Annotated in this window: 106 protein-coding genes, 11 tRNA genes, 1 pseudogene, 1 riboswitch and 2 other annotated features; of the genes and pseudogenes, 86 read left to right on the plus strand and 32 right to left on the minus strand. The window is 47.6% G+C overall.

Annotation, left to right across the window (positions count from 1 at the left end; all coding sequences use genetic code 11):
• Positions 1-144: 144 nt before the first annotated feature.
• From DRW41_RS13725 to DRW41_RS13785, 13 genes are all read left to right on the plus strand, one after another.
• Positions 145-218: transfer RNA gene (locus DRW41_RS13725), tRNA-Ile, on the plus strand.
• Between the two features lie 20 nt (positions 219-238).
• Positions 239-331 (plus strand) — tRNA-Ser (locus tag DRW41_RS13730).
• A gap of 132 nt (positions 332-463) precedes the next feature.
• Positions 464-537: transfer RNA gene (locus DRW41_RS13735), tRNA-Met, on the plus strand.
• A gap of 3 nt (positions 538-540) precedes the next feature.
• Positions 541-617: transfer RNA gene (locus DRW41_RS13740), tRNA-Asp, on the plus strand.
• Between the two features lie 8 nt (positions 618-625).
• A tRNA-Phe gene (locus DRW41_RS13745) sits at positions 626-701 on the plus strand.
• Between the two features lie 19 nt (positions 702-720).
• Positions 721-796: transfer RNA gene (locus DRW41_RS13750), tRNA-His, on the plus strand.
• 10 nt (positions 797-806) lie between these two features.
• Positions 807-880, plus strand: a tRNA-Gly gene (locus DRW41_RS13755).
• 5 nt (positions 881-885) lie between these two features.
• Positions 886-962: transfer RNA gene (locus DRW41_RS13760), tRNA-Ile, on the plus strand.
• A 34-nt stretch (positions 963-996) separates the two neighbouring features.
• A tRNA-Asn gene (locus DRW41_RS13765) sits at positions 997-1071 on the plus strand.
• 3 nt (positions 1072-1074) lie between these two features.
• Positions 1075-1166, plus strand: a tRNA-Ser gene (locus DRW41_RS13770).
• Between the two features lie 5 nt (positions 1167-1171).
• Positions 1172-1243: transfer RNA gene (locus DRW41_RS13775), tRNA-Glu, on the plus strand.
• A 1713-nt stretch (positions 1244-2956) separates the two neighbouring features.
• Positions 2957-4102: a glucose-1-phosphate adenylyltransferase gene (locus DRW41_RS13780; protein ID WP_115452593.1), complete on the plus strand. Its 1146-nt coding sequence runs from the start codon at positions 2957-2959 to the stop codon at positions 4100-4102.
• A 21-nt stretch (positions 4103-4123) separates the two neighbouring features.
• Positions 4124-5176, plus strand: coding sequence for a GlgC family sugar phosphate nucleotidyltransferase (locus tag DRW41_RS13785; protein ID WP_115452594.1), 1053 nt, complete (start codon positions 4124-4126; stop codon positions 5174-5176).
• Between the two features lie 47 nt (positions 5177-5223).
• Here the strand turns inward: DRW41_RS13785 and DRW41_RS13790 are convergent, their stop codons facing one another.
• Together DRW41_RS13790 and DRW41_RS13795 are read right to left on the minus strand one after the other, a co-directional pair.
• Entirely contained in the window at positions 5224-5982 is a 759-nt protein-coding gene (locus tag DRW41_RS13790) for a TraR/DksA C4-type zinc finger protein (RefSeq protein WP_115452595.1), read from the minus strand.
• A 302-nt stretch (positions 5983-6284) separates the two neighbouring features.
• The gene (locus tag DRW41_RS13795; RefSeq protein WP_115452596.1) at positions 6285-7220 is read right to left on the minus strand and encodes a 1,4-dihydroxy-2-naphthoate polyprenyltransferase; all 936 of its coding nucleotides are present in this window, start codon (positions 7218-7220) and stop codon (positions 6285-6287) included.
• Positions 7221-7628: 408 nt separating this feature from the next.
• Here DRW41_RS13795 and DRW41_RS13800 point away from each other — a divergent pair, with 408 nt between their 5' ends.
• From DRW41_RS13800 to abc-f, 8 genes are all read left to right on the plus strand, one after another.
• A complete protein-coding gene (locus DRW41_RS13800; RefSeq protein WP_245959442.1) occupies positions 7629-9035 on the plus strand; it encodes an isochorismate synthase in 1407 nt (468 codons plus the stop codon).
• Positions 9032-10783: a 2-succinyl-5-enolpyruvyl-6-hydroxy-3-cyclohexene-1-carboxylic-acid synthase gene (menD, locus tag DRW41_RS13805; RefSeq protein WP_115452598.1), complete on the plus strand. Its 1752-nt coding sequence runs from the start codon at positions 9032-9034 to the stop codon at positions 10781-10783. Before DRW41_RS13800 ends, menD begins: the two co-directional genes overlap by 4 nt.
• A complete protein-coding gene (gene menH, locus DRW41_RS13810) occupies positions 10780-11589 on the plus strand; it encodes a 2-succinyl-6-hydroxy-2,4-cyclohexadiene-1-carboxylate synthase (protein ID WP_181884555.1) in 810 nt (269 codons plus the stop codon). The genes menD and menH overlap by 4 nt, the downstream gene beginning before the upstream one ends.
• A 13-nt stretch (positions 11590-11602) precedes the next feature.
• Entirely contained in the window at positions 11603-12421 is an 819-nt protein-coding gene (gene menB / locus DRW41_RS13815) for a 1,4-dihydroxy-2-naphthoyl-CoA synthase (RefSeq protein WP_115452599.1), read from the plus strand.
• Positions 12422-12519: 98 nt separating this feature from the next.
• Positions 12520-14010 carry an o-succinylbenzoate--CoA ligase gene (locus DRW41_RS13820; protein ID WP_181884556.1) on the plus strand — a complete coding sequence of 497 codons (1491 nt, stop codon included), beginning with the start codon at positions 12520-12522 and terminating at the stop codon, positions 14008-14010.
• Positions 14007-15113, plus strand: a complete 1107-nt coding sequence (menC, locus tag DRW41_RS13825) for an o-succinylbenzoate synthase (RefSeq protein WP_115452600.1) — start codon at positions 14007-14009, stop codon at positions 15111-15113. Before DRW41_RS13820 ends, menC begins: the two co-directional genes overlap by 4 nt.
• 102 nt (positions 15114-15215) lie before the next feature.
• The gene (locus DRW41_RS23655) at positions 15216-15329 is read left to right on the plus strand and encodes an RAxF-45 family protein (RefSeq protein WP_281272315.1); all 114 of its coding nucleotides are present in this window, start codon (positions 15216-15218) and stop codon (positions 15327-15329) included.
• Between the two features lie 266 nt (positions 15330-15595).
• Positions 15596-17491 (plus strand): ribosomal protection-like ABC-F family protein, encoded by a 1896-nt coding sequence (gene abc-f, locus DRW41_RS13830; RefSeq protein ID WP_115452787.1) that lies wholly within the window; start codon positions 15596-15598, stop codon positions 17489-17491.
• A 95-nt stretch (positions 17492-17586) separates the two neighbouring features.
• Here the strand turns inward: abc-f and DRW41_RS13835 are convergent, their stop codons facing one another.
• The 4 genes from DRW41_RS13835 to DRW41_RS13850 form a co-directional block, all read right to left on the minus strand.
• Positions 17587-17745, minus strand: coding sequence for a DUF1540 domain-containing protein (locus tag DRW41_RS13835; RefSeq protein ID WP_115452601.1), 159 nt, complete (start codon positions 17743-17745; stop codon positions 17587-17589).
• Positions 17746-17832: 87 nt separating this feature from the next.
• Positions 17833-18879, minus strand: a complete 1047-nt coding sequence (locus DRW41_RS13840) for a cytochrome d ubiquinol oxidase subunit II (RefSeq protein WP_115452602.1) — start codon at positions 18877-18879, stop codon at positions 17833-17835.
• Between the two features lie 11 nt (positions 18880-18890).
• Positions 18891-20252: a cytochrome ubiquinol oxidase subunit I gene (locus DRW41_RS13845; protein WP_115452603.1), complete on the minus strand. Its 1362-nt coding sequence runs from the start codon at positions 20250-20252 to the stop codon at positions 18891-18893.
• 144 nt (positions 20253-20396) lie between these two features.
• Complete coding sequence (locus tag DRW41_RS13850; RefSeq protein ID WP_115452604.1) at positions 20397-21359, minus strand: metal ABC transporter solute-binding protein, Zn/Mn family; 963 nt, start codon at positions 21357-21359, stop codon at positions 20397-20399.
• A gap of 222 nt (positions 21360-21581) precedes the next feature.
• Between DRW41_RS13850 and DRW41_RS13855 the strand changes: the two genes are divergently transcribed.
• Complete coding sequence (locus DRW41_RS13855; protein ID WP_115452605.1) at positions 21582-22139, plus strand: beta-class carbonic anhydrase; 558 nt, start codon at positions 21582-21584, stop codon at positions 22137-22139.
• A gap of 18 nt (positions 22140-22157) precedes the next feature.
• Here the strand turns inward: DRW41_RS13855 and yidD are convergent, their stop codons facing one another.
• Positions 22158-22406 (minus strand): membrane protein insertion efficiency factor YidD, encoded by a 249-nt coding sequence (yidD, locus tag DRW41_RS13860; protein ID WP_115452606.1) that lies wholly within the window; start codon positions 22404-22406, stop codon positions 22158-22160.
• A gap of 312 nt (positions 22407-22718) precedes the next feature.
• Here yidD and DRW41_RS13865 point away from each other — a divergent pair, with 312 nt between their 5' ends.
• Complete coding sequence (locus DRW41_RS13865; RefSeq protein WP_115452607.1) at positions 22719-23192, plus strand: S-ribosylhomocysteine lyase; 474 nt, start codon at positions 22719-22721, stop codon at positions 23190-23192.
• 88 nt (positions 23193-23280) lie between these two features.
• On the opposite strand, the gene ytzI is transcribed toward DRW41_RS13865, so the two are convergent.
• Positions 23281-23478 (minus strand): YtzI protein, encoded by a 198-nt coding sequence (gene ytzI, locus DRW41_RS13870; protein ID WP_245959443.1) that lies wholly within the window; start codon positions 23476-23478, stop codon positions 23281-23283.
• Between the two features lie 176 nt (positions 23479-23654).
• Complete coding sequence (locus tag DRW41_RS13875; protein ID WP_115452608.1) at positions 23655-23909, minus strand: DUF6154 family protein; 255 nt, start codon at positions 23907-23909, stop codon at positions 23655-23657.
• Between the two features lie 153 nt (positions 23910-24062).
• On the opposite strand from DRW41_RS13875, the gene DRW41_RS13880 reads away from it, so the two are divergent.
• Positions 24063-24392 carry a hydrolase gene (locus DRW41_RS13880; protein ID WP_115452609.1) on the plus strand — a complete coding sequence of 110 codons (330 nt, stop codon included), beginning with the start codon at positions 24063-24065 and terminating at the stop codon, positions 24390-24392.
• Between the two features lie 3 nt (positions 24393-24395).
• On the opposite strand, the gene DRW41_RS13885 is transcribed toward DRW41_RS13880, so the two are convergent.
• The gene (locus DRW41_RS13885; RefSeq protein ID WP_115452610.1) at positions 24396-25220 is read right to left on the minus strand and encodes a DUF6612 family protein; all 825 of its coding nucleotides are present in this window, start codon (positions 25218-25220) and stop codon (positions 24396-24398) included.
• A gap of 169 nt (positions 25221-25389) precedes the next feature.
• Between DRW41_RS13885 and ytkD the strand changes: the two genes are divergently transcribed.
• Positions 25390-25869, plus strand: a complete 480-nt coding sequence (gene ytkD / locus DRW41_RS13890) for an RNA deprotection pyrophosphohydrolase (RefSeq protein ID WP_115452611.1) — start codon at positions 25390-25392, stop codon at positions 25867-25869.
• Between the two features lie 50 nt (positions 25870-25919).
• On the opposite strand, the gene DRW41_RS13895 is transcribed toward ytkD, so the two are convergent.
• Genes DRW41_RS13895 through DRW41_RS13905 form a run of 3 tightly spaced genes read right to left on the minus strand, consistent with a single transcriptional unit; the run spans position 25920 to position 28501 of the window.
• The gene (locus DRW41_RS13895) at positions 25920-26723 is read right to left on the minus strand and encodes an ABC transporter permease (RefSeq protein WP_245959444.1); all 804 of its coding nucleotides are present in this window, start codon (positions 26721-26723) and stop codon (positions 25920-25922) included.
• The gene (locus tag DRW41_RS13900) at positions 26713-27480 is read right to left on the minus strand and encodes an ABC transporter ATP-binding protein (RefSeq protein ID WP_115452613.1); all 768 of its coding nucleotides are present in this window, start codon (positions 27478-27480) and stop codon (positions 26713-26715) included. The genes DRW41_RS13895 and DRW41_RS13900 overlap by 11 nt, the downstream gene beginning before the upstream one ends.
• Positions 27481-27502: 22 nt before the next feature.
• Positions 27503-28501: an ABC transporter substrate-binding protein gene (locus tag DRW41_RS13905; RefSeq protein WP_115452614.1), complete on the minus strand. Its 999-nt coding sequence runs from the start codon at positions 28499-28501 to the stop codon at positions 27503-27505.
• Between the two features lie 115 nt (positions 28502-28616).
• Between DRW41_RS13905 and DRW41_RS13910 the strand changes: the two genes are divergently transcribed.
• Positions 28617-29408 (plus strand): alpha/beta hydrolase family protein, encoded by a 792-nt coding sequence (locus DRW41_RS13910; protein ID WP_115452615.1) that lies wholly within the window; start codon positions 28617-28619, stop codon positions 29406-29408.
• Between the two features lie 37 nt (positions 29409-29445).
• Positions 29446-29688 (plus strand): DUF2584 domain-containing protein, encoded by a 243-nt coding sequence (locus tag DRW41_RS13915; protein ID WP_115452616.1) that lies wholly within the window; start codon positions 29446-29448, stop codon positions 29686-29688.
• Positions 29689-30235: 547 nt separating this feature from the next.
• Here DRW41_RS13915 and pckA read toward each other — a convergent pair.
• Positions 30236-31825, minus strand: a complete 1590-nt coding sequence (gene pckA, locus DRW41_RS13920) for a phosphoenolpyruvate carboxykinase (ATP) (protein ID WP_115452617.1) — start codon at positions 31823-31825, stop codon at positions 30236-30238.
• Positions 31826-31951: 126 nt separating this feature from the next.
• Here pckA and DRW41_RS13925 point away from each other — a divergent pair, with 126 nt between their 5' ends.
• From DRW41_RS13925 to asnB, 3 genes are all read left to right on the plus strand, one after another.
• Positions 31952-32326 (plus strand): thiol-disulfide oxidoreductase DCC family protein, encoded by a 375-nt coding sequence (locus DRW41_RS13925; protein WP_115452618.1) that lies wholly within the window; start codon positions 31952-31954, stop codon positions 32324-32326.
• A 112-nt stretch (positions 32327-32438) separates the two neighbouring features.
• Positions 32439-32559: riboswitch (SAM riboswitch) on the plus strand.
• 223 nt (positions 32560-32782) lie between these two features.
• The gene (gene metK, locus DRW41_RS13930) at positions 32783-33982 is read left to right on the plus strand and encodes a methionine adenosyltransferase (RefSeq protein WP_115452619.1); all 1200 of its coding nucleotides are present in this window, start codon (positions 32783-32785) and stop codon (positions 33980-33982) included.
• Between the two features lie 315 nt (positions 33983-34297).
• Positions 34298-36187 carry an asparagine synthase (glutamine-hydrolyzing) gene (gene asnB / locus DRW41_RS13935; protein ID WP_115452620.1) on the plus strand — a complete coding sequence of 630 codons (1890 nt, stop codon included), beginning with the start codon at positions 34298-34300 and terminating at the stop codon, positions 36185-36187.
• Positions 36188-36276: 89 nt separating this feature from the next.
• Here the strand turns inward: asnB and DRW41_RS13940 are convergent, their stop codons facing one another.
• Complete coding sequence (locus DRW41_RS13940; protein WP_115452621.1) at positions 36277-36801, minus strand: gamma carbonic anhydrase; 525 nt, start codon at positions 36799-36801, stop codon at positions 36277-36279.
• 232 nt (positions 36802-37033) lie between these two features.
• On the opposite strand from DRW41_RS13940, the gene DRW41_RS13945 reads away from it, so the two are divergent.
• Positions 37034-37840 (plus strand): alpha/beta hydrolase, encoded by an 807-nt coding sequence (locus tag DRW41_RS13945; protein WP_115452622.1) that lies wholly within the window; start codon positions 37034-37036, stop codon positions 37838-37840.
• Between the two features lie 109 nt (positions 37841-37949).
• Entirely contained in the window at positions 37950-39020 is a 1071-nt protein-coding gene (gene tbcS, locus DRW41_RS13950; protein WP_115452623.1) for a tetraprenyl-beta-curcumene synthase, read from the plus strand.
• Between the two features lie 45 nt (positions 39021-39065).
• Here the strand turns inward: tbcS and mnmM are convergent, their stop codons facing one another.
• Positions 39066-39638: a tRNA 5-(aminomethyl)-2-thiouridylate-methyltransferase MnmM gene (gene mnmM / locus DRW41_RS13955; RefSeq protein ID WP_115452624.1), complete on the minus strand. Its 573-nt coding sequence runs from the start codon at positions 39636-39638 to the stop codon at positions 39066-39068.
• Complete coding sequence (mnmL, locus tag DRW41_RS13960; protein WP_115452625.1) at positions 39628-40626, minus strand: tRNA modification radical SAM protein MnmL/YtqA; 999 nt, start codon at positions 40624-40626, stop codon at positions 39628-39630. Before mnmL ends, mnmM begins: the two co-directional genes overlap by 11 nt.
• Before the next feature lie 283 nt (positions 40627-40909).
• On the opposite strand from mnmL, the gene DRW41_RS13965 reads away from it, so the two are divergent.
• From DRW41_RS13965 to DRW41_RS14015, 11 genes are all read left to right on the plus strand, one after another.
• Positions 40910-41173, plus strand: coding sequence for a YtzC family protein (locus tag DRW41_RS13965; protein ID WP_115452626.1), 264 nt, complete (start codon positions 40910-40912; stop codon positions 41171-41173).
• A 12-nt stretch (positions 41174-41185) separates the two neighbouring features.
• Positions 41186-41362, plus strand: a complete 177-nt coding sequence (locus DRW41_RS13970; protein ID WP_115452627.1) for a glycogen biosynthesis protein GlgD — start codon at positions 41186-41188, stop codon at positions 41360-41362.
• 366 nt (positions 41363-41728) lie between these two features.
• A complete protein-coding gene (locus DRW41_RS13975; RefSeq protein WP_115452628.1) occupies positions 41729-42685 on the plus strand; it encodes a hypothetical protein in 957 nt (318 codons plus the stop codon).
• 18 nt (positions 42686-42703) lie between these two features.
• A complete protein-coding gene (locus DRW41_RS13980) occupies positions 42704-44683 on the plus strand; it encodes a heme lyase CcmF/NrfE family subunit (RefSeq protein WP_181884557.1) in 1980 nt (659 codons plus the stop codon).
• Positions 44680-45156: a cytochrome c-type biogenesis protein CcmH gene (locus tag DRW41_RS13985; RefSeq protein WP_181884558.1), complete on the plus strand. Its 477-nt coding sequence runs from the start codon at positions 44680-44682 to the stop codon at positions 45154-45156. Before DRW41_RS13980 ends, DRW41_RS13985 begins: the two co-directional genes overlap by 4 nt.
• A 17-nt stretch (positions 45157-45173) precedes the next feature.
• Entirely contained in the window at positions 45174-45506 is a 333-nt protein-coding gene (locus DRW41_RS13990) for a hypothetical protein (protein WP_115452630.1), read from the plus strand.
• A gap of 89 nt (positions 45507-45595) precedes the next feature.
• Positions 45596-46108: a NapC/NirT family cytochrome c gene (locus DRW41_RS13995; protein WP_115452631.1), complete on the plus strand. Its 513-nt coding sequence runs from the start codon at positions 45596-45598 to the stop codon at positions 46106-46108.
• A gap of 2 nt (positions 46109-46110) precedes the next feature.
• Positions 46111-47553 (plus strand): ammonia-forming cytochrome c nitrite reductase subunit c552, encoded by a 1443-nt coding sequence (locus DRW41_RS14000; protein ID WP_115452632.1) that lies wholly within the window; start codon positions 46111-46113, stop codon positions 47551-47553.
• A 293-nt stretch (positions 47554-47846) separates the two neighbouring features.
• Positions 47847-49028, plus strand: a complete 1182-nt coding sequence (locus DRW41_RS14005; protein WP_115452633.1) for an MDR family MFS transporter — start codon at positions 47847-47849, stop codon at positions 49026-49028.
• A gap of 191 nt (positions 49029-49219) precedes the next feature.
• Positions 49220-49437 (plus strand) — a binding site (T-box leader).
• A 53-nt stretch (positions 49438-49490) separates the two neighbouring features.
• On the plus strand, positions 49491-51902 hold the full coding sequence (gene leuS, locus DRW41_RS14010; protein ID WP_115452634.1) for a leucine--tRNA ligase: 2412 nt from the start codon (positions 49491-49493) through the stop codon (positions 51900-51902).
• Positions 51903-52025: 123 nt separating this feature from the next.
• Complete coding sequence (locus tag DRW41_RS14015; protein ID WP_115452635.1) at positions 52026-52340, plus strand: rhodanese-like domain-containing protein; 315 nt, start codon at positions 52026-52028, stop codon at positions 52338-52340.
• A gap of 441 nt (positions 52341-52781) precedes the next feature.
• On the opposite strand, the gene DRW41_RS14020 is transcribed toward DRW41_RS14015, so the two are convergent.
• Entirely contained in the window at positions 52782-53033 is a 252-nt protein-coding gene (locus DRW41_RS14020) for an alpha/beta-type small acid-soluble spore protein (protein WP_115452636.1), read from the minus strand.
• 116 nt (positions 53034-53149) lie between these two features.
• Here DRW41_RS14020 and DRW41_RS14025 point away from each other — a divergent pair, with 116 nt between their 5' ends.
• Positions 53150-53332, plus strand: coding sequence for a sporulation protein Cse60 (locus DRW41_RS14025; protein WP_115452637.1), 183 nt, complete (start codon positions 53150-53152; stop codon positions 53330-53332).
• 168 nt (positions 53333-53500) lie between these two features.
• Here DRW41_RS14025 and DRW41_RS14030 read toward each other — a convergent pair whose 3' ends face one another.
• Positions 53501-54772 carry a BaiN/RdsA family NAD(P)/FAD-dependent oxidoreductase gene (locus tag DRW41_RS14030; protein ID WP_115452638.1) on the minus strand — a complete coding sequence of 424 codons (1272 nt, stop codon included), beginning with the start codon at positions 54770-54772 and terminating at the stop codon, positions 53501-53503.
• Positions 54773-55020: 248 nt separating this feature from the next.
• Here DRW41_RS14030 and DRW41_RS14035 point away from each other — a divergent pair, with 248 nt between their 5' ends.
• Both DRW41_RS14035 and DRW41_RS14040 read left to right on the plus strand, forming a co-directional pair.
• Positions 55021-56625: a putative polysaccharide biosynthesis protein gene (locus tag DRW41_RS14035; RefSeq protein WP_115452639.1), complete on the plus strand. Its 1605-nt coding sequence runs from the start codon at positions 55021-55023 to the stop codon at positions 56623-56625.
• Positions 56626-56698: 73 nt separating this feature from the next.
• A complete protein-coding gene (locus DRW41_RS14040; RefSeq protein WP_115452640.1) occupies positions 56699-57415 on the plus strand; it encodes a pseudouridine synthase in 717 nt (238 codons plus the stop codon).
• A 600-nt stretch (positions 57416-58015) separates the two neighbouring features.
• Here DRW41_RS14040 and DRW41_RS14045 read toward each other — a convergent pair.
• Complete coding sequence (locus tag DRW41_RS14045) at positions 58016-58231, minus strand: hypothetical protein (protein WP_115452641.1); 216 nt, start codon at positions 58229-58231, stop codon at positions 58016-58018.
• 134 nt (positions 58232-58365) lie between these two features.
• On the opposite strand from DRW41_RS14045, the gene DRW41_RS14050 reads away from it, so the two are divergent.
• The gene (locus tag DRW41_RS14050; RefSeq protein WP_142752235.1) at positions 58366-59205 is read left to right on the plus strand and encodes a gluzincin family metallopeptidase; all 840 of its coding nucleotides are present in this window, start codon (positions 58366-58368) and stop codon (positions 59203-59205) included.
• 139 nt (positions 59206-59344) lie between these two features.
• On the opposite strand, the gene DRW41_RS14055 is transcribed toward DRW41_RS14050, so the two are convergent.
• The gene (locus DRW41_RS14055; protein ID WP_115452643.1) at positions 59345-59566 is read right to left on the minus strand and encodes a DeoR family transcriptional regulator; all 222 of its coding nucleotides are present in this window, start codon (positions 59564-59566) and stop codon (positions 59345-59347) included.
• Between the two features lie 429 nt (positions 59567-59995).
• Here DRW41_RS14055 and pepV point away from each other — a divergent pair, with 429 nt between their 5' ends.
• The 6 genes from pepV to DRW41_RS14085 all read left to right on the plus strand — a co-directional run bounded on the left by pepV (position 59996) and on the right by DRW41_RS14085 (position 68078).
• Complete coding sequence (gene pepV, locus DRW41_RS14060; RefSeq protein ID WP_115452644.1) at positions 59996-61420, plus strand: dipeptidase PepV; 1425 nt, start codon at positions 59996-59998, stop codon at positions 61418-61420.
• 910 nt (positions 61421-62330) lie between these two features.
• Positions 62331-63197 carry a D-amino-acid transaminase gene (dat, locus tag DRW41_RS14065; RefSeq protein ID WP_115452645.1) on the plus strand — a complete coding sequence of 289 codons (867 nt, stop codon included), beginning with the start codon at positions 62331-62333 and terminating at the stop codon, positions 63195-63197.
• 139 nt (positions 63198-63336) lie between these two features.
• A complete protein-coding gene (gene thpR / locus DRW41_RS14070; RefSeq protein WP_115452646.1) occupies positions 63337-63897 on the plus strand; it encodes an RNA 2',3'-cyclic phosphodiesterase in 561 nt (186 codons plus the stop codon).
• A 39-nt stretch (positions 63898-63936) separates the two neighbouring features.
• Positions 63937-64887 (plus strand): diacylglycerol/lipid kinase family protein, encoded by a 951-nt coding sequence (locus tag DRW41_RS14075; protein ID WP_115452647.1) that lies wholly within the window; start codon positions 63937-63939, stop codon positions 64885-64887.
• 19 nt (positions 64888-64906) lie between these two features.
• The gene (gene pulA / locus DRW41_RS14080; protein WP_115452648.1) at positions 64907-67066 is read left to right on the plus strand and encodes a type I pullulanase; all 2160 of its coding nucleotides are present in this window, start codon (positions 64907-64909) and stop codon (positions 67064-67066) included.
• 238 nt (positions 67067-67304) lie between these two features.
• Positions 67305-68078, plus strand: coding sequence for a phosphotransferase family protein (locus DRW41_RS14085; protein ID WP_115452649.1), 774 nt, complete (start codon positions 67305-67307; stop codon positions 68076-68078).
• Here DRW41_RS14085 and DRW41_RS14090 read toward each other — a convergent pair.
• Positions 68073-68360, minus strand: a complete 288-nt coding sequence (locus DRW41_RS14090) for a YtzH-like family protein (RefSeq protein ID WP_115452650.1) — start codon at positions 68358-68360, stop codon at positions 68073-68075. The genes DRW41_RS14085 and DRW41_RS14090 overlap by 6 nt on opposite strands.
• 268 nt (positions 68361-68628) lie before the next feature.
• Here DRW41_RS14090 and trmB point away from each other — a divergent pair, with 268 nt between their 5' ends.
• Together trmB and DRW41_RS14100 are read left to right on the plus strand one after the other, a co-directional pair.
• Positions 68629-69270 carry a tRNA (guanosine(46)-N7)-methyltransferase TrmB gene (gene trmB / locus DRW41_RS14095; protein ID WP_115452651.1) on the plus strand — a complete coding sequence of 214 codons (642 nt, stop codon included), beginning with the start codon at positions 68629-68631 and terminating at the stop codon, positions 69268-69270.
• Between the two features lie 110 nt (positions 69271-69380).
• Positions 69381-70226 (plus strand): YtnP family quorum-quenching lactonase, encoded by an 846-nt coding sequence (locus DRW41_RS14100; protein WP_115452652.1) that lies wholly within the window; start codon positions 69381-69383, stop codon positions 70224-70226.
• A gap of 90 nt (positions 70227-70316) precedes the next feature.
• Here the strand turns inward: DRW41_RS14100 and DRW41_RS14105 are convergent, their stop codons facing one another.
• On the minus strand, positions 70317-70637 hold the full coding sequence (locus DRW41_RS14105) for a hypothetical protein (RefSeq protein WP_115452653.1): 321 nt from the start codon (positions 70635-70637) through the stop codon (positions 70317-70319).
• 180 nt (positions 70638-70817) lie between these two features.
• Here DRW41_RS14105 and DRW41_RS14110 point away from each other — a divergent pair, with 180 nt between their 5' ends.
• The 7 genes from DRW41_RS14110 (at position 70818) to murC (ending at position 79129) form a co-directional block, all read left to right on the plus strand.
• A complete protein-coding gene (locus DRW41_RS14110) occupies positions 70818-71891 on the plus strand; it encodes a M42 family metallopeptidase (protein WP_115452654.1) in 1074 nt (357 codons plus the stop codon).
• Positions 71892-72085: 194 nt separating this feature from the next.
• Entirely contained in the window at positions 72086-72610 is a 525-nt protein-coding gene (locus DRW41_RS14115) for a DUF84 family protein (protein ID WP_115452655.1), read from the plus strand.
• 169 nt (positions 72611-72779) lie between these two features.
• On the plus strand, positions 72780-73295 hold the full coding sequence (locus DRW41_RS14120) for a hypothetical protein (RefSeq protein WP_115452656.1): 516 nt from the start codon (positions 72780-72782) through the stop codon (positions 73293-73295).
• Positions 73296-73497: 202 nt separating this feature from the next.
• On the plus strand, positions 73498-73812 hold the full coding sequence (locus DRW41_RS14125; RefSeq protein WP_115452657.1) for a thioredoxin family protein: 315 nt from the start codon (positions 73498-73500) through the stop codon (positions 73810-73812).
• A 141-nt stretch (positions 73813-73953) separates the two neighbouring features.
• Positions 73954-74769 (plus strand): DUF1444 domain-containing protein, encoded by an 816-nt coding sequence (locus tag DRW41_RS14130; RefSeq protein ID WP_245959445.1) that lies wholly within the window; start codon positions 73954-73956, stop codon positions 74767-74769.
• A 240-nt stretch (positions 74770-75009) separates the two neighbouring features.
• Positions 75010-77643 (plus strand): DNA translocase FtsK, encoded by a 2634-nt coding sequence (locus tag DRW41_RS14135; protein WP_245959450.1) that lies wholly within the window; start codon positions 75010-75012, stop codon positions 77641-77643.
• Positions 77644-77827: 184 nt separating this feature from the next.
• Positions 77828-79129, plus strand: a complete 1302-nt coding sequence (gene murC / locus DRW41_RS14140) for a UDP-N-acetylmuramate--L-alanine ligase (RefSeq protein WP_115452659.1) — start codon at positions 77828-77830, stop codon at positions 79127-79129.
• 90 nt (positions 79130-79219) lie between these two features.
• Here the strand turns inward: murC and DRW41_RS14145 are convergent, their stop codons facing one another.
• Positions 79220-80335, minus strand: coding sequence for an aminopeptidase (locus tag DRW41_RS14145; protein ID WP_115452660.1), 1116 nt, complete (start codon positions 80333-80335; stop codon positions 79220-79222).
• Positions 80336-80544: 209 nt separating this feature from the next.
• Here DRW41_RS14145 and DRW41_RS14150 point away from each other — a divergent pair, with 209 nt between their 5' ends.
• The 5 genes from DRW41_RS14150 (at position 80545) to ccpA (ending at position 84530) form a co-directional block, all read left to right on the plus strand.
• Complete coding sequence (locus tag DRW41_RS14150; protein WP_115452661.1) at positions 80545-81021, plus strand: DUF948 domain-containing protein; 477 nt, start codon at positions 80545-80547, stop codon at positions 81019-81021.
• Between the two features lie 16 nt (positions 81022-81037).
• Positions 81038-81526, plus strand: a complete 489-nt coding sequence (locus DRW41_RS14155) for a YtxH domain-containing protein (protein ID WP_115452662.1) — start codon at positions 81038-81040, stop codon at positions 81524-81526.
• Positions 81527-81563: 37 nt separating this feature from the next.
• Positions 81564-81956: a bacillithiol system redox-active protein YtxJ gene (ytxJ, locus tag DRW41_RS14160; RefSeq protein ID WP_342771996.1), complete on the plus strand. Its 393-nt coding sequence runs from the start codon at positions 81564-81566 to the stop codon at positions 81954-81956.
• A 280-nt stretch (positions 81957-82236) separates the two neighbouring features.
• Complete coding sequence (locus DRW41_RS14165) at positions 82237-83307, plus strand: bifunctional 3-deoxy-7-phosphoheptulonate synthase/chorismate mutase (protein ID WP_439330874.1); 1071 nt, start codon at positions 82237-82239, stop codon at positions 83305-83307.
• Between the two features lie 224 nt (positions 83308-83531).
• Entirely contained in the window at positions 83532-84530 is a 999-nt protein-coding gene (ccpA, locus tag DRW41_RS14170) for a catabolite control protein A (protein ID WP_115452665.1), read from the plus strand.
• Between the two features lie 174 nt (positions 84531-84704).
• On the opposite strand, the gene DRW41_RS14175 is transcribed toward ccpA, so the two are convergent.
• From DRW41_RS14175 to DRW41_RS14185, 3 genes are read right to left on the minus strand one after another with little or no spacing between them, the layout of a single operon-like run.
• Positions 84705-85874, minus strand: a complete 1170-nt coding sequence (locus DRW41_RS14175; protein ID WP_115452666.1) for an acetoin utilization protein AcuC — start codon at positions 85872-85874, stop codon at positions 84705-84707.
• Complete coding sequence (locus tag DRW41_RS14180) at positions 85871-86518, minus strand: acetoin utilization AcuB family protein (protein ID WP_115452667.1); 648 nt, start codon at positions 86516-86518, stop codon at positions 85871-85873. Before DRW41_RS14180 ends, DRW41_RS14175 begins: the two co-directional genes overlap by 4 nt.
• Before the next feature lie 11 nt (positions 86519-86529).
• Entirely contained in the window at positions 86530-87162 is a 633-nt protein-coding gene (locus tag DRW41_RS14185; protein ID WP_115452668.1) for a GNAT family N-acetyltransferase, read from the minus strand.
• A gap of 214 nt (positions 87163-87376) precedes the next feature.
• On the opposite strand from DRW41_RS14185, the gene acsA reads away from it, so the two are divergent.
• Positions 87377-89092: an acetate--CoA ligase gene (gene acsA / locus DRW41_RS14190; protein WP_115452669.1), complete on the plus strand. Its 1716-nt coding sequence runs from the start codon at positions 87377-87379 to the stop codon at positions 89090-89092.
• A gap of 463 nt (positions 89093-89555) precedes the next feature.
• Here acsA and DRW41_RS14195 read toward each other — a convergent pair whose 3' ends face one another.
• Positions 89556-92285, minus strand: coding sequence for a transglycosylase domain-containing protein (locus DRW41_RS14195; protein ID WP_115452670.1), 2730 nt, complete (start codon positions 92283-92285; stop codon positions 89556-89558).
• 143 nt (positions 92286-92428) lie between these two features.
• Positions 92429-92645, plus strand: a binding site (T-box leader).
• 48 nt (positions 92646-92693) lie between these two features.
• Here DRW41_RS14195 and tyrS point away from each other — a divergent pair.
• On the plus strand, positions 92694-93944 hold the full coding sequence (gene tyrS / locus DRW41_RS14200; RefSeq protein WP_115452791.1) for a tyrosine--tRNA ligase: 1251 nt from the start codon (positions 92694-92696) through the stop codon (positions 93942-93944).
• Between the two features lie 144 nt (positions 93945-94088).
• Complete coding sequence (locus tag DRW41_RS14205; RefSeq protein ID WP_053367406.1) at positions 94089-94286, plus strand: DUF6954 family protein; 198 nt, start codon at positions 94089-94091, stop codon at positions 94284-94286.
• Positions 94287-94313: 27 nt separating this feature from the next.
• Here the strand turns inward: DRW41_RS14205 and rpsD are convergent, their stop codons facing one another.
• Positions 94314-94916 (minus strand): 30S ribosomal protein S4, encoded by a 603-nt coding sequence (gene rpsD / locus DRW41_RS14210; protein ID WP_115452671.1) that lies wholly within the window; start codon positions 94914-94916, stop codon positions 94314-94316.
• 419 nt (positions 94917-95335) lie between these two features.
• Here rpsD and megL point away from each other — a divergent pair, with 419 nt between their 5' ends.
• Entirely contained in the window at positions 95336-96520 is a 1185-nt protein-coding gene (megL, locus tag DRW41_RS14215) for a methionine gamma-lyase (protein WP_115452672.1), read from the plus strand.
• A gap of 135 nt (positions 96521-96655) precedes the next feature.
• Here the strand turns inward: megL and DRW41_RS14220 are convergent, their stop codons facing one another.
• Positions 96656-97138 (minus strand): free L-methionine (R)-S-oxide reductase MsrC, encoded by a 483-nt coding sequence (locus tag DRW41_RS14220; protein ID WP_115452673.1) that lies wholly within the window; start codon positions 97136-97138, stop codon positions 96656-96658.
• A 167-nt stretch (positions 97139-97305) separates the two neighbouring features.
• Here DRW41_RS14220 and refZ point away from each other — a divergent pair, with 167 nt between their 5' ends.
• The 8 genes and pseudogenes from refZ to rarD all read left to right on the plus strand — a co-directional run bounded on the left by refZ (position 97306) and on the right by rarD (position 107348).
• On the plus strand, positions 97306-97932 hold the full coding sequence (gene refZ / locus DRW41_RS14225; protein ID WP_115452674.1) for a forespore capture DNA-binding protein RefZ: 627 nt from the start codon (positions 97306-97308) through the stop codon (positions 97930-97932).
• 340 nt (positions 97933-98272) lie between these two features.
• A complete protein-coding gene (ezrA, locus tag DRW41_RS14230; protein ID WP_115452675.1) occupies positions 98273-99961 on the plus strand; it encodes a septation ring formation regulator EzrA in 1689 nt (562 codons plus the stop codon).
• 184 nt (positions 99962-100145) lie between these two features.
• Positions 100146-101288, plus strand: a complete 1143-nt coding sequence (locus tag DRW41_RS14235; protein WP_115452676.1) for a cysteine desulfurase family protein — start codon at positions 100146-100148, stop codon at positions 101286-101288.
• Positions 101289-102497: a tRNA uracil 4-sulfurtransferase ThiI gene (gene thiI, locus DRW41_RS14240; protein ID WP_115452677.1), complete on the plus strand. Its 1209-nt coding sequence runs from the start codon at positions 101289-101291 to the stop codon at positions 102495-102497.
• 239 nt (positions 102498-102736) lie between these two features.
• On the plus strand, positions 102737-102940 hold the full coding sequence (locus DRW41_RS14245) for an alpha/beta-type small acid-soluble spore protein (RefSeq protein WP_115452678.1): 204 nt from the start codon (positions 102737-102739) through the stop codon (positions 102938-102940).
• Between the two features lie 134 nt (positions 102941-103074).
• Entirely contained in the window at positions 103075-104658 is a 1584-nt protein-coding gene (gene mbcS / locus DRW41_RS14250; RefSeq protein ID WP_115452679.1) for an acyl-CoA synthetase MbcS, read from the plus strand.
• Positions 104659-104723: 65 nt separating this feature from the next.
• Positions 104724-106316: an amidohydrolase gene (locus DRW41_RS14255; RefSeq protein WP_115452680.1), complete on the plus strand. Its 1593-nt coding sequence runs from the start codon at positions 104724-104726 to the stop codon at positions 106314-106316.
• 112 nt (positions 106317-106428) lie between these two features.
• Positions 106429-107348: pseudogene (gene rarD, locus DRW41_RS14260) on the plus strand (EamA family transporter RarD).
• Between the two features lie 48 nt (positions 107349-107396).
• Here the strand turns inward: rarD and DRW41_RS14265 are convergent.
• Positions 107397-108197 carry an NAD kinase gene (locus DRW41_RS14265; RefSeq protein ID WP_115452681.1) on the minus strand — a complete coding sequence of 267 codons (801 nt, stop codon included), beginning with the start codon at positions 108195-108197 and terminating at the stop codon, positions 107397-107399.
• A gap of 148 nt (positions 108198-108345) precedes the next feature.
• On the opposite strand from DRW41_RS14265, the gene sppA reads away from it, so the two are divergent.
• The 4 genes from sppA to ytfJ all read left to right on the plus strand — a co-directional run bounded on the left by sppA (position 108346) and on the right by ytfJ (position 111237).
• The gene (gene sppA, locus DRW41_RS14270) at positions 108346-109356 is read left to right on the plus strand and encodes a signal peptide peptidase SppA (RefSeq protein WP_115452682.1); all 1011 of its coding nucleotides are present in this window, start codon (positions 108346-108348) and stop codon (positions 109354-109356) included.
• A gap of 12 nt (positions 109357-109368) precedes the next feature.
• Positions 109369-109887, plus strand: a complete 519-nt coding sequence (locus tag DRW41_RS14275; RefSeq protein WP_115452683.1) for an RDD family protein — start codon at positions 109369-109371, stop codon at positions 109885-109887.
• A 121-nt stretch (positions 109888-110008) separates the two neighbouring features.
• Positions 110009-110683, plus strand: coding sequence for a DUF2953 domain-containing protein (locus DRW41_RS14280; RefSeq protein ID WP_181884559.1), 675 nt, complete (start codon positions 110009-110011; stop codon positions 110681-110683).
• A 35-nt stretch (positions 110684-110718) separates the two neighbouring features.
• A complete protein-coding gene (gene ytfJ / locus DRW41_RS14285; RefSeq protein ID WP_115452685.1) occupies positions 110719-111237 on the plus strand; it encodes a GerW family sporulation protein in 519 nt (172 codons plus the stop codon).
• A gap of 36 nt (positions 111238-111273) precedes the next feature.
• On the opposite strand, the gene DRW41_RS14290 is transcribed toward ytfJ, so the two are convergent.
• A complete protein-coding gene (locus tag DRW41_RS14290; protein ID WP_115452792.1) occupies positions 111274-112044 on the minus strand; it encodes a VOC family protein in 771 nt (256 codons plus the stop codon).
• A gap of 180 nt (positions 112045-112224) precedes the next feature.
• On the opposite strand from DRW41_RS14290, the gene tpx reads away from it, so the two are divergent.
• The 3 genes from tpx (at position 112225) to DRW41_RS14305 (ending at position 115308) form a co-directional block, all read left to right on the plus strand.
• Entirely contained in the window at positions 112225-112725 is a 501-nt protein-coding gene (tpx, locus tag DRW41_RS14295; protein WP_115452686.1) for a thiol peroxidase, read from the plus strand.
• 135 nt (positions 112726-112860) lie between these two features.
• Positions 112861-113844 carry a class I SAM-dependent methyltransferase gene (locus tag DRW41_RS14300; RefSeq protein WP_115452687.1) on the plus strand — a complete coding sequence of 328 codons (984 nt, stop codon included), beginning with the start codon at positions 112861-112863 and terminating at the stop codon, positions 113842-113844.
• Positions 113845-114114: 270 nt separating this feature from the next.
• Positions 114115-115308 carry an acetate kinase gene (locus DRW41_RS14305; protein WP_115452688.1) on the plus strand — a complete coding sequence of 398 codons (1194 nt, stop codon included), beginning with the start codon at positions 114115-114117 and terminating at the stop codon, positions 115306-115308.
• Positions 115309-115343: the final 35 nt, after the last annotated feature.

A 115343-nucleotide genomic window follows, 5' to 3' on the forward strand; every position in this document is an offset into this window, starting at 1 on the left:
CGGTTCATACCCGTAAGGTCGGGGGTTCGATCCCCTCCGCCGCTACCAAAACTTTTAAGTTGGACATAACTTAATTGCCTGAATAAACGTTTCAAGTAGGGACCTAAAATTCAGGGATGGATACTTATAGTGATTATGTAATATGGACCTTTAGCTCAGCTGGTTAGAGCAGACGGCTCATAACCGTCCGGTCGTAGGTTCGAGTCCTACAAGGTCCATCAATATTTTCTATATAAATGGAGGAATACCCAAGTCTGGCTGAAGGGATCGGTCTTGAAAACCGACAGGCGGGTTAAACCGCGCGGGGGTTCGAATCCCTCTTCCTCCGCCATTTATATTTTTATCGTCGCGGGGTGGAGCAACGAGCGTTGCATCACAGATAATGCTGCGAGTTGTACCCATCTATGATGGGGACAGTCAATGCTCTCAATGGGCATGGCGAAATTTAATATCTTTTTATCGTCGCGGGGTGGAGCAGTTCGGTAGCTCGTCGGGCTCATAACCCGACGGTCGCAGGTTCAAATCCTGCCCCCGCAATATGGTCTGGTAGTTCAGTTGGTTAGAATGCCTGCCTGTCACGCAGGAGGTCGCGGGTTCGAGTCCCGTCCAGACCGCCATTTTTTTTGGCTCAGTAGCTCAGTCGGTAGAGCAAAGGACTGAAAATCCTTGTGTCGGCGGTTCGATTCCGTCCTGAGCCACCATTATCATATTTTGGTAATGGCGGTTGTGGCGAAGTGGTTAACGCACCAGATTGTGGCTCTGGCACTCGGGGGTTCGATTCCCCTCAATCGCCCCATTTATTATACGCGGGTGTAGTTTAATGGTAAAACTCCAGCCTTCCAAGCTGATGTCGTGGGTTCGATTCCCATCACCCGCTCCATATATGGGCCTATAGCTCAGCTGGTTAGAGCGCACGCCTGATAAGCGTGAGGTCGATGGTTCGAGTCCATTTAGGCCCACCATATTTGATTTTTTATTGTAGAATATTTATATTATTCCGCAGTAGCTCAGTGGTAGAGCAATCGGCTGTTAACCGATCGGTCGTAGGTTCGAGTCCTACCTGCGGAGCCATATGGGGAAGTACTCAAGAGGCTGAAGAGGCGCCCCTGCTAAGGGTGTAGGTCGGGTCAACCGGCGCGAGGGTTCAAATCCCTCCTTCTCCGCCATAGTTGGCCCCTTGGTCAAGCGGTTAAGACACCGCCCTTTCACGGCGGTAACACGGGTTCGAATCCCGTAGGGGTCATATTTACAAGAAAGAGCAGCGGGCATTGTGCCCGCTGCTCTTTTTCGTTGGTATCTATTATTAAATTGTACATTGCTAATATCTTATCTTTTTTTTTGTTATAATTGCGTTTAAAAGAAAAAGCTGTGGATGTAAAAAATTGTTTAGTGTCTTCAAACTCCACCTGGATGAGTGACAATGTCCGGCCACAATTCATAGGAATCGTCCTTCACCCCATTTGTGTGACATTGAACGGACAAAATCCAGAAAGAATGTCACTCACCCCCCATTTGCGTGACATTGTACGGGCGAAATCCAGAAAGAATGTCACTCAACCCTCCTTTGCCTGACATTGTACGGACAAAATCCAGAAAGAATGTCACTCAACCCCCATTTGCGTGACATTGTCCGGCCTAAATCCAGAAAGAATGTCACTCAAACCTCCTTTGCCTGACATTGTACGGACAAAATCCAGAAAGAATGTCACTCAACCCCCATTTGCGTGACATTGTACGGGCGAAATTCGGAAAGTATGTCACTCAAACTCCTTTGCGTGACATTGTACGGGCGAAATCCAGAAAGAATGTCACTCAACCCTCCTTTGCGTGACATTGTACGGGCGAAATTCGGAAAGAATGTCACTCAAACCCCCTTTGCGTGACATTGTACGTCCTAAATCCAGAAAGAATGTCACTCACCCCCCATTTGCGTGACATTGTACGGGCGAAATTCAGGAAGAATGTCACTCAACCCTCCTTTGCGTGACATTGTACGGGAGAAATTCGGAAAGAATGTCACTCAACCCTCCTTTGCGTGACATTGTACGGGCGAAGTTCGGGAAGAATGTCACTCAACCCTCCTTTGCGTGACATTGTCCGGCCTAAATCCAAAAAGAATGGCACTCAAACCCCACTTGCGTGACATTGTAAGGCCTAAATCCGTAAAGAATGTCACGCAGCCCCACTAGACCCACAAACTCCAACTAAAACAAAGTTATCTCTCATTATCCTCCTCCTTGATTGCATCAATCCACACTTCAATTTCATTTATATCAATCCTTTTATTTCCTATCTTAATGCCAACACTTTCTTTCCTATTTAAACATTTTTCATTCAAAGATCAATTAAGATCCTCTCTCTCCAACTTCCAGAAATATTCAGAAACTTTTTTTGAGAATGGGTTTTTTTATACAGAAAAAGGGTATTAGATAGAATACTTCAAAAATACAACGAAAGTTGCTTCGGTATCCTTCCTTCTCCTTCTACTGACAATTTACATAAACTTTTGTCTTTGGGCTATTCACTTCCCTGCCATTATTTTTTCGGGTTTAAAGGCGGGTTTTTATCTTTTTATGAAGGAAAATTTGTCAGGTGAAATGGCATTGAGCGGAATTCACGGGATTTTTGGAAAATTTCCCGATTTCTTGTCAAAAAAACAAGGAATTTTTATCAAGGATTTGGAGTGGATAAAGCGAATTATTCTTCAAAAATAGAATATCCATTTCAAAGGGATTTCGGTGTGAACAGCATGCGTGGGCATGCCACTCCTTTTGGAAGTAATGGGTAAAGGCAGCAAAAGCTACTGTAAGACCTATACGGGCTTTAATGGGAGAGCAAAGGGGTTCCAATCTTTCCAGAAAATATGCCGGGTATGTGAGACAAGGCCTCGACGGGATGGTTTTCATTCTTCGCAAGGGCTTTTGTTTTTGCCCGGAAGAAGAGAGGAGCAGCCATAATGGCAAAGAAAAGATGCGTGGCAATGCTGCTGGCGGGGGGGCAGGGGAGCAGGCTGAAAATGCTGACAAGGAATCTCGCGAAGCCTGCGGTTCCGTTTGGCGGGAAGTACAGGATCATTGACTTCACTTTAAGCAATTGCGCCAATTCGGGTATTGATACAGTAGGGGTGCTGACACAATACCAGCCGATGGTGCTGAATTCCTATATTGGGATTGGAAGCGCATGGGATTTGGACAGGAAGGATGGAGGGGTTACGGTCCTGCCGCCGTTCAGCGAGTCTTCCGAAGTGAAATGGTACACGGGAACGGCGTGCGCGGTTTACCAGAACCTCAATTACTTAAAGCAGTATGACCCGGAGTACGTGCTCATCTTATCCGGCGATCATATTTATAAGATGAATTATGAGAATATGCTTCAGTACCATATTCAAAATAGCGCGGATGCCACGATATCGGTGATAGAAGTTCCCTGGATGGAAGCAAGCCGGTTCGGCATTATGAATACGGATCGGGATATGAGAATTATGGAATTCGAGGAGAAGCCGGACGTTCCAAAAAGCAACCTCGCCTCAATGGGGATTTATATATTTAACTGGAATGTGCTGAAAGAAACCCTGGAATCGGATTACACGAATGAAGCGTCGAGCCATGATTTCGGAAAAGATGTCATCCCCCGCCTCGTTGAGGAAGGCAAGCGGCTTATCGCTTATCCGTTCTCGGGGTACTGGAAGGACGTAGGGACGCTCGAAAGTTTCTGGGAAGCCAATATGGACCTGCTGGATGATACGTGCGGGCTCGATTTGTTCGATAACGAGTGGAGGATTTACTCTGTCAATCCGAACCATCCTCCCCAGTTCATATCAGGTGATGCGATGGTTGTGCACTCACTTGTAAATGAAGGCTGCACCATTGAGGGGGATATCGAACACTCGGTTGTGTTCCAGGGGGTAACAATCGAAAGAGGCGCGGTTGTTAAGGATTCTGTCATCATGCCGGATGCGGTTATTGGCAAAAACACGTTCATCGAGAGGGCGATTGTCCCCTGTCACATTGAAATTCCTGAGGGCATGGTCATTCGCCCGGAGAGCGGGGAAATTGTACTCGTTAATGAAGAAATGATCCAACAGAGATATTCAGCAACTTAATTTATAGAAGGAGGGGCAGAAATGAAGAAACAATTATTGGGAGTAATCGATGCCGCCACATACCACGAAGATCTGGAACAACTACTGCTGCACAGGCCGGTTGCCGCCCTGCCTTTCGCGGGAAGATACCGCCTAATCGACTTCATCCTTTCCAGCATGGTGAATTCAGGAATCAGCAATGTTGCTATTTTTCCTAAGTCGGGATATAGATCATTAATGGACCATATTGGTTCGGGAAAGAATTGGGATTTGAACAGGAAGAGGGATGGTTTGTTCCTTTTTCCTGCTTCTCCATCGGATGCGGATAAAGAATCAGGCATAGGTTGTTTTTCTCACTATGCCGAAAATCTTGATTTCTTTTACAGGAGCTCTCAGGAGTATACCTTGATTTCGAATTCCTTTACCGTTATCAACACGGATTTCAACCGCCTGCTGGAGCAGCATATTGGGTGTGGATGTGATTTGACAGAAGTATACAAAAACGGTAGGCCTTTAGATGTTTATCTCCTTAAAACGTCATTGCTCATCGATTTGATTGAGAACAGGGCCGAAACCGGGTATACGTGCATCAAGGACGTTTTTGAAGATTTGTCCAGCCCTTATACCGTATGCAGGTATGAATATGAAGGCTACGCGAAAAGGGTTGAAACGATCCAGGGTTATTATAAAACAAGCATGGAATTGCTCGATTCCCGTGTATGGAATACGTTGTTCAAAAAGTCCCAGCCTGTGTTTACAAAAGTGAAGGATGAGCCGCCATCTCGGTATTATCCTGAGTCATCGGTGAAAAGGAGCCTTATCGCCAATGGCTGCCAACTGAAAGGGAAAATTGAAAACAGCATTATTTCAAGGGGAATCACAATCGGAAAGGGATCAATTATCCGAAACAGCGTAATTATGCAAAAGTGCCAGATTGGCGAAAACTGCGTCCTCGATTCAGTTATCCTTGATAAAGATGTAAAGGTCGAATCGGGAACCATCCTGATTGGGAGTCCGGGCAATCCAATTGTCTACAGCAAGGGCTCTGTCGTCGGACCTGCTGAAGCACCAGCCAAAACATTAATGATATTGTAAAAAAGCCAGCTCCATTTTTTTCGGAGCTGGCTTTTGGTTTGTATATTTTATTTCTTTTTATCGTCTACATAGCTGTCCTTGCGGTGATAATGGACGTCCCCCATTTGCGAGTCAAGCCCTTTCCGGTCCAGCATATTTTCCAATTCCTTCAGCTTGTCATTGCTCGGATTGTATTTCCGATTTCCGCCGTCCATATCATTGGAAACGAATTCCTCAATGTCCTCGGGCGGAGCTTCTTCGTTAATGCCGTTTCTGTATAGCTCTTCATAGCTGTTGTAGTCACCGACAAGATCCTGAGGTCCCTCGGACGTTCCGTAGTGCGCCACTTCCTCGAATGAGTCGTTTGTATCAATGACCCCACCTTTGCTTCTCCCTCTGAAGGAGTTCGGCACCGATGGGTCAAGTATATCCTCTTCAACAGGCCTGTCTTTCGCGGTTGTCCGGTCAGGTGTATGCTCGACGCAGTAGAGGGTGGAAGGTACGGCTTCCAAACGCTCGTAAGGAATTTCTTCCCCGCATTCCCGGCAAACGCCGTATGAGCCATCTTCGAATGCCGCAAGGGCTTCTTTAACCTTTTCGAGCTGTGAATCGGCGTGGCCGTCCAAGGCGAAGTTCTTTTCCCTTTCAAAAAGCTCCGTTCCGAGGTCGGCGGGGTGGTTGTCATAGGACGACAGTTCCCCGACCGTTTCGGTTTCGTCCTTGTCCCGGTCCCCATAGCCGTCCTTCATTTCCAGCTGCTTTTCCAGAGCCTTTTCTTCTTCCTTCAATAAATATTTCAATGAATTTAATTGATTAGTGGTTAACATAGACTGTTCACATCCGTTTCCATGCAAATTATCATATCTGTATTAAATTTGTTCCCCTTACGCCCTACGGCGAAACATATGCAAAGGAAGGCGGTGTCACGCTGCTTTCCGCGGTTGTGGGCCAATTTTTCAAAAAGAATAAAGCGGCTCTGTATGAATACCAACAGTTGTTTCGGGGGATTCAGGTGTATGATAGACTGGAAACCAGAGAAGCAAGTAGATTTTGGCAACCTTCGTGGGATGCAATGCGGCCGAAGGTTCGTTTTGGAGCTCGATAAAAAAAGCTCCCGCAAAAGCGGAAGCTAGATGAAATGGCCGATGAAGAGGCCGATGGATAGAAGGAATCCGAAAATGGTGTTGGTCTGGGCTGTCGATTTCATGGCGGGCATCATCTGGATTGGTACTTTGCCTGCCTTGAAGCCTTTGATTGCCTTTATTGCTTTTGGCGCGCTCAGGATGACGATTGCGGCCCATGGCGAGGCGATTCCAAGTCCTATCATGATTACGACGAGAGCGTAAGCCGCGATGAACATCGCTGCCAGGAAATTGATTGCGTTTTCCCTTCCCAATAGGATGGCGAGGGTTTTCCTCCCAAACTCTTTGTCGCCGTCATGGTCCCGGATGTTGTTGGCCAGCAGGATGGCGCCGACCAGGATGGAGACCGGAACCGATACGAAGACGCTTGTCGCCGTTACGAATCCTGCCTGGATGTAGAATGAGATCAAGATGATCAGGCAGCCCATGAAGAACCCTGCGAACAGTTCGCCGAACGGGGTGTATGCAATTGGGTATGGTCCTCCTGTATACAGATAGCCCATGAGCATTGAAACGCTGCCGATAACGGCAATCCACCAGCTCGTTTCCATGCAAATATAGATGCCGAGCAGGATGGAGAGGCCATAAAGGACCAATGCGAGCTGCATGACGGTTTTTGGTTTGATCCCGTCGCGGACAATGGCGCCGCCTATCCCGACGGAATGCTCTGTGTCGAGGCCGCGCTTGAAATCATAGTATTCGTTGAACATATTGGTAGCCGCCTGGATGAGCAGGCAGGCGAGCAGCATGGCAGTAAAGAGCCCGTAATCAATGGTTCCTTCTTGAAGCGCTAGCGCGGTTCCGAGGAAAACCGGTACGAATGCCGCTGTTAGCGTATGCGGCCTTGTCAGCTGCCACCATGCGCGGAATCCGCGGTTCGATTCGGGAATATGGGGTGTGCTGGTCTTAACTTGTGGCTGCATGATGAACACTCCCTTATATATTTTGATTCATTAAAGCTAGTATTCTTGGAAACATGGCAAAAAGCCATACCAAACTTAAGTTTATGGAATTGCCCGGAGCCTGTCAATCACTTTTTCCCGACGGTTGGAAACGAATTCCATAAAAAAGGTAAACCAGTTTCTTCACCATAAGTGCTAGTTCTTATTTTGGTGAAGAACCGAAAACGTCTTTTCCTGGGAGGTCGATGGAATTTTCCAGTGGTTTGCAGGCGGCGGTTGTCGAGCTTTGCGGTGGAATGCGTTATAATAAGGTATGAACACGGTTGGAAGTGACAAGTGTTATTGACACTCCAGCGGACAGAGTAGTATCCTAAATGGGGTTTAGGTTGAATGGACAACAGCTTTGGATGCTGTGTTGGAGGGAAATTTGTGGTTACCATTCATGAAACGGAACTGAAAGAAGCAATCCATCTTGGCATTGAAAAAGCGAGGGAACAGGGCAGGCCTATTCTTGTCAGCGAGGTGCGAAAGGCTGGCGCCATTGAAGCCCTTTGTTTTTTTGATAGCGGAAGAACGGATTTTTTTGGTGAGCGGTTTTACTGGAGGGACCCGGAAGGCGGATTTTATATCGCCGGGCTGGGTATCGCGGCGCAATTAAGCTCGGACCTGGCTGAAGGCCGGTTTTCATATATAGGGCGCAGCTGGAATGAACTTATCCAGGGCGGGATTATCGTTAATCCATATAAAGAGGCGGGGCTTGGGCCACTCATGTTCGGCGGCTTTTCCTTCGATCCGCACAAGCAGAAAACGGCGCTTTGGTCGAAATATCCCGATTCCCTTTTCCACATTCCAAGGTTTATGCTGACGGTGGCTGGCGGGGAAGCGTTTTTGACAACGAATGTCGTCTGTACGAAACATGACGGAATTTCGCTTTTCAAAAAGGTCGCGGGTGAAAGGGAATCCCTCTTAAAGAATATTGGGACCCGGATGGATGTGGAAGTGCCTAGCCTAAAAGAGATAAAAGAGATTGCGGCGGGTGAATGGAAGGGAACTGTTATGGAAGCTGTAACACAGCTTCAGGAAGGTCCGCTGAAAAAGGTTGTCCTTGCGAGGGAACTGCGCTTGTTGTTCGAAAGCGAGGTTGAAAGCGGCGCGGTACTTGGCAGGCTGGAGCTGGAGCAAAAGGCGAGCTTTATTTTTTCATTTGAATCAGGCGGCGACAGCTTCATCGGGGCTTCACCTGAACGCCTTATTAAAAAACGGGGCCGGTCGGTAAGGTCGGCTTGCCTTGCCGGTTCCATACAGCGGGGCAAAACCGGAAATGAAGATACGATGCTTGGGAACCAGTTGCTTTCAGATGAAAAAAATCTTAAGGAACATCAATACGTGGTCGACATGATTCGGGATGCGATGGAAAAGACGTGCGACAGTGTCGTTATTCCGGACCAACCCCAATTGATGAAAGTCCGTGACATCCAGCATTTATATACCCCGGTTGAAGGGATTGCGAAGGAGTCCTCAAGCCTTCTTGACATCGTTGAAAGGCTTCATCCGACCCCGGCCCTAGGTGGGCTTCCAAAAGAAGCCGCGATTGCGAAAATCCGCGAACTGGAAACGCTGGACCGTGGATTGTACGCGGCGCCGATTGGGTGGATGGATTATGCGGGCAACGGGGAATTCGCGGTCGCGATCCGCTCGGGCCTCATCCAGGGCAAGGAAGCTTCGCTATTTGCCGGCTGCGGGGTTGTCGCGAATTCGGACGCGGAGAGTGAATATCTTGAAACCGGGCTGAAATTCAGGCCGATGCTTTCAGCTCTTGGAGGAATAAAGGAATGAGCCATCAGAGTGCATTGACAGCTTATATCGCCGCTTTTGTGGCGGAGCTTGTCCATACTGGAATTAAAGATGTTGTAGTTAGCCCGGGGTCCCGCTCCACGCCAATGGCAATGGTCATGGCCGAGCACCCGGGATTGAATTTGCATATTCACGTCGATGAGCGGTCCGCCGCTTTTTTTGCGCTGGGGATTGCGAAGGCGAGCGGAAGGCCCGCGGCACTTTTGTGCACATCCGGGACAGCCGCGGCCAATTATTTTCCGGCGGTTGTCGAGGCCCGTTATTCACGCGTGCCTCTTCTTGTGCTGACGGCGGACAGGCCTCATGAACTTAGGGATGTCGGAGCGCCGCAGGCAATCGATCAAATGGATTTGTACGGGAAGCATGTAAAGTGGTTTAGTGATATGGCGTTGCCTGACGAGTCTGCTGACATGCTTAGGTATGCGAGGATGGTGTGCGGTCGCGCGGCCGCTCTGGCAATCCAGGCACCGGCAGGCCCGGTCCACTTGAACTTCCCATTCCGCGAACCTTTAATCCCCCACCTTGAAAATGAGCAGCTTTTTGAACTCGCTGAAAGGGCAGAAGGATTTGTTTCGGTAACACAGGGAAAACGCTCTTTGGACCAGGAAGCGTTGAAGAGGATCGTCTCGGAACTGGGGGCGTATGAAAATGGCATCATTGTTTGCGGTGAGCTAGACAATGAAGCTTTTTCCTGCAAAGTTGAACAGCTTGCAGAGGCGCTTGGCTATCCGGTACTTGCCGATCCTCTTTCACAGTTAAGGAGCGAAGGCAATTCCGGAGATTGGGTTGTTGATGCGTACGACGCATTCCTTCGTTTTGAGCATGCGAAACAGTGGCTCAAACCTGATGTCGTGATTCGTTTTGGGGCGATGCCCGTTTCAAAGGCACTGACGATTTTTCTAAAAGAAAACCGGGACGCTCGCCAATTTGTTGTAGATGGGGGAGGAGGTTGGCTTGATCCGCACGCCCTTTCCACAGAAATGGTTTATTGCGATGAAGCCCTGTTTTGCGAGGGGCTCCTTTCACTCATTGACAAGAAGCAGCCCACTAATTATGCAGGCCAGTGGCTAAAGCTTAATTCTCTAGCAAAAGCAGCAATGGATGCCGAAATGGATAGGGACAAGATGAATGAAAGCCTTGTTTATCGGGAGCTTCCCGAATTGCTTCCTGAAGGAGCGTCGCTTTTTGTCGGTAACAGCATGCCGATTCGCGATTTGGACAGCTTTTTCTGGCTGAATGATAAAAAAATCAACGTGATGGCAAACAGGGGAGCGAATGGGATTGATGGCGTTGTCTCCACCGCGCTCGGAGCGTCCCTGTATGGAGGGCCGATGTATCTGGTTGTTGGCGATCTGACCTTTTACCATGACATGAATGGCCTTTTGCCTGCCAAATTGTATAACATGGATTTGACGGTGATTGTCATCAACAACAATGGGGGCGGAATCTTCTCATTCCTTCCCCAGGCAGGGCAAGCACGGAATTTTGAGCGCCTTTTCGGTACCCCGCTTGATTTGGATTATACTCATGTTGTTGAGATGTATGGCGGTACATTCACGCGCGTAGAAGATTGGATTTCCTACAGGGATGCGATTTTGTCGGCGAAAAGCAAGCGAGGCCTGAAGGTGATCGAGGTTGTGACCGATAGGGAAGAAAACGCCGCGGACCATAGAAGATTATGGGCAGCGGTTTCCCGGGAAATAAGCGGGCTTGGGGACGCAGTGGAATGAAGATAAAGATTGAAGGGGCCGACTTCCATGTTGAAATGTGCGGGAATGGCACGCCGCTCTTGCTCCTGCACGGCTTTACCGGAAGCAGCGGGACATGGATGCCTTTTTGTGAATCACTGGGCCGCCATTCCTACATGATTTGCCCGGACCTGCCTGGACACGGAAAAACAGTTGTGGAGGGCGGAATCGGTTATTTCAGCATCGATTCGGCGGCCCGCGCCTTGAAGGAAATCCTTGACGGGCTTGGATTTGAAAAAGTGGATGTGCTTGGCTACTCCATGGGGGGGCGCCTTGCCCTTGCTTTTGCGCTAACGTATCCAGACCTGGTAGGCAAGCTGGTTCTTGAGAGCGCCTCACCGGGGCTTGAAAGTGAAGAGGAACGGCAAGGCAGGCGCATGAAAGACCATGAACTTGCCAATTTTATAAAAGAGCGCGGGATTGGGCCTTTTGTCGATTATTGGGAAAACATCCCGCTTTTCAAATCCCTCCAGTTGATGCCGGATACCGTTAAGCAAGCTGTCCGGAAGCAGCGTTTGGAAAACTCCCCCGATGGGCTCGCCAATTCCCTCATCGGAATGGGTACGGGGGCCCAGCCGTCCTACTGGGAAAGGCTGCCGGAACTTGAAGCAGAGGTGCTTCTTCTTGCTGGCGGACTCGACCAAAAGTTTTGCGGGATTGCGGAGAGGATGTCCGAACGCATGAAATCGGGAAAGGCTTTAATCGTGGAAGCTGCAGGACATGCAATTCATGTGGAGAATCCGGAAAAGTTTGGTACAATAGTTAGTGGGTTTTTGACACATACATAAGGGAGGTTTTATTTTGACTGTAGAATGGGTTGCGGAACGTAAATACGATGAAATTCTATATGAAACTTATAATGGCATTGCCAAAATCACCATTAACCGTCCGGAAGTGCACAATGCATTTACGCCGAAAACGGTTATGGAAATGATCGATGCTTTTGCTTATGCAAGGGATGATTCAAATGTCGGGGTGATCATCCTGACAGGTGCCGGAGATAAGGCATTCTGTTCGGGCGGTGACCAAAAGGTACGCGGCCATGGCGGCTATGTTGGCGATGACCAAATTCCGCGCCTGAACGTCCTTGACCTTCAGCGGTTGATCCGCGTTATTCCAAAACCAGTTATCGCAATGGTTAAAGGCTATTCAATCGGCGGCGGCAATGTGCTCCAAGTCGTTTGCGACCTGACAATTGCGGCGGACAACGCTATTTTTGGACAGACAGGCCCGAAGGTAGGCAGCTTTGACGCTGGCTATGGTTCCGGTTATCTTGCGAGGATTGTCGGACATAAGAAAGCACGCGAAATTTGGTACCTGTGCCGCCAGTACAATGCACAGGAAGCACTTGATATGGGACTTGTAAACACTGTTGTTCCTCTCGAGCAGGTGGAAGAAGAAACGATCAAATGGTGCGAAGAAATCCTTGAGAAGAGCCCTACGGCAATCCGCTTCCTGAAAGCAGCCATGAACGCGGACACGGACGGGCTTGCAGGCCTACAGCAATTCGCTGGGGATGCAACGCTTCTTTATTACACAACCGACGAAGCGAAAGAAGGCCGCGATTCCTTTAAAGAGAAGCGCAAGCCGGACTTCGGCCAGTTCCCGAGGTTCCCATAAACCGGAAACATGCGGGGCCTAACATTTTAAAGTAAATGAACACAATCTGCAGCTTGATGGGAATCCCATCAGGCTGTTTTACTATAGAAGGTGAAATCATGGCGCAAACAATGCCGAATTTTTTGCAAAAGCGGGCTTTCCTGACACCCGATAGGCCAGCTATTAGCTATCTCGATGAGCAGCTTACCTTTAAACAGCTTTACGAAAGAAGCTATAAGACTGCTGAAGGACTGGCGGCAATCGGGGTGAAGAAGGGCAGTTTTACAGGGGTACTGGTCAAGAACAGCCTGAATTCTGCTATTTTCCTCTATGCCCTGCAGCTCCTGGGAGCCACAGCTGTCATGCTGAACAACCGTTTATCCGAGGCAGAGCTTTCCTATCAGCTGAATGATGCAAATGCGGATTTTCTCATTTATGAAGCTTCGTTTGAGGATCTTGCTGCTGATGCTGCTTCACCTATTCCAAACATAAAAACATTTCCGTTGGAAGAACTGGATTCCGTCGAGGGAGCTGAATGTGCAATTGAAGAAGAAGTATCCCTCGACGCAATCTGTACTGTCATGTATACCTCGGGGACGACTGGAAATCCGAAAGGCGTTTTGCAAACATATGGAAACCACTTTTGGAGCGCGGCTGGATCAGCCTTGAACCTTGGACTGTCGCTGGACGACACTTGGCTATGCTCAGTTCCGGTTTTTCATATTAGCGGCTATTCAATTTTAATGAGAAGCGCCATTTATGGGATGCACATCGTCTTGCACAGCCATTTCGATGCGAAAAAATCCATTGAAGATATTGTGGAGAAAAAAGTCACAATCATGTCGGTAGTCGGGACAACATTGGCGAGAATTGTGGATGAGCTCGGGGAAGGAAGGCTCCCTGAAACCTTCCGCTGCATGCTATTGGGAGGGGGGCCAGCCCCACTGCCGCTATTGGAAGCATGCCAAAGCCGGAATATTCCTGTTTACCAAACATACGGAATGACCGAAACCGCTTCGCAATCCGTTACCCTTTCGCCGGAATACAGCCTGGCTAAATTGGGGTCCGCGGGTAAACCGCTATTCCCGGTTTCCTTGAAGATTCAACTGCCCAATGGAAAAGAGGCAGCCAACGGAGAAGAGGGAGAAATTCTGCTGAAGGGAGCGAATGTAACGCAAGGCTATCTGAACAAGCCAAAGGAAACCGCTGAAAAAATTATCGATGGCTGGCTGCATACAGGGGACATCGGACGCCTCGACGAAGAAGGATTCCTTTATGTGCTTGACCGGCGCACCGATCTTATCATCTCCGGAGGGGAAAATATCTACCCGGCTGAAATCGAAAGCGTCCTCCTATCCCATCCCGAAGTCAAGGACGCCGGGGTAGCGGGAGTGCCTGACAGCAAATGGGGCCAGGCACCGGCCGCTTTTATCGTTCCAAGAGAGGAACACGCGCCATCCATAGAGGCTCTCCGCCAGTTTTGCCTTGAACGGCTAGCAAAGTATAAAGTGCCAAGGGATTTTTACTTAGCTACTGAACTCCCGCGGAATGCATCAAACAAACTTTTGCGCAGGAAACTTCCTGATTTGATTGGAGAGCGGGGACAATGAACCTAACCGCAATAAATGCGAATATTATTTCTATGCCTTTAAAGCAGCCATTCCACACGCACCTTGGGACAGTGTACGAAAGAGAGAGCATCATTGTGGAAGCGGTTGATAAGGATGGAATAAACGGCTTCGGGGAAGGAGTCGCCTTCTCGTCCCCTTGGTATACGGAGGAAACTGTCGGCACAAGCTGGCATGTTATGGAGGAATTTCTGATTCCCCTTTTAAAAAAGAATCCGATTTCCCATCCTAAGGATGCATCAATTTTGTTTGGAAGCATCCGCCGGAACCATATGGCCAAATCGGCAATTGAATTGGCGCTCTGGGACTTGTACGCGAAACAAAAACAGGTTTCGCTTTCAAGGCTTATCGGCGGTGAGGCGGACAAGATTCCATCGGGAGTCGTCGTTGCGTCAAAAGATGAAGCAGAGGCACTCGAGCAAACAGCGATGTATGTGGAGGAAGGCTATCAGCGGATCAAGGTAAAAATAAGCCCCGCCAATGATTATCGGCTCCTTTCAAGGATACGCAACGCTTTTCCAGACTTGCCGATTATGGCAGATGCCAATTCTGCCTATACACTGAATGATGTAGACAGGCTGAAATCGCTCGATGAGCTCGGCCTGCTAATGATCGAGCAGCCGCTTGCCCATAATGATTTCCTCGAGCATGCAAAGCTTCAGTCAAAACTTACAACTGCGATTTGCCTGGATGAAAGCATCAACTCGTATGAAGATGCCGTGTTGGCTGCGGAGCTCGGGAGCTGCCGCATTATTTCCATTAAAGCAGGAAAGGTTGGCGGGCTTACGAAAGCAATCCGGATCCATGATTTTTGCAGGGATAGAGGAATCCCGGTGTGGTGCGGGGGCATGATTGAATTTGGGGTGTCGCGGGCGCATAATATCGCACTTGCCTCGCTGCCAGGGTTTACAATTCCAGGCGATATTTCATCGTCCTCCCGTTTTTGGGAGGAGGACATCATTACGCCAGAAGTTTCGGTGGAGAACGGCTGGGTCACCGTTCCTAAAAGTCCCGGAATCGGATTTGAAGTAAATTGGCGCCGCCTTGAGCAAACGACACTCAGCAGCATGGCCTTCCATTTTTGATTTTCACAATAACGATTCTGAAAATTGCAAACGTAAAAGTTGCGGATTTTTTTGCTGCATCATATAATAAAGGAACTTATTGCTAAAGGAGGTGGGATTGAGATGGAACGTTCTGTAGGATTGCAAGGCGGATTTTTAGGATTTATTTATATTTGCCGTGCAATTTTTCATGAAATTGCTTTTGACGGGACAGGTGTGCCCTCATTTAGCAATTGAATATGAAACAGAACGGTAAGAGGTCTCAATTCCAGTTCGATATAATCGGCGGCAAATGAGAGCGGAATGCTCTTTTTTTGGTGTCAAAAAATCCACGATTTAATTGCCAGGCAAAACCCCCATAATAAAATTGGTTAAAACCAAACTGTGGGAAGGAAACTGGTATTATTAATGGGTTTATCTATCGATAGCCATGGAGGATGATCCCCTTCATGGCTTTTTTTATTGCCTCTTGCCACAACCTTATGTTTGAAAGGAAGAGGAATATGATTATATGCAGCGTACAACAGATTTCAAAAATGTTTGGCGGAAATAGTATTTTTGAAAATTTATCTTTTGAAATAAAGGAAAAAGACAGGATTGGCCTAGTCGGGAGGAATGGGTGCGGGAAGACAACAATTTTCAAGCTTCTGGCAAACGAAGAGACAATCGATAAGGGACAGATCCATTTTAAAAAAGGGGCAAGGATTGGTTATTTGGCGCAGATTCCACGCTACCCTTTAGGAACAACCGGGCTGGATGTCCTTCAAACCGCTTTTTCGGATCTAATAAAAATAGCATCCCGGCTCAGGGAGCTTGAATCGAAAATGGCCGATGCTGCGGATGAAGGGATGCTTGCCAGCGATTTGGCTGAGTATGGCCGCCTGCAGGATGAATTTACCCTCTCCGGCGGCTATGAAATGGACGCCGATATTTCCAGAGTGGCAAAGGGGCTTGGGATTGAAGGGCTTCTTAAGGAGCCGTTTATGCAATTGAGCGGCGGCGAACAGACGAAGATTTGCCTTGGCCTCGTCCTCCTACAAAAGCCAGACCTGCTGCTTTTGGATGAACCAACGAACCATCTTGATATCCTTGCTGTGGAGTGGCTTGAGGGCTATTTAGCGGAATATGGAGGCACCATTGTCTGCATCTCGCATGACCGGTATTTCCTTGATAACGTAGTTTCCAAAGTTTTTGATCTTGAGGACGGGGAACTTACGATTTATCACAAGAATTACACAGGTTTTGTAAAAGAAAAAGAGGAAAGGCTATTGCAGGAATTCCAGGCGTATCAAGAACAGCAAAAGAAAATAAAGAAAATGAAAGAAGCGATTAAACGGCTAAGGGAATGGGCAAACCAGGCAAACCCTCCGAACGAAGGATTGCATAAACGGGCCAGGAATATGGAACGGGCACTCGAAAGAATGGAAAAAGTAAAGCGCCCTATACTTGAGCGAAAGCAAATGGACTTAGAGTTTGAAAAAACGGACAGAAGCGGGAAAGACGTGTTTTGCATGGAGGCTGTCTCAAAATCATTTGGAGGCAAAACGTTATTCGAAGAGGCCAGCTTGCTTGTCCAATACCTTGACCGGACAGCCATTGTCGGTCCGAATGGCGCCGGAAAATCGACCATTATCAGGATGCTGCTGAACGAGGTCGAGGCGGAGAAGGGTAAGGTGAAGGTTGGGAGCAATGTGAAAATTGGCTATCTGTCACAGCATTTTTCGCCCGCGGAGCCGAATCGGAGGCTGATTGATGCTTTCAGGGATGAGGTCCATGTTGCTGAAGGGGAAGCGAGGCACATACTTGCGAAATTTTTATTTTATGGACCGGCTGTGTTTCGTTCAGTGGGCCAGCTGAGCGGCGGCGAAAAAATGCGGCTCCGCCTCGCTCAATTGATGCATCAGGACATTAATTTCCTCGTGCTGGATGAGCCGACAAACCACCTCGACATCGACTCGAGGGAAGTATTGGAGGATGCCCTCGAAGACTTCAAAGGCACCATTCTTGCCGTGTCGCATGACCGGTACTTTCTAAATAAGCTTTTCAATAAGACATACTGGCTTTATAACAGAAAACTTTATTCTTTTGAAGGCGGCTATACATGGGCGAAAATGAAACTGGAAGAACTTAAAGGAAGGGAGGAGCCCCCGAAGGAAATGGTGCCTCCCAGACCGGTAAAGCCGACAGAGAGCAGGCCGGTGGCGCAAAATAGCGAGAAACAAATAGAAGAAATAGAAGCGAGATTGGTGAAGGCGGAACGGGAGCTGTCAACCCTTGAATCTGAGTTGGAAACAGAAACGGAGCTTGAGAGGCTGCAGGAGCTGTTCATCTCAAAGGAAAGGCTGGAAAAAGACCGCGATTCCCTGTATGAACTGCTTGCCAAATTGATTGATGGGTAAAAACAGCGGAAAGCCGGGAACTCCACACAAGTAAAAGATTGTAAATACAAAAAAGGCCGGTCCCAAAAGGAACCGGCTTTTTTGTTTCGATAAATCTAATGGCCATGAGGCTCAAATGTTTTGCAATCGGTTTCCCGGCTCGTATCCGCTGTTTCTCCGGTATGGCTAACGACATAAATTTGCTCGGCGCCGCATTTATTTCCGTTTTCCCAAAACGAACAATTGTTTACTTCGCAAAGGACATCTTTTGCCACTCGTATCACTCCTTGGAATTGGGATACGATTATAGCTTCTGAAGCTTGGAAGGAATTCATCCCTTCCAAAAAATGCGGGGTTTGACATCAGTCCGAAGCATTGTTTTTACGAAGATATTTTTTATCATGCATAAACAGGCTCCAAAAATAGGCAAACCCCGGAAACAGGATGGCAAAGCCAACGATGTATGTGGCAAAAACCGCCCTGAACGAATTAGGGTCAGTAAATGCCGAATGGATGGTTACATCGGGATAGACAAGATAAGGAAGATGCCCCCGTCCATAAACATAGCTCGCAACAAGGTATTGGGCGGTTATAGCGATGACGGCAAGACGTGGCATGCCAATAACGGAACGGCCATCCTTTTTTGATGGCAGGAAAAGCGCCAGGCCTCCGACTAGGAACAGAGCCAGGGAAAGATAGAGCAGGGAAACATTGTCCATCATCCCGCTGTAAAGCCAGCCGACCTCCTTTTTAAGTGTGACCATGATCGCGAGGGCCATCACCATCGAAACAGGTCCAAGAATAAGGGCGTCCCGCCTGTATATCCGATAGGCATGGTGCTCGTGCGAGACCTTCGAATAATCAGCAAGCAGCAGTGAAGAAAGAAATAAAGTTGAACTGATCGCGAACCCAAAGAAGGCATATTCATTTGGGCTCGTGAATAACCTTGCGAGATTAAGCGTTTGCCGCCCATCAATGGTGTCAATGTAATGTCCGTGGGTAATCGGCAAAACGCTCATTAACAGCCCTGGTATCAAAAAGCCGCAAATACCCGAAACGAAAGTCAAAGGCTTTCTGTATTCATCGGCAATATTTGAAAAAACAAGGAATGCGCTTCTTAGTGTCAGGAGGATCAGAATGATACTCCCTGGTATCAGCAAAACGGTCCCAAGCGTATAAGCCCCCTTCGGAAAAAGGCTGTACACGGCAACAACCAGGGCGACAATAAATGTATTTGTAACCTCCCAGGTCGGTGAAAGATACCGGTTGGCAATCGTTGTCCCCGATGTATTTTTCCTGTTGATATAAATCATCGACCAAAACCCCGCGCCAAAGTCCATGGTGGCCATTACGGCATAAATGAAAACAAAACCCCAAAGAATCGTGATTGCGATATAGGCATCAACCATTTCGGCACCTCCTAAGTATTCGAACTAAAGAGCTGTCCGTTGCCGCCTGTAGCGCGGTCGAGATCCTTATGGACAGGATTCTTTTTAAAAAAGTGAAGAAGGACAAAAATCGCCGCCGCCGCGAGGATGATGTACACGATGATAAAAGAAATAAAAATCGGCCCGAGGTTTGTCTGCGTTGTGACAGATTCAGCGGTTGATAGCATCCGGTAAATATTCCAGGGCTGCCGGCCTGTGCAGGCGAAAATCCAGCCGAATTCAATCCCCAGGATGGCAAGCGGGCCGGAAGCCACATAAAGCCACAACAGCCATTTCGGGTATTTGTCCTTTTTTAAAAATCTTTTCCAGAATATGCCCACCGCGGCAACGAGAATGAGAAAAGTGCCGATGAAAACCATTCCGTTAAAAAGGGTATGGATGAAAAGTGGCGGCCACTCGCTTTCAGGCCACTCATTCAATCCCTTGACAACTGTGTCGAAGCGGTTCCCGGCAAGAAAACTTAGCGCCCATGGAATTTCGATCCCATACTTTACAGATTGGCTTTCCCGATCGGTCACCCCACCAATCGCGAGCGGGGCGTATGACTGTGTCTCGAAAAGCCCTTCCGCCCCGGCAAGTTTCTCTGGCTGGTATTTGTGGAGCATTTGGGCGGATTCATGCCCGTTTACGGCTGTTAGCAGCGAAAAGATGCCGCCAATGACAAGCGATAAGGTTAGGGCCTTTTGATGGAAACGGTAAATCCTTGACCCGTGTTCGGCGCGGAGCATTTTATAAGCCGCGACCATCGCGACAACGAATGCGCCGACGACATAGGCGGATACGGCCACATGTGTCGCCGTGACGAAGAAACTTGGATTGAAAAACGCTTCCCAAGGGTTTACATTCACTATCTCACCATTGACAATTTCAAAGCCCGCAGGCGTTCCCTGAAAAGCATGGACGTTCGTAATCAGCACCGCTGAAGCCAATCCCCCGAGCGCCACAAGCACCAGGCTGGCAATTCTCATCCAAGGTTTGATCCTTTCCGCGGCGTAAACATAAATGGACATGAAAAGGGCTTCTACAAAGAAGGCATAAATCTCGATCTGAAATGGAAGGGCCATGACACGGCCAATCACTTCCATAAAGCCCGGCCATAGAAGTGAAAGCTGCATGCCGGCGATTGTCCCGGTCGGGATGCCCACTCCCAAAAGGACGGCAAAGGCTTTTGTCCAACGCTTTGCCATGACCACCCATTCAATATCCTTCGTTTTCTGATACAGAAGCTCCGCGGCGAGAATCATCAGCGGCAGGCCGACCCCAATTGTCGCATGGATAATATGAAAGCCCATTGTCGTTCCGAAAAGGGACCGGGCTATTACTAAATCGCTCATTCCACTCTTCCTTTCAAAAATGCATAGCAACAGTGTTGACCAGGCGGCCGTTTTTTAGACTGCATTTCGGCAAGAAAGGGGAGTTTTAATAATAAAACATCCGCTTCCCGTAGGGGGCAGCGGATGCTGTCGTGAATATAAGGATTAGTTCATCGCCTTGTTCAGCGTTTCAAGATTTTTTTCCATTAAGGTAAAATACGTTTCTTTATCTTTGATGTTTTTCTCGGTAAGTGTGGCCAGATTGTGCACAGGGGCAATTTCGGCTCCCGTTTCGGCCATGACAGTTTTAGCAAGCTTTGAGGAAATATTCTGTTCCACAAGGATGTACTTAATGCCAGCCTGTTTAATGGTCGAAATAATCCTTTCCATATCTTTTTGGGTTGGCTCGCTTGCAGTTGACATACCCGCTATAGAAATTTGTTTGATTCCGTACCTTGATTCCCAATACCCGAAAGCGGCGTGTGAGACAATGATTTCTTTATGTTTCGCATTAGCCGAGGCGTCCTTAAACTTTTGGTCCAGTTCATCCAGGCTGGAAACGAGTTCATGATAATTTTTTTCGAATTCTGCTTTGTTTTCCGGCTGCTCTTTGGCTAGTTCTTTTTCAATCTCCGCGGCAAGCGACTTTGCGTATACAGGATCAAGCCAAACATGCGGGTCGATGCCGGCATGGCCATGGCCATGATCTCCTCCTTCTTCATCATGGCCATGCTCCCCGCTTTCTTCTTCCGCCCCGTGGCTGTCCTCAATCCCGATATTCTTAGCGGCCGCAACCATCCTGACATCTTCATTTTTCAGGCTTGCTTTTGCTTTTTCCACAAAGCCTTCAAGGCCAAGGCCAATGTAAAAAAACAAGTCGGATTCCGCTATCGAGATCATATCCTTTTGGGAAGGTTCAAAGGAATGTTCATCCGCACCCGGAGGATAAATGGAATGAACCTCCACATGTTTTCCGCCAATTCTTTCGGTAAAATATTGAAGAGGATAAACAGTTGTGTACACAACCAGCTTATCTTTCTTTGCAGGCTCCCGCCCGGCATTGCCGCCGCATGCGGAAAGAACGGTACCTGAGATAAGGATAAAAAGTGCCAGTATTTTTTTCTTCATAGTTGTTCCTCCCCCTTAAACCGTATTGATTCCGATTTAAATTTCAAAAAAATAAATAATACGTAATGATTCCGATTTGGTTTGACTGATTTATAATACACAATATCGATTTGGAAAGCAAGATTAAAAAATTGTTTTTCCGCGATTAATTCCGGTATTCTATAAAAGGAACGTTTCTCGGCGAAAACGCCGGGATAAATCTAAAGTAAAAGGTGAGAGAAAATGGAAATGCTAAATGAAATTCTTGAATACAATAAAACATTCGTTGAACAAAAGGAATATGAAAAATACCAGACGACTAAATTCCCTAATAAAAAGATGGTCATTTTAACATGCATGGACACAAGGCTATTGGAGTTATTGCCAAAGGCGATGAATTTAAGCAATGGGGATGTGAAATTGATTAAGAATGCCGGAGCTTTGATCGCCCACCCTTTTGGAAGTATCATGCGCAGCATCCTTGTAGCGGTCTATCAGCTTCAAGCCGAGGAAGTAATGGTGATTGGCCATCATGATTGCGGGATGAGCGGGATGAAGGCCGACCCTGTGATTGAAAGCATGAAAGAGAGGGGCGTTACAGAGGAAACGCTCGAAACCCTGAATTATTCGGGCATCAACATCAATCAGTGGCTTCATGGTTTTGAAAATGTATCCGATAGTGTAAAACACAGTGTTGAAATGATAAAAAAGCATCCGCTCATGCCGGCTGATGTGCCTGTTCACGGACTTGTCATCAACCCGGAAACCGGAAAACTTGACCTTGTCGTAAAGGGGTATTAATCAGGCGGCACTGAACAGTTATTTTTTAATCGCTTCTTTCCTTTTAGGCCATTCGTCGGGCACCGGGTCTATGCCTCCTGGATGGAGGGGATGGCACTTGGCGATCCTTTTTGCAGCCAGCCAACCCCCTCGGAGCGCGCCGAAACGGCGGACTGCTTCAAGCCCGTATGACGAACAGGTGGGATAGAACCTGCATGTTGGCGGTTTTAAAGGGGAAATCACAATTTGGTAAAAGCGGATGATTCCGATGAAAAGTTTTTGCAGCATTGTTTTTTCTTCCTTATAGGGTTTTTTAAGACATTATAATAGGAAAATTTGTCTAGTTCCAGCGCCCAGCGCCTAGTGTACTTCGGTCCCCTCGCTACGATAAGTCAACATCGATTCGCTATTGCTCATCGTGTTTCCTTTATCTCCATCGGGGCCCTCCAGTCCATACGGCACTAAACGGGCGCTTACACTTTTCTCATCACTCTACCATAAAAAAGAATACTCGTCTAAAACGTGAATTTCCTAAATGTAGATGAAAATAGTCGGAATTCATGGTATGATTAGAGAAGAATGTTTAAAGGAGTGAAATGCATGCCTTCAGTTGAGAGCTTTGAACTTGACCATAATGCCGTGAAAGCCCCTTATGTCCGCCACTGCGGCGTCCATAAAGTCGGCAGCGATGGAGTTGTAAATAAATACGATATCCGCTTTTGCCAACCGAATAAGCAGGCGATGAAGCCTGACTCCATCCACACCCTAGAGCACCTTCTTGCGTTCAACATCCGTAAACATGCGGATAAATATGACCATTTTGATATTATCGACATTTCCCCGATGGGCTGCCAGACAGGCTACTATCTCGTTGTCAGCGGCGAACCGACTGTCGAGGAAATCATAGACCTCCTTGATGCTACCATGAAGGATGCTGTAGAAATTACTGAAATACCAGCCGCTAATGAAAAGCAATGCGGACAGGCAAAACTTCATGACCTAGAAGGCGCAAAGAAGCTGATGCGCTTCTGGCTCGGCCACAGCAAGGAAGAACTGAAGCAGGTATTCGCCTGATTTTATAAACTATTAGGCAGTCTGTCTGCCATGCATAAAAGATTAATAGAAAACAAGAGGCTTCCCGGGAATATATCCGGGAAGCCTTTTAATTGTTGGCGATGTTTCTGGCATTTTGATTTGCATCTTCTTTTTGATTCGGAACAGGATCCACCGTATCGACCGAATGTTTAAATGCATAGGCTTTATTTGTTACAATGACTGTTAGCCATATTACCGCAATACAAATGATGATGCTAAAAATCATAACAATGACCATTTCCGCCCCCCCATTCCATTCAGCCATGCCCGCCGGCTGTTTCTTTGCATCCATTGTAGCATAAGGGTAGTAGAAAGGCCAAAGGGCTGCAAAAAGTATGGTATTAACGGCCATGGTTTAATTCACTGGATTATTCCCCACGAAAAAAAGAGCCTGTTTCGTTTTCACGACAAGGCTCTCCTTTTCCCAACCCCTATGTATTTTTAATGTATATTTCTAGGATAGAAGGTAACGGGGCGCTGCCCGTAATCATCCCTGGCGAATTTCCCTTTAAGGCTTTCAATCAGATAGATCCCCATAAGGTCGTAAAGCTCCTGCTTGTCCATATCCTGAATAAGCGCGAGCAAATCTTCATGAGTCATTTCTTCAAGAAAGGCAAATGCAAGCATATCAATATCTTCCTCATCCCCGGTAAGCTTGTTGCGGTATAATTCATATAGCTCGTCAACCAATTTCACAACACTTCACCTCCAGACAAGAAGAAAATTTTTGCCTATTATTTTAATACCCTTTGTTAAAAAAAGTATTCCTCCATGAACGGCGCCTATGAATAATTGATTCCGGTTTGAGGGAAACAAATCATAATACGGATGAATGGGGGCTCCGCCAAATTGGAAAACGACAGGAAAACATATTATATCGCCGTAGAGAGCGGCGAAATTTCCAGGAGCGAAACAAGTTCGACCTGGAGTTTTAAAATAATGGCCACGGATGAAGAAATTACTGAGCTGCGTTCTTTATTCAATCAAAATTATGCGAATGAATGGAAGAACTTTATCAGGGCCCACATTCCGTTCGTTGAGTATCACCACGACAACGAAAATAACGCAATAGATGAAAAGCTGAAAACAATTTATCAGGCCATCCATCGTTTAGGGGATGCACAGGCAAAACAGCATATAGAAGAAATGGGGATACTGTCCGAAGATCCACTGGCATGAATGTCAATCGCCAGCAAGCATGCGGACCGAATCAGGGACAGAGATGCCCATAATATTATTAAAGTTTGAGTAGCTTCCTTCCATCTCCTGTTTCATTGTAACAGAATTGCCCGCAATGGAAAGCTCTATTTCCGCCTTTGCGTTAAAACGTTCAGGGAAAAAGCTTTTTCTGTTAACCGCAAGTTCATAATTGAAATTTTTAATGTTCAGTTTCTCAAGCAATTCCGTGTTCAGCTGAAATTCGGAAGGCATGCTTGCCATAATGATTTTTTTTAGTTCATCCATATGCTGATTGCCCGCGGCTTTTAAAGTGACGATATACTCGCGGCTAGTACTCTCCATCGAGAGAATGTCCTGGAGTCCATCTGCCTTATGGAGCTCGGCTGCGGGATTCATTTTCATGGAAGCAGCGACTGCCAGGGCTGCCTGTTCATCGGGCACCTTTTTCCATCTGGTTTCGGTTCCGTCATTTATGAACATCTCTTCTGTTGTATAGTAAGCTTCCGATGTTTGGGAAAGCCCGGTTTCGTGATTTGTCATGTTTGCTGTCTGGTGAAATGCCGCCGGTGAAGTCAGCAAATCCATGTTGATTACCGAAGAAAGTTTTTGCTTGGTCCCCGCTCCCACGTCCTCAATATACTGGATGATTTCCAAATTCACAGAAAGGCTGTCCAGGTTTTCAAAAGCAGCGTCTGCTTTGGCGATTACCTCCTCCGCGCTTATGGAGCGGGTAGTTGCTTTTTGCCGCAGGCCGTCGTTATTCCCGGTGCAGGCGGCCAGCAGCAACAAAAGGAGTATGGTTTTTCCAATGGGCAGTATTTTTCGCAAAAGAAAGACCCTCCTCCCTAAAACTTCCCTTTTCCTTTCATTTAGCCTTATCTTTTAAGCTGAAACGCAAAATTCGAAACTTTTCGCCATTAATTTGAAAGGAAGGCGAATCAGGGATACTATAAAAATGTGATAATCATGGGAAGCCCCCAATTTAGTGAGGTAGTGTATGAAGGTTTTTTTAGATGCAAATGGCAATAAAGTAGAGTTATCTTTTATGCGGCATGCCTTCCCGGAAAAGCAAGGGCACGTCCTGGTCATTTGCGTGTATAAGGGGAAGTGGCTTTTGACGGAACACGGAAAGCGAGGGCTTGAGTTTCCTGGTGGAAAAGTGGAGAAAGGCGAATCAGTGGAGGAGGCAGCCTGCCGCGAAGTCCTTGAGGAAACAGGGGCGGTGCTCACTGAATTGCATTGGATTGCCGAATACCGGGTAAGCAGTCCGGAGAATTCTTTCCTTAAAGCGGTTTTCTTTGCGGAAGCGGGTGAAATTCACGCTAGGGAAACCTATTTTGAAACGTATGGTCCTCAATTGGTCGATGGGGATCTTGAAGAACTCCGATTTGGGGATGGCTACAGCTTTATTATGAAGGACGATGTCGTCGGGGAATGCCTGAAAAGGATAAAGGAACGGAAGCTTATGGCAGAATAAGGGCTGGCGCGATTGCCGCCAGCCCTTAATGGTTACAACCGGGCACACTGCTAGTTTTTCACGATTTTCTTTTCCAGAAGGGACACGAGTTGATACATAAGAGTCGCAAAGATGGCTATGACAAGCAGTGACAAAAGGACAAGCGTAAAATTGAATACCTGGAAGCCGTAAATAATCATATAGCCCAACCCTCTCGATGAAACGAGAAATTCCCCGACGATAACGCCAACCCAGGAGAGGCCGACATTGACCTTTAGCGTTGAAATAATTGTCGGAAAAGATGCCGGCAGGATTGCTTCCTTGAAACACTGGTACCTTGTCGCCCCAAAGGTCTGCAGTACCTTGAGGTAATTCGGGTCGACTTCCCTGAAGGAAGTATACACAACAATCGTCGTGATGATAATCGAGATAATAGCCCCCATTGAAATGATCGATGTATAGCCGGGGCCAAGCGCGACAATTAAAATCGGCCCGAGGGCGACTTTCGGCATCGCGTTCAGGATGACCAAATACGGGTCAAGAATTTTAGAAAGAATTGGCGACCACCAAAGGATCGCAGCAATCATCGTTCCGAGCAGTGTCCCGAGGATGAATCCGGCAACAGTTTCGGTCAGGGTAATAGCAAGGTTTGAAAGAAGGCTGCCATCCTGAAGCTTTTCGAGCATCAGGAACCATATTTTAGATGGGGAGCTGAAAATAAGCGGATCCACCCACTGATTGCGGCTGCATAGTTCCCAGCCCGCGAAAAACACTAGGAAGATCAATGCCTGGAAAAACCGGACCTTCCGCTTTTCTTTTTTTAGTGAAAGAAGGTAAAGCGCGTGTTGGGAGCTGATTCCGGTTTCATTTTTCAAGGGACTCCAGCTCCTTCCATATTTCTTTAAAAAGCTTGCTGTAGCTCTCATGGTTTCTTGAGTCGAATGGAGTCAGCCGCCTTATGCTTTCGGGCAAATCGAAAATTTTATGGATCCTGCCGGGGCTTGGGGAAAAGAGATAAATCCTGTCACTCATCGCAATTGCTTCACCGATATCGTGGGTGACGAGGACAGCCGTTTTGCCAAGCCCTTTTAAGGTCGAAGAAACGAGGTCTTCAAGTTTCAGTTTCGTTTGATAATCAAGCGCCGAAAAAGGCTCATCAAGCAGCAGCACCTTTGGCTCGGCGGCAAGGGTTCTCGCAAGCGCCGCCCTTTGCCTCATGCCGCCGGACAGCTGTTTTGGAAGCTTCTTTTCGACGCCAGGGAGGCCGATTTCCCCAAGGAGCCTGATTGCGGCTTCCCGCCGCTTGGGAGTCAGAGCATTAGCCAGTTTCAAACCAATAAGGACATTTTCTTCGATTGTTTTCCAGGGGAACAAATAGTCCTGCTGGAGCATATAGCCAATTTCGCGGGTTGCCGCCGAAGCAGGCGTGCCTCCTATCAACACGCGCCCTTCCGTGGGAACGACCAATCCGGCGATGATGGAAAGCAGCGTCGTTTTGCCACACCCGCTTGGGCCGAGCAAAGAGATGAATTCTCCTTCTTCGACGGAAAGCCCGATATCGGAGAGGGCCGTTACTGCCATATCTTTCGTGAAATAAGTGTGGTGGATTCCTTCAATCTTAAGGAAACACATGGATCGGCCTCCTTTGCTGCTTTCATTTAACTTTTTCGGCAATATCGGTATTTACGAGTGTTTTATGGCCGATCCGCTGCGGAAGTTCGCCCGCTTCGTCCATGATGTCCTGGAGATTGTTCCACTCGTCCTCATCCAGGATCGGATCAGTGGCGAATGAACCCTGGCTCTTGTAGCGCTCGACAACGGTTTCGATAATGCCTGGGTCGGTATCTTCAAAATACGGTTCAATTGCTTTTGCAATGTCTTTTGAATCTGTTTTCGCGACCCATTGCTGCGCCTTATAAAGCGCTTTTGTGAATTTTTCGATTGTCGCCGGATTTTTTTTCATATAGCTTTCTTTCGCCATGAATGTGGTATAAGGTAGGTGTCCTGATTCAGTGCCGAATGATGCGACAATATGCCCTTTTCCTTCTTTTTCAAAAATGCTCGCGGTCGGCTCGAACAGCTGGACAAACTCCCCGGTTCCACCGGCAAACGCATTGGCAATGTTCGCGAAGTCGATATTCTGGATGAGCTTTAAATCCTTATGCGGCTCAATGCCGTGCTTTTTCAGGACAAACTCCCCTGCCATTTGCGGCATTCCGCCTTTGCGCTGACCAAGGAACGTTTTGCCTTTAAGCAAATCCCAGGAAAAGTTGTCAATTTTCTCACGCGAGACAAGGAAGGTTCCATCTGTCTGTGTGAGCTGGGCAAAATTGATGACTGGGTCATTCGAGCCTTGCGCATGCACATATATTGAGGTCTCAGACCCGACAAGGGCGATGTCTGCACCGCCAGAGAGAAGCGCGGTCATCGTTTTGTCGCCGCCCCATGTCGTCGTCAAGTTGACATCAAGACCTTCTTCCTTAAAGAAACCTTTTGCGAGTGCTACGTATTCGGGCGTATAGAAAATTGATCTTGTTACTTCCGCGACGCGGACTTTTTCGAGCTTCTTTTCCTTGGGCTTTTCCTGGCATGCGGAGAGAAGCAGCATCGAGCCTGCAAGCATGGCCAAGGCGGCCCTTAACGTCTTTTTCATAGACATACCTCCTGGGCAATAATAATTGGGCTATATTGTTCTTGTGATATCGTATGAACCGGGCGTGATTGTGTGAATGCCCATATTGTAAAAATAATCGGTAGGAGTGATACGGATGGAAATTGCGGATGGACAAATCATTGCGGAGCAGCGCTTCCCGTCACCCAATCCGGAAGTCGCCTTGTCATTGATCACCTATAACTCAGGGGGCTTAAAGGTAAAAGGGATGCTGGCCAAGCCAGTGGGCTATGAGCCGTCCGATGGTTTTCTGTATTTGCGGGGCGGCATCAAAAACGTCGGCAAGGTCCGTCCGGCCAGGATCGCCCAATTCGCATCCGAAGGGTTTACGGTTTTCGCGCCGTTTTACCGTGGAAACCAGGGAGGCGAGGGGGATGAGGATTTTGCTGGTGAGGACAGGCAGGATGCTTTCGCAGCGTTCAGGCTTTTAAAGTCGCTTCCGGAGGTCCGGGATGTTCATATTTTCGGGTTTTCGCGAGGAGGGGTCATGGCGCTCTTAACAGCACTCGAGTTCCCGGAAGCCGCCTCGATGGCGACTTGGGGAGGTGTCAGTGATATGGCTCTTACCTATGTGGAAAGGAAAGACTTGCGCAGGATGATGAAACGGGTCATTGGAGGAACGCCAGTGAAATACCCCGAGAGATATCAGTACCGAACGCCGCTCTATAGACTTGAGCATCTGAAGGTACCGGTCCTCATCATTCATGGTGCGAAGGATGGAAATGTGTCCGCGGAGCATTCGTACCGGCTGGAAAAAAGGCTGAAGGAGCTCGGAAAGCCGGTTGAGAGCTGGTATTTTGGCGAATTCACCCACTACTTCCCGCCGGCGGTCAACAGGAAAGTTGTTGCCGACGTAACGAAGTGGATGAAAAGCCATAGCCGCAAATGATATGATGGAAGTAAGATAATTCGAGGAGGGTCATAGTATGGGAATGCCTCTTGAACTGAATACGATGATTGTGACAAAGGGCAGGGAGGAGCGGCTTGAGGAAAACTTATTCCTGCTTGAAAAAGAGGGCTATCGCCTGTATCCAATCGATATTCCTGTAGATATCCGGAGGACCATCGATGCAGAATCGAGCGGTACGGCAAAAATCAGGAAGGTCGAACTTGAAGGCGGAAAAACACGGATTACATACGAACTCGTTTCGCTTAGTTCGCCGAATTGATTTGTTCCAAATTCCAGCTAAGTAGTCACAATAGCCCCGATTTCTGACAACCGAGGACCAAAATCCAGCTAGGTTGTCAGAATAAGCTTTGATATCTGACAAGCGATGCCCAAAATCGGGCTAGGTTGTCAGAATAAGCTTTGATATCTGACAAGCGAGGATCAAAATCAGGATAGGTTGTCAGAATAAGCCATGGAATCTGACAAGCGAGGCCCAAAATCCGGCTAGGTTGTCAGAATAAGCCCTGAAATCTGACAAGCGAGCACCAAAATCCAGCTAGGTTGTCAGAATAAGCCATGGTATCTGACAAGCGAGGACCAAAATCCAGCTAGGTTGTCAGAATAAGCCATGGTATCTGACAAGCGAGGACCAAAATCCAGCTGCGATGTCACAATAATCCTTGGTTCGTGGCTACGAAGCGTAAGGCAGAAACAGTAGTTCCGCCCCGTTTCCTCTGTCGGGCTCGAAAAGATAAAGAAATACAAAAGCACGTGCGGGAAAACGGAACATTTCCCACACGTGCTTTATTAATGGGGACAGCCCCGTGTTAATGATTGATTGGGCCGCCTTTTTCGGCGATTTCCGGAGCGACGCCGGAAAACTTTTTGAAATTGGCGCGGAATTTTTCGGCAAGCTCCACTGCTTTTTCACGGTAGGCTTCAGCGTCCGCCCATGTTTTTTCTGGCTGCAGGACTTCGTCAGGGACACCCGGGACATGGAGCGGAACATGCAGGCCGAAAATTTCGTCCTGGACTGTTTCGATGTTGTTCAGCTCACCTTCAAGGGCCGCATGGATCATCGCGCGGGTATAACCCAATTTCATCCTGCTGCCGGTTCCATATTCGCCGCCGGTCCAGCCCGTGTTGACAAGGAAGACTCGCGCATTGTGCTCAAGGATCTTTTCGCCAAGCATTTCCGCATAGCGGTTGGCAGGAAGCGGAAGGAATGGCGCGCCGAAGCAAGTGGAGAACGTTGCCTGCGGTGAAGTGATGCCACGCTCGGTTCCGGCCAACTTCGACGTGTAGCCGCTCAGGAAATGGTACATGGCCTGTTCCTTTGTCAGCCTGGAAATCGGAGGGAGCACCCCGAAAGCATCAGCTGTCAGGAACACGATTGTGTTCGGATGGCCCGCGACGCTCGGCGACACGATGTTCTTAATCGCTTCAAGCGGATACGCCGCGCGCGTATTTTCGGTCAATGACCCGTCATCATAGTCGGCAGCGCGGGAATTCGGTTCAACGATAACGTTTTCAAGGACCGCGCCAAAGCAAATCGCGTCAAAGATTTGTGGTTCTTTTTCACGGCTTAGGCTGATTGTTTTCGCATAGCAGCCCCCCTCGACATTGAAGACGCCGTTCGCGGACCAGCCGTGCTCGTCGTCACCGATCAGGCGGCGGTTCGGATCAGCGGAAAGTGTTGTTTTACCTGTTCCCGACAAACCGAAGAACAGTGCAACATCGCCTTCGATCCCGACGTTGGCCGAGCAGTGCATCGGCATGATTCCGGCTTCAGGCAATAAATAGTTCATGACGGAAAAAATCGATTTCTTCATTTCGCCTGCATATTCGGTTCCGCCGATTAGGACGATCCGCTTTTCAAAAGAAATGATAATGAACGTTTCCGATTTGGTTCCATCCACCTCAGGGTCCGCCTTAAAGCCAGGTGCGGAAATAATGGTGAATTCCGGTGAATGTCCATCCAGTTCCCCTTGTTCTGGACGGATGAACAGCTGGTGCGCGAACAGATTATGCCAGGCATATTCATTGATCACCTGGATTGGAAGCATGTATTTTTTATCCGCGCCGGCAAATCCATTGAACACAAAGATTTCATTTTTTTGTTTTAAATAATCAAGTACTTTATTATAGAGGGTAGAGAATGCGTTTTCAGAGATGGGCTGGTTAATCGCGCCCCAATCAATTTTGCTGCTGCTTGATTTTTCTTCGACAATGAACTTATCTTCAGGTGAACGGCCTGTATATTTTCCGGTTGAAACGCTGATTGCGCCGGTTGATGTCAGCAGCCCTTCTCCACGGCTCAACACTTTTTCAACCAGCTCCGGTACGGATAGCTGGACTAGAAGGTTTGCTTCGGTCAGAAGCTTGAACGGAGTTTCTGGATTATGCACACCAAACATGTATTGATTTCCCCTTTGCTTTTGTTTGTAAAGAGCTTTTTATCTCACAAATAGTATAGCACATTCGAGCAATTGGTCTATACTAATAACCTTCTTTTTTTATAATAAATTTTTTGGGGGTCGCTGATGAAGCTTTTAGCCTTGTATGACGGCAATTGTGTTCTGTGCAATAAGACGAAGGCCAAGGCCCAAAAACTCGATTGGCTTGGACGAGTCCAATGGATTTCTCTTCAGGATTATGAGAAACAAGGCCGCGAGCCATCTTTCAGGGCTATTGACCTTCGTAGGGAGCTGCATCTTATTGGAGAGGGTGGAAAGGTGTATAAGGGGTTTTTTGCGGCGAGGAAGCTGCTGATCCAATTTCCCGCCACTTTTTTGCCGGCATTGTTCCTTTATCTTCCGTTCGCCAAAATGGCAGGCGTCCCGATTTATAATTGGGCTGCAAGGAACAGGTATAAATGGATGGGTGAAACATGTGCAGACGGTAGTTGTTCCATTTGATTGTTTAATAACAAATTCCGCTTTAAATGGATGTTTTTTAATAAAGAATTTTCTCGGAAAAATTATTGACATGCCTCGACAGTGTGGTATGATTTTACCTTGAACGGATACTCTCTTATCCTGAGCCGGTGGAGGGACAGGCCCTATGAAGCCCGGCAACCTGCATGTGAGAAAATTTTCTCCTGGCAAAGGTGCCAAACCTGACGCAAGGCGCATGCCTTGAACGATAAGAGTGAAAGGCGCAAATTACGCGATGCAACCTTTCCTCATAAGGGAAGGTTTTTTATTTGCAGCCTTATGAATCAGCATCTTTAGTAGCGGGGTATTCATAAAACCCCCAGGTTTACTTCATACTACTTAGGGAAATGAGTACCGTGAAACCGAGGTTGCTAGGCAGGCCGGAAATGTTCCATGCAGCTGACCTCATTGTATAAAGAAGATTAAGGAGGAATCCAGATGCCATCAAAACGCCGTTTGTTCACGTCTGAATCAGTGACTGAAGGCCATCCAGACAAGATCTGCGACCAGATTTCTGATTCGATTTTAGATGCGATCCTGGCAAAAGACGCAAACGCCCGCGTCGCTGCAGAAACTTCCGTTACAACAGGGCTTGTTCTTGTTGCGGGAGAAATTACAACTTCAACTTATGTTGATATCCCAAAAATTGTCCGTGATACAATCCGTGAAATCGGCTATACACGCGCGAAATATGGCTTCGATGCAGATACATGCGCCGTATTGACGTCTATCGACGAGCAATCGGCCGACATCGCGATGGGTGTCGATCAAGCGCTTGAAGCCCGTGAAGGCAGCATGTCGGACGCGGAAATTGAAGCAATCGGCGCGGGAGACCAGGGCTTGATGTTCGGTTTTGCCTGCAATGAAACAGAAGAGCTCATGCCGCTTCCAATTTCGCTTGCCCATAAGCTTTCCCGCAGGCTGACAGAAGTGCGCAAGGATGAAACACTTCCTTACCTGCGCCCGGATGGAAAAACGCAGGTAACAGTTGAATATGACGAAAACAACAACCCAGTCCGGATTGATACAATCGTTATTTCAACACAGCATGGCCCTGAGGCGACCCTGGAACAGATCCAGAGCGACCTTAAAAAGCATGTTATCGGCCCTGTTGTTCCGCAGGACCTGATTGATGATAAGACAAAATACTTCATCAACCCTACTGGACGTTTCGTAATCGGCGGCCCTCAAGGGGATGCCGGGCTTACCGGACGGAAAATCATCGTCGATACGTACGGCGGCTATGCTCGCCACGGCGGCGGTGCTTTCTCCGGAAAAGATCCAACTAAGGTTGACCGTTCCGCGGCATACGCTGCACGCTATGTTGCTAAAAACATCGTGGCGGCAGGCCTTGCCGACAAGGTAGAAGTCCAGCTAGCCTACGCGATCGGTGTTGCCCGTCCAGTATCGATTGCCGTTGATACATTTGGAACAGGCACTGTAAGCGAGGATGTTCTTGTTGAACTGATCGAAAACAATTTCGATCTACGCCCAGCAGGCATCATCAACATGCTTGACCTTCGCAAGCCAATCTATAAGCAGACAGCCGCATATGGCCACTTTGGCCGCAATGATGTCGACCTTCCATGGGAGCGTACAGACAAGGCTGCAGCTTTGAAGGAACAGGCATCCAAATAATCGTTTAACGGGAGCTGCATGGCATCATGTGGCTCCCGTTTTTTTTGCGACGCGGAAAGAGTGTTTACCAACCTTGTTTTTGGTCTAAAATCCAAATGTTGCCGCAATTTTCCTTTAGCTCCAAGTGCCATTTTTTTCTGAAAAATGATAGTATTAAATGGTGTGGCACAACTGCAATTAAATTTGCAGATGTAATGAGGAATTTTGTCATAGTTGGCGATTAAATTCCGCAATGGGTACGCATGCTGTTTTTGAAATCAGCGTAGCGATTATCACAATCACAAAAATGCAATGATCGGAGTAGGTGAATACATAATGTGCGGTTTTATCGGATGTGTTCATGAACAGGCACAGACTTTCAGGGATGAAGAAAAGAAGATTTTTAAAAGCATGAATGATATCATCACCCATCGCGGGCCGGATGATGACGGATATTATTTCGACGAACATGTGCAGTTTGGCTTTAGGCGATTGAGCATTATCGATATCGAGTGCGGCGCCCAGCCGCTCACATATGAAAACGAGCGTTATTGGATCATTTTTAACGGCGAGGTGTACAACTACGTCGAGCTTCGCGATGAGCTTTTAAAAGAAGGGCTCGAATTTGCGACGAGTTCAGATACAGAAGTCATCATCGCCTTGTACAGCCATCTGAAGGAAAAGGCTGTCCAAAAGCTGCGCGGAATGTTCGCTTTCGTCATCTGGGACAAACAGGAGAAAACGCTTTTCGGCGCCCGCGACCATTTCGGGATCAAACCATTCTTTTATTATGAGGGCCAAGAAAGGACTTTCTTTGCTTCTGAAAAAAAGAGCATCCTGCTTGCTTTGGAAAAAGAGGAACTGAATTATGATTCGCTTCAGCACTACCTGACGTACCAATTCGTTCCTGAGCCGGAAACGATGACGGACGGAATCCATAAGCTGGAGCCGGGCCATTATTTTACAAAAAAAGCTGGCGGCAAAATGGACATCAAACGGTACTGGAAGGCGAATTTCGCGCCAGTGCTGAAGTCCGAAGATGAATTTGTTAAGGAAATCAGGGATGTCCTGTTCGATTCGGTTAAAATGCATATGCGGAGCGATGTGCCGGTCGGCTCTTTCTTATCCGGAGGAATTGATTCATCGATTATCGCCTCAATCGCAAAGGAATACCATCCAGCCATCAAGACGTTTTCAGTCGGTTTTGAGAGGGACGGCTTCAGTGAAATTGATGTGGCGAAAGAAACCGCCGAAAGGCTAGGCGTAGAAAACATCAGCCGGGTCATTACCCCTGAGGAGTATATGGCCGAGGTGCCTAAAATTATGTGGCATATGGATGATCCTCTTGCGGATCCTGCATGTGTCCCGTTGTACTTCGTCGCGCGCGAGGCCAGGAAGCATGTAACGGTTGTCCTATCTGGCGAAGGCGCGGACGAGTTGTTCGGAGGGTATAATATTTACCGCGAACCGGGCGATTTGGAAGTATTCAACAAAATTCCTCGAGTAGGGAAAGTCCTTTTAAAAGGAATTGCGGGGATGATGCCTGAAGGAACAAAGGGGAAGAGCTTTATTGAACGCGGTGTAACCCCGATGGAGGAACGTTATATCGGGAATGCCAAAATGTTCACTGAGGAAGAAAAGCGCGAACTTTTGAACGTATACCGCGAAGGACTTGATTTTACGGACATAACGAAAAAGCTGTACGCCGAGAGCCAGGGCTATAATCCTGTCGACCGGATGCAATATATTGACATCCATACGTGGATGCGGGGAGACATCCTGTTGAAGGCGGATAAAATGACGATGGCGCATTCACTCGAGCTGCGGGTGCCGTTCCTTGATAAGGAAGTGTTCTCGGTCGCTTCGAGGATTCCAGCCGACTTGAAAACTGCCAATGGGACTACGAAGTATATCCTGAGGAAAGCGGCGGAAAGCTTTGTGCCAGCCCATGTGCTTGACCGGAAAAAGCTTGGCTTCCCGGTGCCGATCCGCCACTGGCTGAAGGACGAAATGAATTCGTGGGCAAAGGACATCATCCGCGAAAGCAACACGGATCACTTGTTCAATAAACAATACGTACTTAAGCTTCTCGATGACCATTGCCTCGGAAAAGCCGACAATAGCCGGAAAATCTGGACAGTGCTCATGTTCATGGTGTGGCACCAGGTGTATGTGGAAGATAAGTATTCTTTCGGGGCCGAAAAATCGTACCAGGCGATGAATTAAGCCTAGCGAAAAATTATTAAAGAAACAAAGGAGCTCCCGCTTGGACAGGGGAGCTCTTTTCTGTACCATTCAGATTTGGCGTGAGCGCCTTATTTCTGATTTATTGGCGTAAGGCCTTTGTAATATTGGGCTTTTTCCGCGTATTCCTTTGTAATCCGCTCCATTTCTTTCACATCATCAGGAGTAAGTTCGCGGACGACTTTTGCCGGCCTTCCAAGGGCTAATGTACGGGGAGGGATTTTTTTGCCGGGCGGGACAAGGCTTCCCGCTCCAATGAACGCCCCTTCGCCAATCTCGGCACGGTCAAGGATAATCGACCCCATCCCGATCAGCGCGTTTTTGCGGACGATGCAGCTATGTAATGTGCACTGATGGCCGACCGTTACTTCATCCTCGAGAACCAAAGGATTGCCGGGGCTTTGATGTAGCACGGAATTGTCCTGGATATTGACCTTTTTCCCAATGATCGTAGGCGCGATATCCCCACGGATGACCGTGTTGTACCAGACGCTTGATTCGGGACCGATTTCAACATCTCCCGAAATGGTCACGAAATCGGCGATGAATGCCGTATCATCTATTTGCGGATACTTCCCCTTATACGGATAAATCATTTGATACTCCCCTTTATCATTATCATTCACTGAAAGTGTACCGGATTTTGTCCCCATCTTGCAAAGCAAATTGGGTATACCCGGCACATTTCTATGTTATAGTACTTTTAACGTAAGTTTTCGGTAGCTGCTTAGGAATTCATAATATGGTACTTTGTGGATAAGCACGAAATAAGTTATTTGTGCATGTCGCGCCAGGCGCCTGCGCATTTTGTTCTAGGAGGAAGGTTTTATGTGGAAATGGGAAGCAGACGGCGAGGCAAAGGCCGTCATCGTGATGGTGCACGGAGCCATGGAGCATCACCGCCGGTACGGATGGCTGATTGAAATGTGGCGTACGTCCGGGTTCCATGTGATCATGGGCGACCTTCCCGGCCAAGGGATGACGACACGCGCTCACCGCGGCCATATTGATTCATTCGATGAATATTTAACTGAAGTAAGGGATTGGATAGAGGCGGCCTACACATACGGACTGCCGGTTTTCCTGCTCGGCCACAGCATGGGCGGGCTGATTTCCATCAGGCTCCTTCAGGAAGAAAAGTTGACAATCGCTGGGGTAATCCTGTCATCGCCGTGCCTCGGGCTTGTCCATGAACCGCCAAAGTTTATCAATTTCCTTTCCTACGGATTGAACCTGGTGTTCCCGTCTCTCAGGATGAAATCGGGAATTACGGTTAAAATGGCGACACGGAATAAGGAAGTTCAGGAATTTGATTTAAACGACACTCTTTATGTAACGAAGGTTTCGGTCAGGTGGTACCGGGAGCTTCAGGATGCCATGAAAGCAGCTTTCCATGAATTAGGCCAAATCCAGGATGTCCCGGCGCTCGTCATGCAGGCGGGAGATGACTTGATTGTCAACAAAAAAGCGGTCAGGAGCTGGTTCAACCAGGCGCCGCTATCAGAAAAACGGTTCAAGGAGTGGCCGGATTTCTACCACGAAATTTTTAATGAGCCCGAGCGGGACAAAGTCTTTGAATATGCCCGCGATTTTGTTCATGGCCAGTTGCGGGAAATTGGTTATGTTATTGACTAAAATACTCAGATCGGCCGGGCGCCGGTAAGGGATTCAGGATAACGAAGCCCGCAAAAAGGCTTCTCCGTCCCTTCAAGCGTCTGTGCTATACGGATAATAGGTGATAAGAATGGCAATCCCAATTAAACCGGCCAGTTTGATGGCTACAACATACCGAAAAATTTTCCCGGCAGTGAAGGAAGAACTCTCTTACTGGAAAAAAAGGGCTGAAGCCATACCGAATTCAGAGCTTCGCAAACAGGCGCTGGCAAGCATCGAAACGAAGGCGTTTCATTGCGAAGGCGGCGCCATCCTGGGTCTTATCGCCAAAGAGGAATACCGCAAGGCAATTTCCTTTATTGTCGCCTACCAGACAATCAGCGACTATCTTGATAATCTTTGCGACCGAAGCACTTCGCTTGACCCTGAAGATTTCGCCAGCCTCCATGACGCGATGTTTGATGCTCTAATCCCGGGCCAGTCGTACGGCGATTATTACAGCAAGAGGGAAGACCGGGATGACGGCGGATACTTAGCGGACCTTGTCGGAGCATGCAATACGGTGCTCGCTTCAATGGGGAAATATCCCGTCATTAAGGACCATCTTCTTGAATTATGCGGCTTTTATTGCGAGTTACAGGTACATAAGCATGTTACCCCGGAGGAAAGGGAATCGCGCCTAAAGGAATGGTTCGCGAGGCATAAAACACGGTTGCCGGACATGGAATGGTATGAATTTTCCGCCTGCTCCGGCTCTACGCTCGGCATTTTCTGCCTTGTCTCCTATGCACTTGGGTCCAATTTTGGGGAACGGGAAGCGGAAAAGGTCATGAATGGCTATTTCCCGTATATCCAGGGACTCCATATCCTCCTCGATTATTTGATCGACCAGGAAGAGGACCGCGCGGGCGGAGATTTGAATTTCTGCTTTTATTACAAAAACCAGGAAACGCTGTTCAATAGGCTGATGCATTTTATGGAGGAGGCAGATCGGCATACGGAAGGTCTCCCGAACCAGCGATTCCACAGGCTGATCAACCGGGGGCTGCTTGGCATCTATTTGTCGGATGAAAAGGTCCGCAGGCAGGAGGGTGTCCGGAAGCTTGCGAAAAAAATCATCAAGTCCGGCGGCCCTGTCAGCAGGTTTTTCTATGTGAACGGCATCGCTTACCGGTTTTTCCAAAGGCTTATTCCAAATTAACAAAGAGGCATCCGCGAATTCCTTATTGCGGATGCCTCTTTCAATTTACCGTTTCTCAATCGCTAGGATGAAGGGCGGGTTATTTTTCTGGTTGATGAACTCGTATTGAAGGACATGGGCCTCTTTTTGGTCAAGCCCCCTTGCGAATGCGAGCAATTTGTCCCGTTCTTCCGCGCCTCCCTCATGTCCGTGGTAGATGACGAGGACAATGATTCCGCCGGGGGCCATCATTCCTAGCAGCTGACTTACCGCGGATATCGTTGTTCCTGGTTTTGTGACAATGCTTTTATCGCTTCCCGGCAAGTAGCCGAGGTTAAAAATAGCGCCCTGCAGTGTTCCATGGAAAGGATCCGGAATCAGCTCCGCAGCACGTTCATGGCCGGAGTGAAATAGAGTGGCCCAGGTTTCGGCGCCATTTTCGGCAAGCCGCTTCTTGGTCGTTTCAATCGCGTCGGATTGAATATCAAATCCGAATACCATTCCGTTTTCGCCTGTGAGGCTGGTGAGGAAAAGCGTGTCATGGCCGTTCCCCATTGTCGCATCGACGGCGGCGCCGCCTTTCATGACCGCCTTTTCAAGCAGGATCCTTGCGAAAGGAAGTACGCCATCAAGCTTCATTGCGGGTACCTCCAGGTTCTTTCCCATCAACAAGGATTGCATGCTTTTTGAAAAATTTCCCCTGCCAGCTGTTTCGCCGCTTCATTTCCGCATCGATTGCGTTCAGCACTTCCCATTTATTGACGCTCCACATCGGCCCGATCATCAAATTGATTGGCCCGTCCCCGGTAATCCGGTGGACAATCATCTCAGGCGGCAAAAGTTCAAGCTGGTCGCAAACCAGGCTCACATATTCGTCAAACTGTAGGAATTCGAGAAGCCCTTTGTCATACTGCTTGACCATAGGTGTTCCTTTCAGGAGATGGAGCAGATGGATTTTGATTCCCTGGACATCGAGATTCGCAACCTCGCGGGCGGTTTCAAGCATCATCTCTTTTGTTTCAAGCGGAAGGCCGTTGATAATATGCGTACAAATCCGGATATTGTGCTTTCGGAGCTTGGCGACTCCTTCCTTGTAGCAGTCGTAATCATGCGCACGGTTCACGAGCTGGGCTGTCCGCTCATGAATTGTCTGCAGCCCGAGTTCGACCCATAGATACGTTCTTTCATTCAGCTCGGCGAGGTATTCGACCACATCATCCGGCAGGCAGTCGGGCCGGGTGGCGATTGACAACCCGACAACGCCTTCCTGCTTAAGGACAGCCTCGAATTTTTCGTGGAGCTCGGCAACGGGTGCGTGAGTATTGGTGAAGGCCTGGAAGTACGCCATATACTTGCCTTCTTTCCACTTTGTATGCATCTTTTCCTTAATTTCATTGAACTGGGTCTCGAGTTCGTCCGCCCGCTTCCCGGCAAAATCTCCGGAACCCGCCGCGCTGCAGAACGTACAGCCGCCATGAGCCACCGTTCCATCCCGGTTGGGGCAGTCAAAGCCGCCATCGAGAGCCACTTTGAAAACCTTGTGGCCAAAATGGCCGCGTAGGTGATAGTTCCATGTATGATACCGTTTATTGTCTATTGCATATGGAAAAAGGCTGGTTTGCCCCAATTTTGTACACCTCTTTTAATTAGTTGCGTTCATTTTTTTCGGAAAAAATTCACTCCCGGACATCCGGTGGAATTTCCCCTTGTGTATCGAAAGTGAATTCCAATTTACAACCTGAATTTTAACATGAACAGCTTCTGTAGGCTATTTCAATTCTTCCCACTAATTATCAGCCCGCATCCGTGATAGTCGAAGGCTCGGTGAACAAACTAAGAATGAAGCTGCTAATTGGCAGGTTCCGGCCTATTTGCTACGGGCCGTATCATCAAGGTTAGGGGGGACTTCATTGGCAACCCGGCAATCAATTGAAGATTTCATCAGCAAATGCCAGCAGGCGGTCGAATTTGCCCAGGAACAATACAATCACACGGCCAGGCAAGAGCATTACAATGCAGATGGTTATACTGAAGCGCTTAAAGCGCTCGAGGATGCTTACAATGAAATGGCCGTTCTTGCATTAAGCGCCAATTCCCAGCAGCGTGAACGGCTGAACAGGATGAGGCTTCAGCTTCAGGGAATCCAGAATGATCTAATCCTGCAAAGGCACTAGGAGGGCGCGTGTATGAAAAAAAGATCCAAAAAGAATAATCCCGAGCAGAAAACACGTAATGGCTACAACAGCCAGGATGTTGAAGTGGGGACAGACCTTGATTTGATTGACCGAGCGAAACGGGCCTATGAAAAGACTGGCGGGCAGCCGGTGAAATCAAAAATGCACGTTGAAAACAATAAGTATTAGCCTTTGATAAATGGAACTTCCTCCCAAGGCAGCGCCCGGATGGGTGCTGTCTTTTTTCAATGGTATTCATCGAGCAGCCTATCCTCCAATGTGCAGAGCGCTTGCGCTTTTACCTCATGTTCATAAAATCTTCATAATTCCCGCACCTCTTCATCCGCCATAAAACCTTGATTTTCCTAAAACCAAAAACAGTGAAAATTTGCCGTTCACAATTTGGAAACGAGTCGTTTTAATTTTGTGATGTTGGTCACAGAAAGAGGGGATGTTCCGTGGTTTAAATAAGGTAGCAAATCAGTGGAAAATCCTTTAGTAAAGCCTCGCTACAAAGGCGTTCGGCTGGGTTTCCCTTGAAAGGAAGAGTGGACGATGGCAAAAAAAATGATCGCCTTTTTACTAATGATGGTTCTTATCCTACCGGCCGCGGCGTTTGGTGAAGAAATTGAAAACGGTACTTTGAAATTGGAGGAGCTGTCTATCCAGGTGATGCCGGAATTCGCGAAACATCCTAATGACAAAGAGACGAAGCGGCCTCCACTCCTGATTGGCTACCAGGGAAGCCTGATCAACAACACCGGGAAGGCACAAAATGGGAAAATAGAAATTCCTCTCCCAGTGAACGAGAAAAATTTCCGGATTGGGTTCGTTGCCGATTATTCCAGCGATCTTTCTCAAATGTTTGAAATCAACTATGAGCTTGATTTGGAAAAAGGGATAATCTCCTGGGAGACAAGCCGGGAAATTGCGCCAAATGACCAATATAAATTCGTGATCGAGTTTTATACAGATGCAATTAAAACAAAAGGCAATGAAAAAACGCTCGATTATTCATTTAAAAGCTTTGCCGACATCACACTTGTGAATCTGACCATACTTGAACCGATGAACGCCGGAAACGTAAAGCTTGAACCAGCGGCGACCGAAGCCCCCCATGAAAATCCATACGGTTTGAATATGCATACGTACCAAATCAAAGGGATGAAAGCGGGGCAGGAGAAGGAATTTAAACTTTCCTATGACCGGAAAGAAACGAAGACGACGAATGAGCTGCTTGAAGCCGCCGGAAAAAGTACCCCGCAAGCCAAAGCCAAGAAAACGGAAAAAATGCCCCTGGGCCTTACAGTTGCCGGCATCAGCGCGGCAAGCCTGCTCGCATGCGGGCTGCTCATTCTCTTCCTGAAGAAAAAGTTCGCACCATCATCAACCGTAACGGCATCTTTTGAGCCTGAAGCCCGAACCAAAAAAGCTCAGCTTCGCAGGCTGCTAATGGATGGGATGATTACGGAAGAAGAATACAACGAGCTCCATAAAAAACTGAACTTATAAGGAAAGGAGGCCGGCAGCGTGTATATTATCGGAAACTTAACATTAATCCTTGGAATGCTGCTGTCGGCCTATACCGTTGCCGCGACTGTCAGAGGCATCGTAAAACAAAGCCCCCAGTGGCTTGGCAGTGCGAAGGGGGCAATCTTTGGGGTATCACTTGCTTCAATATCCGCATCCGGCCTGCTTCTATATTTCCTGACGGCAGGCCGATACGAGTATACGTATGTTGCTTCCTATACTAACGATGCCCTGCCGTTCCTTTATAAGCTGTCCGCTTTCTGGGCGGGAAATGCCGGGTCGCTTTTGTTCTGGACACTTTTGCTTAGTTTGTACACTGCAATCATAGGCTTTTCAAAAAACAATAAATACAGTCCGTACGTACTCTCGGTACTGGCGCTTAACCTGTTATTTTTCTTCATCGTCATGCTTGCGCTGGCAAATCCGTTTGAAATGTCGGATACCGTGCCTCCGGACGGCAACGGCTTAAATCCGATGCTGCAAAACCCGGGGATGGTCATCCATCCCGTAACGCTTTATCTCGGCTATGTCGGGCTGGCCGTTCCATTCGCGTTCGCGATGGCTTCGCTTATGTTAAAAAGCATGGATTCGGCATGGCTAAAGCTGATCAGGAAATGGACACTTACATCATGGATGTTTTTAACCGCAGGGAACCTGATTGGTGCCTGGTGGGCGTACGTGGAACTCGGCTGGGGCGGCTACTGGGCATGGGACCCGGTTGAAAATGCCTCGTTTATGCCGTGGTTAACTGTATCGGCATTCCTTCACTCCGTTATGATTCAGGAGCGGAAAAACATGCTTAGAAAATGGAACCTGACCCTGGCTATCCTGTCATATGGGCTCACCTTGTTCGGAACATTCCTAGTCCGGAGCGGCATCCTGACAAGCGTCCACGCCTTCGCCGACAGCAGCCTTGGGACATACTTTTTCATCTTCCTGGCATTCATGGTCCTCTTCGCCTCCTACCTGGTCGTATCGAGGAACGGGCTCATCAATAGCAGGAGCGTACCCGTAACAGCATACTTTTCAAAGGAAAGCAGTTTCCTGCTGAACAACTATATTTTGCTCGCGGCAGCTTTCGCTGTCTTTTGGGGAACCATCTTCCCGCTTGTTTCGGAAACATTTTTAGGAACGAAAATCAACACCGGCGCCCCCTATTTCAACAAAGTAATGGCACCGATCCTGTTGGCGCTCATTTTGCTGATGGCAGTCTGCCCTGCAATCCCTTGGGAAAAAGCAAGCCCATCGCGCACGTTGATGCAAATCCGCTGGCCGCTTGGACTTTCTGTTGTGACCGCTGGCATTCTGGCCGCGATGGGCGTAAATGGGATGTTTGCCGTGTTCGGGTTATCTGCATGCATGTTCATGCTTGCAACACACGTGATGGAAATCACCAGGGCGGTCCGGGCGCGGAGAAGGGCGACTTCCGAAAATCCGGCAACAGCCTTTTTAAAGCTTTTTTCAAAAAACAGGCGCAGATACGGCGGCTATATCGTCCATATCGGCATAGGGGTGCTTGCTGTAGGAATCATTAGCTCCCAGGCTTACCCTTTAGAACTTATAAAAACTGTAAATCGGGGAGAAAGTTTCACGATTGGGGGTTATGAATTAACCTTCAACAGTTTTAATAAAACGAAACAAACCGACAGCGACATCATTTTTGCCGAAATGGGAGTAGCCTATAAAGGAAAAAAACTGGCGCCGGTCCACCCGGAGAAAATTTACTATGACAACTGGGCGGAGCCATCGACAGAGGTGGCTGTAAAGTCCCGATGGAACGAGGATTTATATGTTGTCCTGAGTTCGTGGGAAACGAAAAATAAAATCACCGTCCTTGCAAGGGTGAATCCGTTCATCAGCTGGATATGGGCGGGCGGATACATAATGCTGGCCGGTACTTTGGTATCACTGACAGTAGGACGGCGGACAGCTGGGATTTCTCTTGTGCAGAATCTCACAAAAAGGGAGGCGGTCCGATGAGTAAAAAAACGATCGTTCTTCTGGCGTTTTTTCTGGCGGCGCTTCCCGCCATGGTGTATGCATCCTTTACGGAGAATTCCCCGGAATTCAGGGAAGTAACAAGCCAGCTAAATATGGATGGGCATTCCGACCATGATATTTCAACCTGCAAGGTGCGGAAAGCCTATAACAGCGAAGTCATTGAAATGCTGAATAAGGACATGTCACCGGAGGATATCATTCGCTATTATACCGATGAACTCGGGACGGGGGCTCTTAAAGTCCCATATAAAGAAGGAAGCGGGCTCCTCGCCTGGCTCATGCCGGCGGCGGGGCTAGCGGCCGGCGCCGCGATAGCAGGATTGGCCATTAAAAGGATAACAAACAGGAAAGCGGAAAAGGATTCCCCGACGATTATTGAAATGCAACTTAGCGGCGGGGAGTATTCAAGCCTGGAAGAAACGCTCGACAACGAGCGGAAAAAGTATTTTTAAAAAAAGGGGTGGCAGGTTTGCTTTCTATCATACTTGTGTGTGCACTGCTTGTCGCGGCCTGCCTCTATCTTATCCTGGCCCCCTTTTTTGGGGGAAGGCAACCGGAGCAGGCAAACGGAAGCGAGGAAGGCCTGGATATGAAACTAGTGTACGAAGCGGTAAATGAGCTTGAAATGGATGCATTGATGGGCAAGATTTCTTTCGATGATTTTAAAAAAACCAAAGAAGCCTATTACCGCGCCGCTGCCGAATCCATCCATGAAAAAAGGAATGTAGACGGGGATATCCTGGAAGCGCTTGACACAATCCGCTCTGAAGCAAAAACGGCGATTACCGGAAAGAACGTATAACCCGGGCCGGGGAGTACACGGCGGTATGAATATGGTTAGAACACAAAAGGTGTTTTAATAGATAAACATTTACCTGGGGAGGTGAAAGAATGTTTAAGAAACTTTTGGCGATTGATAAAAAAATACTGATTTTCGCCGCGCTCTTCGCGGGGATTGTCCTGTCCGTCGTGACTGTGAAAACATTGGCCTATACGGACTCGCCAAATTTCTGCCAGAGCTGCCACATCATGGACTCTGCGTACGGATCGTTTACCGATTCAACACATTCGACTTTATCCTGCAATGACTGCCACCTGCCGCATGACAATGTGGCGAAGAAGCTGGTATTCAAGGGCAAGGCTGGAATGGGGCATATGTACTTTAATACGCTCGGTACCGAAAAAATTCCGAATGTGCTGCATGCAACCGAAAAGACCGAGAGGGTTGTTGAGCAAAACTGTATAACATGCCATGAAAGCACGCTGACAAACATCGAACACGATGCGAAGGAAAGCTGCACGACGTGCCACCGCACAGTGCCGCACGGAAAGAATTTTAAAACAAAAGAATTCAATAAGCCGCCTAAATCCGGCGAGCTGCTTGAACATAAAGGAGGATTTTAAGGATGTCCAAGTTCCGATTCGGAGCCTACCTGATGCTTTTGGCATTTATTCTGATCATAACGGGCTGCAGTTCCTCCAGTGAACAGGCAGCTGCCAAACCGAAAACAACAGGGCTTTCCAAAGAAGAGATTTCAAATGAAGCGTTCAATGATATGTTCCCGCTTCAATACAACAGCTATAAGAAAAATGAGAAAATGTCGGATACGAAATACAGCGGCTCCGTAAAGCGCTCAAAATTCGATCCGGACAAAGAACCGTATTTGCCGATTCTGTTCAACGGCTATGGTTTCGCGACAGAATACAACGAAGACCGGGGCCACGTCTATGCCCTTGAAGATATTAAGAGCGTTGCCAGGATAACCGATAAGTCCGTAGGTTCATGTTACACATGTAAATCGACGGCCGTGCCGAAAATGATTGAAGAAATGGGCGAAAAGTATTGGAGCGCTAATTTTAAAACAGAAATTTTCCCTAAGGGTGAAAAAATGGGCCATTCGCCAATCGGCTGTTCCGATTGCCACGACCCGCAGACAATGGACCTTCGCGTAACACGCCCAAGCTTCGTAAAGGCGATGGAGCGTAAGGGAATCGATGTATCGAAGGCTACGAAAAATGACATGCGCAGCTATGTGTGCGGCCAGTGCCACGTTGAATATTATTTCGATGCGACAACCAGTGAAGTAACATTCCCGTGGGACAAGGGCTTCAAGCCGGAAGATATGTATGAGTACTACTCGACAATCGCCAAGGAAAAAGGCTTTGAAAAAGACTGGATCCACAATATTTCCGGGACTCCAATGCTGAAGTCGCAGCATCCGGATTTTGAAACATTCATGGAAGGCACACACGGAAAAGCCGGAGTTGCCTGCGCGGATTGCCATATGCCATATGAACGCGTCGACGGAAAGCGCAAGATTTCATCCCACTGGTGGACGTCCCCGCTCAAGACGATGAAAACGTCCTGCGGAACATGCCACGGCGACAGGGATCTTGACAAGCTTGAAGCAAGGGTCATCGAAATCCAGGATACCCATATGAAACAGCTGCATAAAGCCGAGGAAGTTTCCATCAACGCCCATTACTATGTGAACAAAATGATTACCACCGGAGTGAAATCCGACAAGGTCAAAGCGGCCCAAGAGCATGTCCGGAAAGGGCAATGGTTCTGGGATATCATCGCGGCTGAAAGCTCCGCTGGCTTCCATAACCCGCAAGGCGCGATGGACTCGCTTGCCGTTTCAATCGAAGAATCGAACCAAGCCATCAATATTGCCACTGAAGAGCTTGTTAAAAAAGGCGTCGATATCGATAAGCTGAAAGAAGAAATTGAAAAGGCGAAGAAAGCTGTAACGGGAGAAAAAGATAACTTCCAAAAGAAATCACATGCCATCAATGCGCAATTCCCGGCACAGCAGCCGGTTGTTCCGGCAGTACCAAAAAAATAACTCTGGACTAAGGTTTCCGATGGCCGGAAAGCCAAAAGTCTAAATGGGAGCACTGTAGCCATGGTTACAGTGCTTTTTCATATTTGGAATAAAAACCATTGCACAGTTTTGGGAAAAGGAATAGAATATCCTTTGTGCTTGAAAAAGGACCTTAATGATTAGTGTATTAAATTTGAGCGATAGCGCTTGAAAAATAAGAATTTTATAAATTTGTCCAGCACGGCGCTAAACGGACGCATCCGGTTTTTTTAGTCGAGTTGGCGCGTGGGCTTTAAAAAGAAAGGAGAATCATGATGCCTCGTTCATTATGGCTTTTAATCATCGGAATGGTTGTCAACGTCACGGGTTCATCCTTTCTCTGGCCCTTGAATACAATTTACATCCATGACCATCTAGGGAAATCGTTATCGACTGCCGGCATAATCCTTATGCTGAACTCCGCGGCTAGCGTCGCGGGAAACCTGGCTGGGGGAAGCCTCTTTGACAGGTTTGGCGGCTACAGGTCGATCCTGCTTGGGATTGGGATTGCGCTTCTCGCTCTTCTTGGTTTGACCTTTTGGAACAGCTTTACCCCATACACGATTTTCCTTACCATTTCGGGGTTCGGCGCGGGAATCATTTTTCCGGCAATGTACGCGATGTCGGGGGCTGTCTGGAAGGAAGGCGGGAGGAAAGCGTTCAACGCCATCTATGTTGCACAGAATCTTGGGGTGGCTGTCGGAGCCGCGCTTGGAGGATTCGTTGCGGACTATTCCTTCCAACTAATATTCGTTGCAAACTTGTTTATGTATATCATCTTTATGGGTATTGCCGTTTTTGGCTATAAAAACATAGCCGAACGGAATGCCGCCCAGACTTCAATCCTTTCTGAGAATCCACCGGCGGGGATGAACAGGAAGTTAAAAGCGCTGCTTATATTATGCATCGGCTACCTTTTATGCTGGGTTGGCTACGTCCAGTGGCAGACAACGATTGCTTCCTATACACAAGAAATCAATATTACCCTTACCCAATATAGCCTTTTGTGGACCGTGAACGGCGCGTTGATCGTGTTGGGGCAGCCGGTGCTCAACGGCTTCCTGAAGCGGTTTGGCCGATCGCTTAAAACGCAGATGGTCCTCGGCATGCTTATATTTGTAGTGGCGTTCATCGTCGCGGCCAACTCTGGCAGCTTTTCTGGATTTATGGCGGGGATGATTATTTTGACAGCAGGCGAAATGCTCATCTGGCCGGCTGTCCCGACAATTGCCAGCGAACTTGCCCCTCGGGGCCGGGAAGGCTTTTACCAGGGAATCGTCAACAGCACGGCAACAGGCGGCAGGATGATCGGCCCGCTCCTCGGCGGGATTCTCGTAGATCTGTACGGCATGTCGATGCTGTTCATCATCCTGATTGGTTTGTTTGTTATTTCAATAGGAACAACTGTTGTGTATGACCGTGGCATCAAGGAAACAAAGCACTCGGTTGGTATTTAGGGATTGTCCCGCGCATAGATGCATGCGCGGGATTTTTTGCGGGGGTTATTTGTTTTTTGCCTATAATTAAACTTATTTAACCCGCGGGTTGCGGCGGCAAGTCTTTGGGAATACTTCCGCTATAGCACATTTTCGCCTTAGCGGCTTGCATCCCGAGGGAAATTAATTTAAAATAATTTAATATAAATCATTAAATGACTTTGATAAGGAATAGTAGTGATTCCGTCCCGCCATTAGAGAGCTGGCGGTTGGTGCAAGCCGGCCGGGACCATCATGAACTCGCCTTTGAGTCGCGGGTGTGAAGAACTAGTAATGCCCGCCGTTTTCCGCGTTAAGGATGAATGAAGCGAGTGTTTTCACACTAATGTGGGTGGTACCGCGGGAAGATACATATCCTCTCGTCCCTGTTTAAGGGATGGGAGTTTTTTATTTTTTCAAAGAAGATTGAGGGAGGAAATCCAGATGAACTTCAACCACAGGGAAATCGAAAAAAAGTGGCAGACGAAGTGGGAAACAGAAAAAACTTTTAAAACAGGCGAGGAAAAAGGCAAGCCGAAGTTTTACGCGCTTGACATGTTCCCTTATCCTTCAGGGGCCGGGCTCCATGTCGGCCATCCTGAAGGCTATACGGCGACCGACATCCTTTCCCGCATGAAACGGATGCAGGGCTATAATGTGCTTCATCCGATGGGATGGGACGCGTTCGGGCTTCCAGCCGAGCAATACGCGCTAGATACAGGAAACGACCCGGCGGAGTTTACCGAAAGAAATATAAACACGTTCCGCCGCCAAATCAAGGAATTGGGCTTTTCTTACGATTGGGACCGGGAAGTAAATACTACAGATCCTGATTATTACAAATGGACACAGTGGATTTTCCTGAAGCTTTACGAACATGGCCTTGCCTATATCGACGAAGTATCGGTTAACTGGTGCCCGGCGCTTGGTACTGTTCTTGCCAATGAAGAAGTCATCGACGGCAAGAGTGAGCGCGGGGGCCATCCGGTCGAACGCCGCCCTATGAAGCAGTGGGTATTGAAAATTACCGCCTATGCCGATCGCCTGTTGGAGGACCTTGAAGAACTCGACTGGCCAGAAAGCCTGAAGGATATGCAGCGCAATTGGATCGGCCGTTCCGAAGGCGCCGAGGTTACTTTTAACATAAAAGGCCATGGCGAAACATTTACGGTTTTCACTACACGCCCGGATACACTTTTTGGCGCGACGTATGCCGTCCTTGCACCGGAGCACGCGCTTGTCGAAAAAATTACCACTGCCGAGCAAAAGGAAGCGGTGGAGGCGTATCTTGAAAAAATTAAAAGCAAGAGCGACCTGGAAAGGACCGATCTTGCAAAAGAAAAGACCGGCGTTTTCACAGGTGCCTATGCGATCAATCCGGCAAACGGCGAAGAAATGCCAATCTGGATTGCGGATTACGTTCTTGCCAGCTATGGAACCGGCGCGATTATGGCCGTTCCGGCTCATGACGAGCGTGACTATGAATTCGCCAAGCAATTCGGCCTTCCAATTGTTGAAGTCGTAGCAGGCGGGGATATTGAAAAAGAAGCGTATACAGGTGACGGTGATCATGTGAATTCCGGATTCCTGAATGGCTTAAGCAAGGGCGATGCGATCCGTGACATGATTGCCTGGCTAGAAGAGAAAGGCATTGGCACGAAAAAGGTGACTTACCGCCTGCGCGACTGGCTGTTCAGCCGTCAGCGCTATTGGGGAGAGCCGATTCCTATCATCCATTGGGAGGACGGAACCAGCACGGCTGTTCCTGAAGACCAGCTGCCACTTGTTTTACCAAAAACAACCGACATTAAACCATCCGGTACTGGGGAATCTCCTCTTGCGAACATTGATGACTGGGTAAATGTCGTTGACCCTGAAACAGGCAAAAAGGGACGCCGTGAAACGAACACAATGCCACAATGGGGCGGAAGCTGCTGGTATTATCTTCGCTATATCGATCCGAAAAATAACGATAAGTTAGCCGATCCAGAAAAATTGAAGGAATGGCTTCCTGTCGACATTTACATTGGCGGCGCAGAGCATGCGGTGTTGCATTTGCTATACGCGCGTTTCTGGCACAAGTTCCTTTATGACATCGGTGTTGTTCCGACAAAGGAACCATTCCAGAAGCTCTTCAACCAAGGAATGATCCTTGGTGAAAACAACGAAAAAATGAGCAAGTCAAAAGGCAATGTCGTCAATCCGGACCATATCGTAGAAAGCCACGGGGCAGACACATTAAGGCTTTACGAAATGTTCATGGGGCCACTTGATGCTTCCGTTGCCTGGTCGACAAACGGCCTCGACGGCGCGCGCAGGTTCCTTGACCGCGTATGGCGCCTGTTCATCGAATCGGATGGAACGGTTTCCGCGAAAATCCAGGAAGGCGCGAAGGCGGAAAACCTTGAGAGGGTCTACCACCAGACGGTGAAAAAGGTTACGGAGGACTATGAAGGACTCCGGTTCAATGTCGGTATTTCACAATTGATGGTCTTCATCAATGAAGCATATAAATCCGATGTTCTTCCAAAGGAATATATGGAAGGTTTCGTAAAACTTCTTTCCCCAGTTGCGCCGCACGTTTGCGAAGAACTTTGGCAAAAGCTCGGCGGCACTGATACAATTGCTTATGACCCATGGCCAACCTTCGATGAGTCAAAACTTGTTGAGGACGAAGTAGAAATCGTTGTCCAAGTTAACGGCAAGCTGAAGAAGAAGCTTATGATTCCAGCCGATGCGACGAAAGAAGCGATGGAAGAGCTTGCAATGAAGGAAATCAGCGCCGAGCTTGAGGGCAAAACCGTCCGCAAGGTTATTGCCGTACCAAGCAAGCTTGTCAACGTTGTCGCAAATTAATAGCCTTCAATTTCTTGGCCTTATTTCTGGCTGAAAACGAGGGTTTATGGGAAACTATAGTTTGATAAACCATTTATTTCATCCCCCGGCAACCGGGGGATGTTTTTAACAAGGGGTGTAAGGATGGAACCAATTAAAACGATTTCGACGGAAGATCTGAAAAAGAAGCTTGAGGATGGAGAGAACCTTGAGCTGATTGATGTCAGGGAAGACGAGGAAGTTGCATATGGTATGGTCCCGGGCGCGAAGCATATCAAAATGAGTGATATCCCAGCACGGATTGAGGAACTGGACAAAAACAAGGAATACATCTTCATCTGCCGTTCAGGTGGACGGAGCATGAACGTCTGCCACTATCTTCAGCAGCAGGGCTTCAAGGTCATCAACATGAAAGGCGGCATGCTTGAGTGGGAAGGCGACGTCGAGGTGCAAGGGTAGCTGCTTAAATTGGCGGGTGACGGTGAATTTCATTAGCCGTTTTCATAAAAAATGCTTTTCCTGGTTAATGAGGAAAAGCGTTTTTTATTTTATTTAGTGGTAAAGGTTGTTCCATGAACCTATTTTGTCTCAGCTATTCTTAATTTAAGCGAGTATGAGTCAAATGCGAACCGATGTTTGGACAGCAAAGTGAATTTCCGAGGGTTGCATGTCCAAAGATACCCGATGTTTGGACAGCAAAGTGAATTTTTAAGGGTTGCGTGTCCAAAGATACCAGATGTTTGGACAGCATAGTGAATTTTTAAGGGTTGCGTGTCCAAAGATACCCGATGTTTGGACAGGATCCCAGGTTAACAAATAAATTGAGTCCAAAGTTGTTCCTAGAATGTGAATGGATCACATCGCCTAATAAATGTCCTCTATAAAAACATGCCTGAACATCTATTTCTTTTTCAAATTCTCCTGCGCCATTCGGACGAGCTCCTTAACCATGCTGCCGCCAAGCCTTCCGCCGACTTTCCCGGCATCCTCAGCCGCCAGCCTGCCATTATAGCCGTGCTGAAGCGGTACGCCAACTTCTTTCGCGGCTTCATATTTTGCATCCTCAGGACGGTTGGCGCCGACCACCTTCGCTTTTAATTCATCGAGTCCTTTTCTCGCTTCGGGAACAAGGATTTTGTTGCGTCTAGCCATGTTTTCCAGCCTCCTTTTTAAATTTATTTTTCCTAAAAAAATAAACCTTATCCATTCCATTTGTTAAAAAGTTGTAATTTTGGAAAAACTGATGAAAAAAGAGGGAGGAAGGCAAAATGATACAGGTAAAACTTTTCGATAAAGAGCATGAAGTAGATCTTGAAACCGATATGAATAATTTCCTAAAAGGGCTGGATGAAAAAAAGCTGCTAGATATTAAATACAATGTAGCGGCACTTCAGGAAGACGAGGATGACCAAATTTATTGCTTTTCGGCCATGGTCATCTATAGGGCTTGACCGCTATTTTTCATATACAAATAGAAGGGGGATACCCAGCATTAAGTTAAGCTTATTTATTCCGTCACGTTCATTTTATAGAGTTGGCCATGTTTTGGATCGAAGATAAATGTAACGGAGCTCCCCAGCACACGAGCCTTGCGGGGAGCTCCGTTTTTTAAAAAATTATTATTGGCCGCCGGCTGCGAATTCGGCGGCGCTGCCCCCGGCAAGCCTGCCGGTCACGAACGCTGCGGTAATATTGTAGCCGCCAGTATATCCGTGTATGTCTAGAATTTCACCGCAAAAATAGAGTCCGTCCATCATTTTCGATGCCATTGTCTGCGGCTCGATCTCCTTTACGGAAACGCCTCCTCCCGTGACGAAAGCTTTTTCAAGCGGGAGGGTGCCGTCGACCTTGAACGTAAACTGCTTGCACAGCACGCAGAATGAGCGGATTTTCTCGTGCGAAACCTCCGAACCTTGCGCGCCGGCGTCTATCCCCGATCTTTCAAGCAAAAACAGCAAATATCTTTCCGGCAAAAAGCCTTTCAGTAAATTTTTCATGCTCTTTTTTGGCTCTTCCTTAACGAGCTTCGCAATTTCCTGAAAAAGCGCTTCGCCGTTCTGGTCCGGCAGCGCGTCGATTTGCATCTCCACTTCCTTCAGGTTCCATTTCTTAATCGCTTTTACAACGAACTGGCTCGAGCGCAGAACCGCGGGGCCGCTTACGCCAAAATGGGTGAAAAGCATGTCCATCCGATGGGTGATAAGCGGTTTCCCTTTTGGATTGAGCACGCTGACCGCAACACTGCGGAGCGACAGCCCCTGAAGGATTTTACTTTTGATAAAAGGTTCTTTGGACGTCACAGGCACTTCGGTCGGAAAAAGCTCGGTAATTGTGTGGCCCGCCTTTTCGGCCCAGGCATAGCCGTCCCCGGTCGAACCGGTATGGGGAACCGATTTCCCGCCGACAGCGACAACGACCGCACCGGCTTCAATCTCCGACCCATTGGCAAGCAGAACGCCCTTCGCCCTGCCGCCCTCAAATAACAAATCCTTAACCGGCGAGTTCGTATAAGTTTTTACTTTTAACTCTTCCAGTTTCCCTAGGAGTGCATCAACAACGGATTGTGCTTTGTCGGTAACCGGAAACATCCGGCCATGGTCTTCTTCCTTCAACTGAATACCTAACCTTTCGAAAAAAGCGATAATATCTTCATTGCTGAAAATCGAGAATCCGCTGTACAAAAACCGGCCATTCCCTGGAATATGTTTAATGATTTCGTCGACCGGCAGCCTATTTGTCACATTGCACCGGCCTCCTCCGGAAATGGCGAGCTTCCGGCCAAGCTTGTCGCCCTTGTCGATCAACAGGACACGGGCTCCCTTTTCCCCTGCCGCGGCCGCGGCCATCAATCCGGATGGCCCTCCCCCAATTACGATGACATCATATGTCATAAAAAAACACCAACTTTTTTAGTCATGATATGTGGTAAACTTGTTTTCTTATTATATACATTGAAAGGCCGCCGTGAAAAGGAGGCCCGATTCGTGAAAAAAATCGAAACGGCGTGGGTGGCAGTGGCGCATTGGCGAAAAGAAAGGTACACTACTAATTAGCGTGCGGAACAGGAAAGAGTACCTTTTTAAAAATCTTGTTACCCTTAAGCGCAAGATAATGGATTTTTTAAGTGAGAAGGGATTTTATGTCGTCATCAAAATTAATCAGGGGAACATTCATATTGACGCTTGGAACGATCATTTCCAAGATGCTCGGGCTTTTTTATGTTATTCCATTTACGCGGATTGTCGGGTTGGAGGGGACTCGGCTTTACCAGTATTCGTATATCCCTTATACAATTTTTATCAGCATAGCCACGGCTGGCATTCCGCTCGCCGTTTCAAAATTCATAGCGAAATATAATGCGATGGAAGAATACTCTGTCGGACGGAAGCTTTTCAAATCGGGGCTTGTTGTGATGATGTGCTCCGGTATCGTAGCGTTTTTGGTCCTGTATTTTACAGCGCCGCTGCTTTCGACGGGAAAGGATTTGCCGGCGGAGGACATTACATCTGTCATTCGGGCCGTTTCCTTTGCGCTCATCATTGTTCCGTTCATGAGCATGATCCGGGGTTTTTTCCAGGGGCATCAGTCCATGGGCCCATCTGCGGTTTCACAGGTTGTTGAGCAGGTTGTCAGGATCGTATTCGTTATCGCCGGAGCTTATATCATTTTAAAATTCCTTGACGGAAATACTGTCGATGCTGTCAAGGCTGCCACATTTGCCGCATTTGTCGGCGCGGTCGGCGGTCTTGCTGTCCTTGTATGGTACTGGGTAAAAAGGAAGCCTGGACTTGATGAACTGCTTGAGAAGGATAAAGGAACTGTGGATATCTCCTTAAAGGAAATGTACAAGGAAATCCTGATTTACGCCGCGCCGTTTGTACTAGTCGGGATAGCGAATCCGCTTTTCCAATTCATTGACCAAATTACTTTTGAACGCGCGATGGTTTCGATTGGAATTAGCGAAACGGCAGCGGGTGATGCATTTTCAATCTTGAATTTCCAGTCGCATAAGTTGGTCATCATTCCGGTTTCGCTTGCGACAGCTTTTTCACTTACGCTCGTTCCCAGCATCACCAAGGCATTTGTGGAGAATGACCGGAAGAGCCTGAACCGACAGCTGAACCAGACGTTCCAGGTGCTTTTGTTCCTGACCTTGCCGGCCGCAGCAGGATTATCGCTGCTCGCTGAACCATTCTATACGGTTTTCTACGGCCATATGGACCTTGGGACGGAAGTGCTGCGAATGTACGCACCTGTCGCCATCTTTTTTGCCCTATACTCGGTTACCGCGGCAATCTTGCAGGGGATTAATGAACAGAAATGGACAATTCTAAGCCTGCTGACGGGCTTGCTTGTAAAATTCGCCCTCAATATGCCGCTTATTAAGCTGTTTGAAACCGACGGGGCGATTTTGGCGACTACTCTCGGTTATGGCGCGGCCATCATGATTAATTTGATTGTCATTAAAATTTTTTCAAAGTACCAATTCAGGCTTGTGGTGCGGCGCAGCTTCTTGATTGTTATATTTGGCGGGTTGATGCTTGCCGCCGCGGCTGGCGTGTACAAGCTTTTAACAGGATTCCTGTCGCCCGCATCGGAATTTCAGTCATTGATCCTCATCCTTGTCAGCGCCATTGCCGGAGGGATCGTGTATTTTTACATTTCCTTTAAAACCCGGCTTATCTACTTCCTGTTTGGGGACAAGGTGGATAAGCTTATGGGCAAGCTGAAATTGAGGGCCTAGCACATGATGTGCGCCTGCCTGTCGGGTGGGTGGTTTTTTAAAAAAAAAGAGCCCTGCAAAAGGAGGGGACGGAATGAGAATTGATAAGATGCTGGCCAACCTTGGCTTTGGGAGCAGGAAGGAAGTAAAGAAGCTTTTGAAGGATGGAGCCGTGACGGTGAATGACAAGGCGGTCAAGGATCCAAAGCAGCATGTGGATCCGGAAAAGGATGTTGTGATGCTGAATGGTGCTGTCATTGAATATAAAGAGTTTGTTTATTTAATGATGAACAAGCCGCCGGGCGTCCTGTCGGCAACGGAGGACACGCGGGATGAGACGGTTATTGACTTGCTTCAGCTGGAGGACCAGGTGTATGAGCCTTTTCCGGTCGGCAGGCTTGATAAGGATACGGAGGGGCTGCTTCTGATTACGAATGATGGGCAGCTTGCGCATCGCCTGCTGTCTCCGAAGAAGCATGTGCCGAAAACGTATTTCGCGGTCATTGAGGGCGAGGTTACCGAGGAGGATGCGGCGGCGTTCCGAAAGGGTGTTACGCTTGATGATGGGTACCACACGAAGCCGGGCGAGCTGAAAATCCTAAAGTCGGGGCTGATGTCGGATATCGAGCTGACGATTACGGAAGGGAAATTCCATCAGGTGAAGCGGATGTTTCAGGCGGTCGGAAAGCGTGTCGTGTATTTGAAGCGGCTGACGATGGGGCCGTTGAAGCTTGATGAGACGCTTGAGCTCGGCGAGTACCGGGAGCTGACGGATGAAGAGATCGAGATGCTGATGGAGTATCAGCCATGAATGAGCGGCCGGGGAAGGAAGACTTCCGCCGGCTTTTTTTATTGGTTCTTCTTGTTTGTGGGGTTTGGGCAGGGGGGCATGTATAAGGGACATCCGTGGGGCAAAAGCCAGGTCATTTGTCAGAAAAAGCCTCAATATATGACAAGCGGGAGCTGAAATCCGGGTTGGTTGTCAGAAAACGCCTGTATATCTGACAAGCGGGAGCTGAAATCCGGGTTAGTTGTCAGAAAGAGCCTGTATATCTGACAAGCGGGCGCTGAAATCCGGGTTGGTTGTCAGAAAAAGCCTGTATATCTGACAAGCGGGAGCCGAAATCCGGGTTGGTTGTCAGAAAAAGCCTATATATCTGACAAGCGGGAGCTGAAATCCGGGTTAGTTGTCAGAAAAAGCCTGTATATCTGACAAGCGGGAGCTGAAATCCGGGTTGGTTGTCAGAAAGCGCCTATATAGCTGACAAGCGGAAGCTGAAATCGGGATCAGTTGTCACAGAAGTAATGGCTCCGTTGTTAAGCCGCTGTTTATTTTCTAAGCCAAGGAGATTATAAGGATTGCCATCAAAAGTACGATATGCGTCCCCTTGCTTAACCGATAAGTCTGCATTTATTTCTGATTGTTTTTAAGTTGTTCCCGGTAAACATAATCGGCATTTTTAGTGTAAGTCCATTTGCTTATGAACATGGCGCAAAACAGGAATACGCCCATTACAATTAACGACAATTTATAAAATCCTATAAAAAACAATACAAATCCTCCAACCAGGCTGACAATCAGGAAAACCAGCAATATGTTAATAATTCTTTCCTTCTTTTTCTCCATAAGCCACCCTCCTATATCCGTATTTTTCGTAATTTTCCTATATTATACAATGAATTGTAATAAAATGTAATTAGGTTTAGTTTTTACAAAAAAGGGGGATGGCCTTGGTAAATAAAATAATCCTATTTATCTTTATGTTGCTGTTAATGGCTGGCTGTACAACTAATCCGCCAATTAAAGAGGCAAAGGGCCTTCAGGAAAATATAGCTGTCACGGATGATGGAGAAGTGACTTTTAAAATTTTTAATACAGCAAATGTGCCAGCCGAAAGAGTAGATGCCGTCAAAAAAGAACTTACACAGGCTTACAATGAGATTAGGCAAACAATTAAAACAGACTATACCCCCTCCAAAAGAATCAACATTCATCTCCTGGAAGGGAGTGAGGTCTCCTGGGGCTTTAAGGCTGATATAAAATTATACGGCGTCCGGAACGGGAAGGACCCTCTAGTACACGAACTTACCCATACCTTATTGGGATATGGCGTTAATAATGATTCAACCAGGGGGTATCTCACTCAGGAAGGTCTTGCGGTTTATATGGAAAATAGATTCGGCAAACAGAAATCCCCAGTCCACAAGGTAATGAAGTTGTTTTTAAATCTGGGGAAGGCAATTCCGTTAAATAAGCTTATTGATCTGGACAACGATGACCGCCTTTTCAGCCCAGCTATAATTGGTCCAGATGGCTTTGCTATTCAAGTGATGAGCTATTACCATGCGGCTTCCTTCGTAACATATTTGATTGATACATATGGACTTGATAACTTCGAAAAAATCTATAATAAGCCTATGCTAAGTGAAAAGTTTGCTGAAGTGTATGGCAAGAACGTGGACGAATTGGAGGGGGAGTGGCTTTCTTATATTGACAAAAATTATAATGAGCCGGAAATGGAAGAAAAAATGAAGATTGAAAATTTCTATTCACTCTTATCCTCGATTGATTCAATTGATGAGCAAATTTTTCAGCGCTGATTGGATTCCACTCCTGCTCCACTTAAACTAGAATGCAGCAGATTCACCGCTTCATAGGAGAAAATAAAGCAAATGGTCCGTCTCCTGCTTCACCAATTAAAAAAGGAAACCGCCAAACTTTAGGCGGTTTCCCGTTCTTCTATGAGGACATTTTTACTCGTTTTCGTGTGGTGGTCCATTTTCCTCTGCTTGTGCTTTGGACGAGGTCATTGTAGGCAAGGACGTTCAAGTCCCGCTGAATGGTGCGAGGAGTGATGCCGAATTCCTCTACTAGGTCCTGTGTTGTCACAGTCCCATTCTCCGAAATGAACATGTAGATGCACTTGATGCGGTTTAACATACGGTTAGTCGAAGGTTTCAAAAAACCACTCCCTATCCATTTTTCAAACCCTTGGCATTTCCTACTGAAGGCGGCAGGTTAAGATCCAGTTAAGAAATCCTTTCCTGGCAGCCACTCCCTTCCAATACATACTATAAACCATTTGTCTATATTGTATCCCTCTTTTAAGTGGAATTCTACCCTAATTAGAAAATTTACAAAATATTTATGAAAAATTCATCTTTAATATTCGGAAATTACATGAAAAATTTCATAAAATTGTTCTGTTTTTGAAAAAAATATAGTTTAAAGGGTATTTGTAAGAATATTATGGTAAAGTGTGCGCGTGAAATTGAGTTGTTTCTCCAGTTAATTGCTTCGTTTTTTTAAAAAATATTGGTAAGATTAGTGCCATACGGAAAGTCTTATTTTATGGGCGATTCCCATATACTTTCATTGGAGGTTTTCTAAGTGGGAAAGGTCAATTGGATCGATGAGGTTGAAAAAAGGAAGGACAATCTTCTAGAGGATACCCAGAAGCTTTTGCAAATAAAAAGCGTACTTGACGAGGAAGCTGTCTCCCCGGAAGCACCGCTTGGCGAAGGGATTAAGGAAGCGCTCGACTTTATGCTGAATCTCGGAGAAACTGACGGTTTTGCGGTGAAAAATACGGACAATCTTGCGGGGCATATTGAAATGGGCGAAGGTAAGGAACTTGTCGGCATTCTTTGCCATGTCGATGTCGTTCCTGAAGGCGACGGCTGGACAAGCGATCCGTATACCGCTGAAATCAGGGACGGAAAAATATTCGCGCGAGGAGCCCTGGATGACAAAGGGCCGACAATGGCCGCGTACTACGGTATGAAAATTGTAAAGGAACTCGGGCTACCGCTGAAAAAACGGGTCCGGATGATTATTGGAACGGATGAGGAAAGTAATTGGCGCTGCGTCGACCGCTATTTTAAAACAGAGGAAATGCCAGGACTTGGTTTTGCGCCTGATGCGGATTTTCCTATCATAAATGCGGAAAAAGGCCTTTCCGACATTGACCTTGTGCAGGGCGCCGGGCAGTCCGGGGAGGATGGAAAGACCCAAGTTGACGTTCTTCGGTTTGAATCGGGCCGCCGATACAATATGGTGCCGGATTATGCGAAAGCCGCACTTCTCATACATAACGGCGAAACTGAAATCATGCAAAGATTCCTCGAATTCATGGACCAGCATGGCCTCGAACGAAATTATTATGTCGATGCTGGCGAAACAATCCTTGAAGTAAATGGGGTTTCCGCGCATGGAATGGAACCTGAGCACGGCAAGAATGCCGGACTGTATCTGGCGGAATTCATCTTTTCCCTTGATGCGGATCCAAGGGCAAAAGATTACTTCGGATTTGTCTCTCGCTTCTTTTTCAAGGACTCCAGAGGCGTCCGGCTTGGTGTTGCGTTCCGGGATGATATTTCCGGCGAGCTGACAATCAATGTGGGCAAGCTGGTTTACACGAATGGTGAAGGCGGCATGCTTGGCTTGAACCTAAGATACCCGGTAACCGGAAGATTTGATGACATTAAGGCAAAAATCGAACCTGTTATACAGGAAAACGGCTTCCATATCGGCCGGTTCAGCAATGCAACCCCCCATCATGTGGATGAAAGTGATTTCCTTATCCAGGTCCTGAAAAGGGTCTACGAGGAACAGACCGGAGACCCTGCCGAATTGATCGCGATTGGCGGGGGGACGTATGCAAGGTCGCTCAAGTCCGGAGTTGCGTTTGGGCCGCTTTTCCCAGGCCGGCCGGACGTTGCCCATCAAAAGGATGAACATATGTTTGTCGAAGATCTTCTGAAAGCGGCGGCAATTTATGCCCAGGCCATCTATGAACTGGCCAAGGAAGAATAAAGTAAAACTTCCATCAGCGGAGGTTTTCAGCTGATGGTTAGTTGAACCAATCGGACCTTTACGGGCAGTTGACCCCATCCATCATCTTCGATTCCTCTGAATCTTGAGGTGGGGTCTTACTGCCCGTTAAGAGTGGGATAAAGTGAAACTTCCATCAGCGGAGGTTTTCCGCTGATGGTTAGTTGAACCAATCGGACCTTTACGGGCAGTTGACCCCATCCATCATCTTCGATTCCTCTGAATCTTGAGGTGGGGTCTTACTGCCCGTTAAGAGTGGGATAAAGTGAAACTTCCATCAGCGGAGGTTTTCCGCTGATGGTTAGTTGAACCAATCGGACCTTTATGGGCAGTTGACCCCATCCATCATCTTCGATTCCTCTGAATCTTGAGGTGGGGTCTTACTGCCCGTTAAGAGTGGGATAAAGTGAAACTTCCATCAGCGGAGGTTTTCCGCTGATGGTTAGTTGAACCAATCGGACCTTTATGGGCAGTTGACCCCATCCATCATCTTCGATTCCTCTGAATCTTGAGGTGGGGTCTTACTGCCCGTTAAGAGTGGGATAAAGTGAAACTTCCATCAGCGGAGGTTTTCCGCTGATGGTTAGTTGAACCAATCGGACCTTTACGGGCAGTTGACCCCATCCATCATCTTCGATTCCTCTGAATCTTGAGGTGGGGTCTTACTGCCCGTTAAGAGTGGGATAAAGTGAAACTTCCATCAGCGGAGGTTTTCCGCTGATGGTTAGTTGAACCAATCGGACCTTTATGGGCAGTTGACCCCATCCATCATCTTCGATTCCTCTGAAGCTTGAGGTGGGGTCTTACTGCCCGTTAAGAGTGGGATAAAGTGAACCTTCCATCAGCGGTGGTTTTCCGTTGATGATTAGTTGAACCAATCGGAGGAAATTATATGGAATATGTAGTATTCAACGGGGAAATCATTGAACGAAGCCAGGCAAAAATCGATGTTGAAGACCGTGGCTATCAATTCGGGGATGGCGTTTATGAAGTCATCCGCGTCTATAACGGAAAAATGTTCACCGCCAACGAGCATCTTGAACGGCTTGTATCAAGCGCTGAAAAAATCGGCATGAAACTCGGGTGGTCAATTGGGGAACTTGAAAGCCTCTTTGCTACATTAATAGAGAAAAATGGGCTCGGCACCGGAATTGTGTATATGCAGGTGACAAGGGGCGCGTCTCCAAGGAACCACGCATTCCCTCCCGCCGGCGTTGCCCAGACGCTTGTTGCATACACAAGGGACATGAAGCGTCCGGTGAACAACTTTGCGAACGGAGTAAAAACGATTTTGGCGGAAGACATCCGTTGGCTCCGCTGCGACATTAAAAGCCTGAATTTGCTCGGCAATATCCTGGCAAAACAAAAGGCTGCCGAAGCTGGCTGCTATGAAGCCATCCTCCACAGAGGGGAAAAAATTACCGAGGGCAGTTCCTCGAATATTTTTATCATCAAAGACGGCGCGGTAATAACCCACCCGGCCAACAATTATATCCTTAATGGAATTACAAGGCAAACGCTCGAAAAAATATGCGCGGCCAGTGGGATTCCGTTTATAGAAAAGGAGTTTACTGTCGCGGATTTGCTTGGGGCCGATGAAATCGCCGTGGGCAGCACGACATCGGAAATAACGCCGGTTGTCGAAGTGGACGGTAAGCATGTAGGCGACGGGGCACCAGGGCACGTAACGAAAAAACTTCAATCCCTGTTCGATCAAGAGATTGAAAGGCAATGCGGAAAGCTTGCCGTAAATAACTAGGCAAGGCTCCAAATTAAACAGGGGCCTGCAGGAAAGGGCTGCCCGTCAATGAATGGGCGGCCCTGTTTTTTCAAAGCATAAGGAATGTTTAACCTTATTTGGGGATGGTTTGCTAAAATAGACTTAAAGGGTGGATACAATGAGCCATTATTTTTTTGCGGCAAAAATTCCAACTGAAACGAAGGTAGCCATGGAAGACAGGATGAAAGAGTTAAGGGAACAGTTTCCTTTCCGGCGCTGGGTCCATTATGAGGATTTGCATATAACCCTCGCATTTCTTGGGGCGGCTCCGGAAGGCAAAGTGGAAAAAGCGAGTTCATTAGTCGGAGAAACACTGGCCAACTCCAAGTCTTTTCCGCTCACAATCACTGGTTTGGGGGTTTTCGGCCAAAAGGACAGCCCCAGGGTATTTTGGGCTTCACTTTCAAAAAGTGAAAAACTTGGCGAACTAAGGAACAGGGTATTTGCAGCATGTAAAGAGGCGGGGTTCCAATTGGAGACGAGGCCGTTCGCTCCCCATGTGACTCTTGCTAGGAATTGGGAAGGGGAAGCCCCATTTAATCCCGGAAAATTGGCTGAACAGCCGCTTGATCTCGACTTTTTGCTTGATGAAGTTGTCCTTTATCGGACAAATATGGAAAAAACGCCTAAATATGAATCTATACAGAGTTTCAGTCTAAACAGCACTGAACTGCAATAGAAATAGAGAATTGAATGGCAGAGGGACAGGAGCCGGCAAATGAATACATTTTATTTTATCGTGAACCCGAAGGCGGGAAACGGCAAAGGCAGGGCGGTTTGGAAAAGGGCCGAGCAAAAGCTCAATACCCTTCACATTCCTTACCGCGCTTTTTTTACCGAATATCCGGGGCATGCCATTGAATTGTCCAGGACCGCCGCGGGACTGGCGGATGGGGAGCAGGCTGTTGTAGTTGCAGTTGGCGGGGATGGAACCGCACATGAGGTTCTGAATGGTCTGGGGGCATTTGCAACTTCAGGCTTTGGTTTCATCCCCGCGGGATCAGGGAATGATTTTTCACGTGGGTTCGGAATTCCGGCGGACCCGATGGATGCCCTTGGTCTTTTGCTAGGCATTCAGGAGAGAAACCCATCCTCCACTGATTGCGGTTCGCTTAACCTAAATGGAAAGAATCATCTTTTCATCAATAGTGCCGGGGCTGGATTCGATGCGCTCGTTTCGAAAAAAGCGAATGAGTCCCGCCTGAAAGGGCTGTTCAACCGGCTGTCGCTTGGGAAACTTGTTTATGTGTACATTTTACTGAAGGAGCTTGCCTCTTATAATCGGACGCCCCTCCAAGTAACAATTGATGGAAATGTCCATAGCTTTAAGGACGCCTGGTTTGCAACGGTTTCAAACCAGCCTTACTACGGTGGCGGGATGATTATTTCACCTTGTGCAAGGCCCGATGATGGCGAACTTGATATTACGGTGGTCCATAGGCTGTCGAAGGCAAAGCTGCTGCTCGTTTTCATGAGCGTTTTTTGGGGAAAACATACTTCTTTTGAGGAAGTACATATGTTCAAGGGAAAAGAAATCAAGATCCAGACAACATCTCCCATTCACATCCATGCGGATGGAGAGTATATTGGCATGGCGAACACTGGAGAAATAATGGCGGTTCCAGGGGCGGCAAAACTGGCCCATGGAACCCCAGGAAAAGAGACTTAGAGAAAAAGGGGTGAGGCGATTGGCTTCCGATAATCGGCCATTTTTTGCATATCTCGATGCCATGGATACAATCACGGTTTTGCTGCCGCTGCCCCTGAAGGAACCAGAGCCGGCTTCTTTCACTCTTGAGAGCAGATTTGGCGGCGGCGAGGTTTCGATAGAGGAACGCCATGAAATCGAAGGATATCTCAAGTATATATGTAGATTCAAAGATCCGTATGCATTCGGAACGGAACATTGGGTCGTAAGCGGCAACGGCTCCAGGACGGACGTGCAAATCGGTGCTGTAACGAGGAGCAAAGAGTTTGACCGTGAATTCTTTTACTCAGGGGACGACCTTGGCTCATCATGCCAAAACGGCCGTACGTCCTTTAAGGTTTGGGCGCCTACAGCGACAAATGTGAAAATAAAAATATATATGCCAGGCGAGGGCCGCTTTGAATTGGTGAAAATGGCCAGAGGGGAAAAAGGCGTTTGGTCCTTGGAACTTGGCCGCGATCTTGAGTTTGCCAGGTATACGTATATGGCTTTCATTAACCAGGAATGGAAGGAGGCGGCCGATCCTTATGCCGCGGCCGTAACCGTGAATGGAACCCATGGAGTCGTGGCGCGCCTTGAGAATACAGCGGTTCCCAAAATCCCCATGCCTCCTTTCAGCCACCCGGCAGATGCGATTATTTATGAAACGCATATACGCGATTTTACTATCCATCCCGTGGGAGGGGCGGTACACAAAGGATTGTATAAAGGAGCAGGGGAAACCGGGACGACAGGGCCAGACGGAAAACCGACAGGACTGTCGCATGTAAAGGAACTTGGTGCGACACATATTGAATTTTTGCCGTTCAATGATTTCGCCGGAGTGGACGAGACAAACATTCGGGCTGCTTACAATTGGGGGTACAACCCGGTGCATTTCAATGTTCCCGAGGGAAGTTATTCAACCAACCCGGACGATCCATACACCCGAATACGGGAACTGAAGGAAATGATTGAAGCAATCCATTCAGTTGGCATTCGGGTAATCATGGATGTTGTCTACAATCACGTTTTCATTCGTGAAAAATCATCGTTTGAGCAGCTTGTTCCCGGATATTATTTCCGGTACAACGAACACGGCCTGCCCTCGGATGGAACCGGCGTCGGAAACGATTTTGCCTCGGAGCGCCTGATGGCAAGAAAATTCATCATCGACTCCATTATCCATTGGATTAAAGAATACAATCTTGACGGCTTCCGGTTTGACCTGATGGGCATTCTTGATGTCCAAACAATGGCCGAAATCCGAAATGCTTGCGACAGGCTGAAGCCGGGAATGCTGATTATCGGCGAGGGGTGGGAACTTAACACACCTCTTCACCCGGGTGAAAAAGCGACAATCCGTAATCAGCGCAGGCTTCCAACCATCGGACAATTCAATGACCGTTTCAGGGATGCCATCAAAGGAAGTACATTTAATTTGTATGAGCGTGGGTACGCATTGGGCAATGGAACGTACACTGAACAGGCAAAGGAAGCGATCTCGGGAAGTGTTGGCATATTTTCCGGCCAGCCGCTTTTTAGTGAACCTGGCCAGTCCGTCAATTATGTCGAGTCACATGACAATCATACTCTTTGGGATAAGCTGGAAGCATGCCTTGGAGATTCGGGAGAGTTGCTGAAAATAAAATGCCACCGCCTGGCGACAAGCCTTGTCCTCCTATCCCAGGGACTTCCATTCCTCCATGGCGGACAGGAGTTTTTCAGGACGAAGGGCGGCGATGGCAACAGCTACAAGTCACCGGAAAACGTAAACTGGCTGGATTGGGAAAGGAAGGCGGCCTTCCAGGATAATGTCCGTTACATTACAGGAATGATTGAAATCAGGAAATCGCTCTCCTGTTTCAGGATGAGGGAAAACGAACAAATTCGGAACACCCTCGCCGATCTTGGCCTGCCGCATCCGTTGATTGGCTTTCATTATAAGGATAACTGGGGGGAAGGCGAGGCGATCCTTCTTGTGAATCCGACCGCATTCATCCACCAGCTGCCGCTTCCGAAAGGTGAATGGGAGGTCCTTGCCGATGACCTCCATGCAGGGGTTACCCCGCTCAGATCATTCCCTCACCATGCAGACGTTGCAATCGAACCAGTCAGCATCATGGTTTTACTTAAGAAATGCAATGAAGCGGGGAATTGATTTCTTTGTTTAGCCTGTTTAGGGGAGGAATAAATGATACAATCGAGTATTTTTTCATTCATCCCCTTGACGAAAAATGGCGAAAGGGGATAAAATTTATAAGATAGCTATTGAATTGGCAATAGCTGTCTTTTTCTTTCTACTGCGAAATTAGCGATTAATTCTAACTTAAGACTTTGGCAAAATAGATCCGGGAACAAAAACCGATGGCTGCCGGACATAATGTAGGTGACTAATTTTGGACTATCTATTAGGGGAAGACTGGGAAATAACCCCGGCCGGGGGAGCCACAGGGAGAGCTTTTTTTGCAAAACACCATGAGCAAAGCCTATTTTTGAAGCGGAATTCTTCACCTTTCCTGGCGGTACTTTCAGCGGAAGGAATTGTACCGAAGCTGGTGTGGACCAGGCGGCTTGAAAATGGGGATGTCATTACTGCGCAGCAATGGAAAACCGGCCGAGAACTGGAGCCCGAAGAAATGGGCCAGGAACGGGTCGCGAAGTTATTAAAGAAAATCCATTGCTCTGAGCCGATGCTATCCATGCTCCGCAGGCTGGGAAAGGCGCCTGTCACTCCCGAAAGAATGTTTGGGAATCTTAAAACTGGCCTCGACCCGGGTGTTGCGGCAATGCCGGCAGTCCAGCAGGCAATGCTTTTTTTAGAAAAAGAAGTCGGGAATGTCCATTCGGCTGAACATGTCGTATGCCATTGTGACATTAACCATAATAATTGGCTGTTGGGTGAAGACGGCAGGCTGTATTTAATTGACTGGGACGGCGCGATGGTTGGGGACCCAGCGATTGACCTGGGGATGCTCTTGTACTGGTACATTCCTGATACGGACTGGCAAGAATGGCTGAGCAAGTATGGTGCCGAGCTGACGGAGGAATTAAAGCTCCGAATGAAATGGTACGTTGCCGCCCAGGCAATCGAGTCCGTTCAATGGCATAAAAGAAGAAGCCGTTTTGAGGAAATGAACAAATGGTCAGACTTCCTCACAGGGATTTTATAATTTGGTGGAAAATTGGTCGATCTCGTCCACCCAATTTTGCAGGTGGCCCTGATTCATTACGATGTGGTTATCTAGGTCAGCACTTTGGGCGCCATGCTGGCCATAGTAGTAGATTTCTTGAAGGATATCCTTTACATTCTGGTTGATGCCTGTATGGGCCATGAGGGATTTGACGATCCGCTCGACTTGCTCGCATTCGGCGACCGAGCCGCAGCAATCCGTCTGGTGGCTGCTTAGGATATCCCTAAGAACGGTAGCCTTGTCCTGATTGTTCAATGGCATATGCATTCATCATCCTTTCCATAATATCGATCCAACTCAACACCCTTTCCAGGGCGAAGATAAGAGGAATCCATGACTAGGTTATGGATTCCTCCGTTTGTTTATGCAGTGGGCCCGCACCGGATCTTGCCAAACCGGCTTGCAAGCTTTAGGGCTTCATGGTAAAAATAAGAAGGTATGTAATCGATGTTGAGAAATAACCAGTTGCAAAGCAGTTACCGCGATGGCGGCACGGCTTTCGGCTGGATGAGAAAATAGGAGTGTACGTATGAGATTTCGCAATAAACCGTGGGCCGGGGAAAAAATCCGGCAATACCCGCAATATGTCATTTCTGAGCCTGAAACACATAAAGGAAAATGGCATGAAGTGTTTGGCAACGCCAATCCGCTCCATATTGAAGTTGGGACAGGCAAGGGTAGATTCATTACCGGCATGGCAGCAGCCAACCCGGACATAAACTACCTTGGCGTCGAACTTCACATGGGAGTACTTGCATCCGCGCTTGACCGGCTCATTGAAGCGGAACTGCCAAATGTGAAATTATTGAATGTGAATGCAGCAGAGCTGCTATCATATTTCGCGAAAAATGACATCAGCCGCCTCTACTTGAACTTTTCGGACCCTTGGCCAAAAACAAGGCACGAAAAAAGGCGCCTGACCTATAAAAGCTTTTTGGACCTGTACGAACAAATTTTGATTGATGGCGGGGAAATCCATTTTAAAACCGATAACCAGGGGCTGTTCGAATATTCGCTTGTAAGCTTTTCCGAATATGGGATGCTATTGAAGAATGTCAGCCTTGACCTCCACAACAGCGGCTTTGAAGGAAATATCATGACGGAATACGAAGAAAAATTTTCCGGAAAAGGCAACCGCATTTACAGGTGCGAAGTACAATACCAATCATGATACACATCGCGTCCATCCATCAGGGTGGACGTTTTTTTAGCCTAAATCCTAAAAACGGAAAACACGGTACAATCATGGTAAAATGGAAAAATACGAGGAGGGGACAGTCAATGGAGCGCTTAAACGTAGGACGGCTTGAGCTTGTCTGGCTTAAGGGAGGCGTTACCCATATGGATGGCGGGGCGATGTTCGGGGTTGTTCCAAAACCGCTGTGGGAAAAGAAATACGCATGCAACGAAAAAAACCAGATAGAACTTCGCTCGGACCCTATTCTGATCCGGCACAATGGAACGAATTATTTAATTGAATCGGGAATGGGAAATGGAAAGCTGACGGAAAAGCAAAAGAGGAATTACGGGGCGACGGAGGAATCCGATCTAGAAGCGGAGCTTGAAAAAGTAGGGATGAAACCCGAACAAATCGATTATGTTCTGATGACCCATCTCCATTTTGACCATGCGTGCGGACTGACCCGGCCAAATTCGGATGGGACCTATTCGTCCGTTTTCCCGAATGCGAAGATCATCGCATCGAATGTTGAATGGGATGAAATGAGGAATCCGAATATCCGATCAAAAAATACATACTGGAAAGAAAATTGGCAAGCGCTTGAAAGCCAGGTTGAGTCGTTTGACAGTGAATGGAAAAATGGGCCATTTACAATGGTGCGCACAGGAGGGCATAGTGACGGACACTCCATCATCCTAATCGAGGATGGAGGGGATCTTGCTATCCACATGGCTGATTTAATGCCCACCCATGCCCATCTTAACCCTCTTTGGGTACTTGCCTACGACGATTATCCAATCGATTCGATTTTCGCAAAACAAAAATGGATTGGATATGGGCAGGAAAAAGAAGCATGGTTCACGTTTTATCATGACGCGTTTTTCCGCGCGGTAAAATGGGACGGTGAAGGGAAAATTGCGGAAAGTGTTCAAAGGATCCGGGAATAATCAGCGTTAAGTTGAATGGCCAGGCCATGTCAGAAAACAGCTTTTTTGAAAAAGTAAAGGAGACCTGGCAAAGGTCTCCTGGCATTTTCCCTAAAGTTTGTATACATCAAGAATTGTGCCAGTCTTTGAATCGGCGACAAATTCAAATTGTTCTCCTCCGTCGTCAAGACCGGGGGAGGTTCTCGTAATTCCGCCCCTGTACACACGATATTGGATTCCATTTTTCTCAAAAGGGACAGCTTCCATATGGATCCAAGAGCCGCTGACAGGACCAGATAGCCTGAATTGGCCCCTGGCATGGCTTAATACTTTTTGTGCCGGTACATCCATATTTTGTGAAACTGCGGTGTTGACCACGTATGCTCCGGCGGCCCCAGCCACTGCCCCAAGAAGGAAAGCCTTCCAATTCATCCAACCACCCCTTCGGTTTAAATCAACCTTTGCATCTATTTTAGTATAGCCTAGATTGGCATTCAGTTCCTATAGATTTATTCCAAAGCGGGTATGGAAACGAGCGTGAAAGTTCTGTAAAATTAATTTTGTACATAAAAAAGCAGCTATTGGCTGAAATAAACAATTAGGGAGTGCGCCATGAACGAGAGAACGTTGGAGCTTTTCAAAACATTGACTGAATTGCCCGGGGCGCCCGGGAACGAGCATGCTGTCAGGAAATATATGAAGGAACGCCTTGCGCCTTATTCGGATGAAATCATCCAGGATAACCTCGGCAGCATTTTTGGTGTAAAAAAAGGCAAGGAAGGCAGCCCGAAAATAATGGTCGCCGGCCATATGGACGAAGTTGGCTTCATGGTAACAGCAATCACTTCGAATGGCATGATTCGATTTCAGCCGCTTGGGGGCTGGTGGAGCCAGGTACTGCTTGCGCAAAGGGTTCAAATCATTACGGATAACGGCCCCGTGATCGGGGTAATCGGTTCGATTCCTCCCCATTTGCTCGATGAAGCGAAGAGGAGCAAGCCGATGGAAATCAAAAACATGCTCATTGATATCGGCGCCGATGACAAGGAAGACGCGGAACGCCTGGGCATCAGGCCGGGGCAGCAAATTTTGCCGATTTGCCCATTTACGCCGATGGCCAATCCAAAAAAGATTCTCGCCAAGGCATGGGACAACCGATATGGCTGCGGACTGGCTGTCGAATTGCTTGAAGAAGTCGATGGGGTTGAACTTCCGAATACCCTGTATTCCGGCGCGACTGTCCAGGAGGAAGTAGGCCTACGCGGCGCCCAGACAGCTGCCAATATGATTAAACCGGACTTGTTCCTTGCGCTTGACGCTAGCCCTGCTAACGATGCGGCTGGGAATAAGGAGGAATTCGGGCAGCTGGGCAAAGGGACGTTATTAAGGATTCTCGACCGTTCAATGGTGACCCATCGCGGAATGAGGGAATTTGTACTCGACACGGCTGAGACCCACAATATCCCATATCAGTATTTTGTATCCGCGGGAGGCACGGATGCGGGACGGGTCCATACTTCCCTGGAAGGAATCCCGAGCGCAGTTATCGGTATTTGCGCCCGTTACATCCATACACATGCTTCTATTATGCACGTGGATGACTATGCTGCTGCAAAGGAATTGCTCGTAAGGCTTGTTAAAGCGTTTGATAAAACAACAGTGGAAACTATTAAATCGCAAAGCTGAAAACAACGCTGAAGATAGGAACCAGAACGAGAAATATTTTTATTCCTTTCAGTTCGGTTTCATCGGGAAGGCGGATATGCGTTTTATATGAACAACTGGAATAGTGAAAGGTGCCTTCGCCGAAGATAGTGGTGAAGGCATCTTTGTTGGAAAGGGCTTTTCATGTATTTTTGGCATCACGGAGGTAAAGGAAAATGAAAATTATAATAGGATCTGAGAATCCGGCTAAGGTTGCAGCAGTCAAAAACGTGTTTGGCATGGCAGGCATGGAAATAGTGGCAATCGATGTTCCATCCAATGTTTCAGTACAGCCTTTTTCGGATGAGGAAACGAAAGAGGGGGCAATAAACCGTGCCTTGGGCGCCTTGGAGCATGGAGACGGCGACATCGGGATTGGCCTTGAAGGCGGAGTGCATATGACGAAGCACGGGCTTCTCCTGTGCAATTGGGGTGCCTTGGCAGTTCCGGGATACCCCCCATTAATCGCGGGAGGTGCGAGAATACAGCTTCCCGATGAAATCGCGGGAAAACTTCTTGCCGGCAGGGAACTTGGCCCTGTAATGGATGAATACACAAAGAAAAAAAATATTCGGAAAAATGAAGGGGCAATCGGAATTTTTACTAATGGCCAAATCAACCGTTCCGAAATGTTCACGCATGTAATTAAGCTTTTAGCAGGGCAATATGAATACCGGAAAGCCGGATCGACACAATCTTAATTCCTATTCCTGGCAATTTACTGGGAGAGGGTTGTCACCTGTTGTCCATGGGAGTATGATAGAGGAAAAAGAAGAATTTTGTCGGATTGTCTCGATAAGGGCAATTCTACTTGCATGCTCCAAACAGATGGCCAGCCCGATAAGGGTGCCTGCCGGGAGGGATTGAAAGATGAAAAGATTTACTCGGGCCGCTGTGCTCCTGATTTCATGCGCCATGTTACTCGCTGCATGCGGAAAGGCATCGTTCCAGGAAGAAAACGCGAAAGCCGTTGTAGCAGCCAAAACCGTGTTTAACGAAAATAGAAAAAAACCGAACAATAAAACTAAAGACATAGATTTCTACTTGCCCTTCGGATATGAAATTAAAAGGAATTCCCCGAACAATATCCTATTGAAAAATGGTTCAAAGACGTATATCCTGTTCTACAATCCAAATGAAGCCATGGACAGCGATGTAGTCTATAAAGCATCCGTTGCCCAATACGAAAAGCTTGAAACGAATAAGCAGTTTAAGGGGAAGGGGAAGCTCGGCTTTTTGCTGGTTGAACGGCTGGACGGAGGCATGAATACGCTGACCGTTGGCGTCGGCGGGGTAAAAATTACAACGGAAATGAAAACCGCGGACTTGGATGATGAGGCTAAAGCAATGATGCAAATTGCGAATTCCGCTAAAATCAAAAAATAGGAAGAACTTCAGCGGAAGGCAGCTGCCTCCGCTATTTGTTTGTTAAAACCGGGATTGGGGAAATATAAAGTGAAACTTTCCAATTGCCCGCTTGGGAGACGTGTTTTCGTCCATTGCGGGGCGAATGATTAGACCAGATTGAAACAGCTTGATATGATTGGAACATAGGTTTTTGCCAAATGGTGAAACAGGAGGAATTCAGATGAAACAGTTGGAGTCAATGGAGCAGTTCGAAGAATTTAAAAATGGGGGGAAACATGTTTTCATGTTTTCCGCGGACTGGTGCCCGGACTGCAGGGTGATCGAGCCTGTTATGCCGGACATTGAAGAAAAGTTCAAGGACTTTACTTTTGTTTATGTGGACAGGGACAAATTCATAGACTTGTGCCAACAGCTTGATGTATACGGAATCCCAAGTTTCATTGGCTTTGAAGGCGGAAAGGAACTCGGCCGTTTTGTCAGCAAGGATCGAAAAACACCAGAGGAAATCACAGGATTTATGACAGGCCTGCGCTAATCGGCTGCACCTCCATCCCTCATTCGGGATGGAGTTTTTTTGCCGGTGAGGGTTTGATTTGTCAGGTTTATACTTGCTGGAAGCGTTCGGTGAATGCCCGGCAAGCATACGGCCTGTTACTATAGTATGGAGGATCAATACATGAAAATGGATAGCAGGAAAATGAGGGGAATCCTCGAGGAAAGGCTGTCAAAGCCGGGGCGTGTGTTTACCTATAACAGGGACAAGGATAATCTGAGGGTCGAAAATGAAGAAAGCGGCAAGGGAATAACCGTATCCCTCCCTGGAATCGTCGCCAAATGGCACGAGAAGAAAGAAAAAGCGATTGATGAAGTTGTTTATTATATAGAAGAAGGCTTGCAGGCAATGGATAGCGAGGCAACGATAAAAGGCGGGGAGAAAAAAATCTTCCCGGTTATCCGCTCCGCGTCTTTTCCAGTTGAACCTGAAGAAGGAAATCCATTCCTTTATGACGAGCATACCGCCGAAACAAGAGTGTACTATGCGTATGATATGGGGAATTCATACAGGCTGATTGATTCGCGGCTCTTGAAGAAGGAAGGCTGGGAACCGGGTCAAATCAGGGAAATGGCCATGTTCAATGTTAGATCCCTTCCTGTCCCGCTAAAAGAAGACACAGTTGCTGGAAATACGTTTTACTTTCTGAATACAAATGATGGCTACGATGCGAGCAGGATTCTCAACAAAGGCTTCTTGGCTGAAATGAGCGCAAGGATTACGGGAACGATGGCGATTGCGATCCCACATCAGGATGTCCTGATCATCGCCGATATCCGCAATGATACTGGATATGATGTGCTTGCGCAAATGGCGATGAGTTTTTTCGCTGCCGGGAAAGTACCTGTCACAGCATTGTCCTTTTTGTTTGAGAATGGCGAACTAGAGCCGATTTTTATTCTTGGCAAAAACAAGCCACGGAAAAAACCCGAAAAATAACTCACACAGGCCTTTTGGCTTATATTTGAGGAAATGAAATTAGTAATGATTTCCCTCATCCGATACTATTTGCCCAATCCAGTGCTTTTTCGCTAAAATTCTCGGAATCCTGTCGAAGTTTTGCGAAATCCTGATAAAATAGAGAGAAGAAGTTTTTGGGAAAGAGTGATGGATTTGAGTTTTATTAAAAATTTATATAAAAGGCTGTTGAATAATCCAGGTAAATCCGAGAAGGAGGAAATGGAAGTTCAGCCGCAATCCCCAAAAAGGGATAGAATAAATAGAGAGCTTGATGTGAAAGTCATTTATGATTACCCGAAAGGCAACTTCCGGTTTCCACTCATTCCGGATGAAAAAAAGCCACTTGAGAGGAAACCACGATTCACTGAAACTGTAAAAGATACAAAAGCCAGGCAGCAGCGAAATGAAGAACCGGCAAAACAGGAACGGCCGCAAAAAAAGGTCCGCCCGTTTACTCCTACCGATGTGCCATCACCTATCTATGGTTTTTCAAAACCTGCTAAAAAGGAATATAAGGAAGATGTGGAATATGAACTGAGCGGCTTTATATCCGGCGAAGATGAGGTATTCGGGAAAACGCCAATCAAAAAGGTGGAGCCGGATCAGGCTGCAAGGCTCTTGCCGGATTCGCTAAGTGTGCGGGAAGTTCCGCGGGATATAGAGCCCGAGCTTCCAACAGAAGTTCAGCATGGAACAGAGATTCCATGGGCACCTGAGCCCCCGCAAGGAGAAGAAGTCCTGGCTGGGACAGAGATCCCGAGGGCAACAGAAGGGACAGAAGATTCAGTTGGGCCCATGGAGGCAGATGTCCATTACATACAACATGGAAAATCAGCCTTGGATGAAGGATTGACCGAGCCAGTCGGGGATGGGCAGCATCATGCAATTGAAAATGGGCAAACAGTCAATCAAAAAGATAAAGAGTTTATCCTGGAGGATGATACCCGGCTATCTTTTGATAAAAAGGAACAGAGTACACTGCCGACATATGAACAGCGTTTGGAAGAAGAAGATGCCCTGCGCAAATTGCTGAATCAGGGGCGGGATGAATTCGCGAATACGATACAGGAAGAGCCGATCGCGGTTAGCAAAGCTGCCCAAGATTCCCTGCATGCTTTTACGGCTGCCGGAAAAGGGATTGATTCCAGACCGGAAGCTAGTACTGAACCGGAAACCCTTTCCGAACCGCGTGCAGGCGTCCCATCGAGCCAAGCTGTGCCTGAGTCCAATGTGGAGCCTCAGGTTGAGGAAAAACCTTCTTCCGGGCGCTCCCACCTGCCGTTTAACGTCCTTATGCTTAAGCAGGATAAACGTAAATATCAGGAAAACAAAATTGGGAAAAGCCAGCCGGTTCAGTCCTTTTCGTTAGCGGATACGAAGCAGGCCGGAGGGGAGAGCGAGGTCGGGAATCCCGGGGTAAGTGATGGTTACAGCTTTCCAGGGCTCAATCTCCTCAATCCTCCCGTGAAAGCTGAAGGCGATCCGTGCTGGCTGGATGAAAGAAAAAAAATGCTTGATGAAACATTGTTCAATTTCAATGTTGGCGCCAAGGTTGTCAATGTGACCCAGGGCCCGTCTGTCACGCGTTTTGAAGTCCATCCCGAGCCAGGGGTGAAAGTAAACAAGGTAACCAATCTTGCGGATGATATTAAATTGAGCCTTGCAGCAAGGGACATACGGATCGAAGCCCCAATTCCGGGGAAACACACCATTGGCATTGAAGTACCGAATCCTAAATCCCGCCCTGTCCTGATCAGCGAAATCATTGGCAGCGGCACGTTCAGGGAGAACGCTTCCCCGCTGACCGCAGTGCTTGGCCTCGATATTTCAGGAAATCCTATTGTCACGGATTTAAAGAAGATGCCGCATGGGCTTATCGCAGGGGCGACCGGGTCAGGCAAAAGTGTTTGCATCAACTCGATTCTTGTGAGCCTTCTCTATAAGGCAAGCCCGGATGACCTGAAGCTTTTGCTCATTGACCCAAAAATGGTTGAACTCGCGCCGTATAATCGGATACCGCATTTGGTCAGTCCGGTCATTACGGACGTCAAGGCGGCCACCGCGTCCCTCAAGTGGGCGGTCGAAGAGATGGAGAGACGCTACGAATTGTTCGCCCATGCGGGGGTCCGCGATATTAACCGGTTCAACGAGCTTGCAATGGAAGCAAAGCGTTATTCTGAAAAACTGCCGTTTATAGTAATCATTATCGATGAGCTTGCTGATTTGATGATGATGTCCCCAGCGGATGTCGAGGAGGCAATTTGCCGGATTGCCCAGAAGGCGAGAGCTTGTGGAATTCATCTTATTATTGCAACCCAGCGCCCATCGGTTGATGTCATTACCGGCCTGATAAAAGCGAATGTTCCGACCAGGATCGCTTTCTCGGTTTCGTCGCAAATTGATTCGCGCACCATTATCGATATCGGCGGTGCCGAGCGGCTCCTTGGGCGGGGGGATATGCTGTTTTTGGAAAATGGTTCTTCCAAACCGGTCAGGCTGCAAGGAACATTCGTTTCCGACGCGGAAATTGATAAGGTTGTTTCCTTCGCAAGGGAACAAAGAAGCCCGGATTATTTGTTCGAACAGGATGAATTGCTCAAAAAAGCACAGGTTACCGAGGAAGAAGATGAGCTTTTTTATGAAGCATGCGAGTTTGTCGTTGAACAGGGCGGCGCCTCGACTTCAAGCCTTCAAAGGCGTTTCAAGGTAGGCTATAACCGTGCTGCAAGGCTGATTGATATGATGGAAGAAGCCGGATTCATTTCGGGGGCGCGTGGAAGCAAGCCGCGGGATGTCCTAATTACCGAGGCCGATTTGGAATCAATGCAGGAAGCTGGCCCTGTCCACTATTGAGATGTATGGCGCCGGGATAAGGGAGAATACTGAAATAAAAGGAATTTAGTGTTTGCCCGGCAAACATGCTATAATTCAATAATGTTAGATCTGATGAAAATGTATGGCGCATCTTACCAATTAGCAAAAGCAGTTAGGTGTCATATACTGTTTTACAGAAAGACGTTTGTTGGAGGTTCTTTATATGACTATTTACCATTTAGTAGGTATCAAGGGGTCCGGAATGAGTGCACTTGCACAAGTTCTTCATGATAAGCAGTATGAGGTGCAAGGCTCCGATGTGGAAAAGCGGTTTTTTACCCAACAGGCTCTTGAGCAATCTGGAATAAAGATCCTTCCGTTTAACAAAGAAAATATCCAGCCGGGAATGGTGGTCATCGCGGGGAACGCGTATCCTGACACACATGAGGAAATTCAGGAAGCATTCAGGCTTGGCCTTGAGGTGATCAGGTACCATCGTTTCCTCGGTGATTTCATGCAAAACTTTGTCAGTGTCGGTGTTACCGGCGCGCATGGAAAGACATCGACAACCGGGCTGCTTGCCCATGTCATGAAAGGGGCGAAGCCTACGTCCTACTTGATTGGGGACGGGACAGGCAAGGGTGAGCTCGATGCCCATTATTTTGTGTTTGAAGCATGTGAATACAGGCGTCACTTCCTGTCCTATTTCCCGGACTATGCCATTATGACGAATATCGACTTTGATCATCCCGACTATTTTGCCAATATTGAAGATGTTTTTTCGGCATTCCAGCAAATGGCCCTTCAGGTCAAAAAAGGCATTATCGCATGCGGGGATGACGAGCAGCTTCAAAAAATCCAGGCCAATGTGCCGGTGCTCTTTTATGGTTTTGGCGAGGATAACGACTTCCAGGCTCGGAATGTCGTAAAAAGTCCTGAAGGGACAACCTTTGATGTGTTTGTCCGTAATACGTTCTTCGATTCGTTTTCCATTCCGTCCTATGGTGACCATAATATCCTGAATTCCTTGTCAGTGATTGCGCTTTGCCATTACGAAGGGATAGACGTGAACCTTGTGAAAGAGCAGCTGAAAACATTTGAAGGCGTAAAAAGAAGGTTTTCCGAAAAGCAGCTCGGCAGCCAAATCGTCATTGACGATTATGCCCATCATCCAACGGAGATCAAGGCAACGCTTGATGCTGCAAGGCAGAAATACCCGGACAGGGAAATTGTGGCCGTGTTCCAGCCGCATACCTTCACCAGGACCCAGGCGTTCCTTCAGGAATTTGCAGATAGCCTTAGCCTGGCAGACAAAGTGTACCTGTGCGACATATTCGGTTCCGCTAGGGAAAAACAGGGCAAACTCTCCATCAAGGACCTTGAGGAAAAGATTGGCGGGGCGGAGGTCATTTCGGAGGAAGGCACTACCATTCTCCGGGGACATGAAGGCAGCGTCATTATTTTCATGGGCGCCGGAGATATCCAGAAATTCCAGGAAGCTTATGAAAAAGCTTATACCGCTTAACAGATGAATAGGATGACAACAAAAGGATGCAGGCGTGCCTGCATCCTTTTTTAATAAGTAGGCGATAAGGGTCGCGGACATGCTTGAATGTTACTTCAGGTTCTCCGGATTCAGCTTATCAAGTTCCGGTATGACGAACCGGCCATCTTTCCTGATTAACACATCATCAAAGTATATTTCACCGCCGCCATACTCAGGGCGCTGGATGTTGACCATATCCCAATGGATGTTGGAGTGGTTTCCGTTATACGCGTCATCATAGCATTGGCCAGGGGTAAAATGGAAGCTCCCGTCGATTTTTTCATCGAACAGAATATCCTGCATCGGAGTCTGAATATACGGATTTACGCCAATTGCAAACTCCCCGACATACCGGGCGCCTTCGTCCGTATCAAAAATTTTGTTGATGCGTTCAGAGTCATTGGACGCCGCCTCAACGATTTTTCCGTCCTTAAATGTCAGCTTGACGTTTTCAAAGGTGAAACCTTGGTATGGTGACGGGGTATTGTATGTAATTGTGCCGTTTACAGAGTCCCTGACAGGCGCTGTATAGACCTCCCCATCAGGAATATTCATGCGGCCGGCGCATTTGATTGCGGGTATATCCTTAATTGAGAAGGTTAAATCCGTCCCTGGCCCTGTAATGCGCACCTTGTCAGTTCTGTCCATCAATTCCACGAGGCTGTCCATTGCTTCAGCCATTTTGCTGTAATCGAGATTGCATACATTGAAATAAAAGTCTTCAAATGACTCGGTGCTCATTTTTGCGAGCTGGGCCATTGATGAAGTCGGGTACCGGAGGACAACCCATTTAGTTTTCGGAACCCTGATGTCCCTGTGGACCTTTTTCCCAATGGTGCTTCCATGAATTTTCATTTTTTCATCCGGGACATCGGCATGTTCACTAATGTTATCTCCCGAGCGGAGCCCTATGTATGCATCCATTTCTTTCATGACAGCCGCTTCAAAATCCGCGATCATCGAAAAGTTCTCCTTCTGCGCCCCCATGAGGAGCGCCCTGTCAACCTGGTGGTCTTTCAACAGTACGAACGGATAGCCGCCCGCGGCATACGCTTCCTTAACTAGTGCAGTTACAAGTTCGTGCTGCAGCCCGAAATTTTCAATCAGCACTTTTTCTCCCTTTTGGAGCTGGACAGAGTAATTGATGAGGTTTCTGGCCAGTTTCTCAATACGTGGATCTTTCATTTTTTTAGCCTCCAATATTCTTCTAAGTTTACTTCACTTTTTAGTTTAACCGAAAGATGCGGCAAAGTTGACCATTTAGCTTCTTTCGAATACATTTTTACATGAGGAGAAGGAAAAAAAATAGTTTTATGGAAATAATATTAGTGCGCTTGTTTATTGAAATCGGGTATGGGTAAAAGTAAGTGAAGATTAACGGAGGTGCAGTGTTTATGGAAATAATCCTTTACTTGAGTGTGGCGGTCATCGCCATTGCATTTTTGGTCCTTGTAATTTATTTGGCAAAGACTCTTAAATCGTTGCAGGGGACTTTGGAAAGTGTTTCAAAGACGCTTGTGGGCCTTGAAGGCCAGCTTGATGGAGTGACGAAAGAAACAGCGGTGCTTTTGCATAAAACCAATGCTCTTGCGGATGATATACACAGGAAATCCGAGAGCCTAAACACTGTTGTCGATGCCGTCAAAGGTGTCGGAATGTCCGTCAATAAATTTAACCAGTCAGTCCAGACGATTGTTGGCTCAGTGGACAGGCAAATCGACCAAAACAAGGAAAAAATCTCCCAAATTGTCCAATGGAGCAATGTCCTGCTTGAATTGAAGGACAAATGGAATGCGAGAAAACAGACCGCAGCCGCTTCAGCAGAAAATAGCAAGCTTCGTGACCCCCAACCACAACGGGGGAAATTATAATAAGGAGGAAATATCAATGGCGGGAAGAGACAATGATTACCGGGAATATGAAGAACGGAATAATGTTACATCAAAGGATTTTTTGACAGGGGCTGTGATCGGCGGGCTGATCGGAGCGGCCACGGCATTATTCCTCGCCCCGAAATCCGGTAGGGAATTGCGGGAAAAAGTATCTGGCCAGGCTGTGGCTCTGAAGGAAAGGACAGCCCAGATGAGGGACTCAGTTATGGAAAAGACAAACGAACTTTCCAGCATGACAAAGGAAAAAACCGCTTCGATTACCCAGGCGGTCAGTCAGCAGTCCACGAACCTGATGGATAAGGTAAAAGGCAATGGGGGCGGCCAGCCGGAAAAGGATTTGCAGGCCGATGAAACCGAATACATTCCTTTGGAAATGTCCAATAAACCTTTCGACGAATTGACCCTTTCCGACGACGCGGAGGTTAGGGAGAAGCTGGAAGAGGTTAAAGAAGCTCTTGACGAAGAGGAAAGCAAATATAGCTGATTATTCAAACTAATTAGTTGCCCAATGAGGCGGTGAAGTGATACGATTGCTTCACCGTTTTCTATCGTTTGCAGAAATATTACAAAGTGAGGGAAACATTCATATGATTAACACGCTTGAATCGATTGAACAGCTCGAGGAAATTTTGCAGAAGGAATCAAAGGTAATGGTATTAAAACATAGCAGCACTTGCCCGATATCCCATGCGGCATTTGAGGAATACGGGGAATTCGCTGGACAGGATGAAGTGCCCGCCTGGATGCTGATTGTCCAGGAATCCCGTCCGCTCTCAAATTACATTGCGGAAACATATGGCATCAAGCATGAATCGCCTCAAGCCATTCTTTTCCAGGATGGAAAGCCTATTTGGAATGCTTCCCATTGGAAAATTACAAAGCGGTCACTCACGGAAGCGTCCACTAACGCTTGATTAGGAAAGGCATCTTGGATGCCTTTTTTTAATATCCAAAACCTCTTGAACGCAGGTAAAAACCAGGAATTTAGAAAATTCAATTAAACTTTAGTGCTTAAAAGCGTTTAATTATTAAAGAAATTGTGGTGACAAAGCGGAAACAATGAAGTATAATAAACCCTATTACAAAAGCTTGTTCCACGGCAAAGGTTTCAACCTGCCATTTTATTAAATAAAATACTATCCCAGATTGTCAGATGCCCGGCTGAAGAGCCTGGCACGGAAAGGATGAATCGCCATGAATGAATTGGACAAATTAAGGGCCCGCATCGATGAACTGAATATGGATCTATTGGAAATCATCAATGAGCGGGGAAGGCTGGCGCAGGAAATCGGGCGAGTAAAGGAAAACCAGGGAGTTTACCGCTTTGACCCGGTGCGCGAACGGAAAATGCTTGACGTCATTAAACAAAAAAATGACGGACCTTTCGAAAATTCCACAATTGAACATATTTTCAAGGAAATTTTCAAGGCAAGCCTGGAACTGCAAAAGGATGATCATAGCAAAGCGTTACTTGTTTCAAGGAAAAAGCATCCTGAAAATACGATCATTGAAATCAATGGCGAAAAGATTGGTGACGGAAAACCGCATTTTGTTTTTGGGCCATGCGCTGTAGAATCATACGAACAAGTGGCAGAGGTTGCGGCCCATATGCAAAAAAAGGGACTGAGGCTCCTCCGCGGCGGCGCTTTCAAACCAAGGACTTCGCCATATGATTTCCAGGGTCTTGGAGTGGAAGGCTTGAAAATCCTGAAACGCATCGCCAGGGAATACAATATGGCCGTCATCAGTGAGATTGTCAATCCTTCCGATATTGAGATGGCTGAGGAATATTTGGATGTCATCCAGATTGGCGCGCGGAACATGCAGAACTTTGAATTGCTTAAAGCGGCAGGGGCTGCAAGCAAGCCAATCCTGCTGAAGCGAGGGATCGCGGCAACCATTGAGGAATTCATCAATGCTGCCGAATACATCATGTCGCAGGGCAATGGGAACATCATCCTTTGCGAGCGAGGCATAAGGACATACGAAAAAGCAACGAGGAATACACTCGATATTACGGCTGTTCCAATCTTAAAGCAGGAAACACATCTGCCAGTCATGGTGGATGTCACACATTCGACTGGCAGAAGGGACCTTCTCCTGCCTGCCGCCAAGGCCGCGCTTGCAATCGGAGCGGACGGCGTTATGGCCGAAGTCCATCCTGACCCGGCGGTGGCGCTGTCCGATTCAGCGCAGCAAATGAATCTGGACCAATTTGACAATTTCCTGAATGAAATTATGGCATCAAATCTTGTCCGTTCATAAGCCTTACTTTGCCTTCTGTCCATCGGCAGAAGGCATTTATATTTGTTGTTACCCGATAAGATTCAAAAATTCTTACGGCATGCCTTTCAATTTGCAGCATTCTTCCGCTTGTCGTATGATTAAAATCAATTAATATGTTTACCTGCTCACAAGCAGGATGACTAATAACTTCCAATTTGAAGTAAAATAAACTATATGGCTTGCTTTAAGGAGTGTAATGGAAAATGAATATCACCATTTATGATGTGGCCAGGGAAGCAAACGTTTCAATGGCAACGGTGTCAAGGGTAGTGAATGGAAACCCAAACGTTAAGCCCGCAACAAGGAAAAAGGTCATGGAAGTGATTGAAAGGCTTGGATATCGCCCGAATGCCGTCGCTAGGGGCCTTGCAAGCAAAAAGACAACGACTGTCGGAGTTATTATCCCTGATATCTCAAACATTTTCTACGCGGAACTGGCGCGCGGAATCGAGGATATCGCGACGATGTATAAATACAACATCATCTTGAGCAATTCCGACCAAAACAAGGACAAAGAGCTGCATCTTTTAAATACAATGCTCGGCAAACAAGTTGACGGCCTTGTTTTCATGGGAGGGGAGATTACACAGGAGCATGTGGAGGAATTTAAAAAGTCGCCTGTTCCGATTGTCCTTGCTGGCTCAATCGAACGGTCGGAGGAAATCCCTTCAGTGAACATTGATTATGAACAAGCAGTGTATGACAGCGTGAAGGAATTCGTGGACCGGGGCCATAAGGAAATCGCCTTTGTTGTCGGCCCGCTTCATGAGCCGAAAAACAGCAAGAAAAAGCTGGAAGGATACAAGCGGGCGCTTGAAGAAGCTGGCCTTCCATTAAATGAAGACTTTATTTTTGAAGGCGATTATACATACGACTCGGGTATCGAGGCGATTCAAAAGCTTATGGGGGAGGATAAACGCCCTACCGCGATCCTGGTCGGTTCTGATGAAATGGCCCTTGGAATTGTCCATGGCGGACAGGATATGGGATTTTCCATTCCGGAGGACTATGAGGTCATCACGTCGGATAATACAAGGCTCTCGATGATGGTCAGGCCGCAATTGACAACAATTGTCCAACCGTTGTACGATATTGGCGCTGTTTCCATGCGGCTTTTGACAAAGTATATGAACCATGAAAAAGTAGAAGAGAATATCGTCGTGCTTCCCCACAGGATTGACTATAGGAAATCAACCAAATAATCAATTAGTTGAAAGGCCCGGGCATAAAGCATTCCGGGCCTTTTTTTAATATGAAATGCAGCGCAGTAAAAGGCCAAGACCTCCTCCAGCGCCACGCAACGTCCCGATGCGTTACCTTTATGGCATTGATTAAAGCGCCGCTTAAAACCCGTTCCTTTTGGCTATTTGTAATCTTTATTTTGAAAAAGATGAATTGGAGCGGATGGGATAGAGCGCTTTGTCGAGTGTCAGCTGGTTTTTTTCGTCGATTTCCGCCTTCCGGGGGATGGGTTTGTACATTCCGCTTTTATCATCCCATGTATGGGGTAGTTCGACAGGAGCCTTTTCTTGCCATCGTTCCAGCCATTTCAGCGGCAATTTTCCGCTGCTGTCCCCTTTCCCGGCCATTTCCATCCAAATAAGCGCCCAGGCGCGGGGAACAACCCTCCAAATATCATAACCCCCGCCCCCGACGGCAATCCAGCGCCCTCCACAATACTTATGGGCAATTTCATGCGCCAGCCTTGGTATTTCGCGGAAAATATTCATCGTTCCATGCAGATGGGTAAGCGGATCGTAATAATGCGCGTCGGCCCCATTTTGTGTAAGGATGACGTCAGGCTTAAAAAAATCCGCTACCTCACTGATTGCGGCCGAATATGCATTCAGCCAGGATTCGTCCTCTGTGAAGGCGTCAAGAGGGATATTAAACGAGTAGCCATACCCATTCCCCTGTCCCCTCTCAGTGATGTTTCCCGTCCCAGGGAAGAGGTACCTTCCTGTTTCATGAATCGACAGCGTACATGCACGGGGATCATCATAAAAAGCCCATTGGACCCCGTCGCCGTGATGCGCGTCTGTATCGACATAAAGTACCCTCGCATTGTATTTTTCCTGTAAATACTTAATAGCGACGGAACTATCGTTATAAATACAGAACCCGGAAGCCTTTCCCCTGAAACCATGGTGTAATCCTCCGCCAAGATGGAGGGCATGCATCGCTTTTCCGGACATAACAAGGTCAACCGCGGTGAGGGTGCCGCCCACGAGGAAGGCGCTTGCTTCATGCATTCCTTCGAAAATGGGGGTGTCTTCGGTCCCGAGACCATAATTTTCGGCAATTTCACTACGAAGCTGCCCTTTTCCCGCTTGTTTTACCGCCTGGACATAGGAAGGATCATGGATTAGGCACAATTCGTCATCCGTTGCTGCCCGTGGAGGGACAATCTCCGAGTCATCCAGTGCGCCTGCTTCTTTTAAAAGATCAATGGTAAGTTTTATCCTGAATTGGTTAAAAGGATGATGGCTGCCAAAGTTATATTTCAACAGTTCATCGGAATAAACGAAAGCGCAGGAGTCACTCATATGGGCATACCTGGTATATTTGGCCATAGCACGTGGTGGCCAGCCGCCTTCAAGTCATGGATCAGGCCGACCGGGTTCATGGTCTGTACCCTGATGACAAGGATTTTATAGCCATCATCCTTTTTATCGGGATAAACGAGGATGCTCTGAATATTAGCCTTACGGTTGCGGATGACGTTCGCGATTTCAAATAGGGTGCCGGTCCGGTTCGGGACTTTTATCTCAAATTGGGATCCAGGCTGATGGGCTCCGGTTAATTCAACGAGTGTATACAAAAGATCGGTTTCTGTTACAATTCCGACCAGCTTCCCGTCCTGGACGACCGGGAGACAGCTGATTTTTTGTTCATAAAACAATGCCGCGGTTTCCTCGACGAAGTCAAGCGGATGCCCGGTTATGACGTTTTTTTTCATGATTGTGTCCAAAGATTTTTGAAGGTCTTCGGAGTGTTCCTCCCGATGGAAAATGGACGGGGCCGCCTCTTTGATATCCCTGTCGGTTACGACCCCGATTACCTTCTTGCCATCATCGGTGATCGGGATGTGGCGGATTTTCTTAGAGTCCATCAGCCTGATTGCATCTTCAATCGTATCCGAAGGCTTGAGTGTTGCGACATTTGTTTTCATGATTTCTTCAATAATCATGAGTTTCCCCCTCAATACATGAATCTGTTCATAAACCGGAGCCGGTCAAATTTCTGGATTGATTCGCTTTCAACCCGCTTGCCGATGCGGGCCATCAGGCAATTGGCAGGGTGCGAGCAGATTTCCGGGTCATCGGTCGCATACCATTCAAGGCCCCCGGCATTCATCATCTTTTCCATCACTTTTCTATATTCCCAGACGTTCAGGCCTGTTCCTTTCAAATCCCAGTGCCAGTAGTATTCTGTTGTTATTGTGATATAATCTTCCATCGCATCATCCATCATAGAAACTTTTAATAGGTTTTTCGCGACGGATAATCCCCTGAATTCCGGGATGACTTCGATGGCTCCAAGCTCAATCAATTCTTCCATCTTTCCTTCCGACCAGCGTTCAAGGGGATCGGGATACAGATACGTTACATACCCTACAATCATGTGGAGCCTTCGCGCAATGATGATGCGCCCTTCCGGCAGTGAGGCGATTTCAATTAAAGCCTTGTGCTGCTCCCGGGGCTGGCGGAAGGCTGTCAAATGCTCATGGAATTCATAGCCCGCCAGTTTCTCCGGTGAAATGGGCCCTTCAATAATGACATTCCCGTTTGGAGTTTTAAGCTCTTTCGCGTTGTACGTTTTTTTATGTTCCACTGGGTCACCACCTGCAAATGCTTTGGATAATACTTCTATTATACATAAAATCTATGAGGATGAAGCGCTTTCACTAAATTTTCTGAAAGCAATTCATGAAAACAGTGAATTTTAGCAGGTTTTATAGTGAATGGCCTGGTGAATATTTTAAAAATTGTGAATAGGCAATGTTTATACTATAATAATATAAACTTACGTAAGGGGGAGATAAAGCGTGAAAATGGAAGTGCTGCCAGTCATCGAAGGAGATTACAATCTTAAAAACTATCCCGAAACATATAGCAACTTCGATTGGAAGGAAGCCGAAAAAGAGTTTTCCTGGCATACGACAGGCCTCGTCAACCTTGCCTATGAAGCGGTTGACCGCCATGCCGAAACCTTCCGAAAGAACAAGGTGGCTCTATATTACAGGGACCAGAAGCGCAACGAAAAGTATACTTTCAAAGAAATGAAAGAATTGTCCAACAAGGCTGCAAACGTTTTGAAAAGCTACGGGGATGTCGAGAAGGGCGACAGGGTTTTTATCTTCATGCCCCGATCGCCTGAACTTTATTTTGCGGTTCTTGGCGCCATCAAACTTGGGGCGATTGTCGGACCGCTGTTTGAAGCTTTCATGGAAGGCGCTGTAAGGGATCGCCTTCATGACAGCGGTGCCAAGGTAATTGTTACCACGCCAGAGTTGCTTGAAAGGGTTCCAACTGACCTGCCAGATTTGAAATACATATTTGTTGTTGGCGACGGTGTGGAGGAAACTGGAAATATTATTGATTTTAAAAAGAGGTTCGCGGAAGCGGGCAAAAAATTGAAAATTGAATGGATGGACAGGCAGGATGGACTCATCCTCCATTACACATCCGGATCGACCGGAAAACCAAAAGGCGTCCTCCATGTCCATAATGCCATGATCCAGCATTACCAGACAGCCAAATGGGTCCTTGATTTGAAAGAGGAAGATGTTTTTTGGTGCACCGCCGACCCAGGCTGGGTAACAGGGACTTCATATGGCATTTTCGGTCCATGGCTCGCAGGGGTATCAAACGTAATCGTGGGCGGGAGATTCTCTCCGGATACGTGGTACAGCATGATTGAAGAATTCGGCGTAACTGTTTGGTACAGCGCGCCGACGGCGTTCAGGATGCTGATGGGCGCGGGTGATGAGATTGTTAAAAAGTACGACTTGAGCAGCCTTCGCCATGTCCTGAGTGTCGGGGAACCGTTGAATCCTGAAGTTGTTAAATGGGGGATGAAGGTATTCAACAAGAGAATCCATGATACATGGTGGATGACCGAAACTGGAGCGCAGCTCATTTGCAACTATCCTTGCATGCCTCTGAAACCTGGTTCGATGGGCAAGCCGCTGCCTGGCGTCGAGGCGTCGATCGTCGATGACAGGGGAGAGGTGCTTCCTCCGTACAGGATGGGGAACCTTGCAATCAAAAAAGGCTGGCCGTCGATGATGTACAAAATCTGGAACAATCCTGAAAAGTATGAATCCTATTTCATGCCAAACGGCTGGTACGTGAGCGGCGACTCTGCTTATATGGATGAGGATGGTTATTTCTGGTTCCAGGGAAGGATTGACGATGTTATCATGACTTCCGGTGAAAGGGTTGGCCCGTTCGAGGTGGAAAGCAAGCTTGTTGAGCACCCGGCTATCGCGGAAGCGGGAGTTATCGGCAAGCCGGATCCTGTCCGCGGTGAAATCATCAAGGCTTTCGTCGCATTGAGGGACGGTTATGAGCCTACGGATGAACTGAAGGAGGAGATACGTCAGTTTGTTAAAAAAGGGCTCGCGGCCCATGCTGCTCCTAGGGAAATCGACTTCCGCGATAAGCTGCCGAAAACGCGGAGCGGAAAAATCATGCGCCGTGTCCTGAAGGCTTGGGAACTGGATCTTCCAACCGGCGATTTGTCGACTATGGAAGATTAAAACAAACAGCTAAAAAACCGTACCGGGTGCATGCCGGTACGGTTTTTCTCATTATGGCTTTCCATAAATTATTCAGCTGAGGATAAACAGGCGCTATCGCTTTTCTTTGTCCAGCTCCATAAGGAAAGCTTCGGCAGCATAGCATCGCACGAAGGAAAAGTGTCCTTCTTTTCCGAGGAGCGCCCAGCGCCTAGTGTCTTCGGTCCCTCGCTACGATAAGTCAACATCGATTCGCATTCGCTTATCGTGTTTCCTTTATCTCCATCGGGGCGCCTCCAGTCCATACGGCGCTAAACAGGCGCTTTCGCTTTTCTTTGTCCAGCTTCAGCGCCCAGCGCCTAGTGTACTTCGGTCCCCTCGCTACGATAAGTCAACATCGATTCGCATTCGCTCATCGTGTTTCCTTTATCTCCATCGGGGCGCCTCCAGTCCATACGGCGCTAAACAGGCGCTTTCGCTTTTCTTATTCCCAGCCGATGGTGATGTAATTGGATGGCGCGGATTCATTGCCGGCAATATCGACGGCAGTCACATAGTAATTGCCTGGTGCCGCCGGGTAGGAGAGGCCTGTTCCGGCACGGATGCTTGCTGCCTTTATGCCGCCCGCCCAGTAAACACGGTAACCAATAATATCACTTTCATTAACAGCCTGCCAGGTGAGTGTGCCGCCCGAAGCCGAAAGTGAGACAGCCGCCGGGATCTTTCCGTTTTCCGGAAGTTTGGCATCCGGAACAATTACATTGGACCATCTTTGAAGCTTTGGAATGAGAGCCGCGGCATCTTTGAAATTCGTGCCGGCCAGGCTAGATGCATAATCAGGGTTCAACAGCAAGCCTGATTTCGCAAAATCGCCAGGAGTCGAGTCGCCTGCTAAATAATTCCTGTCTCCAATCCTGACATATCTTCCGGCTCCGAAACTGTTGTCCACCTGTGTCGGAACGTATTTAACATTGAATAAATCCGTTTCCACAAGCCCCGCCCTTTGGCAGGTTTCCGATGGCAGCATACCGGAAATCGCACAGAACGTTTTCTTCACAATACCGCCGGGCATTTTGAATTGGGCCTTCGGCGCGACCACGGATGGATTGACATCGTATGCCGCGTTCAAAAGTGAAGCCCAAAGGTAATTCGTTCGCTGGCTGTACGTCAGATTCCCTTTCGCCTGGAGTGATTTTGGCGTATCATATCCTGTCCAAATTCCGAATGTAACGTTCGGATTCGAACCAACAATCCACGAGTCATGGTATTCGACGCCCGTGCCTGTCTTTCCGGCCCAATCCGTTTTGAATTTCAGCTTTCCGGGAACGCTTCCGGCGGTGCCATATTTGAATACATCCCGCATAATATCGACCGTCAAATAAGCTGTCTGCGGGCTGAATACAGTCACAGGTTTTGCTTTGTGCTCGTAGACTGGCTTTCCATCTTTGTCGGTTATTTTTTCAATCATGTAAGCATCGATAAACTTTCCGCCATTCGCAAACGTCGTGAAAGCATTTGTGTTTTCCTCAACCGTTACGCCATTCGCCATGGAGCCGAGCGCGGTTGATGGGTTCACAAAATCATCCTTGAGCAGGGATGTGAATCCCATTTTTTCAAGATACTCCGCTGGGCGGTTTTTCAGGATTTCGGTGTACAGCTTGACTGCAGGAACGTTATACGATTTCGCCATTGCGAACCGGGCGGTGGCCAGCCCGCTGAATCCCCCACCGTAGTTTTTCGGCCAGATCCTATCCGGGTCGTGGGGATCAAGGTGCAAAGGCACATCCGGCAGGATTGTTCCCGGAGATGCTTTTCCGAGCTCGAATGCCGGTGCGTATACAAGCAGCGGCTTCATGGTGGAGCCGTTTTGCCGAATTGCCCGAGTGGCATGGTTCAGTTCCTGTTTTTTGAAATCCCTGCCGCCTACAAAGCTGAGGATTTTTCCAGTCTTGTTCTCAATCAGGATGGCTCCTACCTCAACGGGTTCCATCACAGTGATTTCTTCCTTGGTGTCCGGGTCTTCTTTCACTTGTGGTTTATCCGGGCCAAAGTTTGGGTATTTATTTTTTGCTTCTTCCATCGCGTCGTACATATCTTTGTTGATGGTAGTATGGATGCTGTAGCCATTCTGTTTTAAGTCACGTTCGGCGAGCATATAGTATTTGTTATAAAGTTCTTCCTTCTCGGCTAGTTCTTTTTCGGAAATCCCAGCTTTTTCGGCAAGGATTTTCGCAAGGATGTCAACTGCCCGCTTTTCCGCCTCGACCATCACCCATGGGTATTTTTCCAGCGGGTCAGCGGATGGCTTCGCGAAATCCTTTGTAATGTCATAGGCAAGGGCATCCTTGTATTGTTTTTCGGTAATGTAGCCCCCGTTATGCATCCTTTTCAGGACCACCTTCATCCTGTTAAGGCCGGGCTGAAGGTTTTTCTTTATTTGCTTATCCCTTGTAAAAGGAGTGTACCCAAATGGGCTTTGCGGGAGCCCGGCTATGAAGGCTGACTGGGGAAGATTCAAATCCTTGGCGTCAATCCCGAAAATCCCTTTCGCCGCTGATTGCACGCCCGCGATGTTTCTACCCGAGGAATTCCGGCCAAAGGTCGCCATGTTCAGGTACGCTTCCAGTATTTCATCTTTTTCAAAGAACCGTTCGAGCCGGAGGGCAAGCAGGATTTCCTTGGCCTTCCGTTCAAATGAGACTTCGTTCGTTAAAATCTGGTTCTTGATTAGCTGCTGGGTCAGCGTACTGCCGCCAGACGCGTTAGCGGAATTGGTTACTTCCTGGACAACTGCCCTCATGATTGCTTTTGGGACCACCCCATTATGTTCATAGAAATACTGGTCCTCAGTGGCGATGATGGCATTGACCAGGTTTTCGGAGACATCGGTTAGCGTTACTATTTCCCGATCCAGGTCGCTCCTTAGCTTCCCGAGGTAGACATCATCGGCAAAATACACATCCGAAGTTTCGGTATAGCTGTAAATATCCCTTTCCATGCTCTCGAAGCTCCGAATGGGTTCGTCCTTGACAAGGGATGCGAAATATCCCGCCCCCGCCCCGGCCGCGAACACTCCCCCGGCAACGCCGATCGTCAAAAAAAGAAGAAAAAGGTTCCAGGCTACGCCGTAAGCAATTCTTGCCCGTTTAACGGTTTTTTTATTTGTGAGGATCGTCCTTGCTTTCCTGAACGATTGCCGCTTATTATCAGTCATATTATCCCTCCAAAATCACCTACATTATAGCATAAACCGGCAAGGAATATTGCGAGGCTTGGAATATTCGTATAATTGGAAAGGCATTTGACAATAAAGGGTCAGCTGTGGTAAAAACAGTACTATAGCTTAAATTTATTATCCTAAAGGCTGTGAAAGGATTAAGTAGTTTTTCCATCCCTGGCTCTAGAGAGCTGCCGGCAGGTGAAAGGCAGACCACATGGAAAAATGAATTACACCCCGGAGCTTTTGCCAAGGCCATTTTTGGCCACCGGCGACGGACATGGGCCGTTATCCCTTGAGGAGGGGGAACTTTTTCCCCAAGCCGGGTGGTACCGCGCGATATTACGCGTCCCTGCATTTTTTGCAGGGGCGTTTTTATTTTGTCAAAAAACAGGAGGATGCATGATGAATTTATTGGAGGATTTGCAGTGGAGGGGCATCATTTACCAGCAGACGGATGAAGAAGGGCTAAGGGACACCCTTGGCAGCGAAAAAATTTCTCTGTATTGCGGAATGGACCCGACCGGGGATAGCATGCATATCGGGCACTTGCTGCCGTTCTTGACGTTAAGGAGGTTCCAGCAGGCGGGGCATCGGCCGATCGTCCTCGTTGGAGGGGCGACGGGGCTCATCGGTGATCCGAAGCCAAATACGGAAAGGACGCTTCAAAGCCTTGAAACTGTGCAGCATAACGTTGAGTGCTTGACAGGGCAGCTGAAAACCATATTTGAATTTGAAGGTGAAAATGGCGCGGCGATGGTCAATAACTATGATTGGACAAAATCGCTGGATATCATTACATTCCTGCGGGATTATGGAAAACATGTCGGCATTAACTACATGCTTTCAAAGGACACAATCGCGAGCAGGCTTGAAACCGGTATTTCCTTTACCGAATTTACCTACACAATCCTTCAGGGGATGGATTTTAAGCACTTGTATGAAAACCATCAGTGCAGGCTGCAAATTGGCGGCAGCGACCAATGGGGCAATATTACGACTGGGCTTGAGCTGATTCGGAAAATGGTTCCGGACGGCCCGAAGGCATTTGGGATGACGATTCCGCTTGTTACGAAGGCGGATGGCACTAAGTTTGGGAAGACCGAGGGCGGGTCGGTGTGGCTTGATCCTGAAAAAACAACGCCTTATGAGTTTTACCAATTTTGGATCAATACAGCGGATGCGGATGTCGTTAAATATCTGAAATACTTCACTTTCCTATCACATGAGGAAATTGAGGAGCTTGAAAAATCGGTCCAGGAAGAACCGCATCTCCGCAAGGCGCAAAAGACCCTCGCCGAAGAGATGACCCGCCTCATTCACGGGCAGGATTCGCTTGACCAGGCAATCAGGATTTCCGCCGCATTGTTCAGCGGAGATGTAAGGAGCCTGAACGCTTCAGAAATCGAGCAGGGCTTCAAGGATGTTCCTTCTTACAAATTTGCGGGAGAAGAAAACCTTGTCGAACTTCTTGTGGCCGCGAAAATTTCACCATCGAAGCGGCAGGCTCGCGAAGACATTTCAACCGGTGCGGTTTCGCTCAACGGTGAGAAAGTCACCGACTCCGCTTATGAGCTGGTTGAAACCGACAGGATTGATGGCCGATTCACCATTATCAGGAGAGGCAAAAAGAAATACTTCCTCATTCATTATTAATCAGAACAGCCGCGGGCGCACTTGCCCGCGGCATTTTTTTAACCATTCCTTTGGGCGGCAGCATTATCTTCTGAGCCGTTTTATCCAAAGCGGAACCTTTCGTTTCCATCAGTCCTATAATGGAAAGAAGGGGAGGGTTGGCGAATGAAGAAGTGGGTTTGGAATCTTATTTTTCTTATACTTTTTGCCCTGGTAACCTTTTTTGGCGTTGGGCCTTTGCTGCTGGCGGACGGGGTCTGGATTGAAAGGGTTTTGCCCGCAATTATCGTCCTCGCTGTCTATATTTATCTCAGCTATCTGTATCGGAAAATTGTGTTGGACAAGAAAAAACCCCGGTCCTGAACGGATCGGGGTTTTTCAAAAGGCCGATTAACGGCTGTAAAATTCGACGATAAGAGTTTCGTTGATTTCAGCTGGAAGCTCGGAACGCTCAGGAACACGAGTGAATGTGCCTTCAAGCTTGTCAGCATCGAAAGTCAGATAATCAGGAACAAAGTTGTTCACTGACAAAGATTCTTTCACAACATCAAGGTTGCGGGACTTTTCACGCAGGCTGATTGTTTGGCCTGGCGCTACGCGGTATGACGGAATGTCAACGCGGGATCCATCAACAAGGATGTGGCCGTGGTTTACCAGCTGGCGTGCCGCGCGGCGTGTGCGGGCAAGGCCTAAACGGTAAACAACGTTGTCAAGGCGGGATTCAAGAAGAATCATGAAGTTTTCGCCGTGAACGCCTGCCATTTTGCCGGCTCTGTCAAACAAAGTGCGGAATTGGCGCTCGTTCACTCCGTACATATGACGAAGCTTTTGCTTTTCCTGAAGCTGCAATCCGTATTCGGAAAGCTTCTTGCGTTGGTTAGGACCATGTTGTCCTGGTGCGTATGGACGCTTTTCTAGTTCTTTTCCTGTACCGCTTAGGGAAATTCCAAGGCGGCGGGAAATTTTCCAGCTTGGGCCGGTGTAACGAGCCATGAGAGACTCCTCCTTGTGTGTGTTTTTATTTGTAAAATAAAAACCGTATGAATCATCAATATGGGCCATTTTGTTTTCATGCACCCTCGCCCCAGCAGCATAGGGTTACAAGATGCACCATCACATTTGTTGTTCATGATGTCTAGCGCGGACCGCTAAGCGGTCGCTTCTGCTTTTCATGTTGTCTAGCTACAGTGACGTAAACGGTCACTTGCGGTTTTCTAGTGTGAGGAACAAAATGAGAGCCATAATGGGTTCACATAGGCTGCGATATTTTACACAAAGAGTATTATATAATTTTTCTTGTTGTTTAGTCAAGCCGTAATTTCGAAGGCAAACATTTTGCTTCCATCTTTCCTGTTTTTCACATATTCTGTAGATAGGTAGTTTGTAAGCGTTTACATAAGGAGGAGTAGTTTATGCAGGAGAAAGACCTTCAATTGGAAACACGCATGATCCACTCGGGCTATTCGCCCGCGGAACACAAAGGCAGCCTTGTTCCACCCCTTTTTCAGACGTCCACATTTGTATTCGATAACGCGGCCCAGGGCGGAAGGAGATTTGCAGGGGAAGAAGATGGCTATATTTATACCCGCCTTGGAAACCCGACTGTAAAGGCGCTCGAAGACCGTATCGCCGAACTTGAAGGAGGAGAAGCGGCGCTTGCATTCTCTTCGGGGATGGCGGCTGTATCGGCTATCCTGTTCACGCTTGCAAAAACAGGAGGGCACATCCTTTGTTCCCAGGGTGTTTATGGCTGCACATACGGACTTTTGAAATTAATGGAGGAAAAATTCGGGATTTCCCACAGCTTTTCAGACATGGAAACTCCTGAACAGGTGGAAGAAAGCATAAGGGACTCGACATGCTGCATTTTTATCGAGACGCCAATTAACCCGACAATGAAACTGGTCGATTTGAAAATGGTCGCCGATATTGCCAAAGAGAGAGGCGTTCCGGTTGTTGTCGATAATACGTTTTCATCACCTTATCTTCAAAATCCCCTTGCCCTCGGCTGTGATGTTTCGCTCCACAGCGCGACGAAATATATTTGCGGGCATGGGGATGTCATCGCCGGAGTGGCCGCGGGAAAAGCCGATTTTATGAAAAAGGTTGCTATGTCCGCCCAAAAAGATATCGGAGGGGTCATTTCCCCATTCGATGCCTGGCTGCTGCTCAGAGGAATTAAAACCTTGGCTGTTCGGATGGACCGCCATTGCGAAAACGCCAAACTGCTCTTTACCTATTTAAAAGAACATCCAAAGGTATCATCCATCCACTACCCGGGTGACCCCGAGCATCCAGATTTCCACATCTGCGAAAAGCAAATGAAGAAACCAGGAGGACTCATTTCCTTTACTGTTGAAGGTACGAAGGAAACAGCCCAGGCTTTCATGGACCAACTTCGCCTAATCAAAATAGCCGTCAGCTTAGGGGACGCCGAGACGCTTGTCCAGCATCCAGCGTCAATGACCCATTCCGGCGTTTCTTCGGAAGACCGGAAAAAAATGGGGATATCGGATACAATGATCAGACTATCGGTTGGGCTGGAAGCATGGGAAGACATCCGGAATGATCTGGAGCAAGCCTTTTCAAAAATGTGAAAGTAATTTTTAGGGCTAATGGATTGGATAGCGTAAAAAAGGCAGGGCCGGGCCGATCCGGTTTCCTGCCTTTTTGAATCAATTTACTATCCTGTGAATTTCCTCTAAGCTATCTTGCCGGAATCGCCCTGATAATTATAGATGGGCTACAAGCGAGGCGGTGAATTCTTCAAGCTTTTCCTGGTCAAGCGCGTCAAAGCGATTCTTCTCGGGAGAGTCGATATCAAGTACTCCGAGTATGCGCCCATCCTTAATGAGGGGAATCACGATTTCGGATTGGGAGGCCGCGTCACAGGCAATATGGCCAGGGAACTGATGCACATCCTCTACCCGGATTGTTTCCTTTTTCGCAGCGGAAGATCCGCACACGCCTTTTCCAAATGGAATCCTGACACAGGCAGGAAGACCCTGGAACGGACCAAGAACAAGTTCGTTTTCCCCGTCCACAAGATAAAAGCCAACCCAGTTGATTCTGTCGAGGAACTGGTTCAAAAGAGCGGAGGCATTGGCCAAATTGGCAATCACATTTTCTTCCCCGTCAAGCAGGGCGTCAAGCTGTTTTATGACAAGTGCGTAATTTTCTTCGCGTGATCCGCTATACATTTGGACATTGAACATTCATTTTCACCTTGCCTTCGGAAGTTTTCTACTCATTTTAACAAAAAATGAGCCGCTATGGGGGAAAATGTCGACAAAATTATAAAGGAAAGCAACGGGGAGACAAAGAATGAAACAAACAGGGAAGTCCGCGAGTTAAGGATTCCATAATCCGGGAGGTCGGCAAAATGCGGAAAAATTCAAAGGAAACGATTGTATCAGCTGCTGTTTCACTTTTTAATACAAAGGGTTTCGCCGGGACCTCAATCCGGGATATCGCCGCGAAAGCAAACGTAAATCCCTCCAATATCGGATATTATTTTGATAATAAGCTTGGGCTGCTGGAGCACTGCCTAACCACCTATTTCGAACAGTATCTTAAACAGCTTGAATCAGCCCTTCCCCTGCTGGACCAAAGCCCATCGGCCTGTTTAAAAAAGGCGATGGAAAATATCCTGTATTTCCAATTTTCCAATATTCACATGTCGAGATTCATTGTCAGGGAAATGTCCCTTGATTCCCAGACAGTCCGGGAAATCATGTCAACCTATTACCAAAAAGAGAAATATTACTTCCATTTGATCTTCGAAAGGGGTATCGAGAAAGGTGAGTTCCGGAGACTTTCCCCCGCATATGCGATGATCCAGATAAAAGGCCAGCTTTCCATGCCGTTTCTGAATCCCCATTATATAACGGAAGTGCTGCATGTATTCCCGCACGAACGCTATTTCGCGGAAAAGTACCTGGAGCAGCTCCATTCCTGGATTGACGGGGCTGTTCTGGAAAAGACGCTTGTGGCTCCGTCCCGTGTGTAATTGAGGCGGAAAGGGATGCGGGCCGCCATACCCTAAAGCTAAACACTGCCCACTCGTACCCGGGCGGCGGACGAAAATCCCTGGACCCCCGGGGTTTTTTGTTGTTGCGGAAATCAGGTTATCATTTGCATTTCCGGAAACGGTGTAGTTGAATGAACATATCTTTTTGATGAACGGTTATGTTTAACAAGTCCCAGAAAGGGATTTTTTTAAAAATATTTAAATTAATAGTCAAAAATTGTCGCTTACATGGTATCATAAAGGCAATTAAACGAGTAAAATAGGCGTTTTTTTATCATAATCGACATTCTGTTGTTCATATATGAAGCAGGGGGATACTATGGAGTATATTATTGGATTTATTTTCCTGGCAATCGCATTGTTTATTGCGGGATATTTTATAAAAAGGAAGCATTATAAGGAAATTGACAAGCTTGAAGCATGGAAGCTTGATATCATGGACAGGCCGGTCCTTGCCGAAATGTCCCGGGTGAAACAGCTGAACATGACCGGCCAGACGGAAGAGCTGTTTGAACGCTGGCGGAGCGAATGGGATGAGGTTGTTACGGTTATGCTGCCCCAGGTGGAAGAAATGCTGTTCGATGGGGAGGAATACATAGACAAGTACCGTTTCGGCAAAGCGAAAGAGGTCCAGCGCGGAATCCAATCAAAACTGGAAGAGACCGAAGAATTTATTAAAAGGATTTTGTCCGAGCTGAATGAATTGGTTGGCAGTGAGGAAAAAAACAGGACCGAAATTGAAGAACTCAGGGAAATGTACAGGGAATCGAAGAAAAACCTTCTCGCACACAGGCACAGTTTTGGAAAAGCGGAAAAGCGACTTGAGCAAATCCTTGATGAGGCGGCGGCCAGGTTTAAGGAATTCGAGGAGCGGACCGCCCATGGCGATTACCTTCAGGCAAGGGAAACGGTTATCCTTCTTAGGCAGCAGCTTGAGGATGTCAAACTTCAGATGGGCCGTATTCCTGAACTATTGATTGAGTGCCAGTCGCTCGTCCCATCGCTGATAGCAGAATTGCTGGGGGGATACAGGGAGATGGCTTCCCAGGGCTATTACCTCGACCATCTCGAATTTGATGGGGAGGCGAAAAAGCTTGAACAGGAGCTTGCGGTTTACCTTTCAATGGTCGAAGAAGTCCAGATTGAAAAAGTCGAGCAGGGGATTAAAGGAATCCGCGCCCGGGTTGAGGCCCTTATGGATCTGCTTGAACAGGAAGTGAACGCCAGGCAGTTCATCAAGCAGAACCAGGAAGATTCCATGGATGTACTGGAAACTGTCCTTGAGACAAATAACGTCATGAAATCCGAAGTAGCCCATATTCAGGAAACATACCATTTATCGGAAAAGGATCTCGCCGTCCAGAGGAAATTTGAAAAGAAACTTTCCGAACTCACCAAACGGTTCGAAATCCTGATTGAAAAAATTAAATTGAATGAGACGGCCCAAACCTCCTTGAGCGCAGACCTTGAAGAAATCAGGAAGGAGCTGGACGCCCTTCATGAGGACCAAAAGGTTTTCTCAACAAAGCTGAGCGACTTGCGCAAAGAAGAGATGGAAGCAAGGGATACGGTAAGGGAATTAATCAGAAAGATTGGCGAAACCTCGAGGTTGGTCGCAAGGAGCAATATTCCAGGGCTCCCGGAAACGTATACGTACCTGCTTGAGGATGGGAATGAAAGCATTAGAAATGTCCAGATGAAGCTTGAAGAAAAACCGCTCGATATGGATGCTGTCAAACAGTATCTTGAAATTGCGGAATTGACGATCGAAAAGCTTGCCGAAACGACCAAGGAAATGGTGGAAAATGTAATCCTGGCGGAAAGGGTTATCCAATACGGCAACAGGTACCGTAGCAAATATCCTTCCGTCGCAAAGGGGCTTTTAGAAGCGGAAAAGCTGTTCCGCAATTATGAGTACGAGGCGGCCCTCGAACAAGCAGCCACGTCAATCGAGGAAATTGACCCGGGCGCCATCAAAAAAATCGAAATGCTTATTTCAAATGACTAACCCATTGGGACCGTCGCGCGGCAAAAAGCCGCCCGGTCCTTTTTTGCTGAAATTCTTAAAATCAGGGTTGGAAGTTTTTTTATTGTAGGATATGCTAAGAAAGGTTTCGCTGGATTAATCGCCTTTTTGGGGCTTACATTATAAATACAAAACGATATTCCGTTAAAGGGAACGGAGGCAATCCATGATTTACTTTGACAATAGCGCTACAACAAAACCATATAAGGAAGTACTTGAATCATTTTGGAAAGTATCGGAGGATTTTTTCGGCAACCCTTCGTCGCTCCATGGGATCGGCGGGAAAACAGAACGGCTGCTCTCCCAGGCAAGGGCGCAAATCGCTGGCTTGCTTGGCGTGGATGCGGAGGAGATTACGTTTACCTCGGGAGGAACCGAAAGCAACAACCTCGCGATAAAGGGAACAGCCTTCGGTTACAAAAACAGGGGAAGGCATTTGATCACGACAGCTGTCGAGCACGCTTCAGTCAGGGAATCGATGCACCAGCTTGAAAAACATGGATTTTCAGTGACCTTTGTTCCAGTCGACAAAGAAGGAAGAGTAAACCCTGAAGATATCAGGAAATCGATTACGGACGAAACGATCCTCGTTTCGGTCATGCATGTGAACAATGAGGTTGGCACCATCCAGCCGATTATGGAAATCGGGGAGATCGTCCGCGCCTATCCAAAAGTCCTTTTCCATGTCGACGGCGTCCAGGGGGCGGGCAAACTGCCTCTCGACTTGAAAAAAGCGGGCGTGGACATGTACTCCTTTTCCGCCCATAAATTCCATGGGTTGAAAGGCAGCGGTGGGCTTTATGTAAAAAAAGGCATCAAGCTGGAGCCAGTTTTATCCGGAGGAAGCCAGGAATCGGGCCGGCGCGGAGGAACCGAGAATCCCGCTGGAGCGGTGGCCATGGCAAAGGCTCTCCGAATATCGCTCGATAAACGGGCCGATAAGTACCCGGTCCTGCTTGAAATTCGAAAATCCCTTGTCGAGGGCTTGGGGAATATGGCCGGGATTATTGTCAACACGCCGAATGGCGGGGCGGCTCCGCATATCATCAATTTTTCCGTGCCGGGCATTAAATCTGAAACGTTTGTTCACGCACTCGAAGAACAGGGCATCTATTTGTCAACGACAAGCGCTTGTTCCTCGAAAAAAAAATCGGCGAGCAGCACTCTGATTGCCATGAATGTTCCGGACGATGTGGCGGGAAGCGCGGTCAGGATTAGTCTTTCGTATGAAAATACACTTGGTGAGGCGATTGAAGTTTTAAAAGAAATTGAAAAAACAGTTTCAAGACTGGGAAGGGTTCTGAATTAAATGAAATACGACTTGATTATTGTACGATATGGCGAAATATCAACAAAGGGAAGGAACAGGGGGAAATTCGTAGAAAAGCTGAGGAAGGGGATCAAGCACGCCCTTTCCGCGCACCGCTCCGTCAAAATAGATGCCGGAAGGGACAGGATGCTGCTTCTTTTAAATGGCGAAGACAGCATAGAGGTTTCCAAAAAATTAAAAAATGTGTTCGGCATTCAGTCGTTTAGCCCGGCAATCAGGGCCGAACGTGATTTAACATCCATTAAGGCCGCCGCCCATGGACTGATGGAATCTGTTTATGAGGAAGGGAAAACTTTTAAGATTACAGCCAAAAGGTCGGATAAGACCTTTGAACTTGATACTGATGGCATCAATCAAATGTTTGGCGCATTCATCCTAACAAATTTCCCAGGGCTAAAGGTTAACGTAAAAAAGCCCGATATTAATCTCCTGATAGAAGTAAGGAAGGAAGCTGTTTACCTTTCCTGTGAAACGATACACGGGGCCGGAGGCCTGCCGCTCGGCACAGGCGGAAGGGCTATGCTCATGATCTCTGGCGGGATTGACAGCCCCGTGGCGGGTTTCATGATGATGAAGCGTGGAGTGGAGCTGGAAGCGGTCCATTTCCACAGCCCGCCTTTCACGAGTGAAAGGGCAAAGCAAAAGGTAATTGACCTTGTGGAAAAGCTGTCCGAAGTCAGCGGGGAAATTGTATTGCACATCGTCCCTTTTACAGAGGTCCAGCAGACAATCAAGAATCAAATACCCGAAAACTATTCAATGACCGCGACGCGAAGATTCATGCTTAAGATTACGGATGCAATCCGGGAGAAGCAGGGAGGCTTAGCGATTGTTACAGGTGAAAGCCTGGGCCAGGTGGCCAGCCAAACACTGGAAAGCATGTATGCCATCAATGACGTGACAAATACCCCCGTCCTGAGGCCTCTGATTACGATGGATAAAACCGAAATCATCAAAATAGCCGAGAACCTTGGTACTTACGATATTTCCATCCTTCCATATGAGGATTGTTGTACGATCTTTGTTCCATCATCGCCTAAAACGAAACCAAAGAAAGATAAAGTGATCCACTATGAAAGCTTTGTCGAATTTGAACCGATTGTAGCCCGTGCGATTGAGGGAATAGAAACAATCAGGGTGACGCCTGGCTTTAGCGGCAGGAATGAAGGGCTTGACGATCTGTTCTAAAAAGTGGTTAGCCTTTGCTCCTGCCAAAGGCTAGGCAGCCTATGTTTAGCTGGTGGCAAAGCTGCAAGGAAGTAACTCAAAGCAGTTGCTTCCCTCCAGTCCATACGGCGCTAAACGGGCGTTTGCGCTTTTCTTATCACTGACAAAATTACTAATTTTTTGTGAACAATTACCAATGAATGAATTGAATGAAGCCATGTGAGATTACACATTATATACTCACAAGGAGGTGAAATCACATGGCTAACAACAACAGCAACCAACTTCTAGTTCCAGGAGCTGAACAAGCTCTTCAACAAATGAAAGTTGAAATCGCGTCAGAATTCGGAGTTCATCTCGGTGCAGAAACTACTTCTCGCGCTAACGGATCTGTCGGTGGTGAAATCACTAAGCGCCTCGTTTCTATGGCTCAGCAACAACTTGGCGGAGGCTTTGCCAGGTAACAAAATTTAATATATGGCTACAGGGAGCGGGTAAAACCGCTCCTTTTTTGTGATCTAGGAAGGGTTGGAAATTTAAAAAGGTTCAGAAATTTTATATAATGAAGTCGATAGAGAAATTTGGGAGGGGAACATTGATGAACCGGGAAGACTTGATTGCTCCACAGCAGTACAATCTTGTTTCGGAAGCCGAGCGTTTTTCAGGTACCGGCGATAAAATCGCGCTCATCTGGGAAAACGAAGCGGGAGACACCAAAAGGGTTACATACAGGGAACTAATCGAAAAGGTAAATAGGGCCGGCAATGTTTTTCTTGGCTCCGGACTGCAAAAGGGAGATGCTGTCCTTGTCGTTATTCCCCGGCTGATTGATGCGTACATCGTTTACCTGGCGGCATTGAAAGCCGGACTGGCGGTTATCCCAAGTTCCGAAATGCTGCGGGAAAAGGACTTGCAATACCGGATTGCCCATGGCGATGCAAAAGCCGTGGTCAGTTATTACCCCTTCACCGGAGAATTTGCAAACATCGCCGAGCCAGGGCTGAAAAAGTTTTCGGTTGGCAAACAGGTGGATGGCTGGGAATATCTCGACGAACTAATGGAAATGGCCTCTCCCGAGTTGAAGGCGGCTAATACGTCCCGCGATGATATGGCGTTTTTGTCCTACACGTCCGGAACGACAGGAAATCCGAAAGGGGTTGTCCACACACATGGGTGGGCATATGCCCATTTGAGGACGGCCGCTGAACATTGGCTCTGCATTAAAGAAACGGATACTGTCTGGGCAACAGCCGGCCCGGGATGGCAAAAATGGATTTGGAGCCCGTTCCTATCCGTACTTGGGTCAGGGGCGACTGGTCTCATATATCATGGGAAGTTCGAACCGAAAAAATACCTGCAGCTTCTGGAAAAATATGAAGTGAATGTCCTGTGCTGCACGCCGACGGAATATAGGCTCATGGCGAAAGCGGACAATCTGGAGAATTACAGCCTGCCCAAGCTTCATAGCGCCGTGTCCGCGGGGGAACCTTTGAATAGGGAAGTTATTGATACGTTCAGGAACTATTTTGCTATCAATGTCCGCGATGGCTATGGGCAGACGGAAAATACACTTTTAATTGGAATCACAAAGGATATGGAACTCAGGCCGGGATCAATGGGCAAGCCTACCCCCGGCAACACAGTGGAGATCATCAACGAGGATGGGGAAAGATGCAAGCCGGGTGAGGTAGGCGATATCGCTGTCCATATTGATTCCCCAGCCCTGTTCAAAACTTACTATAAAGATCCGGAAAGAACTTCAATGCAGTTCAGGGGCGATTATTATATTACCGGCGACAAAGCAAAAAAGGATGAGGATGGCTACTTTTGGTTCGAGGGCCGAGGTGATGATATCATCATCAGTTCCGGTTATACAATTGGGCCTTTCGAGGTGGAAGACGCGCTTGTCAAGCATCCGCTTGTCCAGGAATGCGCGGTAGTCGCAAGCCCCGATGAAATTCGCGGGAATATCGTGAAGGCATTTGTTGTCCTGAAGGAAGAACCTTCGAAGTCGAGCGATGAATTAATCAAGGAACTGCAGGAGCACGTCAAAGTTCTGACTGCCCCCTACAAGTACCCAAGGAAAATTGAATTTCTTGAGGAACTTCCAAAGACGACTTCAGGAAAAATCCGCCGGGTAGAGCTGCGGCAAAAGGAAATGGCTTCAACGGGAAAGAAATAGGAAAGCAGTAAAGCAGGCGGGCCAGCCGCCTGCTTTACGATTGAAAGGGAAAAGGAGCTGTATGTATGGCAACACTATGGCATGGAGGGCCAATTTATACAATGGCCGCTGATGGGGATAAAGTTGAAGCGGTCCTGACTGAAAATGGCAGGATCATCGGCGTGGGAACGCTTGCCGATCTTGAAGGGCGGACTTACGCAAGTATAGATAATCGGATTGATCTGGGAGGCTGTACGATGATACCCGGCCTGGTAGACAGCCATATCCACCTGATTGGCCATGGGGAACGGCTTGTAAGGCTGGATCTTTCCACATATAAAACAAGAAAGGAAACACTTTATGCGGTAAAGGAATATTCACTTGGCCTGAAGGAAGGGGAATGGGTCATTGGGGAAGGGTGGAACGAAAATCTTTGGGAAACGAACGAGCCGTTGAACAAAGATGAACTTGATGAGATTGTTGCCGACAGGCCCGTCCTCTTGAAGCGGACCTGCCGCCATGCTGTCGTGGCCAATTCGGTTGCCCTGAAGGCTGCCGGAGTGGATGAAACAACTGTATCGCCTCCGGGCGGGATGATTGATAAAAGTCCTGATGGGCGGCTAACGGGGATTTTAAAGGACACTGCCCAGGAACTTGTTTATTCAATTATGCCGGAAGCTTCAGAATCCTATATGGCCAGGGCGATTAAAGCGTCCATCAGGGATTTGTACAGCTTGGGGATAACGGGGGTACATACGGAAGACTTGAATTATTACGGGGGCTTCTCCAAAACATATGGCGTTTTCAAACGGGCCATTGAGGAGGACGGGCTGAAGTTCCGGACGCATCTCCTTGTCCATCATGGCGTGCTGGACGATTACATCGCGGATGGGCATACGTATTTGTCCGGAAATGAATGGATAGAGTTTGGCGCGATGAAAATATTTTCCGACGGTGCCCTTGGAGGCAGGACGGCGCTATTAAGCGAACCCTACAGCGATGCGCCCGGAACAAACGGGGTTGCCATTTTTAGCCGGGAAGAGCTTTCGGCGCTCGTTGGAAGGGCACGGGAGCATCAAATGCCGGTAGCCATCCATGCCATCGGCGACCTAGCCTTTGAATACTGCCTTGACGCGCTTGAGGACAATCCACTCAGAGGGACAGGAAGGGATCGGCTTATTCATGCCCAAATCCTTCGCGAAGACCTTATCGAGCGGGCAAAAAAACTGCCGCTCGTCCTTGATTTGCAGCCAGTATTCATGCTATCGGATTATCCGTGGGTTATCGACAGGGTCGGCATTGATAGAATGCGGTATTCCTACGCATGGAAAACTCTTTTGGAAAGCGGTATTCCATGTTCTGGAGGTTCCGATGCACCTATAGAGTATCCGAATCCATTCCTTGGCATTGACGCGGCTGTAAACCGGACAGTAAACGGGAAGGAATATGGGCGGGAAGAAGCTCTGTCCGTCTTTGAAGCGGTCAGCCTCTATACGAAAGGAAGCGCGTATGCGGCTTGCCATGAACAGGATAGAGGTATGATCGGCGAGGGCTTGCTGGCAGACTTTACAATACTGGACAGGGATATTTTTATAATACAGAAGGATACCATCCGTGAAACAGAAGCAGTCATGACCGTAATTGGCGAAGAAATCGTTTATACCCGCACCCTGAAATGAACGTACCCGGAAAGTTGATTCATTGATTTTTAAAAAAAATAACCCCATGTCCACGTATTTCGTGTATAATGTGTAGTATTTCGAAACTAGAAAGAATAGAGGCACGAAAGATATGGGGAACAATGAAATCAAGACTGGTGTTTTGCAGGCCGGCTTTTCTTATTTAATCTGGGGCCTGCTGCCGATTTACTGGAAGCTTCTCGGGAATGTAGGCCCGATTGAAATCCTTGCCAACCGGGTATTTTGGTCGTTTATTTTCATGCTTGCGGTCTTGGGGGCCGCGAAAAAGCTTCCTTCTTTTTGGGGAGTCCTTAAAAGCTTTAAATCGCAAAGGAAGCAGCTGTATGCATTGGCGATTGCTTCCATATTGATCAGCATTAACTGGTTTGTCTATATTTGGGCGGTAAATAGCGGCCAAATGATTGAAGCGAGCCTTGGGTATTACATCAATCCGCTTGTAAGCGTGCTTCTTGGCCTGTTTGTCCTGAAAGAAAGGCTCAATGGCGTTCAATATGCGTCATTCACCCTCGCGCTCATTGGGGTGATTATCATTTCCGTTTCCTATGGACGGGTTCCTTGGATTGCCTTGACACTGGCGGTTTCCTTCGGGCTGTACGGGTTGGCCAAAAAGCTTATAAAAGTTGACTCCGCGGTCGGACTGGCTCTTGAAACGATGGTTGTAACGCCGATTGCCGCGGTTTACCTGGTCTTCCTTTTGGGAGAAGGGACGTCCGCTTTCCTTCATTTTGGAGTAGGAACCCATTTGCTACTCGCCGGTGCGGGAGCGGCAACCGCGCTTCCGCTCCTTCTGTTTGCGGGCGGAGCGCAAAAATCCCGCTTTCCATGCTCGGTTTTCTCCAGTACATCGCGCCTACTCTCTCGCTTATGCTTGGCATTTTTGTATATGGGGAGCATTTCAGCGGCCTTCAGCTGTTGTCGTTCATTTTTATTTGGTCGGCGCTTACCCTTTATTCCCTTTCGAAGACAAAGCTTCTCTCTTCATTTGGGATGAAAATCCGCAAACAGTCATAAAAATGCATCCGCCGTTAAGTAAGGCGGATGCTTTTTGCGCTTTCCCTTTTACAAAAAGCTGCGTTTTACCTTTTCCCAGAATGAATTGTCCTTCAGCTTGACTGTTTTAATGATTTTATTGCTCAGTTTAATTTCGACTTTTTCGACATGCTGGATACTCAAAGCCTCATTATCCATCCCCATTGTCGGGTAGTCGTTTCCATTTTTCCCAACTTTTAATGTCAGGGTCCGGTCGCCGCCCAGAATGAAGGAAGAGCCCAATGTCCTGAATCGATTGTTGTTGACCGATGCAAGCTCGCTTACCTGGATGCATGGCAGGAGAGGGTCGACAATCGCGCCGTTGATTGATTTGTTATAGGCCGTGCTCCCGGTTGGGGTCGAGACAATCATGCCGTCCCCCATGAACGTTTCGAAGTGGAGGTCATCCACAAAGACATCAAGTACGAACGTTTTGATAATTGCCGACCTGATGCTGAATTCATTCAGGCATTGGAATGTGGTTTCCCCATCCACGGTAACGTCGATGGTTGGGTAGCGCCTGACTTCTATTTGTTCGTTCGATACCACTTCAATCATTTTGCCAATGTCGTCAATGTGGAAATCGCAATACATGCTTAAACTGTCTGAAGTTGTAATGCCGGCATACAGGCAATCATCCCTGAATCCAGTTTTCCTGACAGCCTGGAGGAAGGTCCCTTCTCCCCCGATACTTGTAATGATGTTTGCATCCCGGTAATCATCGACAAGTGTAAAGCCGTATTCTTCGGCCAAATCATAAAGCGGAGCCGCCTTTTTAAGCAATTCCGCATCCCGCTTATGGTAAAAAAATAAATTCTTCCGATTAGCCATCCCGAGTCCTCCTCTTACAGCCATTAGTTTAATTGTACCCTTTAAGCCAATCATTTGGTAAACTGATATTGGTTCTTATCAAGTTTAGCATTTCTTATCGCATTTTGAAATAATCAGCAATTGAGCGTTGCAAAAGGGGGATTAGTGGATGAGCGGAAAAAGATGGGCGGCTCTTGGGATTGCCGCAGGCCTGTTTATCATATCTGTGGTGGTCAATTTTTTGTCAGCCTTTGCGATAAAAGGCGTCGAAAGCGACTTTGGTGATTTATTCGCTGCCACCCAAAAAAGCTATGTGGAAGAAGTGCTGGAAGAAGGCGATGAATTTGAAAAGATTGCCGTCCTCGATGTGAACGGGACGATACAGGATACAGGGGAATCGATGCCGCTTTTGGGAAGCCAGGGCTATAACCATAAGACCTTTATGGAAAAGCTTGAAGATGCCGGCGACGACGCGAATGTAAAGGGGATTATCATCAGGGTCAATTCACCTGGTGGCGGGGTTGTCGAAAGCGCCGAAATCCACGATAAGATCGTTTCGATCCAAAAGGGAAAAAAGAAACCTGTGTACATATCGATGGCATCCATGGCCGCGTCGGGCGGCTACTACATATCGGCACCGGCGGATAAAATCTTTGCAAGCCCGGAAACGCTGACTGGTTCTCTCGGGGTTATCATGCAGGGAATGAATTACGAAGGCCTGGCAAAGAAATACGGAGTCGAATTCATGACAATCAAAAGCGGCCCATACAAAGACATTATGAGCCCTGCGAGGGAAATGACGGAGGAAGAAAAGAAAATCCTCCAAAGCATGATCAACAATTCCTATGAGGGGTTTGTAAAAGTTATTTCCGAGGGCCGGAAAATGCCGGTTGACCAGGTCAAAAAGATTGCGGATGGCCGAGTCTATGATGGACGCCAGGCAAAAGAACTAGGGCTGATCGACGGCTTCGGCTATCTTGACGATGTCATAGCCCAGCTGAAAAAGGACAAAAATCTAAAGGGAGCGAAGGTTGTCAGGTTTACAGACGGGATTGGATTTGGATCTTTGTTCAGCATGAAGGCAAAAAGCTTTTTAAGTGGCGATGCCGAACTTCAGGGGCTTCTTCAGTTCCTATCAAAGACCAATTCGCCGCGCCTGATGTATCTATATTCCGAGTAAGGGGGATGCCGCATGGAGCACAATGAAACATTGGAAAATCAAAGCATTCACCCCGAATTTAAGGATGAGGCAATGGAATCCACTTTAAAGAGGGATGGGGCCGCGATCAAAAACCCGCCGCTTCGCTTTGCTGGTTTTTGGATGAGGTTTTGGGCTTATTTGCTTGATTTGATTGTAGTAGGCAGCCTGTTCCGGCTTCTGGCCAAGCCAATCTTCCGGATTCTCGATATTGAGCCCTCTGGAGGGCTGTTCTCAGCGGGGACGATTGTCTCGGCTATGATATTTTATTTGTATTTTGTCCTCATGACTAAATACTTCCGCCAAACGCTTGGGAAAATGGTTTTTGGCCTGGCCGTCATCGGTATAAATGGAGGCAGGCTCACTTGGATGGACATTCTTTTCAGGGAGTGGATAGGCAGATTCATTTCCTCGACCATCGTAGTCCTTTACCTTATCCCGGCTTTCCATCCAAGAAAACAGGGACTGCATGATTTATTTGCCGATACGGTTGTAGTCCATACAAGAAGATAACTAGACGAATTGACCTACGTGATTTCAACGCAGGTTTTTTCTTTTTTTGGAAATGATAGAAGTAAACACCTTTAAATGAAAGTCATATAGAATTTTCGGATGCAGAAAGGAAGTGGGCAGGTTGGCATGGATTGTATGGATTGTAGCCATTATCACCTGTGTGATTCTCCTTGCTTCCATTCTTTTTTTATTGAAAATAACCGTAACAGCCAGGTTCAGGTCACATGGGGGACAGAAGGAACTCACGATTGAATGCAAGGCATTCTTTGGACTTTTAAAATATAAAAAAACATTTAACGATTTTAGCGGCCTTTTCGCCGAAACGCCTGACGACACCATAAAAAAGGAGAAGGAGGCCGTAAAGGAAAAGACTGAGGAGAAGCGAAACCCGGACAGTTTGTTGAAGGGGATAAAAAATGGTAAGGAAACCGTGGAAAAACTCCTTCAAGCCCACCAGGATGTAAAAGGATTTCTAAAAACGGTCGCAATTCGGCGATTCGAATGGTACACCGCCGCCGGGGCGGGCGACGCGGCGCTGACAGGCATTATCGCGGGAGCCATATGGGCGGCCAAAGGGATGATTATCGGGCTGCTTTCGGAAACAATGAAGCTAAAAACAAGCCCTGCAATTGTGGTAACGCCATATTTTCAATACACGGTTTCCGCAACCATGCTTTCATGTATGTTTACTTTCCGGGCAGGGAAAGCTATTTCAGCAGGTATGAAGATTTATAAATATGTAAAGAAAGCCAGGCATGGGCGGATTCCCAATGGGATGCCTCTGGATTACGATTAGCGCGCTAGCTGCATGAGATAAGGAGGAGCGAAAGTATGTCTGACCATCCAATCCAGGGATTGATGACGACGGCGATGGAGAGCCTAAAGGAAATGATTGACGTGAACACGATTATTGGCGATCCAGTTGAAACGCCGGATGGAAGCGTCATTCTAACAGTTTCAAAAGTAGGTTTTGGCTTTGCGGCAGGGGGGACTGAATTCGGAAGCAATGGGAGCGGACAGGATTCGGGAGGAAAGCACCCTTTTGGCGGAGGGAGCGGAGGAGGGGTTTCCATTACCCCGATCGCATTTTTGATTGTTAATTCGCAGGGAGTAAAAATGCTCCATCTCGATGAGAACACCCATCTGCTTGAACGGATTCTCGAAACAGCTCCGCAGGCGGTAGACAAAGTCCAGCAAATGATCTCAAAAATGTCCCAATCGTCCGGGGGCGGACAGGATAAAAAGAACAAAGACAGCGGCAAGGACACAAATAAAAAAGGCAGCAAGGGCAATGAAGACCAGGACGGCGAGCAAAAAAAGAAACAGGACAGCGCTGATTTTGATATATGAATAGGAAAAAGGACAAGCAGGCTCTTGTCCTTTTTCCTATTCAAATCCATATTCGCCTTCGCCAATATGAAGGGTTGTCCCTTTTAATCCTGGCGCTTCTGTTTTAAAAACGATGCGGGAGAGGTTATTTTTCGTCCCTTTGGCGAAAATGAGAGGTTTCCCATCAACCGTCAATACCGCTGAATCTCCGCCACTTTTGATTTCGGCGGGGAAGCCGAATAATTCGCTCCACCTTAGTGCTGTTTCCGACGGATCGGATACCTCGAACACCGCACTGCCAAATTTCACATTTCCGGCGGGATGGGGTTTGATAATCCCCGCTTCGGACATTGCACGGAAGCGTTCTTGGTCGTCCACTTTCCATTGGATGATAAACGGAAATACGAGGCCATTGATATTCCCCTCAATCATCATCATGCGCCACTCAATTAATTGGCCTTGGGCATTTAGGCGCTTACCATCTTTAATGGGGGTAACAGCCGCGCCTTTTGAAGCGAGTGAGGCCGCGAGTTCTTCAATATTTTGGGTCCTGAAGGCAATCCTGCCGAAAGTTTCCCGACCGGGCAGGAATTTCACTGCGTCCTCGACCAGCAGGTTCGGTTCTTCAGGGTTCTTCGCATATTCTGGCCTTTCAATCCCGAGCAATTCTACATAAAACAGTCCAAAGTAGCAAAGAGCATTGTGCGTCCCCCACCTCGTGTGGGAGCCTCCCCTGAACGCATCCAGCCCCGCGTCCGTAAATAACTGGATGCCAGCACCCAAATCATTGACATAATGGACTATATGATCCAATTTAAGTTCCGGCATAGTTTCGCCTCCCATTTCATTTGCTTCAATAAAATCATACAACCTATTTCCCCGAAAGGAAAAAATTCTGAATCCCACGCTAATTTTCCGAGACAACTTTGCAGTGTATATCCTTTGCAAAAGCATATGCAAAAAGTTATATTTACACTGTACATAGTTGGACAAAGGAGGAAATTGGGAATGGCATCCATTACATTTAAAGGCAATCCAGTAACGCTTCTAGGCAATGAAGTGAAGGTGGGGGATAAAGCACCTACATTCACTGTCCTTGCTAACGACTTATCAGAAGTGACACTTGAAGATTCGAAAGGGCAGGTAAGGCTTATTTCTGTCGTTCCTTCACTTGATACGGGAGTATGCGACGCACAGACTCGCCGTTTTAATGAAGAAGCTTCCGGACTTGGAAACGTAAAAGTACTCACTGTCAGCGTAGATCTTCCTTTCGCGCAGAAACGCTGGTGCGGGGCGAATGGCATCGAGAATGTGCAGACGCTTTCAGACCACCGCGACCTTTCATTCGGTGAAGCATTTGGCGTTGCCATCCAGGAATTAAGGCTCCTTGCCCGCGCGGTATTCGTTGTTGATTCAAATGACACGGTCACCTACGCGGAATATGTAAGCGAAGCAACAAACCATCCGGATTACGAAGCGGCCCTCGAAGCTGCTAAAAAAGCTGAATAAAAGTAACTCGGCCCCGGGCTTCCCGGGGCTTTGCTTTTTCTAAATAAAGATGGCCGCTGTTTCATCAAACTTGTGGCGCGCAACAAAAGAAGCTAAAATGGGAAAAGAGAATTGACCCGACGGAGGAACGAAGATATGAAACCATCTCCGGTAGAACGTTTGTTTACTGTTTTTAACGAAACCACTACCATCATTCAGGATGAACTTTCCTGCTCCTACCTGGAAGCCCTTGCCGAAACAGGGGAAAACCTTTTCCATGGCACAGTTTTGCAGGATGAAATCAGTGAATTGAACGCCAAACGGCTTAAGAAAAGTTACGAGGCAATCAAACTGGATGCCTTTTCGAAAGAAGAAATCAGGAAGGCCTTTCAGCTTGCCATTTTAAAAGGGATGAAGGAAAACGTCCAGCCGCATCATCAAATGACCCCTGATTCTGTCGGAATGCTGATTGGGTACCTGGTCCTGAAATTTGTCGGGAAACCAGCAGTCAGGATCCTTGACCCGGCAGTCGGAACAGGCAATTTGCTCGCGACAGTGATCAATCACCAAGTACAGAAGCAAATTGAAGCAGCTGGCCTCGAGATTGATGATGTCCTGATCAAGCTAGCTTATGTGAATGCAAACCTGCAGGAGCACTCAATCCAGCTTTTCAACCAGGACAGCCTTCAACAGGTTTTTATCGAGCCTGTCGATGTGGTTGTTTCCGACCTGCCTGTAGGCTATTATCCAGATGATATCAGGGCGGCCGATTATGAATTGGCAGCATCGGAAGGACATTCGTATTCACATCATCTATTCATTGAACAAAGCATGAAACTGACAAAGCCGGGGGGCTACCTCTTTTTTATTATTCCGAATGGCTTATTCGAGAGTCCGGAAGCTCCGAAACTCCGTGAGTTTTTGAAAAAAAATGCCCACATACAGGGAATTCTGCAATTGCCCCTTTCATTGTTTAAATCCAGCCAGGCGGCCAAAAGCATTTTAATCCTGCAAAAGGCTGGTGAAGGGGTGAAACCGCCAAAACAAGCGTTGCTTGCCGAACTGCCTTCCCTTTCAAATCAGGCTGGCACGGAGAAAATCCTTTCCCAAATCAACGGATGGATTGCTGATAATAAATGATAAAAAGAGCAGAAGCTTTTCATTGAAAATGCTTTTGCTCTTTTTATGAATTGTGCAAACTGCCTGAATATATGGACATTTCCCGCAAACTTTACTATTTGCCCATATATGTTGAAATGTCATCTATGAAGTGGGTAAACTGAAATCGAGATATATCCAGTTGTCTATTTGCAGGCTCCGGCTAATCATAGCTGAAAGACCAAAATCGACCTTCGTATCGCGCCCGGAATTCCTGCAGGCAATAACTGTCATCAAAGGAGAGGTTGGAAAATGCCCAAAATATTAGCAATAAATGCGGGAAGTTCATCATTGAAGTTTCAGTTGCTCGATATGCCAAGTGAAAAAGTCATAACAAAAGGCATTATCGAAAGAATCGGCCTTGGCGATTCACTTTTCACCATGGAAGTTTCAGGTGAAAAATTAAAGGAAACAACAAACATTCCCGAGCACGAAACAGCTGTAAAACTATTGTTGGACAAGCTGACTTCCACAGGAGCAATAACCTCGCTTAACGAAATATCCGGGATTGGCCACCGTGTCGTGCACGGAGGGGAAGAGTTCAGCGATTCAGCACTTATTAATGAAGATGTCCTTCGGAAAATCGAAGAATTATCGGAATTGGCGCCTTTGCATAATCCGGCGAACATTACAGGCATCCTCGCGTTCCAGAGGGTTCTGCCAGATGTTCCTGCGGTTGCCGTATTTGATACGGCCTTCCACCAAACAATGCCTGAAAGTTCTTTCCTTTACAGCCTTCCATATGATTATTATAAAACATATGGAATCAGGAAATATGGTTTCCATGGAACCTCGCACAAATACGTATCTAGAAGGGCCGCCGAACTGCTTGGCCGCCCGGTGGAACAGTTGAGGCTTCTATCATGCCATCTCGGAAACGGAGCGAGCATCGCGGCAATCGACCGAGGCAAATCACTTGATACCTCAATGGGCTTTACGCCGCTTGCCGGGGTTACAATGGGGACGCGTTCCGGGAATATCGACCCTGCGCTGATTCCATTTATTATGGAGAAGACAGGGATGTCTGCGGATGAAGTTCTTGAGGTACTGAATAAGAAAAGCGGGATGCTCGGCGTATCAGGGTTTTCGAGCGACCTCCGGGACATCGAGACCCAGGCGGCGGAAGGGAACCCAAGGGCTGAGCTCGCTCTGGAAGTATTCGCTGGCAGGATCCATAAATATATTGGTTCTTATTCGGCACGGATGTCCGGGGTCGATGCCATTATCTTTACCGCGGGCATTGGAGAGAATAGCGAAGCAATCAGGGCGAGGGTCCTTAAAGGCCTCGAGTTTATGGGCGTTTATTGGGATCCGGCCCTGAACAAGGTCCGCGGCCAGGAGGCATTTATCAATTACCCATATTCACCTGTAAAAGTAATGGTCATCCCTACGAATGAGGAAGTTATGATCGCCAGGGATGTCATGCGACTTGGGAATATCCAGTAAATATTAGCGAAAGTTGGCTGTACCTCTAAAGGGGG

Source organism: Neobacillus piezotolerans (assembly GCF_003362805.1).
Classification (GTDB): domain Bacteria; phylum Bacillota; class Bacilli; order Bacillales; family Cytobacillaceae; genus Bacillus_D; species Bacillus_D piezotolerans.

Coding starts and splice junctions, on each gene's coding strand:
- DRW41_RS13905 (WP_115452614.1), bottom strand. CDS start 28,501: ATGAAAAAGACGTTAAGGGCCGCCTTGGCCATGCTTGCAGGCTCGATG.
- asnB (WP_115452620.1), top strand. CDS start 34,298: ATGTGCGGTTTTATCGGATGTGTTCATGAACAGGCACAGACTTTCAGG.
- DRW41_RS14150 (WP_115452661.1), top strand. CDS start 80,545: ATGGAAATAATCCTTTACTTGAGTGTGGCGGTCATCGCCATTGCATTT.
- DRW41_RS14305 (WP_115452688.1), top strand. CDS start 114,115: ATGCCCAAAATATTAGCAATAAATGCGGGAAGTTCATCATTGAAGTTT.
- mbcS (WP_115452679.1), top strand. CDS start 103,075: ATGAACCGGGAAGACTTGATTGCTCCACAGCAGTACAATCTTGTTTCG.
- DRW41_RS14040 (WP_115452640.1), top strand. CDS start 56,699: ATGAGAATTGATAAGATGCTGGCCAACCTTGGCTTTGGGAGCAGGAAG.
- DRW41_RS14115 (WP_115452655.1), top strand. CDS start 72,086: ATGAAAATTATAATAGGATCTGAGAATCCGGCTAAGGTTGCAGCAGTC.
- DRW41_RS14130 (WP_245959445.1), top strand. CDS start 73,954: ATGAAAATGGATAGCAGGAAAATGAGGGGAATCCTCGAGGAAAGGCTG.
- pckA (WP_115452617.1), bottom strand. CDS start 31,825: ATGTTTGGTGTGCATAATCCAGAAACTCCGTTCAAGCTTCTGACCGAA.
- DRW41_RS13945 (WP_115452622.1), top strand. CDS start 37,034: ATGTGGAAATGGGAAGCAGACGGCGAGGCAAAGGCCGTCATCGTGATG.
- menC (WP_115452600.1), top strand. CDS start 14,007: ATGAACCTAACCGCAATAAATGCGAATATTATTTCTATGCCTTTAAAG.
- DRW41_RS13795 (WP_115452596.1), bottom strand. CDS start 7,220: ATGCAGCCACAAGTTAAGACCAGCACACCCCATATTCCCGAATCGAAC.
- metK (WP_115452619.1), top strand. CDS start 32,783: ATGCCATCAAAACGCCGTTTGTTCACGTCTGAATCAGTGACTGAAGGC.
- tpx (WP_115452686.1), top strand. CDS start 112,225: ATGGCATCCATTACATTTAAAGGCAATCCAGTAACGCTTCTAGGCAAT.
- DRW41_RS14235 (WP_115452676.1), top strand. CDS start 100,146: ATGATTTACTTTGACAATAGCGCTACAACAAAACCATATAAGGAAGTA.
- DRW41_RS14035 (WP_115452639.1), top strand. CDS start 55,021: ATGTCGTCATCAAAATTAATCAGGGGAACATTCATATTGACGCTTGGA.
- dat (WP_115452645.1), top strand. CDS start 62,331: ATGGAATATGTAGTATTCAACGGGGAAATCATTGAACGAAGCCAGGCA.
- DRW41_RS13940 (WP_115452621.1), bottom strand. CDS start 36,801: ATGATTTATCCGTATAAGGGGAAGTATCCGCAAATAGATGATACGGCA.
- DRW41_RS14110 (WP_115452654.1), top strand. CDS start 70,818: ATGAACGAGAGAACGTTGGAGCTTTTCAAAACATTGACTGAATTGCCC.
- DRW41_RS14005 (WP_115452633.1), top strand. CDS start 47,847: ATGCCTCGTTCATTATGGCTTTTAATCATCGGAATGGTTGTCAACGTC.
- DRW41_RS13975 (WP_115452628.1), top strand. CDS start 41,729: ATGGCAAAAAAAATGATCGCCTTTTTACTAATGATGGTTCTTATCCTA.
- ytkD (WP_115452611.1), top strand. CDS start 25,390: ATGAAGGTTTTTTTAGATGCAAATGGCAATAAAGTAGAGTTATCTTTT.
- DRW41_RS14155 (WP_115452662.1), top strand. CDS start 81,038: ATGGCGGGAAGAGACAATGATTACCGGGAATATGAAGAACGGAATAAT.
- ezrA (WP_115452675.1), top strand. CDS start 98,273: ATGGAGTATATTATTGGATTTATTTTCCTGGCAATCGCATTGTTTATT.
- DRW41_RS14175 (WP_115452666.1), bottom strand. CDS start 85,874: ATGAGTGACTCCTGCGCTTTCGTTTATTCCGATGAACTGTTGAAATAT.
- DRW41_RS14255 (WP_115452680.1), top strand. CDS start 104,724: ATGGCAACACTATGGCATGGAGGGCCAATTTATACAATGGCCGCTGAT.
- DRW41_RS14300 (WP_115452687.1), top strand. CDS start 112,861: ATGAAACCATCTCCGGTAGAACGTTTGTTTACTGTTTTTAACGAAACC.
- ccpA (WP_115452665.1), top strand. CDS start 83,532: ATGAATATCACCATTTATGATGTGGCCAGGGAAGCAAACGTTTCAATG.
- thiI (WP_115452677.1), top strand. CDS start 101,289: ATGAAATACGACTTGATTATTGTACGATATGGCGAAATATCAACAAAG.
- ytzI (WP_245959443.1), bottom strand. CDS start 23,478: ATGGCTGAATGGAATGGGGGGGCGGAAATGGTCATTGTTATGATTTTT.
- refZ (WP_115452674.1), top strand. CDS start 97,306: ATGCGGAAAAATTCAAAGGAAACGATTGTATCAGCTGCTGTTTCACTT.
- DRW41_RS13970 (WP_115452627.1), top strand. CDS start 41,186: ATGAAAAAAAGATCCAAAAAGAATAATCCCGAGCAGAAAACACGTAAT.
- DRW41_RS13865 (WP_115452607.1), top strand. CDS start 22,719: ATGCCTTCAGTTGAGAGCTTTGAACTTGACCATAATGCCGTGAAAGCC.
- DRW41_RS14245 (WP_115452678.1), top strand. CDS start 102,737: ATGGCTAACAACAACAGCAACCAACTTCTAGTTCCAGGAGCTGAACAA.
- DRW41_RS13925 (WP_115452618.1), top strand. CDS start 31,952: ATGAAGCTTTTAGCCTTGTATGACGGCAATTGTGTTCTGTGCAATAAG.
- DRW41_RS13840 (WP_115452602.1), bottom strand. CDS start 18,879: ATGGTTGATGCCTATATCGCAATCACGATTCTTTGGGGTTTTGTTTTC.
- DRW41_RS14025 (WP_115452637.1), top strand. CDS start 53,150: ATGATACAGGTAAAACTTTTCGATAAAGAGCATGAAGTAGATCTTGAA.
- DRW41_RS14205 (WP_053367406.1), top strand. CDS start 94,089: ATGAAGAAGTGGGTTTGGAATCTTATTTTTCTTATACTTTTTGCCCTG.
- mnmM (WP_115452624.1), bottom strand. CDS start 39,638: ATGAAGCTTGATGGCGTACTTCCTTTCGCAAGGATCCTGCTTGAAAAG.
- megL (WP_115452672.1), top strand. CDS start 95,336: ATGCAGGAGAAAGACCTTCAATTGGAAACACGCATGATCCACTCGGGC.
- DRW41_RS14125 (WP_115452657.1), top strand. CDS start 73,498: ATGAAACAGTTGGAGTCAATGGAGCAGTTCGAAGAATTTAAAAATGGG.
- DRW41_RS14030 (WP_115452638.1), bottom strand. CDS start 54,772: ATGACATATGATGTCATCGTAATTGGGGGAGGGCCATCCGGATTGATG.
- DRW41_RS14145 (WP_115452660.1), bottom strand. CDS start 80,335: ATGAAAGATCCACGTATTGAGAAACTGGCCAGAAACCTCATCAATTAC.
- DRW41_RS13855 (WP_115452605.1), top strand. CDS start 21,582: ATGGAAATGCTAAATGAAATTCTTGAATACAATAAAACATTCGTTGAA.
- DRW41_RS14220 (WP_115452673.1), bottom strand. CDS start 97,138: ATGTTCAATGTCCAAATGTATAGCGGATCACGCGAAGAAAATTACGCA.
- DRW41_RS13915 (WP_115452616.1), top strand. CDS start 29,446: ATGGGAATGCCTCTTGAACTGAATACGATGATTGTGACAAAGGGCAGG.
- DRW41_RS14265 (WP_115452681.1), bottom strand. CDS start 108,197: ATGGCTAATCGGAAGAATTTATTTTTTTACCATAAGCGGGATGCGGAA.
- DRW41_RS14180 (WP_115452667.1), bottom strand. CDS start 86,518: ATGATTATTGAAGAAATCATGAAAACAAATGTCGCAACACTCAAGCCT.
- tyrS (WP_115452791.1), top strand. CDS start 92,694: ATGAATTTATTGGAGGATTTGCAGTGGAGGGGCATCATTTACCAGCAG.
- DRW41_RS14100 (WP_115452652.1), top strand. CDS start 69,381: ATGGAGCGCTTAAACGTAGGACGGCTTGAGCTTGTCTGGCTTAAGGGA.
- thpR (WP_115452646.1), top strand. CDS start 63,337: ATGAGCCATTATTTTTTTGCGGCAAAAATTCCAACTGAAACGAAGGTA.
- DRW41_RS14135 (WP_245959450.1), top strand. CDS start 75,010: ATGGAAGTTCAGCCGCAATCCCCAAAAAGGGATAGAATAAATAGAGAG.
- abc-f (WP_115452787.1), top strand. CDS start 15,596: ATGATTATATGCAGCGTACAACAGATTTCAAAAATGTTTGGCGGAAAT.
- tbcS (WP_115452623.1), top strand. CDS start 37,950: ATGGCAATCCCAATTAAACCGGCCAGTTTGATGGCTACAACATACCGA.
- DRW41_RS13850 (WP_115452604.1), bottom strand. CDS start 21,359: ATGAAGAAAAAAATACTGGCACTTTTTATCCTTATCTCAGGTACCGTT.
- DRW41_RS14195 (WP_115452670.1), bottom strand. CDS start 92,285: ATGACTGATAATAAGCGGCAATCGTTCAGGAAAGCAAGGACGATCCTC.
- DRW41_RS14290 (WP_115452792.1), bottom strand. CDS start 112,044: ATGCCGGAACTTAAATTGGATCATATAGTCCATTATGTCAATGATTTG.
- DRW41_RS14050 (WP_142752235.1), top strand. CDS start 58,366: ATGTTGCTGTTAATGGCTGGCTGTACAACTAATCCGCCAATTAAAGAG.
- DRW41_RS13820 (WP_181884556.1), top strand. CDS start 12,520: ATGGCGCAAACAATGCCGAATTTTTTGCAAAAGCGGGCTTTCCTGACA.
- DRW41_RS13790 (WP_115452595.1), bottom strand. CDS start 5,982: ATGTTAACCACTAATCAATTAAATTCATTGAAATATTTATTGAAGGAA.
- DRW41_RS14015 (WP_115452635.1), top strand. CDS start 52,026: ATGGAACCAATTAAAACGATTTCGACGGAAGATCTGAAAAAGAAGCTT.
- leuS (WP_115452634.1), top strand. CDS start 49,491: ATGAACTTCAACCACAGGGAAATCGAAAAAAAGTGGCAGACGAAGTGG.
- DRW41_RS14090 (WP_115452650.1), bottom strand. CDS start 68,360: ATGCCATTGAACAATCAGGACAAGGCTACCGTTCTTAGGGATATCCTA.
- DRW41_RS14275 (WP_115452683.1), top strand. CDS start 109,369: ATGGAGCACAATGAAACATTGGAAAATCAAAGCATTCACCCCGAATTT.
- sppA (WP_115452682.1), top strand. CDS start 108,346: ATGAGCGGAAAAAGATGGGCGGCTCTTGGGATTGCCGCAGGCCTGTTT.
- menH (WP_181884555.1), top strand. CDS start 10,780: ATGAAGATAAAGATTGAAGGGGCCGACTTCCATGTTGAAATGTGCGGG.
- DRW41_RS23655 (WP_281272315.1), top strand. CDS start 15,216: ATGGAACGTTCTGTAGGATTGCAAGGCGGATTTTTAGGATTTATTTAT.
- DRW41_RS14000 (WP_115452632.1), top strand. CDS start 46,111: ATGTCCAAGTTCCGATTCGGAGCCTACCTGATGCTTTTGGCATTTATT.
- DRW41_RS13780 (WP_115452593.1), top strand. CDS start 2,957: ATGGCAAAGAAAAGATGCGTGGCAATGCTGCTGGCGGGGGGGCAGGGG.
- DRW41_RS14045 (WP_115452641.1), bottom strand. CDS start 58,231: ATGGAGAAAAAGAAGGAAAGAATTATTAACATATTGCTGGTTTTCCTG.
- rpsD (WP_115452671.1), bottom strand. CDS start 94,916: ATGGCTCGTTACACCGGCCCAAGCTGGAAAATTTCCCGCCGCCTTGGA.
- DRW41_RS14105 (WP_115452653.1), bottom strand. CDS start 70,637: ATGAATTGGAAGGCTTTCCTTCTTGGGGCAGTGGCTGGGGCCGCCGGA.
- DRW41_RS14165 (WP_439330874.1), top strand. CDS start 82,237: ATGAATGAATTGGACAAATTAAGGGCCCGCATCGATGAACTGAATATG.
- DRW41_RS13785 (WP_115452594.1), top strand. CDS start 4,124: ATGAAGAAACAATTATTGGGAGTAATCGATGCCGCCACATACCACGAA.
- DRW41_RS13845 (WP_115452603.1), bottom strand. CDS start 20,252: ATGAGCGATTTAGTAATAGCCCGGTCCCTTTTCGGAACGACAATGGGC.
- DRW41_RS13995 (WP_115452631.1), top strand. CDS start 45,596: ATGTTTAAGAAACTTTTGGCGATTGATAAAAAAATACTGATTTTCGCC.
- menD (WP_115452598.1), top strand. CDS start 9,032: ATGAGCCATCAGAGTGCATTGACAGCTTATATCGCCGCTTTTGTGGCG.
- DRW41_RS13985 (WP_181884558.1), top strand. CDS start 44,680: ATGAGTAAAAAAACGATCGTTCTTCTGGCGTTTTTTCTGGCGGCGCTT.
- murC (WP_115452659.1), top strand. CDS start 77,828: ATGACTATTTACCATTTAGTAGGTATCAAGGGGTCCGGAATGAGTGCA.
- DRW41_RS14020 (WP_115452636.1), bottom strand. CDS start 53,033: ATGGCTAGACGCAACAAAATCCTTGTTCCCGAAGCGAGAAAAGGACTC.
- ytfJ (WP_115452685.1), top strand. CDS start 110,719: ATGTCTGACCATCCAATCCAGGGATTGATGACGACGGCGATGGAGAGC.
- DRW41_RS13900 (WP_115452613.1), bottom strand. CDS start 27,480: ATGTGTTTCCTTAAGATTGAAGGAATCCACCACACTTATTTCACGAAA.
- DRW41_RS14120 (WP_115452656.1), top strand. CDS start 72,780: ATGAAAAGATTTACTCGGGCCGCTGTGCTCCTGATTTCATGCGCCATG.
- trmB (WP_115452651.1), top strand. CDS start 68,629: ATGAGATTTCGCAATAAACCGTGGGCCGGGGAAAAAATCCGGCAATAC.
- DRW41_RS14075 (WP_115452647.1), top strand. CDS start 63,937: ATGAATACATTTTATTTTATCGTGAACCCGAAGGCGGGAAACGGCAAA.
- yidD (WP_115452606.1), bottom strand. CDS start 22,406: ATGCTGCAAAAACTTTTCATCGGAATCATCCGCTTTTACCAAATTGTG.
- DRW41_RS13910 (WP_115452615.1), top strand. CDS start 28,617: ATGGAAATTGCGGATGGACAAATCATTGCGGAGCAGCGCTTCCCGTCA.